This window comes from Dyadobacter chenhuakuii (assembly GCF_023821985.2).
GTDB lineage: Bacteria > Bacteroidota > Bacteroidia > Cytophagales > Spirosomataceae > Dyadobacter > Dyadobacter chenhuakuii.
The window spans coordinates 1499456-1614798 of record NZ_CP098805.1 but is presented as its reverse complement, the minus strand read 5'-3'; the positions used below and the strand labels follow the sequence as shown (position 1 = coordinate 1614798).

At 46.1% G+C, this 115343-nt stretch carries 84 protein-coding genes and 1 tRNA gene (2 of these 85 running past the window's edge); 49 read left to right on the top strand and 36 right to left on the bottom strand.

Annotated features, from left to right (window positions below; translation table 11 throughout):
* The 6 genes from NFI80_RS06785 to polA form a co-directional block, all read right to left on the bottom strand.
* Positions 1–548: the 5' end (the start) of a plastocyanin/azurin family copper-binding protein gene (locus NFI80_RS06785; protein WP_233798426.1), read on the bottom strand. Its footprint begins 1453 nt before the window's first position; only the first 548 of its 2001 coding nucleotides appear in the window; its start codon is at positions 546–548; its stop codon lies off the left edge, out of view.
* Between the two features lie 22 nt (positions 549–570).
* Positions 571–2298 (bottom strand): 3-keto-alpha-glucoside-1,2-lyase-like domain-containing protein, encoded by a 1728-nt coding sequence (locus NFI80_RS06780; protein WP_235163709.1) that lies wholly within the window; start codon positions 2296–2298, stop codon positions 571–573.
* A 105-nt stretch (positions 2299–2403) separates the two neighbouring features.
* A complete protein-coding gene (locus NFI80_RS06775) occupies positions 2404–2892 on the bottom strand; it encodes a hypothetical protein (protein ID WP_235163710.1) in 489 nt (162 codons plus the stop codon).
* A gap of 199 nt (positions 2893–3091) precedes the next feature.
* A complete protein-coding gene (locus NFI80_RS06770; RefSeq protein ID WP_235163711.1) occupies positions 3092–4567 on the bottom strand; it encodes a SusD/RagB family nutrient-binding outer membrane lipoprotein in 1476 nt (491 codons plus the stop codon).
* Between the two features lie 21 nt (positions 4568–4588).
* The gene (locus tag NFI80_RS06765) at positions 4589–7918 is read right to left on the bottom strand and encodes a SusC/RagA family TonB-linked outer membrane protein (protein WP_235163712.1); all 3330 of its coding nucleotides are present in this window, start codon (positions 7916–7918) and stop codon (positions 4589–4591) included.
* Positions 7919–8146: 228 nt separating this feature from the next.
* On the bottom strand, positions 8147–11014 hold the full coding sequence (gene polA, locus NFI80_RS06760) for a DNA polymerase I (RefSeq protein WP_235163713.1): 2868 nt from the start codon (positions 11012–11014) through the stop codon (positions 8147–8149).
* Between the two features lie 245 nt (positions 11015–11259).
* On the opposite strand from polA, the gene NFI80_RS06755 reads away from it, so the two are divergent.
* Entirely contained in the window at positions 11260–13404 is a 2145-nt protein-coding gene (locus NFI80_RS06755; protein ID WP_255703398.1) for a S9 family peptidase, read from the top strand.
* 159 nt (positions 13405–13563) lie between these two features.
* Here the strand turns inward: NFI80_RS06755 and NFI80_RS06750 are convergent, their stop codons facing one another.
* The 4 genes from NFI80_RS06750 to NFI80_RS06735 all read right to left on the bottom strand — a co-directional run bounded on the left by NFI80_RS06750 (position 13564) and on the right by NFI80_RS06735 (position 17545).
* Entirely contained in the window at positions 13564–14850 is a 1287-nt protein-coding gene (locus NFI80_RS06750) for an O-acetylhomoserine aminocarboxypropyltransferase/cysteine synthase family protein (protein ID WP_026628809.1), read from the bottom strand.
* A gap of 132 nt (positions 14851–14982) precedes the next feature.
* A complete protein-coding gene (locus NFI80_RS06745; protein ID WP_235163714.1) occupies positions 14983–15930 on the bottom strand; it encodes a helix-turn-helix transcriptional regulator in 948 nt (315 codons plus the stop codon).
* Between the two features lie 37 nt (positions 15931–15967).
* A complete protein-coding gene (locus tag NFI80_RS06740) occupies positions 15968–16981 on the bottom strand; it encodes an LLM class flavin-dependent oxidoreductase (RefSeq protein ID WP_235163715.1) in 1014 nt (337 codons plus the stop codon).
* A 126-nt stretch (positions 16982–17107) separates the two neighbouring features.
* The gene (locus NFI80_RS06735; protein WP_235163716.1) at positions 17108–17545 is read right to left on the bottom strand and encodes a DUF2147 domain-containing protein; all 438 of its coding nucleotides are present in this window, start codon (positions 17543–17545) and stop codon (positions 17108–17110) included.
* Positions 17546–18030: 485 nt separating this feature from the next.
* On the opposite strand from NFI80_RS06735, the gene NFI80_RS06730 reads away from it, so the two are divergent.
* Positions 18031–19257: a GAF domain-containing sensor histidine kinase gene (locus NFI80_RS06730; protein WP_235163717.1), complete on the top strand. Its 1227-nt coding sequence runs from the start codon at positions 18031–18033 to the stop codon at positions 19255–19257.
* A gap of 24 nt (positions 19258–19281) precedes the next feature.
* Here the strand turns inward: NFI80_RS06730 and NFI80_RS06725 are convergent, their stop codons facing one another.
* Positions 19282–20520 carry a cation:proton antiporter gene (locus NFI80_RS06725; protein ID WP_235163718.1) on the bottom strand — a complete coding sequence of 413 codons (1239 nt, stop codon included), beginning with the start codon at positions 20518–20520 and terminating at the stop codon, positions 19282–19284.
* A 106-nt stretch (positions 20521–20626) separates the two neighbouring features.
* Between NFI80_RS06725 and NFI80_RS06720 the strand changes: the two genes are divergently transcribed.
* The gene (locus tag NFI80_RS06720; protein WP_235163719.1) at positions 20627–21850 is read left to right on the top strand and encodes an RsmB/NOP family class I SAM-dependent RNA methyltransferase; all 1224 of its coding nucleotides are present in this window, start codon (positions 20627–20629) and stop codon (positions 21848–21850) included.
* 57 nt (positions 21851–21907) lie between these two features.
* Positions 21908–22150 carry a hypothetical protein gene (locus tag NFI80_RS06715; protein WP_233798412.1) on the top strand — a complete coding sequence of 81 codons (243 nt, stop codon included), beginning with the start codon at positions 21908–21910 and terminating at the stop codon, positions 22148–22150.
* Between the two features lie 91 nt (positions 22151–22241).
* Here the strand turns inward: NFI80_RS06715 and NFI80_RS06710 are convergent, their stop codons facing one another.
* Positions 22242–23084, bottom strand: coding sequence for a ThuA domain-containing protein (locus NFI80_RS06710; protein ID WP_235163720.1), 843 nt, complete (start codon positions 23082–23084; stop codon positions 22242–22244).
* A 110-nt stretch (positions 23085–23194) separates the two neighbouring features.
* On the opposite strand from NFI80_RS06710, the gene NFI80_RS06705 reads away from it, so the two are divergent.
* On the top strand, positions 23195–25312 hold the full coding sequence (locus NFI80_RS06705; RefSeq protein ID WP_235163721.1) for a Tex family protein: 2118 nt from the start codon (positions 23195–23197) through the stop codon (positions 25310–25312).
* A gap of 54 nt (positions 25313–25366) precedes the next feature.
* On the opposite strand, the gene NFI80_RS06700 is transcribed toward NFI80_RS06705, so the two are convergent.
* Positions 25367–25813, bottom strand: coding sequence for an SRPBCC domain-containing protein (locus tag NFI80_RS06700; protein WP_233798409.1), 447 nt, complete (start codon positions 25811–25813; stop codon positions 25367–25369).
* A gap of 111 nt (positions 25814–25924) precedes the next feature.
* On the opposite strand from NFI80_RS06700, the gene NFI80_RS06695 reads away from it, so the two are divergent.
* Positions 25925–26380: an SRPBCC family protein gene (locus tag NFI80_RS06695; protein ID WP_233798408.1), complete on the top strand. Its 456-nt coding sequence runs from the start codon at positions 25925–25927 to the stop codon at positions 26378–26380.
* On the opposite strand, the gene NFI80_RS06690 is transcribed toward NFI80_RS06695, so the two are convergent.
* From NFI80_RS06690 to NFI80_RS06675, 4 genes are all read right to left on the bottom strand, one after another.
* Complete coding sequence (locus NFI80_RS06690) at positions 26377–27699, bottom strand: putative porin (RefSeq protein WP_235163722.1); 1323 nt, start codon at positions 27697–27699, stop codon at positions 26377–26379. The genes NFI80_RS06695 and NFI80_RS06690 overlap by 4 nt on opposite strands.
* A 434-nt stretch (positions 27700–28133) precedes the next feature.
* Positions 28134–28787 carry an NAD(P)-dependent oxidoreductase gene (locus NFI80_RS06685; RefSeq protein WP_235163723.1) on the bottom strand — a complete coding sequence of 218 codons (654 nt, stop codon included), beginning with the start codon at positions 28785–28787 and terminating at the stop codon, positions 28134–28136.
* Between the two features lie 79 nt (positions 28788–28866).
* Positions 28867–29286 carry an Rrf2 family transcriptional regulator gene (locus NFI80_RS06680; RefSeq protein WP_235163724.1) on the bottom strand — a complete coding sequence of 140 codons (420 nt, stop codon included), beginning with the start codon at positions 29284–29286 and terminating at the stop codon, positions 28867–28869.
* A gap of 425 nt (positions 29287–29711) precedes the next feature.
* The gene (locus tag NFI80_RS06675; RefSeq protein ID WP_235163725.1) at positions 29712–31916 is read right to left on the bottom strand and encodes a T9SS type B sorting domain-containing protein; all 2205 of its coding nucleotides are present in this window, start codon (positions 31914–31916) and stop codon (positions 29712–29714) included.
* 62 nt (positions 31917–31978) lie between these two features.
* Here NFI80_RS06675 and rlmD point away from each other — a divergent pair, with 62 nt between their 5' ends.
* Complete coding sequence (gene rlmD, locus NFI80_RS06670) at positions 31979–33400, top strand: 23S rRNA (uracil(1939)-C(5))-methyltransferase RlmD (protein ID WP_235163726.1); 1422 nt, start codon at positions 31979–31981, stop codon at positions 33398–33400.
* 211 nt (positions 33401–33611) lie between these two features.
* Here rlmD and dnaB read toward each other — a convergent pair whose 3' ends face one another.
* Positions 33612–35225 carry a replicative DNA helicase gene (gene dnaB / locus NFI80_RS06665; protein WP_233798402.1) on the bottom strand — a complete coding sequence of 538 codons (1614 nt, stop codon included), beginning with the start codon at positions 35223–35225 and terminating at the stop codon, positions 33612–33614.
* A 246-nt stretch (positions 35226–35471) separates the two neighbouring features.
* On the opposite strand from dnaB, the gene NFI80_RS06660 reads away from it, so the two are divergent.
* Genes NFI80_RS06660 through NFI80_RS06650 form a run of 3 tightly spaced genes read left to right on the top strand, consistent with a single transcriptional unit; the run spans position 35472 to position 39472 of the window.
* Positions 35472–36419, top strand: coding sequence for a PhoH family protein (locus NFI80_RS06660; protein WP_233798401.1), 948 nt, complete (start codon positions 35472–35474; stop codon positions 36417–36419).
* The gene (locus NFI80_RS06655) at positions 36400–37689 is read left to right on the top strand and encodes a M43 family zinc metalloprotease (RefSeq protein ID WP_235163727.1); all 1290 of its coding nucleotides are present in this window, start codon (positions 36400–36402) and stop codon (positions 37687–37689) included. Before NFI80_RS06660 ends, NFI80_RS06655 begins: the two co-directional genes overlap by 20 nt.
* Before the next feature lies 1 nt (position 37690).
* Positions 37691–39472, top strand: a complete 1782-nt coding sequence (locus tag NFI80_RS06650) for a ComEC/Rec2 family competence protein (protein ID WP_235163728.1) — start codon at positions 37691–37693, stop codon at positions 39470–39472.
* A 4-nt stretch (positions 39473–39476) separates the two neighbouring features.
* On the opposite strand, the gene NFI80_RS06645 is transcribed toward NFI80_RS06650, so the two are convergent.
* Entirely contained in the window at positions 39477–40559 is a 1083-nt protein-coding gene (locus NFI80_RS06645; protein ID WP_235163729.1) for a DUF922 domain-containing protein, read from the bottom strand.
* Positions 40560–40628: 69 nt separating this feature from the next.
* Here NFI80_RS06645 and NFI80_RS06640 point away from each other — a divergent pair, with 69 nt between their 5' ends.
* Complete coding sequence (locus tag NFI80_RS06640; protein WP_026628787.1) at positions 40629–41108, top strand: deoxycytidylate deaminase; 480 nt, start codon at positions 40629–40631, stop codon at positions 41106–41108.
* A gap of 31 nt (positions 41109–41139) precedes the next feature.
* Here NFI80_RS06640 and NFI80_RS06635 read toward each other — a convergent pair whose 3' ends face one another.
* Positions 41140–41655 (bottom strand): FKBP-type peptidyl-prolyl cis-trans isomerase, encoded by a 516-nt coding sequence (locus NFI80_RS06635; RefSeq protein WP_026628786.1) that lies wholly within the window; start codon positions 41653–41655, stop codon positions 41140–41142.
* A gap of 95 nt (positions 41656–41750) precedes the next feature.
* Here NFI80_RS06635 and NFI80_RS06630 point away from each other — a divergent pair, with 95 nt between their 5' ends.
* Genes NFI80_RS06630 through NFI80_RS06620 form a run of 3 tightly spaced genes read left to right on the top strand, consistent with a single transcriptional unit; the run spans position 41751 to position 44362 of the window.
* On the top strand, positions 41751–42347 hold the full coding sequence (locus NFI80_RS06630; RefSeq protein ID WP_235163730.1) for an acyl carrier protein phosphodiesterase: 597 nt from the start codon (positions 41751–41753) through the stop codon (positions 42345–42347).
* Positions 42348–42371: 24 nt separating this feature from the next.
* A complete protein-coding gene (gene holA, locus NFI80_RS06625; RefSeq protein ID WP_233798395.1) occupies positions 42372–43391 on the top strand; it encodes a DNA polymerase III subunit delta in 1020 nt (339 codons plus the stop codon).
* A 59-nt stretch (positions 43392–43450) separates the two neighbouring features.
* A complete protein-coding gene (locus NFI80_RS06620) occupies positions 43451–44362 on the top strand; it encodes a DNA-3-methyladenine glycosylase family protein (protein WP_235163731.1) in 912 nt (303 codons plus the stop codon).
* Here NFI80_RS06620 and NFI80_RS25590 read toward each other — a convergent pair.
* The 4 genes from NFI80_RS25590 to NFI80_RS06600 form a co-directional block, all read right to left on the bottom strand.
* Complete coding sequence (locus NFI80_RS25590; RefSeq protein WP_255703403.1) at positions 44346–44624, bottom strand: Ada metal-binding domain-containing protein; 279 nt, start codon at positions 44622–44624, stop codon at positions 44346–44348. The genes NFI80_RS06620 and NFI80_RS25590 overlap by 17 nt on opposite strands.
* A 5-nt stretch (positions 44625–44629) precedes the next feature.
* On the bottom strand, positions 44630–45331 hold the full coding sequence (locus NFI80_RS06610) for a 2OG-Fe(II) oxygenase (protein WP_235163732.1): 702 nt from the start codon (positions 45329–45331) through the stop codon (positions 44630–44632).
* Between the two features lie 105 nt (positions 45332–45436).
* Entirely contained in the window at positions 45437–47215 is a 1779-nt protein-coding gene (locus NFI80_RS06605; RefSeq protein WP_235163733.1) for an ABC transporter ATP-binding protein, read from the bottom strand.
* A gap of 129 nt (positions 47216–47344) precedes the next feature.
* Positions 47345–47421: transfer RNA gene (locus tag NFI80_RS06600), tRNA-Met, on the bottom strand.
* A 201-nt stretch (positions 47422–47622) separates the two neighbouring features.
* Here NFI80_RS06600 and NFI80_RS06595 point away from each other — a divergent pair.
* The 6 genes from NFI80_RS06595 (at position 47623) to menD (ending at position 54867) form a co-directional block, all read left to right on the top strand.
* Positions 47623–48015, top strand: a complete 393-nt coding sequence (locus NFI80_RS06595) for an START-like domain-containing protein (RefSeq protein ID WP_026628779.1) — start codon at positions 47623–47625, stop codon at positions 48013–48015.
* Positions 48015–49514: an LptF/LptG family permease gene (locus NFI80_RS06590; RefSeq protein WP_235158695.1), complete on the top strand. Its 1500-nt coding sequence runs from the start codon at positions 48015–48017 to the stop codon at positions 49512–49514. Before NFI80_RS06595 ends, NFI80_RS06590 begins: the two co-directional genes overlap by 1 nt.
* 103 nt (positions 49515–49617) lie before the next feature.
* On the top strand, positions 49618–49893 hold the full coding sequence (rpsO, locus tag NFI80_RS06585; protein ID WP_026628777.1) for a 30S ribosomal protein S15: 276 nt from the start codon (positions 49618–49620) through the stop codon (positions 49891–49893).
* A 107-nt stretch (positions 49894–50000) separates the two neighbouring features.
* A complete protein-coding gene (gene pnp, locus NFI80_RS06580) occupies positions 50001–52139 on the top strand; it encodes a polyribonucleotide nucleotidyltransferase (RefSeq protein WP_233798391.1) in 2139 nt (712 codons plus the stop codon).
* Between the two features lie 64 nt (positions 52140–52203).
* Positions 52204–53067, top strand: coding sequence for a sigma-70 family RNA polymerase sigma factor (locus tag NFI80_RS06575; protein WP_015810559.1), 864 nt, complete (start codon positions 52204–52206; stop codon positions 53065–53067).
* An 87-nt stretch (positions 53068–53154) separates the two neighbouring features.
* Positions 53155–54867 (top strand): 2-succinyl-5-enolpyruvyl-6-hydroxy-3-cyclohexene-1-carboxylic-acid synthase, encoded by a 1713-nt coding sequence (gene menD / locus NFI80_RS06570; protein ID WP_235163734.1) that lies wholly within the window; start codon positions 53155–53157, stop codon positions 54865–54867.
* A 27-nt stretch (positions 54868–54894) separates the two neighbouring features.
* Here menD and NFI80_RS06565 read toward each other — a convergent pair whose 3' ends face one another.
* The gene (locus NFI80_RS06565) at positions 54895–55887 is read right to left on the bottom strand and encodes a tetratricopeptide repeat protein (RefSeq protein WP_235163735.1); all 993 of its coding nucleotides are present in this window, start codon (positions 55885–55887) and stop codon (positions 54895–54897) included.
* Between the two features lie 63 nt (positions 55888–55950).
* Here NFI80_RS06565 and NFI80_RS06560 point away from each other — a divergent pair, with 63 nt between their 5' ends.
* From NFI80_RS06560 to trmB, 7 genes are all read left to right on the top strand, one after another.
* The gene (locus NFI80_RS06560; RefSeq protein ID WP_235163736.1) at positions 55951–56202 is read left to right on the top strand and encodes a hypothetical protein; all 252 of its coding nucleotides are present in this window, start codon (positions 55951–55953) and stop codon (positions 56200–56202) included.
* A 158-nt stretch (positions 56203–56360) separates the two neighbouring features.
* Positions 56361–59372, top strand: coding sequence for a tetratricopeptide repeat protein (locus NFI80_RS06555; protein WP_235163737.1), 3012 nt, complete (start codon positions 56361–56363; stop codon positions 59370–59372).
* A 42-nt stretch (positions 59373–59414) separates the two neighbouring features.
* Positions 59415–61085, top strand: a complete 1671-nt coding sequence (locus NFI80_RS06550) for a TonB-dependent receptor (protein ID WP_235163738.1) — start codon at positions 59415–59417, stop codon at positions 61083–61085.
* A 28-nt stretch (positions 61086–61113) separates the two neighbouring features.
* Positions 61114–62205 carry an HU domain-containing protein gene (locus NFI80_RS06545; protein WP_235163739.1) on the top strand — a complete coding sequence of 364 codons (1092 nt, stop codon included), beginning with the start codon at positions 61114–61116 and terminating at the stop codon, positions 62203–62205.
* Positions 62206–62310: 105 nt separating this feature from the next.
* Positions 62311–63237 (top strand): hypothetical protein, encoded by a 927-nt coding sequence (locus tag NFI80_RS06540; protein ID WP_026628769.1) that lies wholly within the window; start codon positions 62311–62313, stop codon positions 63235–63237.
* A gap of 8 nt (positions 63238–63245) precedes the next feature.
* Positions 63246–64547 carry a bifunctional folylpolyglutamate synthase/dihydrofolate synthase gene (locus tag NFI80_RS06535; protein WP_235163740.1) on the top strand — a complete coding sequence of 434 codons (1302 nt, stop codon included), beginning with the start codon at positions 63246–63248 and terminating at the stop codon, positions 64545–64547.
* Positions 64548–64563: 16 nt separating this feature from the next.
* Positions 64564–65223 carry a tRNA (guanosine(46)-N7)-methyltransferase TrmB gene (gene trmB / locus NFI80_RS06530; protein WP_235163741.1) on the top strand — a complete coding sequence of 220 codons (660 nt, stop codon included), beginning with the start codon at positions 64564–64566 and terminating at the stop codon, positions 65221–65223.
* Between the two features lie 60 nt (positions 65224–65283).
* Here the strand turns inward: trmB and gap are convergent, their stop codons facing one another.
* Positions 65284–66297 (bottom strand): type I glyceraldehyde-3-phosphate dehydrogenase, encoded by a 1014-nt coding sequence (gene gap / locus NFI80_RS06525; RefSeq protein ID WP_233798382.1) that lies wholly within the window; start codon positions 66295–66297, stop codon positions 65284–65286.
* A 409-nt stretch (positions 66298–66706) separates the two neighbouring features.
* Here gap and NFI80_RS06520 point away from each other — a divergent pair, with 409 nt between their 5' ends.
* Positions 66707–67522, top strand: coding sequence for a 2,3,4,5-tetrahydropyridine-2,6-dicarboxylate N-succinyltransferase (locus NFI80_RS06520; protein ID WP_235163742.1), 816 nt, complete (start codon positions 66707–66709; stop codon positions 67520–67522).
* 234 nt (positions 67523–67756) lie between these two features.
* A complete protein-coding gene (locus NFI80_RS06515; RefSeq protein WP_235163743.1) occupies positions 67757–68191 on the top strand; it encodes a helix-turn-helix transcriptional regulator in 435 nt (144 codons plus the stop codon).
* A gap of 45 nt (positions 68192–68236) precedes the next feature.
* On the opposite strand, the gene NFI80_RS06510 is transcribed toward NFI80_RS06515, so the two are convergent.
* A complete protein-coding gene (locus NFI80_RS06510) occupies positions 68237–70150 on the bottom strand; it encodes a T9SS type B sorting domain-containing protein (protein ID WP_235163744.1) in 1914 nt (637 codons plus the stop codon).
* A gap of 309 nt (positions 70151–70459) precedes the next feature.
* Between NFI80_RS06510 and NFI80_RS06505 the strand changes: the two genes are divergently transcribed.
* The 9 genes from NFI80_RS06505 (at position 70460) to NFI80_RS06465 (ending at position 89446) form a co-directional block, all read left to right on the top strand.
* Positions 70460–73693, top strand: a complete 3234-nt coding sequence (locus tag NFI80_RS06505; protein ID WP_310587971.1) for a SusC/RagA family TonB-linked outer membrane protein — start codon at positions 70460–70462, stop codon at positions 73691–73693.
* Positions 73694–73704: 11 nt separating this feature from the next.
* Positions 73705–75213, top strand: a complete 1509-nt coding sequence (locus NFI80_RS06500; RefSeq protein ID WP_235158677.1) for a RagB/SusD family nutrient uptake outer membrane protein — start codon at positions 73705–73707, stop codon at positions 75211–75213.
* A gap of 331 nt (positions 75214–75544) precedes the next feature.
* Positions 75545–77848, top strand: a complete 2304-nt coding sequence (locus NFI80_RS06495) for a DUF1549 domain-containing protein (protein WP_235163888.1) — start codon at positions 75545–75547, stop codon at positions 77846–77848.
* A gap of 173 nt (positions 77849–78021) precedes the next feature.
* Positions 78022–79449, top strand: a complete 1428-nt coding sequence (locus NFI80_RS06490; protein WP_235158676.1) for a DUF1501 domain-containing protein — start codon at positions 78022–78024, stop codon at positions 79447–79449.
* Positions 79450–79792: 343 nt separating this feature from the next.
* A complete protein-coding gene (locus NFI80_RS06485) occupies positions 79793–82996 on the top strand; it encodes a SusC/RagA family TonB-linked outer membrane protein (protein WP_235163745.1) in 3204 nt (1067 codons plus the stop codon).
* Positions 82997–83033: 37 nt separating this feature from the next.
* Positions 83034–84542: a RagB/SusD family nutrient uptake outer membrane protein gene (locus tag NFI80_RS06480; protein WP_235163746.1), complete on the top strand. Its 1509-nt coding sequence runs from the start codon at positions 83034–83036 to the stop codon at positions 84540–84542.
* A gap of 313 nt (positions 84543–84855) precedes the next feature.
* Positions 84856–87552, top strand: coding sequence for a c-type cytochrome (locus NFI80_RS06475; RefSeq protein WP_233798374.1), 2697 nt, complete (start codon positions 84856–84858; stop codon positions 87550–87552).
* Positions 87553–87660: 108 nt separating this feature from the next.
* Positions 87661–88554 carry a hydroxypyruvate isomerase family protein gene (locus NFI80_RS06470; protein WP_235163747.1) on the top strand — a complete coding sequence of 298 codons (894 nt, stop codon included), beginning with the start codon at positions 87661–87663 and terminating at the stop codon, positions 88552–88554.
* Between the two features lie 25 nt (positions 88555–88579).
* Positions 88580–89446, top strand: a complete 867-nt coding sequence (locus NFI80_RS06465) for a hydroxypyruvate isomerase family protein (RefSeq protein ID WP_235163748.1) — start codon at positions 88580–88582, stop codon at positions 89444–89446.
* 379 nt (positions 89447–89825) lie between these two features.
* Here NFI80_RS06465 and NFI80_RS06460 read toward each other — a convergent pair whose 3' ends face one another.
* Together NFI80_RS06460 and gyrA are read right to left on the bottom strand one after the other, a co-directional pair.
* Positions 89826–91286: a tetratricopeptide repeat protein gene (locus NFI80_RS06460; RefSeq protein ID WP_233798371.1), complete on the bottom strand. Its 1461-nt coding sequence runs from the start codon at positions 91284–91286 to the stop codon at positions 89826–89828.
* Positions 91287–91359: 73 nt separating this feature from the next.
* The gene (gene gyrA / locus NFI80_RS06455; RefSeq protein WP_233798370.1) at positions 91360–93996 is read right to left on the bottom strand and encodes a DNA gyrase subunit A; all 2637 of its coding nucleotides are present in this window, start codon (positions 93994–93996) and stop codon (positions 91360–91362) included.
* 279 nt (positions 93997–94275) lie between these two features.
* Between gyrA and NFI80_RS06450 the strand changes: the two genes are divergently transcribed.
* The 5 genes from NFI80_RS06450 (at position 94276) to NFI80_RS06430 (ending at position 98824) form a co-directional block, all read left to right on the top strand.
* Entirely contained in the window at positions 94276–95580 is a 1305-nt protein-coding gene (locus NFI80_RS06450) for a gluconate:H+ symporter (RefSeq protein WP_235158665.1), read from the top strand.
* Between the two features lie 72 nt (positions 95581–95652).
* Positions 95653–96129, top strand: a complete 477-nt coding sequence (locus NFI80_RS06445) for a RidA family protein (RefSeq protein WP_235158664.1) — start codon at positions 95653–95655, stop codon at positions 96127–96129.
* 1 nt (position 96130) lies between these two features.
* Complete coding sequence (locus NFI80_RS06440) at positions 96131–97240, top strand: D-TA family PLP-dependent enzyme (protein ID WP_235158663.1); 1110 nt, start codon at positions 96131–96133, stop codon at positions 97238–97240.
* 22 nt (positions 97241–97262) lie between these two features.
* Positions 97263–98333: a dipeptidase gene (locus NFI80_RS06435; RefSeq protein ID WP_235158661.1), complete on the top strand. Its 1071-nt coding sequence runs from the start codon at positions 97263–97265 to the stop codon at positions 98331–98333.
* Between the two features lie 239 nt (positions 98334–98572).
* Positions 98573–98824 carry a hypothetical protein gene (locus NFI80_RS06430; RefSeq protein ID WP_026632066.1) on the top strand — a complete coding sequence of 84 codons (252 nt, stop codon included), beginning with the start codon at positions 98573–98575 and terminating at the stop codon, positions 98822–98824.
* On the opposite strand, the gene NFI80_RS06425 is transcribed toward NFI80_RS06430, so the two are convergent.
* The 3 genes from NFI80_RS06425 to NFI80_RS06415 all read right to left on the bottom strand — a co-directional run bounded on the left by NFI80_RS06425 (position 98821) and on the right by NFI80_RS06415 (position 102291).
* Positions 98821–99393, bottom strand: coding sequence for a DinB family protein (locus NFI80_RS06425; protein ID WP_235158660.1), 573 nt, complete (start codon positions 99391–99393; stop codon positions 98821–98823). The two genes, NFI80_RS06430 and NFI80_RS06425, sit on opposite strands and share 4 nt — an antisense overlap.
* A gap of 68 nt (positions 99394–99461) precedes the next feature.
* A complete protein-coding gene (locus tag NFI80_RS06420; RefSeq protein WP_235158659.1) occupies positions 99462–100046 on the bottom strand; it encodes a Crp/Fnr family transcriptional regulator in 585 nt (194 codons plus the stop codon).
* 7 nt (positions 100047–100053) lie between these two features.
* Positions 100054–102291: a bifunctional alpha,alpha-trehalose-phosphate synthase (UDP-forming)/trehalose-phosphatase gene (locus tag NFI80_RS06415; RefSeq protein WP_235163749.1), complete on the bottom strand. Its 2238-nt coding sequence runs from the start codon at positions 102289–102291 to the stop codon at positions 100054–100056.
* Positions 102292–102684: 393 nt separating this feature from the next.
* Here NFI80_RS06415 and NFI80_RS06410 point away from each other — a divergent pair, with 393 nt between their 5' ends.
* Complete coding sequence (locus NFI80_RS06410; protein ID WP_235163750.1) at positions 102685–104397, top strand: helix-turn-helix transcriptional regulator; 1713 nt, start codon at positions 102685–102687, stop codon at positions 104395–104397.
* Positions 104398–104802: 405 nt separating this feature from the next.
* Here NFI80_RS06410 and NFI80_RS06405 read toward each other — a convergent pair whose 3' ends face one another.
* The 4 genes from NFI80_RS06405 to NFI80_RS06390 all read right to left on the bottom strand — a co-directional run bounded on the left by NFI80_RS06405 (position 104803) and on the right by NFI80_RS06390 (position 110981).
* Positions 104803–107886 (bottom strand): efflux RND transporter permease subunit, encoded by a 3084-nt coding sequence (locus tag NFI80_RS06405; RefSeq protein ID WP_235163751.1) that lies wholly within the window; start codon positions 107884–107886, stop codon positions 104803–104805.
* Between the two features lie 18 nt (positions 107887–107904).
* Positions 107905–108942 (bottom strand): efflux RND transporter periplasmic adaptor subunit, encoded by a 1038-nt coding sequence (locus NFI80_RS06400; protein ID WP_235163752.1) that lies wholly within the window; start codon positions 108940–108942, stop codon positions 107905–107907.
* A gap of 14 nt (positions 108943–108956) precedes the next feature.
* Complete coding sequence (locus NFI80_RS06395) at positions 108957–110264, bottom strand: TolC family protein (RefSeq protein WP_235163753.1); 1308 nt, start codon at positions 110262–110264, stop codon at positions 108957–108959.
* Positions 110265–110366: 102 nt separating this feature from the next.
* Entirely contained in the window at positions 110367–110981 is a 615-nt protein-coding gene (locus NFI80_RS06390; protein ID WP_235163754.1) for a TetR/AcrR family transcriptional regulator, read from the bottom strand.
* A 161-nt stretch (positions 110982–111142) separates the two neighbouring features.
* Here NFI80_RS06390 and NFI80_RS06385 point away from each other — a divergent pair, with 161 nt between their 5' ends.
* The 5 genes from NFI80_RS06385 to NFI80_RS06365 form a co-directional block, all read left to right on the top strand.
* Entirely contained in the window at positions 111143–111661 is a 519-nt protein-coding gene (locus NFI80_RS06385; protein ID WP_235163755.1) for a DinB family protein, read from the top strand.
* 150 nt (positions 111662–111811) lie between these two features.
* Positions 111812–112438 (top strand): hypothetical protein, encoded by a 627-nt coding sequence (locus NFI80_RS06380; protein WP_235163756.1) that lies wholly within the window; start codon positions 111812–111814, stop codon positions 112436–112438.
* Positions 112439–112588: 150 nt separating this feature from the next.
* Positions 112589–113929 (top strand): MFS transporter, encoded by a 1341-nt coding sequence (locus tag NFI80_RS06375; RefSeq protein WP_235163757.1) that lies wholly within the window; start codon positions 112589–112591, stop codon positions 113927–113929.
* Between the two features lie 22 nt (positions 113930–113951).
* Positions 113952–114329 (top strand): VOC family protein, encoded by a 378-nt coding sequence (locus tag NFI80_RS06370; RefSeq protein ID WP_235158649.1) that lies wholly within the window; start codon positions 113952–113954, stop codon positions 114327–114329.
* Between the two features lie 129 nt (positions 114330–114458).
* A protein-coding gene (locus tag NFI80_RS06365) for an alpha-L-rhamnosidase-related protein (RefSeq protein WP_235163758.1) crosses the window boundary here: on the top strand, positions 114459–115343 show its start. It continues 1554 nt past the right edge of the window; the window shows 885 of its 2439 coding nt (coding positions 1–885); the start codon lies at positions 114459–114461; its stop codon lies beyond the right edge, outside the window.

Here is a 115343-nt window from a genome sequence, read left to right as displayed (position 1 = left end):
GTCAATTTGCCATCTTCTCCCAATTTTAGCATCCAACCTCTCCATTTAGACTGGCTCGCACCGCGTCCTACCCAGTCGAGGTTCAATGTTACCAGCAGCTCACCATTAGGCATGGGCACAGGGCCGTAGGAATATTGGTGATAATTGCCTGATAATGGCCATTTTGCAAAAGAATCATAAACGTCGGCAATGCCATCATTGTCCGTATCCACCAGACGCGTAACTTCTCCGCGTTGGGAAATCAAAAAGTCTTTTCCACGATATAAAAGCCCCAACGGCTCGTGCAAGCCCGATGCGAAACGGTGGAACGATGGCTGTCCGTCGCCTTTCAGATAGGGGTTACCGATCATCCAGACTTCACCGCGGCGCGTAGAAGTGGCAAGGCGGCCATCGGGAAGCACTTGCATGCCGCCAACTTCCATTTTAATGTTCTCGGGAATTGGAATGGTGATGATCCGGTAAAAATCATCCTCTTTATTTTGCTTGGATTGCGCATACGCCGAGACACATCCCAGTGAAATCAGCGTCGTTAATAGTATATTTTTCATTGATTGAGATCTAAGAATATGGTTACCAGAACATCGTATATGTTGTCGAATCGGACACTGGCAACACCAGCTCCTGATTATCTCCCGCAGGCCTCACCATAGCCTGTGCCTTCTGGTTTACCTGAACATAATAGCGGTTATCGATCTGGAAAAGGCCGTTTTTGAGGTCGGTAATCTGCTTTCCTGAACCCAGCAGTGAGTAAATGGCTCCGTTTGGCTTGCCTTCCACAGTGAATGTGCGGGACATTCCTTTGTCATTGGATATGATCTGATCACTTACGGTTGCAGAACCAATCGCGTAGCGGAACACCGGAAATCCTTCCGCGTTGATTTTATAGCCCAGGAAGTTAATGTTTGAAGAATCCGGCCAGGTCGTTGCTTTATCGGCCAAAACGGCCAGACTGCTTCTGCCTGAAACATGCACAGCTAGTCCAGCAGGGGTCAGCAATTGCGGCTCGCCTCTTTCGTACCACATTTCGGTAACATTGGCAAAATTCCCACGCCAAGCCTGCAACATGGCGCCGCGGTTCAAGTCGATCGTGTAGCTCCATCCCTGCGGACTTCCTACTGAAATGCAATGTGTGCGTTTGTATTTCTCGCCGTCGATCTGGATAAATGAACGCACCATTTCGGGTTGTTTGTCGGGCGTGACGCTGATATAAGGCTTTGGCTCGGGTTCAGGAAGCGACGAAAGCACATGCAGGTCGTAAGGACGAATGCCCGCCTTCTCCACGCGAAGTCCCAAAGCAGGCTGTCTCCACGGAAAACGTGAGTAATGTATTTTAAACTTATGTGCTCCCTGCGTCAAGTTAGCAGAACCTGTATGCGTTTCCTGTGAAGTGCTTTCGCCCAGGCTCATCACACTTTTACCGTCCACCTCAAAATCGAACATCGGTCCTGAGTAAACGCTTGTGAAAATGTATTCGCCAGCTTCCTGCACATCCATATCGCCCTCGTAAACAAGGTGAAACTCACGCATCCCGTTCGTTACTTCCTGCGTTAATGCGGGTGACTTGCCTTCATGTGAAAGCTTGCTGTATTCCTTCGCATCCCACTTGTCGGAGTAAACTTTGTAGGCGAGATTGTTCAACGTCAATGTCTTACGGCTTGCCAGCAACTGGTAACCCAGGTTTTTGAAAGCAATCGTTCCTTTGTTTACTTCAAATGAAAGCGGCTTGCCTTCGGCAGTGGCTTGAGAATTCGGGAGGTAAACTGTTTCAAGGACCGTCACGCCATTCAGCGAAAGCAGGTTCAAACGTGCCGAATTGGCAACGCCCGGAACAGCTGCATCATAAACGAGTTCAAGTGTTTGCCAGAGCCCGGGTGCTTTTGAAGCGTTTTGTGTTGGAAATTGTCCGATAAAACCGGAGGTGGATGCATTGGCATCCCGCTGCTGGCTGCTATCCGAGATTCTTACTTTCTGTCCGCCGGGGAGTACGATGTAACCTTCTGCGCCTGGCGAAACCATGAATTCGGTTGAAAGGCGCATATCGCCCGCTTTCAGCTTGGTTGTAAGGGATTTACCCGGACTGCCGATCAGGATGCCTTCGCCTGATTTGGTTTTGGGTTTTGCGTTCCCCGTCGGGTGAATTGCCACGTCGCTTTGCACGGACCAGTTGGGGCTGGCGCTTTCAAATGAGCTGAGGTCTTTTAAGGGAAGCAGGGAGTAATTTCCTTTCGCTGTCTGGCCCATAACCATTATGGGACAAGTCAGAAAAAGCATGGAAACTTTCTGAATCAAATGACGCATTGGATATATTAAGTGTATTGTTCACAATTAAAAAGCGAAGTTCGCATTTTGCTACTAATATATCCCGTTAAATTGTAATTAATTTTTAAATAAATAGGGTTTTCTTCATAGGGCTAAAACCTCAGGTTTGCCGTAAATAGCAATGCCAATCACTTCCGTTGCATTTTTATTAAAATAGTTGGTTGGTAACTTGGCTTTCAGCGCATTGAAGTCTTCATTTTTGACTATGAATTCGACGCTTTGTCCGGTCGCAGGATCATTGAGGATCAGCGCCGAGCGCAGGAACAACACTTCATATTTCCCCGACTTTAAATCAGGCGATTTTGCCTCTTTTTTCTGAAAAATTTTAATGTTTTTCGGGCTTGCGGCCGCATTATGAAGCGTAATCGACAGTTCCCGCTGGTCCTCCACATCTTTCGCAGCAACGTCAACCTGGCCAGCTTTTGTATAAAATCCATTGTGTTGGTTTGCAAGGTTTGCAGCGTCATACAGGAACGTTTGCTGTGCAACGTCCCTGGTTGCTCTGTTGCAAGAGAACATGGCCAGAATAACAAATAAAAGCATTAATGCACGGATTGGGGACGGATTTTTCATGGTTTCAGATTTGAAGTTAGCTTACCTGTTTGCAATGGAATGCATGATAGGAGGAAATAACTGCTAATCAGCATTCTGATTTTTTAACGGCTGGTATGCCTTATCCTGCGTAGTGGATTTACGGTTTGCGGGAAAACAAAAAGACCGCTTTTTCAGGGCGGTCTTTTTTGTTAACAGGAGTGAAAACAGGATTATAGTATCATTTGTCCCACCAAACCTTGGTGTTGTAGTTATCGGCGCCTTGTCTTGATACGGCTTCGGCCAGGCTGGTGGGGTTTAATGTTTGTTCGCTTCTTGGGTAGGCGAAGCGGACGGGGACTTTACCGCTGTTTACGTTGTCGACGCCCGGGGTGATGGTTGGGATGCCGGTCCTTCTCCAATCGAACCAGGCTTCCAGGCCTGTGAAGAAGAGCGCGATCCATTTTTGAGTGCCGATCAATGTTAATGCATCGGTTTCGGAATAGGCCGAGCCGGGAGTTGTGAGGTAATTGGCTGGCATTGTGACATTTGCATAGCCAAATGCAGCTTTAACGCCTTCTTCGTAGTGAATCTTTGCCGTCTTCGGCGATTTTACCAGACCTTTCTTCACAGCCTCAGCTAAAATGAATTGCAGTTCCGGATAACCCATAATGTAGCCCTTGGCAACATTCAAGCCTCTTTCTGTGATCGAACCTTTGTAGAATAATGATCCGGCACGCGACACATTGTTGGGGCCGCCGTTGTAGTCCAGGGCTGCCACTTCATTCAGGCCGTTGGGGACGCCTACGTATTTGGGCGCGTTGGCAGCAACGGATGCGTCGGTGGGCTGTGCAAAAATGGCGATGCGCGGATCGGCCAATGCGGTGAGCTTGTCGCCGAGATTTTTACTTAAACGAAATTCATCAAAAGACCCCTGGCGCGCCGTATACAAGGGAAATTGGTTAGGAGCGGATGTAAGATAACGCAAAACTCCGTTGTCTTCGTTCTTGTTGGCATCGCTGAAAACGGGGTTTGCAGTCGGGTTGTCAATGATCGCCTGCATATCCGCTTTCACATCCTTTACATTGGAAATCCGCATCAGGTAACGCAGGCGCAGGCTGTTTGCCAGTTTTTTCCATTTGCTTACATCACCATTATAAATCAAGTCTCCCACAACGACTTCTCCCGGTCCAAGTATTTCGTTGGCGGTTTTCAAATCGGCCAGAATGCCGTTATATACTGCTTCCTGCGTTTCGTATTTGGGTTGCAAAATGCCTGTAACACCTTTTGTTGCTTCTGAATAGGGAATGTCTCCGTAAGCGTCTGTCAGCAAAGAGTACATCCAGGCGCGCATAATGAGCGAAATTCCTTTGTAATTATTGGCTTTGTTGCGGTCACTGATCTCGATGAGCAGCTGCACATTCCGCAGGTTGTTATACATATTCTCCCAAAGTCCGTCGCGGTCGCCCCAGGTGTAACGGTCTTCTGATACGAACTGTATTTTGGCAGTATGCTGGATCACAATGTTGCCTATGGACCAGCTTTGGTCGACCATCTGGTTCACAGCTGTGCGGATAATGCCCGGCAGCAGCAGATCCGGCGTTACGGCCGTGATGGCGTTGGGATCTGTATTTTTCTCAACAAAATTGTCTGTACAAGCCGGCAGAAAGAAGGCGGCGGCCAGGATCATTAATGTATATTGTCTTATCTTTTTCATATCCTTAAATGTTTGCCTCAGTTAAAAAGTAAATCCAAGATTGAAGCCCCAGCTGCGTGTGGTAGGCATTCCAACTGATTCAATACCAGGAACGATGGTGCCGCCGCTCAGCGAAGAAGTTTCCGGATCCACGTGCGGCACTTTGCTCCAAACTGCAAGATTTCGTCCCACAACGGAAACATTAAGTCCCTTAATCTTTGCGCGTGACAGATATCTCGCTGGAATAGCATATCCCAAACGAACCTCTCTCAATTTGGCATAGGAAGCGTTGAAAATCCCGCCTTGCGGAATGTCGCGATTACCCGTGCGTGACTGGTGATATTCCCTGGCAGTGAGTTTCACATCATTCACGCGATAGCTTCCGTCCGCATTTTCGATCACACCTTTACCAATTACGCCGTTGCCAGCCTTGGTAATGTCGTAGCCATCGGCACGTCCTTCGAGTGTCTCTTCCAGCTGTCCGGCTTCCAGACCTACTACAAATGTTTCGGAGAAGATCTGACCGCCGTGACGGATGTCAAGCAATCCGCTCAGGCTGACGTTCTTATAGGTGAATGTGTTCCTGATTCCGGCCATCCAGTCGGCGTTGTAGTTTCCTACTTTTACCAGCTTGCTGGTGCCCATGAAACGTCCCGATTCGTTAAAGATCTGCTGTCCGAAGTAAGGGCTGTTCTTGTCTTCCACTTTCTTGAAACCAATGGCATACATATCACCCATGCGCTCACCTACTTGGGCACGAATGGATACGCCATGGCGCTCTGCCATTTGATAATCAGTCACTTCGCCGTCAAATTTGACAACCTTGCTTCTGTTTGCCGACCAGTTTACATTGACATCCCATTTGAAATCCGAAGTCTGGATAGGAGTGCCTGTAAGCATTACTTCATACCCGTAATTCCTGATCTCACCCGCATTGACGATCCTGTCGCCAAAACCGGAGGTAATGGAAACCGGAACGGATGGCAGGATCTGGTTTTTTGTATTGATATTATAAAAAGTGAAATCAAGTCCGGCGCGGCCTTTCAGAAAACGCCATTCTGTCCCGATTTCAAATGAGGTGCTGATCTCCGGTTTCAAATTGTAGTTAACAAGCCTGTTGGTAGAGTTGTAAATCGGATAGTCTCCCCATGGATTATCGCGGCTGTAACCGGAAGTAAAGCGATAAGGGTCCGTATCATTACCAACCTGTGCCAAACTCGTGCGGACTTTACCAAACGAAACCCATTCCGGCATCGTAACCACGTCGCTCACCACTGCGCTCAATGATGCCGATGGATAGAAATAGGAATTGATCGTTTGCCCTAGTGAATCGGCTGCCACAGGAAGCGTTAATGCCGTTGACCAGTCGTTACGCGCTGTTACGTCGAGGAAAAGGAAGTTCTTATAACCAAACTGCACCGATCCGTAAACGCTGTTAATGACCTTGTTAATGTCGTCAATGGAGCTTACAAGTGGGATTCTCGTGTTATTGAAACTAAAAATACCGGGGATAAGCAACTGAGGAGCAGTTACTTCCAGGTTATTCGTGTTGCTGATCTGGCGGTTAGCGCCAAGGTTTGCACCGAATGTAAAATCCTCGCTGAACTCCTTATTAGCACTTAATAAGAAGTCAAAGTTGGATTCACCGTTCCGAACGCGCTCTTCACGATAGCTTCCGAAAGGGAAACGCTGCGTACTGAATGCCCTGCGACGTTTTCTGAGCTCGTTATTAAAGTCCGTTCCGCCGCGTAATTGCAGGCTCAACCAGCTTGTGAAATCATATTTAAGAGAAATATTTCCGAAGATGCGGTTGGCATTCTGGCTGTTTGTATTCTCGTAAAGGTTGAAATACGGGTTGTCGTGATAGTTATAGTTGAAGTTATATTGCTGTCTGTTTTCCATTCCGGGAATCCAGTAATCCTTCAAACTATTCAGATCCACGTGCTGACCCATCCAGCAATGCAGAAGATAAATGATGCTTTCTGTTCCGTAAGTCAGGTTAGGGCGGTTGTCGCTTTGGCTGTGCACATAGTTTGCTGAAATACGCACGCTTAATTTCGGGGACAGGTTATAGCCCGAGTTCAATGCAAATGTATTGCGCTTGATATCGGTGTTGGGAATGATTCCTTTTTGGTCCAAAAGTGTGTAAGAAAGACGGAAATCGCCCTTTTCGTTCGAGCCGGTCACCGAAACGTTGGTGTTGTTGGTAATCCCTGTCTCGTAAAAGTCTTTCAAATTATTTCCCGGCACGAAAGGTGTTGGTGTAATGGTGCCGCGTGCTGCCAGGTCTGCAGGGGAGCCCAAAATGCCGTCATCGACCAGTGAAATGTCGCCGCCGCGGTAACCGTTGGAAGTAGGAGAGTTGGCCTGTGCAATCAGGCGGCCGTCCATTTGCGGTCCCCAGCTTTCGTCTACGCCGTCACGGGTCCCACCGCCGCTTCCGTCTACAAACGAAAATTCACCATTATTTCCCTGGCCATATTTACGTTGGAATTTCGGCAGGATCAATGGGTTTTCAAAAGTCACGCCCGCATTCACCGAAACGCCCAGCCCTTTGCTATTTTTACCGGATTTCGTTGTGATCACGATCACACCATTTGCACCTCGTGATCCGTAGAGCGCCGATGCATTCGCACCTTTCAGCACAGTCATGGATTCCACATCGTCCGGATTAATCAGCGATGCACCGTTTCCGTAATCCAGTTCCTGAAAATCGCGGCCGCTCGACCCCGTCAAGGCATTGGTGATAGGCACCCCGTCGATCACGAACAAGGGTTGATTTTTATTGATATCAAGTGACTTGTCACCCCTGATGGTTATACGTGCTGATCCGCCGATGCCGCTTGGGCTGCTCATGACCTGCACACCTGCCACTTTTCCGGCCAGCCCGCTGACGAAGTTCGTCTCGCGCGCCTTATCCAGGTCGCCGCCCTTTATTTCCTGGACGGCATAGCCCAATCTTTTCGTTTCCTGCTTGATACCCAGGGCCGTAACCACCACTTCGTTCAGGTTCCTGGCGTCGGGTTTCATAAGAATATCGATAACCGACTCGCTGCCGATGGCCACTTCCTGGGATAAATAGCCCACATAAGAGTAAATCAATGTGACTGCATTGTCGGGCACAGTAACGGTATAGCGCCCTTCTGAATCGGAGATTGTGCCGGATGTTGTTCCTTTGAGCACGACGCTAACGCCCGGCAGTCCCAGGCTGTTTTCGTCAGTGATCTTTCCGGTGATGGTTCGGTCGGGTTTGGCTGCATTGGCCATTGTTGCTGCGAAAGTGGCCAGGAAAATGAGCAGCATTGCTAATCCTTGCTGGCAGAGCCGCGGAATTTTCCGGCTTTCAATTAGTGGTAAAAGTTTGTTTCGCATAAAAATGAATTTTAACGGTTGTTGAACTAAAATTCTGCACCCTATATACTGCCATTTGCGCGTGTCGGGCTAGTAAGGTATCGGGTGCTCCATTTCGGGTGCAAAAATCGGGAGATTCGGATCGTGCGTTGTGAAGTATTTGTAAACAAATTGTTATCTGTTAAAACATAAAAAAGCCGTCTGCACCAGGAATTGTGCAGACGGCTTTTACTACGACTCAGGTCGATTTTAATGTGCTTCGAGCCAGTTGGCGCCGATGCCGATCCCGGTTTCCATTTTTACAGGCAGCGGAATGGCGATGCGCATGAGCTCATCCACTCTTTCTTTCAGCAGATCGATTTCGTCCCGGTGCGCATCAAAAACCAATTCATCATGCACTTGCAGGATCATGCGAGATTTGAGTTTCTCCTTTGCGATAAAATCATGAATGTTGATCATCGCCACCTTGATCATATCGGCTGCTGAGCCTTGTATGGGCGCATTAATGGCATTTCGTTCGGCATAACCGCGGTTGGTCTGGTTCCTGGAATTAATGTCCGGCACGTAGCGGCGCCTTCCCAGGATGGTTTCCACAAATTCCTTTTCCCGCGCATCATTCACCACTTTGTCCATATAACCTTTCACGGCAGGGAATTCTTCAAAATATGCCCGGATGATTTCGCCGGCTTCACCCCGTGGAATAGCCAGTCTTTGAGCGAGCCCGAATGCTGAAATCCCGTAAATGATACCAAAATTGACCATTTTCGATTTCCTCCGCATGTCCGAGGTCACTTCCTCCAATGGCACTTTGAAAACCTTACTGGCCGTAGTTGCGTGAATGTCACGCCCCTGATTGAATGCTTCGATCATACTTTCATCCCCGCTGAACGCCGCCATAATGCGCAGCTCGATTTGGGAATAATCCGCAGAAAGAATCTGAAATTCCTCATTATCAGGCACAAACGCTTTTCTGATCTCCCGCCCGCGCGGTGTGCGGATCGGAATGTTTTGGAGGTTAGGATTCGTTGAGCTCAACCGACCGGTTGCCGCAACTGCCTGATTGTAAGATGTATGAATGCGCCCGGTGCGACTACTTACCAGCAAAGGCAGTGCGTCCACATAAGTTGATTTCAGCTTTTGCAGTTCCCTGTAATCCAAGATTTTACGTGCAATTTCATGACTGTTTTCGAGCTCCGAGAGAATGTCCTCGCCCGTTGCATACTGCCCGGTTTTGGTTTTTTTCGGCTTCTCAATCAGTTTCATTTTATCGAAAAGGACCTCACCCAGCTGCTTCGGCGAGCTGATATTGAATGATTGCCCTGCTGATGCGTAAATTTCACTTTCTGTTTGCCTCAGATCCAGTTCAAGCACATTGGACATCTCTTTCAATGCGCCTATGTCGAGCCTTACGCCTTTGCTTTCCATGGAAGCGAGCACTTTCAAAAGTGGCATCTCAACTTGCTCGAACAGTTTGAATGCATTCACCTTCGGCAGCTCGCGCGAGAAGATCGTGTTCAGCTGCAATGTAATATCGGCGTCCTCGCCTGCATATTGCGTTATCTCAGAAATGGAAACATCGCGCATAGTGCCTTGTTTTACCCCTTTTTTGCCAATCAGCGAAGTAATGGAAACCGGTTCGTAATTGAGATAGGAAGCGGCCAGAATGTCCATACCGTGGCGCTTGTCCGGTTCCAGCAGGTAATGTGCCAGCATGGTGTCGCTGAGTTTGCCATGGATTTCAATTCCGTAACTTCTCAGCACCAGCAGGTCATATTTTATATTTTGCCCGATTTTTTCAATGGATTCATTTTCAAATACTTCCCTGAAATTTTCCAAAATTTCAATGGCTTTCTCGCGATCGGCAGGGACCGGGATGTAGAACGCTTCTCCGGGCAGATAGGCGAATGAAAGTCCTACAAGTTCAGCATCAATGGTGTCCAGCGATGTGGTTTCCGTATCAAAACAAAACGATTCCTGTAATGAGAGATAGTAAGCCAGGCTTTTCAGCAATTCCGGCGTATCCACGGTATGGTAACGGTGGAATGTGTTGTCGATGGTCGACTTCGTTGTCGGGATATGCAAATCCTCGTATGACTGCTCCGGGGCGTCGTCGTCTGCGATCCCTTCGCTGATGATGGCGGGCTGTTTACCCAGTTCCTCGGTTGGATTTCCAAAAATATCGAGCTGTCCGCCTTTTCCCGGCCCCGGCTTTAAAGCCGGGGTAATTGTTTGAGTTGATGAGCCCAAAATCCTGGTTTTAAGCGTTTTGAATTCCAGCTCGTCAAACAGCTCGATGATTTTATCAGCATTGGCTGCACAAACGGTAAGGTCTTCGGGATCAAACGGGACCGGAACTTTAATGTCGATCGTTGCGAGCTGCTTGCTCAGCACCGCCTTATCGATGTTCTCACGCAGCTTTTCACCTAACTTGCCTTTTACTTCGTCGGCGTGCGTGATGAGGTTTTCAATGGTGTCGTATTCCGCGATCAGTTTCTGGGCCGTCTTTTCACCCACACCCGGCACACCCGGAATGTTGTCCACCGCGTCGCCCATCAATCCCAGAATGTCAATCACCTGATCGATACGCTGGATCTGCCAGCGGTCGAGGATCTGCTGAACACCGAGCACTTCTGCACCTTTGCCCAGGAAAGCGGGCTTATATATGTACACATGCTCTTCCACAAGCTGACCGTAATCTTTGTCCGGCGTCATCATAAAAACTTCAAAACCCGCCGCAGAAGCTTCCTTGGCAATGGTCCCGATAATGTCATCCGCCTCATAACCGTCCAGAACGAGGATCGGGATACACATTGCTTCCAGGAGTCGCTTTACCAGTGGAATGGCCACTGTAATATCCTCCGGCTGGGCTTCGCGCTGCGCCTTATAGGCCTCATATTGTATGTGCCTGAATGTAGGTGCGGATGTGTCGAATGCAACGCCGATGTGTGTAGGTTTTTCCTTTTGCAAAACTTCAAGCAATGTATTGGTAAAGCCAAATACAGCACTTGTATTCAATCCCTTTGACGTGATCCTGGGCGCTTTGATAAATGCAAAATGCGCACGGTAGATCAACGCCATCGCGTCCAGCAGGAAAAGTTTATGAACGGGTTTATCCATGAGGTCTTTTATTTACGAAACTCAAATATAATGTAAGTGTGCCGATGAAATGGATTGCTGACGGTTTTTTGTAGATTTAAGGCAGCCATTGCTGCGTATCGACAGCATGCTTTCCCTTTATGTACATTTTTATATTATAATACTTTTTATATTAATAATAAAAATAAAATGTATAAATATAATTGTACTTTATAAACTTTAATATCTTTTTATAAATATTATATTAAACCTAATCAACGTGCCTGATGCGAATCATTTTACCTTTTTTAGCTGTTATCATTTTTTCCTGTAACCAAAATAAAGACGTGAACGAAGCATATCAATGGCCGGAAGCAACGCCTCCCGTAGCAGAAATGAAAGACCATGAAACCGGAATGCATGGCGACAAACGAAATGATGAGTATTACTGGATGGCCGATTTTTTCAGGAAAGGCCCGGACAGCAACAGCGTTGTGGATTACCTGAAAGCGGAAAATGCTTACACGGACACGATGATGGCGGCCACAAAGAAATTCCAGGAAGATCTTTTCACCGAAATGAAAGGACGTATCAAGGAGAAAGACGAGTCGGTGCCGGTGTTCAGCAATGGATATTGGTATTATACAAGAAGCGAAGAAGGCCAGCAATATTTCAAATACTGCCGCAAAAAAGGATCGCTGGACGCGCCGGAAGAGATGCTTCTGGACGTGGACAAAATGGCGGAAGGGCATCCGTATTATTCCGCGGTTGGTTTTAATGTAAGCCCTGACAATAAATTACTGGCTTATGGCGTGGACACTGTCTCGCGGCGCCAGTATACAATTTATATAAAGAACCTGGAAACGGGCGAATTGTTCAAAGACAAGATCTTCCCGGCAAGCGGCGGATCGGAGTGGGGGAATGATAACAAGACATTGTTTTACACAGCAACGAATCCCAAAACGCTGCTGAGCGAAAAGATCAAGCGGCATACATTAGGGGCCGATAGTAAAAAGGATGCGGTAGTTTATGCGGAGAAGGATAACAGCAATTACATTGGTGTTGGCAAAACCAAATCCGAAAAATACATCATCATCGCATCTTCGGCGACGATGTCATCGGAGTACAGGATCCTGGATGCGGACAAGCCGGAAGGCGATTTTGAGGTTTTTCAGCCAAGGATGAAAAATGTCCTTTACGACATCGATCATCAAAATGATAAATTCCTCATCGTTACCAATAAGGATGCGCTGAACTTCAAGCTGATGGAAACGCCGCTGAATAAGACTGGCGTGGAGAACTGGAAGGAGGTTATCCCGACCAGAAAAGATGTTCTTTTGGAAGGAATCGACGTCTTCAAGGATTTCCTGGTCATTACTGAGCGTAAAAACGGACTATTACAATTGCGTATCCGCAACATTAAAACCAATGCGGAACATTATGTGGATTTTGGCGAGCCTGCTTATATGGCTTATGCCAGTTCTAATCCTGAGTTTGATAGCAAAAATCTGCGTTATGTTTACACCTCGCTCACAACGCCCAATTCCGTGTATGATTACAACATGGAAACAAAAGGGAAGGAGCTGAAAAAGCGCCAGGAAGTGATTGGCGGATATGATCCGGAGGAATATGTGACGGAGCGCTTGTATGCAGAAGCACGCGACGGAGTAAAGGTCCCGATCTCGCTGGTTTATAAAAAAGGCACTGTGAAGAGCGAAAAGACGCCATTATTACTATATGCATATGGCTCGTACGGCAACAGCATTGACGCGGCATTCAGCAGCACCAGGCTCAGCTTGCTCGACAGGGGCTTTATATACGCAATCGCGCACATACGCGGCGGTCAGGAAATGGGGCGGCAGTGGTATGAAGACGGTAAGTTGCTGAAAAAGAAAAACACATTCTACGACTTCATCGACTGCGCGGAATATTTGATCAAGGGCAAATTTACATCACCTGCACACCTATACGCAGAAGGTGGCAGCGCGGGAGGCTTGTTAATGGGCGCCATTTCCAACCTCCGTCCGGACCTATGGCGAGGCATCATCGCCGACGTGCCATTCGTAGACGTGGTCACAACCATGCTCGACGAAAGCATCCCATTAACCACCAACGAGTTCGACGAATGGGGTAACCCGAAGGAAAAGGAATATTATACATTCATGAAAACATATTCCCCTTATGACAATGTCGAGAAAAAAGACTATCCCAACATGCTCGTAACCACCGGCCTGCACGATAGCCAAGTCCAATACTTCGAGCCCGCCAAATGGGTCGCAAGGCTCAGAACCCATAAAACCGATAAGAATGTGCTGCTGCTAAAAACAAACATGGAAGCCGGCCACGGAGGAGCGTCGGGGAGGTTTGAATATTTGAAAGAAGTGGCGCTGCAATTTGCGTTTATGTTCGCATTGGAGGGGATTCGGGAGTAACCTGGCCTGTTGGCCTGAGCAATGTTAACAACCAAGCCCTGTCAGCCTGAGCGGAGACGAAGGCGCGCTACCCAGGAGTAGCGCGCCTTCGTCTCCGCTCAGGCTGACAGGGCTTGCTAACATTGTCTCCGCTCAGGCTGACAGGGCTGGTTAGCTCACCTACAACACCCCGAACGCTGCCTCTATATCTGCTATAATATCATCGATATGCTCAATCCCTACCGAAACCCTTAACTGGGTTGGGTGTACACCTGCTGAAACCTGTTCGATTTCGTTTAGTTGCGAGTGGGTGGTGGAGGCTGGGTGGATGATCAGGGTTTTGGCGTCGCCTACGTTGGCCAGGTTGCTGATCAGTTTCAGGTTGTCTACGAATTTTTCTGCTTGTGACCTGTCCCCTTTGATGGCGAATGATAACACCCCTCCGAAACCTCTTGTAAGATATTTCTTTGCCAGTGTGTGGTATTTGCTGCTTTCAAGGCCGATGTAATTTACGCTTTCAACTTGTGGTTGAGCTTCCAGCCATTGCGCCAGTTTCAATGCGTTTTCTCCAATCCTTTCGACGCGTAATGAAAGCGTTTCCAGACCTTGCAGGAACAGGAAGCCGTTGAACGGAGAGAGGGCAGGGCCCCAGTCGCGCAGACCTTCCACGCGGGCGCGGATGATGAACTGAATGTTGCCGAATGGTCCGCCGATGCCAAAAACATCGTTCATAACCAGGCCATGGTAACTGGGTGATGGCTCGGTGAACTGCTTGAATTTACCATTACCCCAGTTGTACGTTCCCGCGTCTACAATCACGCCACCGATGGATGTACCGTGACCGCCGATCCATTTTGTTGCCGACTGCACCACAATGTGCGCTCCGTGCTTAATAGGCTGAAATATAGCGCCGGCTGCTCCAAATGTATTGTCAACCATTAAAGGCAGATCATATTTGTTGGCCAACGCTGCAAATGCCTCAAAATCCGGAACGCTGTAGCTCGGGTTGCCGATCGTTTCCAGATAAATGAATTTGGTGTTTTCGTCGATCAGCTTTTCAAAGCTGCTTACGTCGTCCCCATCTGCAAAACGCGCTTCGACGCCTATGTTTTTGAAAGAATTCTTAAACTGGTTGTGCGAACCGCCGTATAGGAACGATGTGGTAACAAAATTGTCGCCAACTGTCGTGATGTTATTGATTGCTATAAATTGGGCCGAATGTCCGGATGCAGTAGCCAGTGCCGCAACGCCGCCTTCCAAAGCAGCCACTCTTTTCTCAAAAACATCATTGGTAGGATTCATGATCCTCGAATAAATGTTTCCGAACTCCTTCAATGCGAACAAGTTGGCTGCATGCTCGGCATTATTGAACACGTAAGATGTGGTCTGATAGATGGGAACCGCACGTGAATTGGTTACGGGGTCTGGCTGTTGTCCGGCGTGGAGTTGTAGGGTCTCAAATTTCATCTTTTTGAACGTTGTTTAAGGTGGATAGAATTCAAATGTATTAAATAAACATATAGTAGATAGAAATTATAGTCTTTTATTTCAGACACAATTTTTATCATTTTACCAATAAAAATACTTTTTTCATATATGTCAACGGGTCAGCTTCTCCGAAATCTGAGCCAGCAATGCCCTGACTTTGTCTTTCAGGCTCTCCGGTTCAAGAATGCACGCGCTTGTGGCGAGCATCAGATACCATAGTGCGAAAGCGTCCAGCGAGGCGGACAGGAAGCTCATTTCAATGCCATCGTCGGTCACGGTCTCGGAAACGAAACCGTAATAATACTTTTGATTACGAATGTAATGTGATTTGTTTTTGTCGATTTTGATCCGGATCAGCCGCAGGTTTTTGGTGTCCCACGACTGCGAAAGAAAATCCTTTAACGGCGCGTGCTTATGCTGGAAATCTTTGTCGGTCAGTTCAATTTTAAGGATACGGTCGGAGCGGAAGTTGCGGTAATTGTTGCGTAAATGGCAAAACGCAATGGTGTACCAATACTCATTTTCATGATAAATCCCGACCGGCTCGATAACGCGTTCCGTCAGGTCCTGAAAGCCGAGCGAGTTGTAATTGATTTTGGTAATCTTCCTTTCAGTAATGCTTTTAAGCAGAATGTCCAGCGTATTGCTGTCCTCCCCATAAAACGGCTTGGCCGATTGCCTGACCTCAATATGGTTTTCAAGCGTTTCCACCATTGACTTTTCACTGCTCCGCAACACAGATTTGATCTTGAACATTGCCGACTGATATTGCGACTGCGTCGAAAGGTCCGTGAATTTTTCCATCAGCTTTTCGGCCGTGATGAATGTCCGCGCTTCCTCTTTCGTGAACATGACGGGAGGCAGGCGGTAACCATCCATGATAGAATAGCCCACGCCTGCCTCCCCGATAATAGGCACGCCTGCCTCTGCCAACGAGCTGATATCCCGGTATACGGTCCGCAAACTAATTTCAAACCGCTCTGCGAGATCCTGCGCCTTTACAATTTTGCGGGATTGGAGCTGAATAAGTATGGCAGTAATGCGGTCGAAACGGTTCATTTTGTGGCTGGCTAACGGATTTGCCACAAAAATAAACTTATTGGACCGGTTCTCTCAAATTAAATGCCTCAGAAATTAACTCAAATGACCTTATGCGGTTTTCATTGCTGTCGGCCATGGTGGAAATGATAATTTCATCCACATCAAAGTCGTTGGCAAGCTTGGTAAGATGCTCTTTGACGTCATCTTTTGTGCCAGATACGATCCTTCCGCTGTTGTAACGGAGGCGTTCAAGCTCGCCCTCGGTAAACCTGTATTTTTTCACCGTTTCCACATCTGGGAAAGGCCCGAATTTTCCTTTCTCAAATTCGATCAGAATGTAATCCATCATTTTGCGCATTTCAAGCGCCTTTTCCTCTGTTTCGCCGCAAAGGACAAATACTGAAAGCAGGGCATGCGGCTGCGCATATTGATCCGACGGACGGAAGTTTTTGCGATATGTTTCAATCACATCCGGCTTAACGAACCCATTGATAAATTTAGCGACAGCCAATCCCATCCCAAATCGCGCAGCAATGTTGCTGCTGCCCCCGCTGGAACTCAGGATCCATTGCATAGGAATGGTAGGGGACTGTGGGGCTGCGTAAATGAAACCACGTTCCGTCCCTGCCGTATCCCGGAAGAAATGCTGTAAATGCTCCAACTGACGCAAATAACTGCTTTCACTGAAATCGTTGGAGGGATTCAAGAGTGAGGATGTGATCCTGTCCGTGCCAGGCGCGCGGCCCATTCCCAGGTCGATGCGGCCCGGGAAGAGTGTTTCGAGCATCCGGAAATTCTCGGCCACTTTCAATGCACTGTGATTGGGAAGCATAATGCCTCCTGAACCGATTCGGATGTGGTTTGTCGAATCCGCCAGTTTTACCATCAGCACTTCTGGTGTGGATCCTGCTATAAATGTTGAGTTATGATGTTCGGAAACCCAGAAACGGCTGTATCCGAGTTCTTCGGCAAGTTTTGCAGTGGCAATGGTCTCATTGATGGCATCCTGGACCGTAGCGCCCTGTCTCACAACAGATTGGTCCAATATCCCTAATTTTATATGCTTCATAAGCGTGATGGCTATTTAGTAGAGAACATCGGGTTTACCTTTTGTATTCCCTCAGAACACATTAGCGATGCTTTCCTTGCGGATAGCAACGCACCTGTGAAGATTAAATATCCATGCCATTGCTGCTTACAGCACGCGTTCCCAATATGTGGAACGGCCCAGCAGCGGAATTCCTACGTAGCCGCGGATTTCCAGTTTTTCAGTTCTGAGTTTCATCAGGCAGCTGTATGTTTTCCCGCTTTTGGGATCATACATTTTCCCCTCATCCCATATTCCTTCGCTGTATATGAAGTCGTGTAAGAGATCAATATTCAGAACACTTCTCGTCCGGAGTTTTTCATTGGTATTATTGACATCCTTGCGTTGCGTTTGACCGTCAGATTCCATTAATTTTTGCGCCCAAATAAGTTTCCCGGAGTAAGAATTTCCGTTTTTATAGATCTCAATGCGCGTGTCTTTTTCTTCATTCACCCATTCCCCCAAAATTTTATCACCTGGCGCAGATTGACCAAAAGCAAAAGATACGACAAGCGCAAAAAATATTGTAAAAGTAATTTTATACATTGGAATGCTGATCAGTCTCTAAATGGTTCGTTGATGTCAGAAGTCTTAAAATTATACTAAATGCCTCAAAAGTAAAATTTTTGTAACTAAAAGAGGTTTTTTGTTTATAATGCCTTTCCTGGCTTATTTTGGCACACTTCGATTAACGGTAATTATTCTAACATTGTTAAATATGTGGGTTAACGATGTTAGATTTTTATTTCTATTTTTATGACTAGAATAAATCACATTACTCTTACCCAGAGCCAGGCACAATATACAACACTTCATCCATATGTAAAACTGAATTATTCCAAGACATAACAAACTGGTTTAAGGCCAGTGACATTGTAGCTGTATCTTATCAGCGGGTTAATTGGGTGATTGCAGGTTATGGATATAAAAGTCGTGCTTGACAACTTCTGTGTTATGAGCTTAGTATTAATACTAGTCAACTCACGTTTTGTAACTATATTCGAAGCAGTAAACCAGCCTAATATTTATTCATGGAAAATCGACCTCCTGTTCCGGAAAACGAAATGGAAAGGTTATTCAGCCTTTCAGATTTTGACCTTGATTATTCGGATCACCAAGACACATTTAAAGACCTGGCCAAGCTTGCGGCTAAAGTGACGGGAACATCTATTTCGCTGGTTAACCTCATCGATTCATTGACACAATGGACCATTTCCAACTATGGTTTGGATTTGGATCAGATGCTTCGTGAGGATTCGGTTTGTCAGTATACCATCATGGAAACCGAGCAGTTTGAAGTTGCGGATCTTTCTCAGGACGACCGGTTCAAGGACAAATTTTATGTAACGGGAGGTCCGAGTGTGCGTTATTATTACGGCGTCCCGCTCAAAACCAGCAAAGGACTGCAAATTGGCGCATTATGCGTACTGGATACAGAACGGAGAGCGCTTGATCCAGAAAAAGTTGAACTCATGAAGATCATTGCTGATGAGATTGTGAGCCGGCTGAAAACGCATAAGGTGCTGGAAGACCTTCGTGCAAAGCTCACCGAGGCGAAACAAACCCAGAAAAAAGTCGCACACGACATTCGCGGGCCGCTGGGCGGGATCGTTGGACTGGCTCAGATCATTAAGGACCAGGGGGACGAAAATCAGATGGACGAAGTGCTGGAATTTGTAAATCTGATCCATAAAAGCGGAAATTCGATCCTCGATCTGGCCGAAGAGATCCTGGATTCACATAAAGAGAAGAAGACGGCTGTTCCCGAAGGCGCTGTCCTGGATAGCAACCGTTTTAATCTGGTTCTTTTTAAAGAAAAGCTTCTGAAATTATATGAGCCCCAGGCTAAGCATAAAAAGGTGTTTTTGAATGTTGAAACTAGCAGCCTTACCGAAAATGTAGCATTCTCTAAAAATAAATTGCTGCAAATAACTGGTAACCTGATCTCAAATGCCATCAAATTCACGCCGGTTGGCGGCACCATCACGGTGGATCTGAAACTCGCTATAACATTAGAAATGCCCACCTTGCTCATATCCGTAAGTGATACAGGCGTAGGTATGACCGCTGCCAGCGTCGAGAGTATCATGACCGGCAATGCATCCTCTACGGGAGGCACCAGTGGCGAGCAGGGCTTCGGATTCGGATTAGCATTGGTGAAACACCTCATCGACAGCCTGGAAGGCGAGATGGAGATTCATTCCATCGTCGGAAAAGGCACCACGTTCGATGTTAGATTGCCTCAAAACATCTATTAGTTATAGTTGTGATGTTGGACAGCATTAAACTGATTTCGAAAACTTCTTTTCGAGACTCGACATGACGTGTGTTGCAGTTAATCCGTGCATCGCGACCGAGAGCAACACGATGAACGATACGGTTGACCATAGTTCCTTATCCATTAAAAACGGCTCTTTACTTAAAGCAAAAGCAAGATAGTAAAACGAACCAACGCCGCGGATGCCGTAAAATCCTATGCCCATTCGTTCTTTAAAATGTAAATTCGTGCCAATCAACGCTATTAATGATGAAACGGGCCTGATGATCAATAAGAAAAACAAGGATAGCAATGCATATTGCCAGGTCAGATGATCCAAAATTCCGTGTACAAGGCTTCCTCCGAAAATGAGCAGCACAATAGCGACCAGGATTCGTTCCGTCTGGTCTGAGAAACTATGGAGGTCTTTGTGGAACTGGTGGTTCAGCTCGTAGTTACGCATCGTTACAGCAGCTACGAAAACGGCAATAAAGCCATACCCGCCCAGCAGCTCTACGATGCCAAATATCGCCAGCGCCGCAGCAACAGCAATAAAGCCATCATTGAGGTCAATCGACTTGCGCTTTTCGGAGAAATTAAAGATTATATAAGCCAGGATCCTGCCGAGTAGCAAGCCTAATCCGGTCCCAACAATGATTTTGAAAGCAAAGTCAACCCTAAACCATTCCCAGGTAAATTCACGAAAATCGCCCGTAGCAGACCCTGCGAGAAAAATAGCCAGCCAGGTGAATGGGAAGGCCATGCCATCATTCATTCCGGCTTCGGCGGTAAGCGAAAAACGCACCTCATCCCTGACTTGCTCCATAGGCGGCCCAACCTGCACATCGGCCGCCAGAACAGGGTCTGTGGGCGCTAAAACCGAACCCAACAGCAATGCGGAAGCAAGATCGAAACGCAAGAAATAGTATGCAATGAAGGTTACGGAAGCAATGCAAAGCACCATTGTGATGGTAAGCATGCGGAATGGAATGGCCCAGGATTTGAATGAGAAAGGCTTATCGATTTTCAAACCGGTACCCATAAGCGAGATCACGACGACCATTTCAGTCAAATGAATAGTCTGCACATTGAAAATCACCGGATTAGGGATGGGCAGAACATCGAGAAGCTGATAAACGATTACGCCCAGCACAACATAGACGACGGAATCCGAAATCCCTGTTTGCTTTGTGAAGGAAGGCATCCAGGCCATTCCAAGGACCGCAATCCCAATAACTGTGAGCGTAATGATATAGCTATCCATAAACAGAAGGGTTTAAAAACCATGCCTTTGCATTCAAATATTGTTTTGTACGCAAGACATTGCCAATTTTACCGCTTCAAACGTGCATTTGTTTAACCCGGATATTTTGAAACTATATAAAGGATTGGTTGCCGCAACGGTCGAAGCATTGCAGCACATATTTGTTAAAAACCGCCAGGCTGACCGCGTTGTGGAGCAGCTTTTGAAAACAAATAAGAAATGGGGTGCCCGGGACCGTGCTTTTATCGCCGGTAACACCTATGAAATCGTGCGCTGGTGGCGCCTTGTAAAATTTGCAGCGGACATTGAGAAGGTTTCTGAACCCGAGGAATTCTGGAAAATTGTGGGCGTTTGGCAAATTATAAAACCCCTGCACCTTCACACGGAAGATGACGGCCAATTGCCGGAATGGCCCGAATTTGAGGATATTAATGCTGAAAATGTATTAGTGCGATATGAAGAGGGACTCACCGTACGAAAAATTGCGCAGTCTGTTCCCGACTGGATCGATGCCATTGGCGAGGCGGAACTGGGAGACGACTGGGATGCAGAACTGGCTGCACTGAACCAGCAGGCGCCTGTCGTAATCCGGGTAAATACGCTAAAAAGTAATGTTGCTGCCGTCAAGGAAGTTTTCGGTGAGGACGGAGCGACGGAAATTACAGGCATTCCGGACGCGCTGGTTTTGAAAAAACGCCAGAACATCTTGAATCACGATGCATTTAAGCAAGGGTTTTTTGAAGTTCAGGACGCTGGATCACAATTAATTGCGCCTTATCTGGACATTCATCCAGGCCTTAGCGTTATTGATGCTTGCGCAGGTGCCGGCGGGAAAACGTTGCACATTGCGTCGCTGCTGCAAAATGAAGGTTCTATCCTTGCGATGGACATTGAGCATCATAAGCTGCTCGAACTCGAAAAAAGAGCGGGTCGGAATGGCGTCCAAAACCTGCAAACCATGATGATCTCTTCTGACAAGCTGTTTGAGGCGCTTGCGGGAACGGCAGACAGGCTTTTGCTGGACGTTCCGTGCTCCGGCCTGGGTGTATTAAGAAGAAACCCCGACTCTAAATGGAAGCTGAAACCGCAATTTTTGGAAGAGATAAAAAAAGTGCAGTGGCACATTTTGAAACACTACAGTCAAATGGTAAAGCCTGGTGGCAAGATGGTCTACGCTACCTGCAGCGTGCTTCCTTCGGAGTCCGAAGATCAGGTGAAACGGTTTATGAAAGCCAATAAGCGGGAGTGGAAGTTCATCTCCGCGCACCGCACATCCGTTGCTAAGGACGGAACGGATGGATTTTATATGGCCCTTATGCAAAAGAAGTAAACATCACGCGGTAAGGCACGGTTTTTTGCAATGTCAAAGCAAATTAAACTGATCATTATGAAATCCCAGACAGACAAACGGGAAGAGAAGCTCGACGATGAAACGGTCGACAGACAACCCAGGCAGCAACCGGTGCCCAGTTACGGTGAACCAGGTCAAATGGGCCCTATGAATCCAACACCGGACGTGCCCGGCGCTGATGCCCCCGAGGTGAGCACAGGCAATAGATTTGATACCGACGAGCCTGCCGAGGAAACGGACGAGCGGGAAGTAGGGGAGATCGAATCCGAAAATCCCTGATATCCACTTCTTTCTACCAGCTTTTTAATTCCTGCAGGAATGGGGTTTTTACCTTAACCATTGTTGCAGGAATTATTTTAATGTATAAGCGTTAATTTCCATGCTTTTTGTTCTTCTGCCCCAGCCATAGTATGCTGTTCAATATCAATTGGTTCTGAATGGGATTGTCAAAAGTAAACGAGAGTTCTTTGTTTGTTTTGTTCTCGTAGTCAATGTCATTGTGCCCCATATTCATATACACCATCTTATATTTTTTATTTGTCCAGACCACTGGATAATAGCCGCTATGCCAGATTTCATGCTGCTTGGGACCGGTTCCGAGCGGAAAACTGGCAGGGTCAATCGATAGCAGGATCTGAATGTCCGGGTTGGCCTTCAGATCTTTTTCCCAACGATACCATTCGTTTGGCGATGCTTTAAATGTTCCAGGCAGCCTATTTGTGACAGTGCTTTTGGCATCCTCAACTTTTAAAATAGCAGAAGTAGGCCGCCAGGTGTTGCTTTTGTACTGTCCGGAACCAAGGAATTCGTTGTGATACCAATCCCAGTTCTGAGGATAAGCCGATGGCGTCAATGCGAAAGCCGAGAAGTGAAAACCCAACCAGCCACCTCCTTTTTCCATGTATTTTTGAAATGCTTCCCGCTGTTCGTGCGTCTCCGGCCTTGTGTCTAAAAACAAAACAACCTGGTAATCAACCAGAAATGATGCATTTAAATTGTTCCAATTACTGGTTGTATCATAAGTAAAATGATTCTCCCGCCCCATTTCAGGAAAGCGCCTGTTAGCCTCTCCAACAAAACTAATATGCGCCTTATCATTCTTTCCGGTGAAGAATGCGATTACTTTGAAATCAGCTTGTGCCTTGGAAAAAAATGGCGCTAATGTAAGGAGCAGCAAAAGTGAGCTGGCACCATTTCGGCGTAGGAATTCCATGAAAACGGGCATAGGGTAGGAAAGTTAAAGTCACTAAATCTACGAATATCTGCTTTATTTGCGGAAAGAATCTTCGAAAATCGATTTCACAAAAAGCGTATTTCAATCCAATGAATTTCCCCTATATAGCCCAGCAGACGTCCATTTCTGAGAAACAGGTCAAGAATACCATTCAACTTTTTGAAGAAGGGGCGACGTTGCCATTTATTTCGCGTTACCGGAAAGAGGCTACGGGTGGGCTGGATGAAGTGCAGATCGGTGCGATCAAAGATGCCTGGCAAAAGCAGCTGGAAGTTGAAAAACGGCGTGAAGCGATTTTAAAAAGCATCGAGGAGCAGGGAAAACTAACCCCGGAGCTTCGCAAGCAGCTGGCCGGTGTGTTTACAATGGTCGAACTGGAAGACATTTATTTACCCTACAAGCAAAAACGAAAGACACGGGCGGGCATTGCCATCGAACGTGGTCTGGAACCGCTTGCGCAGTTGATTTTTACGGGTAAAGAGTCGGATCCTGAGCGGAAGGCAGCTTCGTTCCGGAATGACCAGGTGCCGACAGCAGATGATGCCTTGCAGGGCGCTAGGGATATCATAGCGGAATGGATCAATGAAAACCCGGATTCGCGGACCCGTATTCGTAATCTTTTCCAGCGCGGTGGCGTCATTACTTCCAAGGTTAAAAAGAAAAAAGAAGAAGAAGGCGTCAAATACCGCGACTATTTCGATTTTTCCGAGCCCTTGTCGCGAATTCCTTCGCATAGGTTACTGGCAATCCGCCGCGGCGAAGAAGAGGGGATTTTGAATGTGACGATCTCGCCGGACGAGGATCAGGCCATTGAATTGTTGGACCGCCTTTTCCGCAAAGGCCCGCCAGCTGTTTTGACGCAAATGGAGCTGGCGATTTCAGATAGTTACAAGCGACTTTTGAAACCATCCATTGAAACAGAATTCGCCAATCTTTCAAAAGAGAAGGCGGACATTGCTGCTATACAAGTGTTTACCGAAAACCTGCGACAATTGTTGCTGGCGTCACCGCTGGGACAAAAAAGCGTTTTGGCGATTGATCCGGGTTACCGTACGGGCTGCAAAGTCGTGGTGCTGGATAGCCAGGGAAATCTGGTTGCAGACCTGGTGATTTATCCTTTTGACAAACCCGCAGATGCAAACGGGAAACTCTCGGACCTGATCCAGAAATGGAAGGTCGAGGCGATTGCAGTCGGCAACGGAACGGCCGGGAGGGAAACGGAGGATTTCGTGCGCAAGCTTTTGACAAATGCAGGCAAGTCGGATGAGGTTGGTTTGTTCATGGTAAGCGAGCAGGGTGCTTCTATTTATTCAGCATCGGATGTGGCACGCGAAGAGTTTCCGGACAAAGATGTAACCGTTCGGGGCTCTGTCTCGATTGGCCGGCGGCTGATGGACCCGCTGGCGGAGTTGGTTAAAATTGATCCTAAATCGATCGGGGTTGGTCAGTATCAGCACGATGTAGACCAGAATTCATTGCGAAATGCTTTGGATACAGTCGTGGAAAGCTGCGTAAATTCCGTAGGCGTAAATCTCAACACGGCAAGTAAGCATCTTTTGCGATACGTTTCTGGCCTGGGAACGTCCCTGGCGCAGAATATCGTAGATTTCAGGGCTAAAAACGGTGACTTTAAATCGAGGCAGCAATTATTGAAAGTGCCGCGCCTCGGAGCAAAAGCATTTGAGCAGGCTGCCGGCTTTCTTAGGATCGAGAATGGTGCTAATCCATTGGATAACAGTGCAGTACATCCCGAACGTTATGACGTTGTGGGTCAAATGGCTAAGGATGTCGGTGCCAATGTGAAGGATCTTATGCAAAAGCCTGAATTAAGGAAGCAGATCAAACCTGAAAAATATATTTCTGATTCAGTAGGGCTGCCGACACTAAAAGACATTCTGCTGGAATTGGAAAAACCATCACGCGATCCGCGCGAAGGCATGAAGCAATTTGAATTTGATAGCTCAGTCCGCAAGCCGGAAGATTTGAAAGTAGGAATGGTCTTACCTGGCATTGTTACCAACATTACTGCGTTCGGTGCGTTTGTCGATGTCGGTGTGAAGCAGGACGGGCTTGTTCACGTCTCGCAGATGGCGGATAAATTTATTAAAGATCCTAACGAAGTGGTGAAGTTACAGCAGATTGTGAGTGTGAAGGTAACTGAGGTGGATTTAGCAAGAAAGCGCATTGCTCTCAGCATGAAGTTATAGAAATGCTAAGCCAATCCGGTTTGGATCAAGCCGGACTGGCTTTTTGCTAATGCTTTATAGGACGTGTTTCCGTTCGCCTTCGAGGATTCGTTTGATCTCTCCGACTACTTTCATCCAGTTGCCCTCAGCTGCAACCACTGCTTCTTCGGTTTCCAGATTATCCTGTGTAATGGTAAGCGTCGTTTCGTCGTCGTATTCTGAAATGTGATACGTTACATGCGCGTAGTTGTCCTCAAAATCATCGGTTCCGGAGAGCGGGCTCCAATATGAGAAGCTTAAAACGCGCTCGGGAATAATTTCCAGGATCGTACCTTTATCTTCATAAGGTGTGCCGTCCCACACGCCCCGGTAAACGATCGGGCTTCCAACGTGCCAGTCAGAGTACACTTCCGCGCCGTACATATATTGTTTAACAATCTCGGGATCTATTAAAGCCTTCCAAACAGCCGAAGGACTGGCATAGATGGATGTGGATGTAGTTGCAATCTGTTTTCTGTTCATAATTTCGGAATTAGGTCATGCCAAAACACAGAGAAAATCATGCCAACAAACCTTTTTTTGGTCTGATACGCGTATTTTAGCGTATGTAGTTTTGGATAAATTAGATTAGACGTGCAAGAATTATATTTCAAACAAAATCTTCCCATTTCACTCGACGAAGCCTGGTCGTTTTTTTCAAACCCGGCTAACTTGAAAGAGATAACTCCCGCCAAAATGGGCTTTGTAGTAACTTCAAGGCATCATGGCGGCGAAATGTATGCGGGTCAGATCATTCGTTACATTGTAAAGCCCGTGCTTGGTATTCCTTTAAAATGGTGCACAGAGATAACGCATGTAGCTGATAAACAGTACTTTGTGGACGAACAGCGTTTTGGCCCCTATGCATTCTGGCACCATCAGCACCGTTTTACAGCCATTCCCGGCGGTGTAATGATGGAAGATATTCTGAATTACAAGGTTCCTTTTGGTTTCCTGGGAGATTGGGTTAATTCGCTTTTTGTGAGAAATGAAGTCAATCAAATCTTCGAATATCGTCGGAAAGTGCTTACAGAGCGCTTTGGAAGCTAGAAATTATACTGCACCCGGCAGGTGAAAAGATCATCTGAGACATCCGTTTCAAAACCTTTTAACGCAGATTTTTCGTTTCTTACAAAATCGTAATAGAAGGTAAATTTAAGCGATTCGTTGGCGGTGTATACATAACCCATACCAATCGTATCGTAGCGGAGATCAGACTTACTAAAACCCCTGGCGTCTGTTATGTCGGCGCCCGAAACGCGCTTATTAGGGTCATACCAGTCATATTTCATCACAAACTGATGTTCCAGACTACCCAGATGCTGTAAAAAGTAAAAGTAAGCGCCGTCAAAATTTCGGGTATAAAGCGGGTCTTTTATTCCGTTCGTTACCGGATAAACGCCGGGTGTTTCGCTGCTGGCAAGTGTGGCCGTCTGATCACCGCGAATGTATTCCAGCCGGAACTCCGTTTCGCCTTTTCTGTTCGGGAAAGAGATCTGAAAATCGGCGCCGGCATAGTTTCGCGGCGCAAGCTTATTGAGATTCCTGTCTGATGAGTCGCGTACCATCGCGTATTCGCCCGCATTCGCCTTCGTACGATATAATATGGCAGACTGACTGGTAATCCCACCTGCATAGCCGGAAACTGCTCCGGAAACAATCGCGCCGCCCAAGCCGCTCACCTTCGAAGGTTTGACGCTGAGCCGGCCGATGACATCTTTATGGCTGTCGTAATCCACCGGCCCCGACATTCCCTGGCCGTTAAACACGCCCAGGTCTAGTTTGAGTCTCTGCTGCCAGGTCACCGAATTGCGGCTTGTCACGGTCAGCATGGCACCGATGTCCCGCTCCGTCCGCATGAGTATCTGGGACATTCTTCCGCGCTCCGGCGTTTCCCGGGTGGCAGACGAAAGATTCACCTCATAGCCGAATGGCCTGGCGAACATGCCCGTGGTTAGCGCGAATATTTTGAATTTGTTCTCATAAAATCTTCCCCAAAAATCCCGGATCGCCACGCCGCGCTCCGTGCCGTCAAACTGGAAAACGAAGTATGAAGTCGGTTCATTCTTTTTATTCAGGTGCGCATAATCTACCCGGAGCCTGCCCCGCCGAAGCATAAATCGATTGTTGGATTGGCCCGAAAAATTACCACCGCCATAAGTTTCCGCACCCTTTTTTGAGATGTATTGAAACTGCGGCTGAATGTATCCGCTGATCCGCACGCGATTGTAGCGCTCGTAAATGGACAGCATTCCTCTTCCCATTTGGTTGGTCGTGTCCACGAGGTCCATCAAGAACCGTTGTGAGTAGGCCTGCGAGTTGCTTAATAGGGCAATAACAAATAGTAAACCGGTAATGCGGTATTTCATTGGAACGAAGTTGGTGTCAGCAAATGGGGTACAAAGAACTTTATTTTCCACTAATATTCTTGCCCAAGTGCCCTAACTTTTCTTCAAAACCAATGCTTGTTCGTTCGCATTATTGCACGAGAATATGTGAGATTAGTCGTAAGATTTGCCCGCTGGTAAACTGGATATTTTTAAGGCACATTAGGAAAGGAAGCGTAAATAAATGTATTATGAGGTTAGATCTTTCAGAAAGGATGTAATGTATTGGGTAAATAGAAAAGTACGATTGTTATTAGTTTTAATTAAATGCATTAAAAGGTTAGTTTGTTTAATACTTTTAATTTTATTTGAATTGTATTGAATGTATAGATAGAATTAAATGCTATTTACATATGGTTAATACGAAACATTTTAAACTATCTATACATTATAATTGCTAGTATTCAGATTATGAGCTAATAAGCAACTGTAAACCTTTGCTTGATATGCTTTGGCGTTTCGATCTCATCTACAATGGCAACTGATAGATCTTCTACTGAAATGATACTTCTTCCTTTTTCATTCAAGACGGGTGTGTCCAGAGATGTCCTGTATGTGCCTGTTCTTTTGCCCGATGTGCCGGGATGCATTTCAATAGCGGGGCTTAGGTAAGTCCAATCTAATTCGTTTTCCGACTTAATCTCACCCTGGTATTTGCGCGCTGCTCCTGCACCCGCTTTGTATTCTTCCGGGAAATCAGGTGTGTCGATCAACTGCAATCCTGGTGCTACTTCCAGGCTTCCTGCGCCGCCAATAACCAGAAATCTTTTTACGCCTGCCTGCTTTACGCCGGTCTGAATGGAAGCTGCTCCTTCGAGATATTCAGCATAAATGTTGGGGTTGGTCCAGCCCGGATTGTATGCGCTTATAACGGCGTCAACGCCCGCAACGGCTTGCGATACTGCCTCGGTGTCGAGCACGTCAGCCTGTTTGGGGACGATCAGCTCGCTGTCGGTTGGAATCTTTTCGATGTTTCGGGCAATGGCGACAACTTCATGGCCACGGGAAATCAATTCCTGTAAAAGCGGTGCGCCTACGAATCCTGTTGCGCCGATTAATGCTACTTTCATGCTTGGGTTTGAGTTTAAATGTTAATTGTTTTCAATAAAAAAGGAGGACGGTTTTCTGCATTGGTAAACGACTAAATGATCAGCTTTTCGGCTCGAAATTTAGGCAGAAATGTGCCAGTGATTTCTTTGCCAGATTGGTCCTCAATGCGAGCTCAGCTTCGGTGTAAAGTGCGTCCAGATATACATTGATTTGCCGCCCTACATGGCACTCCGGATTGGGCGCATTAATGCCTCTTCCGAGCAAATCATTCTGCCGTATTGCATCATAAATCTCGGATAGAAATATAGACTCAGCCGGCCTAGCAAGCTTGCTGCCGCCTGCCTTGCCTTCCTTGCTAACGACGAGCCCATGGGTGCGAAGGTTGCCTAACTCCTTCCGGATAAGCACAGGATTTATATTAACACTGCCTGCCAAATACTCAGAAGAAATCCATTCGTCAGCTTCAAAAGCGAGTAAGGAAAGGATATGCACCGAAATACCGAACCGTCCGTTATTCATTTACTGTAATGTTTATTATTACAGTATAAAGGTTGTGAGTTTTAATTTAGAATGCAAGAAATATTAGTTTAATCGGCATTAATGTGAACCGTTATCTTGTAATTGTCTGATTATCAATGATAATGTAATTATACATTTAATTCAATTTCGTATTTTATAAATGTATAAAAAGTATTGAATGTAATGTATGTTAGAATATTATATATTGTTCAAAATGTATTTTATTAAATATTAGCGGTTATAAATTAAGCATTATTTAATGTATGAAAAGTTTAATATCTTTAAAAAATATAAAAAGTATTAAACTAATTAAATTATTGTAGAGTATAGTTAATATATAATGTAACCAACATTCCTTACTAGTCGATATGCCTGAATGTATCAGCCATATCGAATGTTCGTTACTTACAGAATGTTTGCAGCCTCTATTTAAGAATGGTTAGCCCGCCTTTGAAAGACTTTTTTGTATACTGCACGACGTAGTAATAGTAGCCTTGGGAGATGCTGGCAGGGCACCAGTTTTTGCGGATTTTTGAATAATAAACCTGCTTTCCCCAACGGTTAAAAATCGTTACATCTTTGAACTGATTGACACAGTTATCGGCAGGTAAATCCTCTAAGACAAAGCAGTCATTTTTGCCGTCATTGTTGGGTGTGATCACGTTTGGAAATTCGGGAACAACGTCCGAAGTGTCGTCCTTCACAATGACCTTGACCGTCGTTGTGTCGCTTGCTGCAGCGCAGCTTTTGTCTTGGGTGATGAAGTCGATCATGAAGGCTTTTTCGGACTGCCCATCGAGCATGGAACACTCGGGTGACCAGGCGTAGGGAGAGCTTACTTCTTTGACACCGGTTTTGTTGGCGAACTTCATTCCGGCATCCCCAATGCTGAATCCGCGCCCGGCGGCGGCCAGGCTGATTGTATTGGTGTCGGGATCTGTGGCCATTACGTCGAAGACGATCTCGCTGCTGCTTCCGATGGTGTAGGTGATCTCTGGTGTTGCCAGCGATGTTTCTACCAGCGGCGGGGTGTTGGGCGATTCATCAACGACAAAATACACCGGCTTCGAAACCGCCAGCGGATTGCCGACACAGCGCATGTCTTCCACCTTGAAATCCACAGCGAGCGTATCACCTTTTTTTGCATTACACGGTGGCGTCCATTTGAATGTTTGCTGAATCTGCGCCTTGCCGCTGATGGCTTTGAAATCCATAGCCATATCGACCATATTGAAATCCTGTCCGCGACCGGAAAGGGCAATGCTGTCTTTGTCGATGTCCTTGCCATATACCGTGAAAACGACCGGCACACCCGCTGTCACGTGGACATACTGGCCGGGCAGAGAAGTGGTCACCTCGGGCGATTTGTTGCTGCTGCTTTCACGACGGATCAGAATGCTGAGCGTGTCCATCAGCGGAACCGGGCAGCTTTCGTCTTCTGCAATCAGCTCGATCTTGATCGGGCGTTCGTCGTAGGTTACAAAGCATTCATCCAGGCAAACTTCAAATTTGAGCGTGTCGTTGGCAATTTTAGTCTTGAATTCGGCTGGCAGAATGGTGAAATAGTTTTTCGTATTATTAACTGCCCGGCCATTGATCCGGATGATCTGGTTGACCGTGGGATCGGTAACCATTACTTCAAAGCAATTCGGATCGCCTTTTTTGACGGTAATAATTTCGTTTTCCGTGTAGTAAGTGTTTTTGCCTTTGGGTTTAAACAACAATTTCGGAGCGTCCATTTTAGGGCAATCCACGACTTTAAGTTGAAAATCCCGGGTTAGCGTCCCGATTTTCACCCCATTCCTGAACTCATCCACCTGCACGGCGAACACATAAAGGCCGACATTACCCGGCGTCACGGACAACATTCCTGTTCTTGGATTAACAGTCAAAGGTTTTGGCCCTGGAATAATATTGGCCTCCGATATGCCTGGAAGCCACGTAAGGCGCGGGTAATTGGACGAACCGCGAGCTTCAACACTAGGATTAGCTTTGTCTGAAAATCCCTGCATAGGCGTGATCAGCTTGTAAGTAAGGCTGTCGCCGTCGGCGTCCTTTCCACCAAAATCAAAGAAAAACGGAGAATTCACGCAGGCATAGTCGCCTTTTATCGCCGGGAAGATGGGGGAGGAGTTCCTGAAATTTGCATTGTTCTTGAAAAGCGGGGGAAATTCAAGATAAAAGAGGCTGCCGGCGTCACCCGGTGCCTGAATGTTCGTGATCGTTCCGTTCCGGCAGCATCGGTCCCAAACCATATAATAACCCTGCGGATCACTGAAATCGGTGGGTTCCAGCCGTAACGACGAGCTGTAAGTGATCATATATGTTTCGAGCGACGATATTCCGCACTGCGGATTAGCATAGGTGACCGATTTTCGTTCTATTTTTGGGGCTTGAAGATAGCCGATGGGCTGGTTGTCGCGTTTTCGGAAGACGTAAATGTTCACAGCCGGGTCCTCAGCACCGGGATTGCCATTCAGCGCATCAAAGTACATCGTTAAGCCGATGTTATAGTTGTAATAATTGTCTTTGTTTTCCGTAATAAAGAGCTGCCCGCCAACAATGTGTGTTGCATAGGTTTTGGTAAAGGCAAACAGCATCAGCATGAACAAGATGTACCGTTTTTTCATGGCTTGACAAGGGAGTAGAAATTGTCCTATAGGATTTGGAATTTGAAATTTAAAAAAGAAATATGGTTAAGAATATCAAGTATGAGTACGTTGAAATTACCGATTTTGCAGCAGAAGGCAAATGTATATTTAAATCAGATGACGGCGTAATATTTGTAGAAGGAAATGTGGCTCCCGGTGACATAGTTGATTTGCAAGTAGTAAAAACCAAGAAAAAACTCAAAGAGGCGATCGTTACGAAGATCCATTCAAAGTCGCCTCTCAGGAAAGACCCATATTGCCTGCATAACGTTGTATGCGGCGGTTGCAAATGGCAACATATTGCGTATGAGCATCAGTTGAAATTTAAAAGGCAACAGGTTGTAGACCATTTCCAGCGGATCGGGCACATTAAGAATGTAAGCATCAACGAAATTCTTGCCGCTCCGAAAACGGAGTATTATCGCAACAAGCTTGAATTCACTTTCTCCAACTGGCGCTGGCTTACAAAGGAGCAGATGGATTCCGGTGCGACATTTACCAAGCATGCGCTCGGCTTTCACGTTCCCAAGCGTTTTGACAAAATATTTACCGTAGACCATTGTCACCTGCAACCGGACCCGTCCAACACGATCCGCAATTCGTTGCATCATTTCGGTGAGCTGCACAACATTCCTTATTACGACGTCCGCTTCAACAGGGGAACGCTCAGGAACCTGGTGGTGAGAACCGCCAATTCAGGTGATGTAATGGTGATTGTGCAGTTTGGTGAGCAGAATGACGAGGCCATTGAGCAGGTGATGCAGTATTTGCATAAAACACACAGCGAAATTACTTCCCTGAATTACATTGTAAACCTGAAAGGAAATGACTCTTACCAGGATCAGGAAGTGATCCATTATGCTGGCGACACCACGATTCGTGAGACGATGGAAGATCTCATCTTCCTTGTTGGTCCGAAATCTTTTTATCAGACCAATTCAGAACAGGCTTATCAGCTTTTCAGCGTAGCGCGTGAGTTTGCGGGTTTGACGGGCAATGAGTCGGTCTATGACCTTTATACGGGAACAGGGACCATTGCCAATTTCGTAGCGCGCAGGGCAAAAAAGGTTGTGGGTGTTGAATATGTGGAAGCAGCAGTGCAGGACGCGAGAAAAAATTCGGAATTGAACGGCATTACCAACACAGCTTTTTTTGCGGGCGACATGCGGAGCATCATGAATGAAAGCTTCCTGCAGGAACACGGCAGGCCGGACGTAATCATCACCGATCCGCCACGCGCGGGAATGGACCAGCCTGTTGTGGAAACGATCCTGAAAGCAGCCCCGGACCGCATTGTGTATGTAAGTTGCAATACAGCCACGCAGGCAAGGGACTTGGCGCTAATGACGGAAGATTATGAGGTGACAAAGGTGCAGCCGGTAGATATGTTCCCGAACACGCACCATGTGGAGAATGTGGCTTTGCTGGTACGGCGGGCCGGACTTCGGCTCCGCTCAGCCTGACAGGGGCTTTGGGCTGGGACTTCGGCTCCGCTCAGTCTGACAGTGGCTTTGGGTTAGCTTTGGCTCCGCTTAGTGTGACAGTGGCTTTGGGCTTGGACTTCGGCTCCGCTCAGTCTGACAGCGGCTTTGGCTATGCTCGTTTAGACCGGACTTTGGCTGTGCGCAATATGATAATAGCAATACGTTACTGTCAGACTGAGCGGAGCCGAAGTCAGAACGGCGGTTCGCTATCGGGGCCTTTGTAATCGAAATTACTCAGATCATTTGCTCTGCTCCTGAGCGTTCCGCCTGCGGGGGCGGGCTTGCTTTGGCTTTCGAATGATGCGATGGGGTTTGTGGTTGGGATGGGCCGGTCTACCGAGAATGGTGCCGGGGTGAATTGTGAGTCGAGGTCGGTGAATTTGGTGTATTTTCCAATGAACCTTAACTGAACCGTATCCAGTGATCCTGCACGGTTTTTCGCAACGATGACTTCACCGATCCCGGCAACAGAATTTCCTGATTCGTCTTCTGTAATACCATAATATTCAGGACGATATAAGAAAAGAACCATATCCGCATCCTGCTCGATGGATCCTGATTCCCTTAAATCCGAGAGCTGAGGCCTTTTTTCACCGCCACGCGTTTCAACGGCCCGGCTAAGCTGAGAAAGTGCGATTACCGGCACATCGAGCTCTTTCGCCAGGTTTTTAAGCGAACGCGAGATCATGGCAATTTCCTGTTCCCTGTTTCCTGCGCCTTTGCCACCCGTATCTCCCGTCATCAACTGGAGATAGTCAATCACGATCATTTGAATGTCGTGCTGGGCTTTCAGACGGCGGCATTTTGCACGCAGTTCGAGAATGGAGAGGGCAGGGGTATCGTCAATGTAAATCGGCGCATTGGTAAGCCGGTGAATGCGGTGGTGCAATTGCTCCCATTCGTGCGGCGCAAGGCTTCCTTTCCTGATTTTTTCGCTGTCAATCTCTGCCTCAGCCGAAATCAGACGGTTAACCAGCTGAACCGAGGACATTTCGAGGGAGAAAATGGCAACGGGCATATTGAAATCCACGGCAGCGTTACGGAGCGAAGAAACCACGAACGCCGTTTTTCCCATACCCGGACGAGCCGCAAGGATCATCAATTCCGTCTTCTGCCAGCCTGACGTAAGCCTGTCAAGGGCGCTGAAACCGGATGGAACACCGGTAAGACCATCCTTATTATTCTTTTTCTGATCGAGTTCTGCTAATGCCTGTCGCATCAGCGCGCCCATATCAGCGTAATTTTTCTTAATGTTTGATTCGGAGATCTGGAAAAGGCTCTGCTCGGTTTTGTCCAAAAGCCTGAAAACGTCTGTGGTGTCTTCAAAAGCCTCGCGCTGGATTTCCGAAGCCACTTTGATCAGCTCGCGCTTGATAAAAGCCTGGGAAATAATGCGCGCATGAAATTCAATGTTGGCGGCGGAGTTCACTTTTGAAGTCAGCTCCATGATATACGGCGCACCGCCTACCAGTTCGAGCTCTCCGGTGCTGCGCAATTTGGAAGTCACCGTCAGCATGTCAATAGGCTCCGAATCAGCAAATAGCGTGATGATGGCGGTGTAGATCCGGACGTGTGCTTCCTTATAAAAACTGTCTGGGCGGAGAATGTCCGCAACAGCTGTCAGCGCATCCTTTTCAATCATTAATGCACCCAGAACTGCCTCTTCCAAGTCTACCGCCTGAGGAGGTAACTTGCTGAAAGTCTGATCGGTACCGGGCGTTCTTGCGCCCATTGGCTTGCGTCCCTGATTGTTCTGTTTAAAGCCTGATTTCGAGAAATTGCCGGATGCCTTGTCGTTTTCCATGTTACTACAAAGTTAAGGAAAGCATGACCCGTAAGAAAGCAGGAAAGGTTAAGTTCAGGCAAAAATTTTTTTTCAGGAATTGATCCATTTTGTCCGGCTCTGATAATGAAAGAGTTGATTAAAATAAGGTCATTTTTCGTTTTCAAATATCGAATCATAATTGTATTTCTCATGTTTTGTATTACAATTGTTCGTTATTATTACTAAATTTTAGAACAAATAGAAAAACACTAAACTTTAATTCATTTGCTGGAAAAAATCATCACGCTCGAGGACGTTTCAATGGTTGATTTTTTAGGTATTCACAATGCGAATATCAAGGAAGTTGCAGCCGCTTTCCCTGGAAGCAAAATTATTTCACGCGGAAACGAGATCCGCATTCAGGGCACCGCTCCTGAAATTATCCGTATCACTGATGTAATGGATTCATTAATAGCCCATTACCAAAAATACGGCAAGGTTACCAATGACAATGTGAAAGGTTATTTAAATGGCGTTGTTAAATCGCCCGTTGCCAGTGCAGAAGATGATGCGGATGTGATCATTTATGGCAATAAGGGGCTGGTTGTAAAGGCCAAAACGCCAAACCAAAAACTGCTGGTGGAGCAGGCGGAGAAATTCGACCTGGTATTTGCAGTAGGACCGGCCGGAACAGGAAAAACATACACCGCGGTGGCCATTGCCGTGCGGGCTTTGAAAAATAAGGAAGTCAGAAAAATCATTATAACACGTCCAGCCGTTGAGGCGGGCGAAAACCTGGGTTTTTTGCCGGGTGATTTGAAAGAAAAAATTGATCCTTACCTGCGCCCGATCTACGACGCCCTGGATGATATGATTGCACCGGAAAAGCTGAAATTGTATCTGGAAAGTCGCACTATTGAGATCGCGCCGCTGGCTTACATGCGCGGACGGACATTAAACAATGCATTTATTTTGCTGGACGAAGCACAAAACACGACGCCCATGCAAATGAAAATGTTCCTGACCAGGATGGGCCCCAGTTCCAAAGCCATCATTACCGGTGATAAATCTCAGATTGATTTACCTAAAAACCTGAAATCAGGGTTAATTGATTCATTAGCAGTCCTGAAAGGGATCAAAGGGATCAGTTTTGTTGAGCTGGATGGGTCCGATGTGGTGAGACACCGTTTGGTAAAAGATATCCTTGCAGCTTATGATAAAGCCGAGCAGTAAGCTTCTGCTGACCTTTTTACTGTTAATTATCTCCAAAGCGTTCGTGCTGGCGCAGGACAGCGATTCGTTGCTGAAACGCTGTGCCAGCACAGAACTGGACGCTTTGACCATTTCCAGATTTCCTGCTTTACAGCAACTCAGGATCAAGTCTGAACAAGCCATCCAGAAAAGAATCCAGGCCAACCGAACTTCGCTCAGGACGAATGCGGACGAGATCATAACGATTCCGGTCGTGGTGCATGTTGTTCATAGTGAAGAGGATATGAGCATCGGCGGGGCGAACAATGAAAACATTACAGATGCCCAGATCCAGAGCCAGATCGATGTTTTGAACGAAGATTATGGCAACGCTTCCGGTTACAAAGGTTTTTACACTGATTCCCTGGGGGTTGATACGCGCATCCGCTTCAAACTGGTAACAGTATTACGGACTTACAATGAAAAGAACCAATTCAGTCCCATTACCGAAGCGGACGATCTGGCTGAAATTTCGCCTGCTTGGGCAACCAGCCGTTATCTCAATATATGGGTCTGCCGCCTGGCTGACCGCTATTTGGGCACTTCCCAATTTCCGGTTGTTACTGAGTTGAATGATCTTACCACAGGACTTTCTACTTCCGAAGATGAGGCAGTAAGGGCATTAACAGACGGCGTAATTATTGATTTCCGCTACTTTGGCAGAAACTCACCAGCCATCACCAGCTCCGTTTACAATCTGGGCCGCACCACCACGCATGAAGTGGGACATTGGCTGGGATTGATCCACATCTGGGGAGACCGGAACTGCGGGACCGACCACTGTGATGATACGCCAACTGCTTTTACCAAAAATGAAACAACCGATATTTCCTGCACACCCGTATTTTCCGAATGCCGGGGTGTTACAACCCGCAATATGATTGAGAATTACATGGATTATTCTCCTGACGGGTGCATGAGTGTGTTTACCAATGATCAGAAAGAGCGGATGCATGCCGTCCTCGAACTAAGTCCCAGGAGGGCCAAACTGGTGGAATTTTCAAAAATCAGCGGTGAAGATCTCCTGGTTGAATTGTCTCCAAATCCGGTGAGTGAGACACTAACGGCCAGCGTTTTTACGCCGAATTTTCAACTTTTCACGGTTGAAGTTTTCAATCAGCGGGGCCAGCTCGTTACTTCCGGTGCCACTAATCTCAGTTATCTCGACGTTCAAAAATTCCCAAGCGGACTCTATTATTACCGGGTTTCATCCGGCGGACAAACAGTCACCAAACGGTTTGTAGTTCGTTAATATGCTGACACGGTCGCCATTCGTCGGGATTGTATTGTCTTACATTACCGGCATTTTGCTGAACGAAATCATTCCTCAGTATGCAGGGACACCGACGTTTCTGCTGCCGCTGGCGCTTTTCTTTCTAGCCGTCTGTTTTATTTTTTATATCAAAATCCTGAAAACAGCATTCGGGATTGCATTCGCATTGTTTTTTGTTTCGCTGGGCGCATGGACGATGCAGAATTTCGAGCAACATAATGAAGCGAACATTAAAGTGCTCGCAAATGCTGGATATGATGCTTATGAAGCGGAAATTAAGAGCTTACCAGAGAAACGCACGAAAACACTTCGCTATGAAGCACATATCACGCGCATAAAGGTGCGGGAGAAGTGGAGTAAGGTTGATTTGAAAGCATTGATTAACATCAGCCACGACGCGAGCAACATTCCCGAACCCGGCAACACAATAATAGTCCACGGCACATTAGAACGCCCGATGGAAGCCGGAAATCCAATGCAGTTTGATTACCGGCAATATCTGCGAAACAAAGGAATTGTATGGACCGATTATCTGACGGAGCGTTCGTTTCAAATCATGCCGATTGCTGACCATTCCTTTTTTCTTAACCATTGGAGCAACGGCATTTCGAAATGGGCTGCGCAAACGTTCAGGAAAAATGTGGACGACGACGAAGCCTACGGGTTGATTAAAGCCATGTTATTAGGCAGGAGAGACGATCTCCGCTCTGATCAGATCAGCGACTACACCACATCCGGGACCGTTCACATTCTTTCGGTTTCGGGCATGCATGTTGCGATTATTTTCCTGGTTATCAGTCATTTGTTGGGTTGGATGAAGCGCTGGCGTCTTGGAAAGATTGGTTATTTAGCGCTGATGATCGGGTTGCTAGGCTTTTATGCATTGGTAACAGGCTTGCCGCCGTCGGTGCAGCGGGCAACGCTCATGTGTATTGTGTTTGTTGTTGCGGAGGTTTTTGGCCGGAAACAAAATGCCATGAATACGCTTGCATTGTCTGCATTGTTGATCCTGCTCATTGATCCGGCTGCCCTTTACGATGTAGGGTTTCAGCTTTCTTACATGGCCATGAGCGGAATATTCCTGCTTTATGAGCCTTTAAATGCCATTTTTACACCGCAGAACAGGATCTTAAAATTTGTCTGGCAGATTTCTGCATTGTCATTCGCGGCACAGTTGGCCACATTCCCGCTCAGCTTGTTTTACTTTCATCAATTCCCGACTTATTTCTGGCTGGTTAATCCATTCGTGATCGCCTTTACAAACGTTCTGTTGCCGGCCGCGCTGATGCTCCTGCTGGTGTCGCCATTGAATGTCATTTGGCTGCAAGTGGTTATCAATAAAATAGTTTGGCTGTCGGCTTTTCTGACCAACATTGCTGTTTCCGTGCCCAAATCCTTGCCCGGATATTTGTTGGAAAACCTTAATCTGGATAAAATTGAAGTGGTTTTGTTATATGCGCTCCTGTTCACAATCTGGTATGCGTATCACATACGATCTTATCAATATTTAAAACTTTCCTACCTGCTGGTCATGCTTTTTACAACCTATTCTGTTCCTAAAAGCATTCAGACTCGCGATTCGGACCGAATGGCCGTGCATCAGATTCCCAGGCATGAGGTTGTGAGCATTAAGCAGGGGAAATCGCTTTATATAGTGAGTGACCGGGCTTTTGCGAAGGATTTGGACGCATATAATTTTTACGTTAAAAATTACGCGACGAGCCAGGAAGTGGAAGAAACGGTGTTTATTACTGCGCAGTAATATCCTATTGAACGGCGTAAACCGCCGAAATCTCGCCAGCTATTTTGCGGTCCCATGCTGCTTGCGCCCCGGCATTGAGGCCGTGCCCGGTTTCACCATCATAACGTTCCTGATCGGTGTTCATTTCGCGAAATGCTTCCAGGAATTGATATTGGATCTCGCTGTCGTAATCTTCAATGGTGAGGTCGGCTTTGAGCAGTCGGGCTTTAAATTTCTCAACTACGAGCCTGGTAATGTCGAAATGGATTTGTTCGTGGCGTAATGTGCTCGCATTCCTGGACTCCGGCCGGCCCCATGACATGCTTTTTACCATGAATGTTTTCAGCCCGATTTCCACCACCAGATCATCGTCCTTGGGATAGGAGCGTCCTTCGTAGCCAAAACTGGTAAATACCGCCGCCGCATACCGGCTGCCCGGCTTTGCATTCCGGACTTTGAAATCGTCCCATATCAGCGGCCTTTTCGGAGAATAAAATACCGTATCAGGGTCACTATTACTGATTTCCTTAAAAACCAACTGAATGTTCCTGGCCAGTGCGGGATTTTTTCCGGCATTCAGCGTCATCCACTTTTGAAAGTGCGCAATGGATTGGTCTAGCAACTGCTTCACGAGCTTCTCATAAACAAAATCCCTTTCCGGTCGGGTATAGTTTGCTGCGGTTTGATAATTTGTGAGCTCCACAGGCTGCATGTTCCGGTACCAGCGGAATTTTACAGAGAGCTTCACTTCGCCGGTCACCTTGTTGGGGCCAACGCGCTTTTCGTTTAGCGAAAGCTCTTTGATGCTGATGTAAAGCGGAAGGTAAGTCTGCTGGTTTTTGGGTGCTGCGAAGGACCAATAATTGAACAGTTCTTTATCCACCTTACCCGGCAACGCAACAGGCGTTTCCTTACCCAGCACAATCACCTTTCCCAGTCCAGAACCAGGAATAATGCGCTGATCTTCAACTTCCTGGACAAAAAATTTATAGCTCTTGACTAATGATGCCTGATCCATTGCGAGTTTCAACACAACCTTTTCCTGTTGTGAAAAACCAGGCAGGCATGTGAAAAACAGTGAAAGGACAAGCAAAAAACTTCTGATCATACTTCGAAATCTTGTGTTGAATCCCGTTTTCAATTCGATAAGTTTGTATAAAAATTATTGAAGAAACGAATGACATTATCTACAACGAAATTGCGCCCGGAATTTGATGATATCTACATGGAATTAGCAAAAAATCTGGCGTTGCGTTCACATTGTATCAAAGCACAGGTGGGTGCGGTATTAACGAAAGACACCCGCATCATTTCAATCGGTTACAATGGTCCTCCTGCCGGCACGCACAACTGTGATGAAGAATTTCCGGAAGTGGGTTGCCCGAGAGATGCGAAAGGAAGCTGCTCACTCGCATTACATGCAGAACAGAACGCTATCTTATTTGCAGTAAAAAATGGCTCAAATATCGAGGGTTCGACGCTTTTCGTAACATTAGCGCCGTGCATTGCCTGCGCCAGGGTTATTTATACAATGAAAATCAAAAAAGTAATTTTCCTGCATTCATACGCCGCTTACAAAGGAATCGCAGTGGAGGAAGGGGTGGAGTTTCTGAAGCGTTTCGGCGTGGAGGTGGAGCAGTATGTTATTAATGAATAAAGACCGGGCTTACAAGCCCGGTCTTTATTCATTAATGGTGATGCACCCCGCCGGCACCATGCACATGCCCGTGGCTGATTTCTTCTGCTGTGGCTGGACGGATTGAGATTATCTGTCCTTTAAAATGCATTTCTTTTCCTGCCAATGGGTGATTGAAGTTCATGACAACGATGTCGTCTTTGATCTCAACAACCTGACCATGCATTCTTTCGCCGTCTTCGTTGGTCATCGGAATAATGTTACCGATTTGCAATAATTCGTCCTGGTTAACGTCTTCCATCTGGAAAACTGCTTTTGGCAATTCGACAATGGCTTCTTCGTCAAACTCGCCGTAACCTTCTTCCGGGGCCACCGTGAATTCGAATATATCACCCGCAACAAGTCCCTCGATCTGGTTTTCAAAACCCTCGGGAAGGCCGCTGATGCCTTGTATGAAGTACATTGGATCTTCTTCCGTAACCACTTCAACGACATCTGTTTCGCCGTCTGTGTCAGGAATTCTCAGGCTGTATGTTAACGCTATCACGTTATTTTTTTCGACTTTCATTTGCTAGTTTGATTAAAATAATTGTTGTTGTAAAAAATTGTTCCAAGTAGAGCAGGGAAAACAAACGTACGGCAAATTTGCCAAAATGCCATTTGATGAATTTTTTAGCACACATTTTGCTATCAGGAAATAAGGAAGGCGTGGTGATGGGCAATTATGTGGGCGATTTCATAAAGGGCCGTCTGACCGACGAAAAGACAGCCGAATGGGACCCGGATTTTGTGACCGGATTGAAGCTGCACCGGCACATTGATTTTTTCACAGACCAGCACGAGATTGTCCGCGAAGCCACGCACAAGGCTGCATTGTCGCAGGGAAAGCTGGCAGGAATTGTGATGGATATCTATTTTGATTATTTTCTTGCCCAGCATTTCGATCAGTTTCAGGCTGAGCCGCTATTTACCTACACCCGCAACATTTATGCGCTGATCAGGAAGAATGAGCACTTTATTCCCGAGCATATGACGCGTATGGTGCAGGCCATGATCCGTGAGGACTGGCTTACAAGCTACGCCACGCTGGAAGGCGTGGAGCTTACCTTTCACAGGATGTCCAGGCGGGCTACTTATCTTGCGCCGCTTCGGAATGCCATGCTGGAGTTGCGCGAGAATGAGGAGTTTTACAGGGATAAATTTTTACGCTTCTTTCCGGAACTTCAAAAACAGTCTGAGGAGTTTATATTAACACATTAACATTATTGCCTACCGGCACACCCTATGGCCCAAACACCGGACATTGTCCTGAAAGAGATCAGAAGTAAGAAGTTCAGGCCTATTTATTTTCTGCACGGCGATGAGCCTTACCACATCGATTCCATTGCCGAAGAACTGGAAAAACGTGTTGTTCCTGAATCTGAAAAGGGTTTTAATCAATTCGTTCTGTATGGAAAGGATACGGATGTGGCTGGTGTGCTTAGCTATGCCCGGCGGTTTCCTTTCATGGCCGAAAGGCAGCTGATCCTCGTGAAAGATGCAAATAAGCTGGGCGGGATCGAGCAGAAGGAACAGCAGGCCAGGTTAGAGGATTATGCACTCAATCCGCTGAACAGCACGGTGCTGGTTTTTTGTTTTCATGCCAATGCTGATGAGCGTAAGACATTCATCAAATCAATCAATACGAATGGAGTTGTGGTGCAGTCTAAGAAGATGTACGACAACAAGTTACCCGAATGGGTAGCTTCATTTTGTCAGCATGAGGGCGTCAAAATAAGTCCTAAGGCTGTGCAGATGCTGGTCGATAACATTGGGAACGATCTGAAACGGTTGTCGAACGAGATCCGGAAAATCCTGGTTAACCTGCGCGTAGATGAGGGAATTGACGCCGCAGCCATTGAACGGTTTGTAGGCATCAGTAAAGAATATAATGTGTTTGAATTCCAAAAGGCATTGATGACGCGCGATGTCATGAAGGCCAACCAGATTGCCACTTATTTTTCCCAAAATTCGAAGGATAATCCGCTGGCTCCCATCCTGATCATTTTGTTTGGTTTTTACACAAAAGTGCTGCTCGCACACGCCAGCAAAGATAAATCAGAGAAAGGGCTTGCTACCGAATTGGGTGTTAACCCTTATTTTGTAAAAGATTACCTGCTGGCTATCCGCAATTATCCGCTTCCCAAAGTGGCCAACATTATACATTATCTTCGCGAATGTGATGCACGGCTGAAAGGGCTCGACGGCGTGAGCATTCCGGAAGGTGAACTGCTTAAAGAATTGGTTTTCAAAATTGTACATTAATGTCATCAAGCAGCAAGAAACAGGTTTTGGCTTGTTTGCAGTTGCGGTATATTTGGTAAATGAATAGTGAGCATAAGGTCTTAATCCCCGTTCCGGCGCTTTTTAGTTTTGAAGAATGTTTGTGGTTTCTTAACAGGAATTACGATGATTGCCTGCATATCATTAAAGGCGATACCATCTTTAAGGCACTGGAAGTGGGAGCGGAAATGCTGCTGGTGTCCATTCGCGAGCATTCGGGTTTCCTGGAACTGGAAATTGTCAAAGGAGAAGCAACGCAGGAAAATAAGTCCTATCTCATTGATTATGTGCGTGAATGGTTTGATATGGATACGAACATTCAGCCGTTTTACGACTTGCTGAAAGTTGATGGACGCATTGCCTACATGGCCGAAGATTATAAAGGCCTGCGGGTGATTGGCATTTCCAATCTTTTCGAAGCCATTTGCTGGTGCATTATCGGTCAGCAGATTAATTTGTCCTTTGCCTATAAAGTGAAGCGGCGGCTGGTGGAACATTATGGCAAGCGAATCGACCATGAAAATGAATCCTACTACGTTTTTCCCGAGCCCGAAGTGCTGGCAGCAGCTGATCCGGACCTTTTGAAGGAAATGCAGTTTTCGAAGCAAAAATCGGATTACGTGATTGGCATCGCCAGGGCTTTTGCAAACGGGAGCTTGGATAAAGAAACAATTCGCGCATTACCCGACTTTGCAGCACGTAAAAAAGCATTGACGGATCACAAGGGAATCGGTGTATGGACGGCTAATTATGTTTTAATGAAGTCGTTGCAGGAACCTGGCGGTATTCCGCACGGTGATATTGGTCTGTTGAATGCACTTTCCAATCACAACATTATCCAGGACAGAAGTGAAACAGGCAAGATCGATGCACTTTTTCAGCAGTTTGCAGGCTGGGAGAGTTACCTGGTCTTTTATCTATGGCGGAGCCTTACTTTCAAGGTTTTAGTGTAATGTGCTGTTTTGGTTTCCACCTTAAATAAGCTTCCCGCATACAATGTCCGCATGGTCGGAAACCTTGCGACATTGCCTCTTTCTCTGAATTGAAAAACACCCGGTTTCTCATTTTCATGCGCTTGCCCGAATTACATTGCAATGTTCCGAAAATTTTGAGACGAGCATTGCCGCCATAACAAATTACGTGATCGTCAATTAGTTTCTTCAACCTTCTGCTCGTTTGAAACGACGGAGGTCCGAGGTCCGAGTGCCTGATCATGGCTTTCAGCTTAATGCGTCGTGGAAAATGATCCCCAGCGTGAAGCGGTTCCCGGACGTCACTTCGGAAACGCCATGCTTCATATTGACGCGATAATAACCTTTGGTTCCTTTCACGGGTTTGAAATTGGTTGTGAAGACCAGTATGTCTCCTTTCCTGGGTTTCAAAACGATGGCTTTCGACTGAGCGCGCGGTGTTTGTTGGGTCAACACAAATTCTCCTCCTGTATAATCCTTTTCGGGGTCGCTAAGGAAAATAACCAGCTGAATAGGAAAGAACAGATCTCCGTACAAGTCCTGATGCAACGTATTATGCCCGCCTTCGCCGTATTTCAGGATCAGCACGGTTGGCTTTGTTTGCTGCTTTTCGTGACACTTCGTCTGAAAGTCCTGGAAATTAGCAGGGTAATGTTGGTCAATGTTGAGGACTTGCATCCATTTATTAGCAACCGGGGCTAATTTTGCATAAAAGCTTTGTCGTAAATGCTGGATCAGGTCTGGCAGGGGATATTGAAAATATCTATATTCTCCTAACCCAAACCGGTAGCGCTCCATCACGATCGTCTTACGATAATGTGCTGGTTCATGGTAAGATGCAACCAGTTCATCACATTCCGAAGGCGAAAGGACCTGTTCCATTAATCCGTATCCTTTCCTGTGCAGATCGTCCGCAATGTAACTCCAATCCAATGTTTCAATGTTTTTCATTCGTCTTATTTCTGTTTGATCCAATCTAATATTGACAGGACAAAAATAGGCGCCGAAGGACCGCTGAAAAACCTGAATCTTGCTAGCTTTTAGTCATCATATACATTAAGAAGAAAGCACCGACTCGTCCTTCCGCTCACCGATCTGCTGGCGCCACATGGCATAATACAAGCCTTTTTCGTCAAGCAAAGCATGATGGCTTCCCGTTTCCACTACATGCCCTTTTTCCAGGACATAAATCCGGTCTGCATGCATAATGGTAGACAGCCTGTGCGCGATCATTACCGTAATATGCTGACGCTGATCGGTAATGTTGCGTATCGTGTTGGAAATCTCTTCTTCTGTCAGCGAATCCAATGCAGAGGTTGCCTCATCGAAAATCAGCAAATGCGGCTCACGCAGCAGCGCACGGGCAATGGATAAACGCTGCCGCTCACCACCCGAAAGTTTCAACCCGCCTTCGCCGATCACCGTATCAATCCCGCTTTCAGCTCTCGACAGCAAGTTATAACAAGCCGCTTTCAGCAACACATCGTTAATCATTTCATCCGTTGCACCGGGGTTTACAAAAAGCAGGTTTTCTTTTATTGTGCCTGAAAAGAGTTGCGTATCCTGCGTTACAAAGCCGATTTTATTCCTGATTTCATCAAAATCAATGTTATTACCATCTATGCCATTGTAATATACAGCTCCCGAAATGGGATGATAAAGGCCCACAAGAAGCTTAACCAATGTCGTCTTTCCCGAGCCGGACGGTCCAACGAATGCAATGGTCTCGCCCCGTTTTACGTCAAAAGAAATATCTTCCAAAGCGGGCCGGTTAGCTGATTGATGCTGGAACCTGACCTGTTCAAATCGCAGCTCTTCAATGTCTGTAATCACCTCGGGATTTGCGGGCTTGCGTTCGACGGGCCTGGCCAGCAATGTTTGCAGATTGTTCAGCGACGCTTCGGCCTCGCGATAGGAGAGGATCACATTGCCCAGTTCCTGTAAAGGCCCGAAAATGAAGAATGAATAAAACTGCATCATCATCATTTGCCCGACGGTAATGCGGTCCCGGAAGACGAAGAACAACAAGGCGAACATAATACATTGTTGAAGGAAGTTCACGAATGTGCCCTGAATAAAGCTTATCGAGCGGATACTCTTGACCTTTCTGAGTTCCAGTTTTAGGATTTTGAATGTAGTTGTGTTCAGGCGGGTTATTTCCTGATTCGTCAGGCCTAGGCTTTTGACCAGTTCAATGTTCCGCAGCGATTCGGTCGTGGACCCAGCCAGCGCCGTAGTTTCTTTGACAATGTTCTTCTGGATTGACTTGATTTTTTTGCTCAAAACACTCGTCAGAACTGCCAGTATCACCGAGCCAACCAGGTAAATAAGCGGCAATGAAGGACTGAGCTTAAAGGCAACGACAACCACGAACACAATTCCTACCAATGTGGCAAAGAGCACGTTAACGAAGCTGGTAATGAATTTTTCACAATCCGCCCTAACCTTTTGCAGCACCGAGAGTGTTTCGCCGCTGCGCTGGTCTTCAAAATCCTGGAAAGGGAGGCGTAATGCATGGCGTAACCCATCTGTGTAAAGGTTTGCACCAAACTTCTGGATCACAACATTGACGACATAATCCTGAAATGCTTTGGCGATCCGTGAAACCATGGCCACGCCGATGATCATGAGCAGGCCGATAAGGATGCCCTTGAAAAAAGCGTCGTCCAGGCCATTGTCGCGGTAATATTGTGCTTTGTTGGCGTAAGGGTCGATGAGGTAATTACCGAGAATGTAGGGGTTCAGGAGCGAAAAGACCTGATTGATGGCTGCGAGTACAAGCGCCAGAAAAATGAGGGCTTTGTACCGGCTAAGGTATTGTATTAATAATTTCATGGTGAATGAGAGGCGAACCAGCGTTAGACTATTATGGGAAACCGAAAATCCGGTAATTTAATTCTCGCAGAACGCAGAAGAATGCAGACAGGGCAATAAAAAAGACATCCGTTCGGGATGTCTGATCTTTGGTAGCGGGGAGCAGAATCGAACTGCCGACCTTAGGGTTATGAATCCTACGCTCTAACCATCTGAGCTACCCCGCCGTGTTATTGTGGTGCAAAAGTATGTTAAAAAAAATTAAAGTCCAATGCGTTTCTTCAATTTTCGCCCTAAATTTTCGTTTGCATAAAAGAGCAAAAATTAACTTTGATGACATTTATTGTTGAATTATGCTATATTACAGCTTTTAAAATCAGCATATAAGGCGGTACTGTTGTGGTTAACCCTTTTTAATTTTAGTTCATATGGAAAAATATAAATTTGTTACTGAATTTGAATTGCGATCCTCTCCAAAAGTACTCTTTCCATATATATCGACGCCCTCGGGACTGGAACAATGGTTTGCTGAAAAAGTCACTGTATTGCCCGATCACCGGTTTGATTTCCAGTGGGACGGCGACAGCCACATTGCCAGACAGACCGGTTTGCGTATCAATAAAGCAGTAAGATTTGATTTTGAAAATACAAGCGATGATAATCTGGACAACAATCACGTGGAACTAAAACTTGAAGTTAGCGAGTTAACCCAGACAACATTCCTGCGCGTGACCGACTATTCGTCCAACCGCGATGAGCGCGAGATGGCTTCGCTTTGGGATGGCTTTATTGATAATTTGAAAGATATCGTTGGTAGTTGATGAAAAAGCTTGATAAGCTTATATTAATGTCCTTTTGGGGGCCTTTTGTAATAACAATGTCCGTCGTGGTTTTCGTCTTTCTGATGCGGATCATGATTTTCTACATAGATGATTTCGTTTCCAAAGATCTTGGGATAACGGATTACGCGCAATTATTCTTCTTTTTCAGCTTGATAACGGTTCCTACCGCGCTTCCGCTGGCCATGCTGCTATCATCGCTGATGGCATTCGGTAACCTGGGTGAATTCTTCGAGCTGACGGCCATAAAAAGTGCAGGCATATCGGTTGTGCGTGCTATGGCGCCGCTTTTCATTGTCGCAGTTTCCGTCAGTGCATTCTCATTTTATTTCAATGATCGAATTTCTCCGTGGGCCAATTTGAAGGGTTACAGCCTTTTATATGATATTAAGACCACGAAAGCCACTTTGAAGATAAAGGAAGGGATTTTTTACAATGATCTCCCTGGGTTTAGCATTAAAGTGGATAAGAAGGAAGAGAATGGTAAGTTGAAGGGAATGGTGATCTATAAGCATAGCAACCGTTCGTATGAAGTGGGAAACACCGAAATCATACTGGCGGACTCGGGCCGGATGTATTCCATCAATGATAACCGTTACCTGGTGATCGAGCTTTATAACGGAACGCGTTACACGGATGAGGTGAGTTCCGGCACTGCGCGGCCTGCGTATATATCTTCACCGATAGGTGGCGGCAGCATGCCGAATTACTCCAATTTCAGTCGCAATTCGTTCAAGCACTTCCGTTTGACGGAAAGCCTTTCGTCGTTTGGTATGAAGCGCACGGATGAAGGACAGTTCAAATACCACGAGTTTATGAAGAACATCAGCGACCTGACTTCAACGGCAGATTCGCTCCGTAACTCCTATAATGAGACGCGGAAAAACCTCGTGGCCGGCAGCCAGCAATATTATTCCTACAATTACCGCGAAGGAACCGATAAAACGCTGAAAAAAGGCCCCTGGATTGATTCTTTGCTGAATAAACCTGTGTCGGACAGCTTGAAAAAGGAGATTTTAATGAATACAAAAAGCGCTGCGAACAGTATGCTGAGCTACACCAAATCTCAGAAGGATTACTTGCAAACGAAGCTGAAAGATGCAACCAAGTATGAATTGGAAAAACACCATAAATATACCAATGCATTATCCTGCCTGATCATGTTCCTGATTGGCGCGCCGCTGGGTGCCATCATTAAAAAAGGCGGGTTTGGGGTGCCTGTCCTGGTATCCATTATTTTCTTTATCCTGCTTTATGTCCTCACTAACCAGGGCGACAAATGGGTAAGGGAAGGAATGCTCGCTGTGCCCGTAGGCGCGTGGATGGCTAATACGGTGCTGCTTTTGACCGGATTATACTTCATCGACCGGGCCCGGAGTGACTCGCGGTTGTTTGAAAAAGATGTCTATTTGATGTTTGTCAAAAGAATAAAAGAAAGATGGGCAAGTAGATTTGGCAAAAGGGCGCTTATTCAATCATAGTAAAATTATATTTTTATTTCAGGCCGAAAATCGTAATTTTGCGTCCTTATTTACAGCAGGGTGCTGTGAAAAGTCCAAAAATAATTAATCTGTTGTTACAATTATGTATTTAACCGCGGAAAAGAAGACCGAGATCTTCGAATCAAAAGGTTTCAAGAAAGAAGGCGGAGACACTGGATCTGCTGAATCACAAATTGCTTTATTTACGTATCGTATCAATTATTTGAACGAGCACTTAAAAACGCACAAAAAAGATAACGATACAAGACTTGGTCTACTTAAAATGGTAGGTAAGCGCCGTAGATTGTTGGATTATCTGTACAAAAAGGACATTAACCGCTACCGTGCGATTATTGCCGAACTGAACATACGTAAGTAATTTAGAATCAGGGAACTTCATCTACATGAAAGTTCCCTGATTTTTTGCGGAATTAACAAATTTGGAACGTCAGGATGGCGTTTCGCAGCTACAAAAAACAATATTTTATGCTCTTTAATATAGTTACCAAGACTATACCCTTGCCAGACGGAAGGGAAATCACCATTGAAACAGGGAAATTAGCAAAGCAGGCCGACGGTTCGGTTGTAGTTCGTTTGGGCAACACCATGTTGCTGGCGACAGTTGTAGCTAATAAAGATATTAAAGAAGGTCTTGACTTCTTGCCATTATCAGTTGACTATCAAGAAAAATTCGCATCTGCGGGACGTATTCCCGGAAGCTTCCAGCGTCGTGAAGGCAAGTTGTCTGATCCCGAGGTTTTGACAAGCCGCCTGGTGGACCGCGTTTTGCGTCCGTTGTTCCCGGATGATTACCACGCAGAAGTTCAGGTTAACCTTATGCTGATGTCGGCTGATGCAACTGCATTGCCTGATGCATTGGCAGCTTTGGCAGCTTCTGCTGCACTTGCCGCCTCCGATATTCCTTTCGGCGGACCGGTTTCAGAAGTTCGCGTTGCGAAAATTGATGGCCAGTATGTTGTTAACCCGGGTTCAGTGGAACTGGAACGTGCAACATTGGAGCTGATGGTAGGCGCAACCTACAATGACATCGCGATGGTGGAAGGTGAAATGAGCGAAGTGTCGGAGGAAGAGGTTGTGGAAGCATTGAAAGTAGCTCACGAGGTTATCAAGCAGCAATGTCTTGCTTTGAAAGAGTTCGAAGCGGCAGTTGGCAAAACAGAAAAGAGAGAATATGTAGGCGATGCAGCAGACGAAGCGCTTGAAGCTCGTTTGAGAACATTTGCATACGATAAAATATATAAGGTAACCCAGCTGGGCTCTACAAACAAAACTGTTAGAAAAGAAGGTTTCAAAGCAGTTTGGGAAGAGTTCATTGCTTCGGTTCCTGAGGATGAAGAAGGTTTTGACAAATCCCTGGCAAAACGTTATTTCAATGACCTGGTGTGGGAAGCATCACGCCGCCTGGTTTTGGATGAAAGGATCCGTCTTGACGGCCGTAAATTGGATGAAGTTCGTCCTATCGCTTCTGAAATCGACTTCTTGCCAAATGCTCACGGTTCTGCCTTGTTTACAAGAGGAGAAACGCAGTCATTGACAACGGTAACATTGGGTACGAAAAATGATGAGCAGATTGTTGATACGCCGATGAAATACGGTTACAGCAAGTTCATGCTGCATTACAACTTCCCTGGATTTTCAACCGGTGAAGTGAAACCAAACCGTGGTCCTGGCCGTCGTGAGGTAGGTCATGGTAACCTGGCTTTGCGTGCATTGAAAAAAGTATTGCCCGTTGCTGAGGACAATCCATACACAATCCGTATCGTATCCGATATTCTTGAATCAAATGGTTCGTCTTCGATGGCGACGGTTTGCGCTGGTTCTCTTGCGTTGATGGATTCAGGTTTGAAGATTAAAGCACCGGTTTCCGGAATTGCTATGGGTCTTATTTCAGACGAGAAAACAGGCAAATATGCGGTTCTTTCGGACATTTTAGGTGACGAAGATCACCTGGGCGATATGGACTTCAAGGTAACCGGAACTGAAAAAGGAATTACGGCTTGCCAGATGGATATGAAAGTAAACGGACTTTCGTATGAAGTTTTAACAGAGGCGCTGATGCAGGCAAAAGCAGGCAGATTGCACATTCTGGGTGAAATGAACAAGACGATGACGGAAAGCCGTGCCGATCTGAAACCACATACACCACGTGCTGTCGTGATCAAGATCGACCGTGAAATGATTGGTGCCGTAATCGGGCCTGGCGGTAAGGTTGTTCAGGATATCCAGAAAGAATCCGGCGCTACGGTTTCTATCGAGGAAAAAGATGGAGCAGGATTTGTAAGTATATTCTCTGCCGATAAGACTTCGATGGATAAGGCGGTTGCCCGTATCAAAGGAATTATCCTGGTGCCGGAAATCGGAGAGATTTATTCTGGTAAAGTGAAATCAATCATGCCGTTTGGTGCGTTTGTTGAATTCTTGCCAGGAAAAGACGGCTTGCTTCACATATCCGAAATCAAATGGGAACGTCTTGAAAAAATGGACGGTGTTCTTGAGGTAGGAGAGGAAGTTCAGGTTAAATTGGTAGAAATCGATAAGAAAACTGGTAAGTATCGTCTGTCACGGAAAGTATTGCTGCCGAAGCCAGAGAACAAAAATGATTAAAATAGTGTTTTTGGAAACAGGGGCAATATTTAATGTCGTTATATATAAAAATAATAAAAGATAGATGAGACAGCTAAAGATCAGTAAGCAAATTACCAACCGTGAGAGTCAGTCGTTAGACAAGTATTTGCAAGAAATCGGGAAGGTGGATTTGTTGACGCCGGACGAGGAAGTGACGTTAGCTCAGAAAATTAGGGATGGTGATCAGCTTGCATTGGAAAGACTTACCAAGGCGAATCTTCGCTTTGTAGTGTCTGTTGCCAAGCAATATCAAAATCAGGGCTTGTCATTGGGCGACTTGATTAATGAAGGTAACTTAGGTTTGATTAAAGCTGCTCAGCGTTTTGACGAAACAAGAGGTTTTAAATTCATTTCTTATGCAGTTTGGTGGATTCGCCAATCTATTCTGCAAGCGCTTGCTGAGCAGTCCAGGATTGTACGTTTACCCCTTAACCGTGTAGGTTCTTTAAATAAAATATCAAAGACTTTTTCAGAACTAGAGCAGCGTTTCGAGCGTGAGCCTTCTCCTGAGGAATTGGCAGAAGTGCTTGAAATTTCTTCTTCCGAGGTTGTTGATACGATGAAGATCTCTGGTCGTCACGTATCGATGGATGCTCCGTTCGTTCAAGGTGAAGAAAACAGCCTTCTGGATGTGTTGGAGAATGATCTGGAAGACAAGCCTGATTCCGGTTTGGTGAATGAATCATTGCGTAAGGAAGTTCAGCGTGCACTTTGCACATTGACACAGCGTGAGGCGGACGTTATTGCATTGTATTTCGGTTTGAATGGCGAGCACGCCATGACGCTGGAAGAGATCGGTGAGAAGTTCAACCTTACCCGTGAACGCGTTCGTCAGATCAAAGAAAAGGCGATCAGAAGATTGCGCCACGTATCGAGAAGCAAAGCATTGAAAACATACCTGGGTTAATCTCAGCAGATCATGTTGCAATTAACCAGTGATTTGATACAGTATTAATTAAATAGCCTCTTAACGAGGCTATTTTTATTTACAGATATGGCCATTTTACAACCTTTGGTGGATCTCGCCGCCATTTGCTATGCACAGGGAGTCCGGCACGTCATGGTCTCTCCCGGCTCACGCAGCGCTGCGCTTACGCTCGCATTTACGCGCTTTGGGCGCTTCACATTACACGTGTGCATGGATGAGCGCTCGGCGGGCTTCATAGGGCTGGGAATAGCGCAGCAAACAGGCGTCCCAGTGGTGTTAATATGCACATCCGGCAGTGCAGTGTACAACTTTGCGCCGGCTGTCTCTGAGGCGTTTTTCCAGCAAATTCCGCTGGTTGTTGTTTCCGCCGACCGGCCTAAGGAATGGTTGCATCAATACGATGGGCAGACGATCTATCAAAGCGAAATATTTGGCAAGCACATCAAGCGTTCCTTCGAATTCTCGGCTGATTATGCGCACGCAGATGTGCAATGGGCCATTAACAGGATGTCGAACGAAGCAGTAACGCTGGCAGCAACGGTTCCGGCCGGTCCGGTGCACATCAATGTTCCGATCAGAGAGCCATTCTATCCTGCGCCGGGTGATGAAATGATTCCGTCTCCGGATTTGAGGATTATCCAGCGCCAATCGGCGGAGAAAATCCTTGCCCAGGAGGAATGGAATGCATTGCTGGATGAGTTTGAAGACTGCCCGAAAATACTGATTGCTGCCGGTCAGCAAATGCCCGATCAGGAATTAATCGATGTGCTGAATAAGATCACGGAAGAGTGGGACATCCCGGTCCTGGCCGATCATATCGCAAACATTTCAGGAGCGAAGATTATCCGCAACCACGATCTATTTCTGGGAGGAAGTGATATCGAACAACTGGCGCCGGACCTGCTTATTACGTTCGGTTTGTCATTCATTTCAAAGGATTTCAAACAATTTATCAGGAAAAACCCGCCTAAGCTGCATTGGCACATCGGCGAAGACGCATTTCTGGCCGATCCAACGCAATCTTTGACAAGAACGATTCCCGTTTCTCCTCAATATTTTTTTAAAAATCTGTTCGAAAAGCTTGATTACCAGCTGTTTGTGCATAATTCGGACCCTGAAACGGACTCAGCCTACCTTAGGCGTTTTGCATCTAAGGATGCATTAGCAGCTAGTACAAGAGATAAATATTTGAAAAATCTATCTGTGATATCTGATCTAACATCGTTAGATAAACTTTTTAGATATATCAATAATAAGTTTCAGTTACATGTTGCGAACAGCATGTCTATCCGTTACGTCAATTTGCTCGACCTCGGCAGTAGTATCAATGGCGTGTTTTGCAATCGGGGAACGAGCGGAATTGATGGTTGTGTGAGCACTGCTATCGGTGCCGCGCTGGTCAACGGGCAGGACACATTATTAATTGTGGGAGACGTTGCGTTCATGTACGATCGCAACGGTTTCCTCATCAACTCGCTTCCGCAAAATCTTAAAATCGTGGTGATCAATAATGCCGGTGGAAATATATTCCGGATGATCGACGGGCCTTCCGGCTTGCCCGAGATTGAAACTTACTTCGAAACCAGACATGCATTTTCGGCTCGGCGCACTTGCGAAGATTCTGGCATTGCCTATTTTAGTTGTAATGAAACTGAAACGTTAGAGACTGCTATCAATGCGTTCTTAGCGGACAAAGGCATCAGCTTGTTGGAAATTTTTACTGATCCTTACGAGAATGAAAGGGTTTGGAAGGCATTGAAGAAGTTGGGTAAGGAATAATAGGTGAGAAGTATTTTACAAGTAAGATTAACGACAGTTATTCGCAGATTCAGCCATTGAAATAGAGTCCTTCAACACGACGCCTTGCTTCCAGATCCTGCAAGCTTCCGTAAGGTTCTTTTGCTGGAAGTAAGCCTGGCCCGCAAGTCCGTAAAGCATATCGACCGGCTCCGCAATATCGATGGCTTTTGTGAATGCTTCAATCGCCTTTTCGTGCGCGCCTGACTGCTGATAATAGATGCCGAGATTACGAAAAGCGTATCCATTTTTGGGGAGCCTTTCGAGCGATTTTTCGATGAGTTCTTTCGCTTGCTCAGGCGAACCTGTCTGCAACAGAACATAGCCTTTGTTGTTGAGCGAATAAGGATCGTTTGGCGTTGCTGCCAGAACCTTATCAAAATAGGAGAGGGCCATTTTCCAGTTCCTTTCTTTTGTCGCAATTAATCCCAGATTGTTGAGCGCTTCGGGTTGAACCGGATTCAAAGCCAGGGCATTTTCAAAATCTTCCTTGGCTGCTTTCCAGTTTTTAAGGCCGTAGTATATAGCTCCCCGGTTGACATACGCTTCAACATTCAGCTTCTGTAATTGGATCGAGCGATCGTAGTCGGCAACTGCAAGGGATGCATTGCCTTCCGCACCCAGCAGATTTCCACGCACGAGGAAAAACCGCGATGAATCCTTATAATCTTTTTCAATTTGCTGCAAGTCCTGCTTTGCTTCGCGCAAACGCCCCAAATCAAGCCCTGATTCTGCCCTGACGAGATTTGCCTGTGTGAGTGTAGGGTCGATTTTAATCGCTTCTGTCAAAATCTCATTGGCATCTTCCGGCCTGCCCATTTTCAATAAAGTTATCCCTTTATTGAGGTATGCGTCCGAAAAATCTGCATTTTTGGCAATTGCTTCGTCATATAGGCGTAATGCTTCGGCATAGTTCTTTTGACTAAGGGCTTTGTTTCCTTTCAGAAAGAAGTCAGCGGCATCTTTCTTATCCTGACCAGAACAAGCGGAAAGAATTAGCACTAATAAGATTAGTATTTTATTTAGTTTGATACTGATAACCATAGAGTTGCAACAATTTATAAAATGAGATATATTAAGGATATACCCAACGACAATTTTAAGATCGGCCTTTATCAATGGAACAATAAATACATTGTCAAAATTGAATCCGGCATGTATGAGCAAACTTACAAAATCGATGACTATGAAATCGAAAGTCCTGCAGAAATAGAACGCTGCATGGACGAATCATTTATTGCTGCAATTACCTCCCGTTTTGATGCAATGCATGATGATTTTTCAGAGTCTTTACGGCGTAACGAAGTGATCTTCTGAGGTTATAAATAATGCCTTTACTATCAACGTATACGGTTTTAGTACACTTTTCGTTAGATAGCAAACAATTTTAAGAGGTAAGAGCGCACCAAAATACTCTTTAAAAAGATATGGTTAATGACATTAATTCAAATCAAAAATTCACCAACTCAGTCTCTATGGTTTTTAAACACGGCGCCTCCACTTTCGGAATGCTTTTATATGTTGGCGCATCTTCGGTTTTTGCTCAGAATACGTTAAGCGTAACCGAACCGGAAGCCCATTTTCGAAATGGCCTGGAATATTATGAAAAGTCCAACTACGTGGCAGCCAGGCAGGAATTCAACGAGTTTTTAGGTACAGATGATAAGTTGCTGAGCACCACGGACTATAATAAAGTTACGGCGGAATATTATGTGGCAGTTACCGGCTTATATCTGAACTATCCCGAAGCGGAAGTGCAAGTGGACCGTTTCGTAAAGAACCATTCAGAACATCCCAAAGCACAGCAGATCTACGGTGATCTGGGCCGTTATTACTACGAGTCCGGGCAATATGAAAAGGCAATTACTTATCTGGATAAAGCTGTTAACGTAGGAGGAAGCGGCGCGAGTAAGCTGGAAAGCACTTATCAGCTGGCTATGTCTTATTACAACACGCAGCAACTGGATGCAGCGCTGCCATTGTTTAACCAGGTTAAAACGGAGACTTCTTTCGCAAATGCGGGCGATGCTTCGTTTTATGCCGGTGTGATCAATTACCAGAAGAACAAATTTGAAGAAGCTTATCAGGATTTTCAGCGGATCGAGGATCATCCTTACTATAAGAATGAAGCGCCCAACTGGATTATCTCATCATTATATCAATTGAAGCGTAACGATGAGCTGCTGACTTACGGCGAGAAGATCTTGAAATCGCAGAGAGGCAATACTAAACTGGATGACGTTGCTTTGTATGTAGCAGAAGTATACTACGAGAAAGGCGACTATGCTGCTGCTGTAACTTCTTACGAGCGTTACAAGCGAATGAAACCAGGCGTTGTGCCTCCGACAGTGGCATTACATTATGGTCATGCGCTGTTCAGAAGCGGTAACTATGAAGGTGCAATAACAAACTTGAAACCCATCGGACCGGGCAAAGATTCTGTTTCGCAGTACGCCTCATATATACTGGGAATCAGCTACTTAAAGACTTCTAAATTAACTTATGCTTTAACAGCATTTGACAATGCCGCTAAGCTTGACTTTAACCCTGTCGTTAAAGAAGAAGCCGCTTACAACCATGCAAAGGTTCAGTTGGAGTCGGGGAACAACAATGAGGCCGTAAAGGAGTTTAACGACTTCATGGCAAGATATCCTGAAAGCAAACATACCGAGGAAGCAACCGAATTAGTAGCAGAAGGATATGCCAGCGCAAGCAACTCGGTTGGGGCAATAAAGTACATTGAGGGCCTTTCCAAGCGGAATGCTAAAATAAATGGCACCTATCAGAGGCTTACTTATAACCAGGGAGTCCTCGATTTCAATGCGCAGAAGTTTGATAATGCTATTGTAATGTTTGATAAGTCCATCAAGTTTCCTATTGATGAGCAACTTTTCATTTCTGCAACATATTACAAGGCGGAGTCGACATATGGTTTGAACAAAGTGGATGAAGCTGCCAACCTGTACTCGCAGATCTCAAAAAATCCGAAGGCAGGCATTTATGCAAGAAAGAGCTTGTATGCTCTGGGATACATTTACTATAACCAGAAAAAATACGCTCAGGCTTTAACATACTTCAAGGAGTTTACGAACAACATTGAAGGCATTGAGCCGGCGATGATCGAAGATGGCTTTTCCCGACTGGCGGACTGCTACCTGGCTGCCAAGAATTACAATGAAGCGATCAAGACCTACGAGCAGGTTTCGTCCAAAGGTAAAGTGGATAAGGATTACGCTCTGTTCCAGAAGGCCCGTGCTTATGTATACATGAACCGGGAGCAGGAAGCGCGCAGACAGTTTAATCTGCTGATCAGCCAATATCCGCAGTCGAGATATCTGGATGATGCCTATTTCCAGCTGGCCGACATTGATTTCCAAAAACAGAGCTATTCTGCTGCTGTGAAAGGTTTCACGAGAATGATCAACGAGAAACCGAAGAGCAACGCGATCCCCGCAGCATTGCTTCGCCGCGCGCAGTCATACTATAACTTGCAGGTGTACGAACAAGCGATCGTCGATTTCCGTAAGATCTTGACTGAATATGCTGACTCTCCATCCGCAAACAGCGCTTTGGAAGGGATTCAGGAAGCCTATACAGCTGTTGGACGTCCGGAAGAGTTTACGCAGGTGCTTGGCGTTGTAAGGAAAAACAATCCGGGTAACGAGAAGCTCGAAGAAGTGGAGTTCGATAATGTGCGTAACCTTTATTACGCAGAGAAATATGAGAACGCGATTAATGCATTGCAGGGCTTCATTCAGAGTTACCCGGCGAGCAAGCATCAGTATGACGCAAACTATTTCATTGCTTCTTCTTACGACAAGAGTGGCAAGGTGAACGAGGCATTGCAATATTTCAGTAAAGTGGTTCAGCAAAACAAATCAACATTTGTTGCCGCAGCTGCACAACGCTCCGCAGAACTGGAAATCGCCCGGGGCAATTACAACAATGCGGTTTCAAACTTCCGGGTGCTGCTCCGCAATTCGGAAAGCAAGAAAGAACAGGCGCAGGCCTGGGTTGGCTTGATGGACACTTATTATACATTGAAAAGCTACGACTCCACATTGTATTATGCCAAAGAAGTCATCAATAGTGGCAACCTGATCCCGGGTGCAGTTGGAAAAGCCCAGCTTTATGCGGGTAAAGTGCCCTACGACCGCGGGGATCTGACAAAGGCAGCCGAAGAGTTTAAGAAGATCGCTGCAACGTCAAAAGATGAATACGGCGCTGAGGCCAGTTACTGGGCAGCAACGATTCTTTTCAAAAATAAGAAATTCAAAGAGGCTGAGACGGCGATCATTGAGATGGGCAAGAATTTCGAGGGATATGATTACTGGCGTGTAAGGTCGTTTATACTGCTTGCTGAGGTGTACGTAGGATTGAACGAAATGGGACAGGCTAAGGCCACATTAACCTCCATTATCGATAATTCCGACGATAAAGAAGCAGTTGAGCTTGCTAAGGAAAAATTGGCTCAGATCAGTAAATAAAAAGATTCATTCCTGCGGGACTAACAGAAAATATTAAGACTCATGACGAAATCCACCGCGATACGTTCTTCCTTATTTCTATTGACACTTGGCTTTTCTTCCCAGTTCGCTATGGCGCAACGGGGCGAGATTGAGAGCCAGACCTACGAGATTGTAAAAGAAAAAAGCATTGAATTCGCACCTGCAAACCGGGTTTATGATAAAGTTGATCCGATAAAAGGTGAAACGGGCAAGAAAAAAGTTGACTACCAGATCATTGATCCGCAAATCGACCTATCGTCGCCGAAGCTGACGCCGAGCGTAGCAGCATCATCGGACGAACAAAAACGCAAGGACGAACCGGATGTGCTGAATAATTATGTTAAGCTTGGTGCTGGTAACTACGGCCGTTTTCTGGGTGAAGCATTCGTAGGCGGCCGTCCTTCCGAAGATCTGGTTTTTACCACGCAGTTGAAACATTTATCCGCCGCCAATGGTCCGGTTGATAATAAGAACTCGGCTAATGCGTCAACCAATTTCAGGATAGGCGGTAAATACATTCGCAGCAAATACAAGGTTGAGGCAGCGCTGGACTATGATCGTAAGAACTACTATTTCTACGGTTATCAGCCACAGCCCGAAACTGTTCAGGTGAACAGGGACAGCATCCGCCAGACAATTAACAGGTTCGGTGTAGCATTGGGTTTTGAAAATACAGATGCTTCTGTACTTGTTGATTATTCAGTAAAAACGAGCCTGCATACATTGCGAGACCGTTATGAAGCTTCGGAATTGGATTGGGGAACCAAGTTAATGGCTTCCGTGCCGTTATCCGAATCGTTTCATGCGTTACTGGAAGCGGACGCATTTATAACGCAGCGTGTTGACCGCTTCACTTATAACAGAAATCTGTTCCGGGTAAAACCTACATTCAAATACACATCTGACCTGTTCTCGGTAACCGCGGGGATTAATGTAGCCAATGAAACAGACAGCGAATTAGAGATCAACCGAACGAAAGCATTCCCGGTTCTGAATATTGACGTTGCACCTTTTGACGGGCTGCACGTATTCGCTGGCTGGAATGGAGATATGGTGAGGAATACGCTGAAAAGTATGCTGGGCGAGAACATGTGGCTGGGTCCCAATGTTCAAATACTTAACACTGATAAGGACTCTGAAATCAGTGCGGGCGTAAAAGGTGAGGGACTTGCCGGTTTCAATTATGAAGGTAAAGTTGCTTACACGCAATACAGAAATTTTTATTATTTCAACAATTCCCTGGCCGACACATCGCAGTTCTCGATCATTTATGATCCGGGCAAGACAAAAGTGCTGAGCATTTCCGGTCAGGCGGGTTACAACTTTAATGATCTGTTCAAAACGTCTGTTAAAGTAAACTTCTTTGATTACTCAGTTGCAGACCTTGAAGAGCCCTGGCACCGTCCTGATCTTACGTTAAACTGGTTTAATGCGCTTGCAATCAGTAAAAAATTGTTCGTAACAGCGGATTTTTATATGCTGAGAGGAATAAAAGCAAAAAATTTCCAGAGCGGCGAAGTGACCAAACTGCCTGTGATTGCGGACCTGAATTTCAAGATTGATTATCTGTTAACCAGGAACTTCTCTGCATTTGTGGCCCTCAACAATGTGTTAGGTAAGCAGTATCAGCGTTACCAGTATTACCCGCAGCAAGGACTAAACTTTATTGGAGGATTATCGTTTTCTTTTTAACTTCGCTGAGTTAACTGAAAAAACATTCATGATAGCAGTCGAAACAGTCATCCGAAAACTTGTAGGTGAATATGAATTTGTAATCATTCCAGGATTCGGAGCATTGCTTTCGCACCAGATCCCGGCTGCTTATGATTCGATGTCGCAGACTTTTTCTCCTCCTGCTAAGAAGCTGGCATTCAATGAGTTTCTTAAACTGGACGATGGACTTTTAGCCAATTACATTTCGCGTCATGAAAGCTTGTCGCATCTGGAAGCGGTTGAATATGTAAAAGGTTATACGGATGAACTTCGCCATAACCTCGAACAACACGGCCGGGCGCAGATCATGGGGATTGGGGATTTCAGCAAGAATATCGAGGGTAAGCTGGTTTTCGAGCCGAACACTGAGAAATATTTCAAGGATGAATGGTATGGTTTTGAGAAGATCAGGGCCAAGCAGGTTGATAAAAAGATAGTTCCGATCGCGGTTGCAGACAATTACATTGCTGAGGAACAGGTTGAAGTCATTGAATCAGAAGAGGATAGAACAGGCACATTTAAGTGGGTAAGATGGGCCGCTGCGGCAGCCATAGCCACATTGATCTGCGGTTTAAGTGTGTTTTTGGTCAATTCAAGAAACGGAGACATTCAAAGCACATTGAACCCATTCACCGAGTTGTTTGCCAAAGCAGAAGCAACGAATGAGGAAAAATCGGAAACGACGGTTGTTGAACCGGAAACTGTTAAACCAACCACACAACCGGTATTAATCACTGATTCTGTTGCTGTAACCAATTTGCCGGTTGAAACTGCGAAACCTTTAAAGGATGATTCAGTTAAAGCAAAAATGGCAATCCTGGCGGTTAAGCCAGAGCCGGCTGCAACCATCGAGCCAGCATCGTCTTCTAAGTTCTATGTGATTGCAGGAACATTTAAAGGGATCAAGCAAGCAAAAGTGCTCCTGGCCCAGTTAAAGGAAAAAGGATTTGAGGACGCCAGCATTTTGCCTCCCGACCGGTTTGGTAAGAAGGTGAAGGTGGCAACGAACGGCTACGGCACCGAGACCGATGCTTACCGCGCCTCTAACAAGCTAAAAGGAGTGATCGGAGAAGCGGGCTGGGTTTACAAGAAAAAATAATCTAAATAAGCATAGAGAAGGAAGCATTAAAGTGCTTCCTTTTTTCGTAACACACGATTTTTTTTAAATTTACGTTGTTGAAACAGTAAAATAATAGCAAATACAATGATTGTATTACAAGCCGAAGATCGTCAGAGAATTGCAGTGTCCTGGGCTATGTCCATCGGGATCACCATCGCAATGCTTGGCATATTTTTCTTCATCAGGCTGAACAGCTCAATACCCAAAGTGGCTCCTATGGAGCTTTTTGTGGAAGTGAACTACGGAACTGACAAGGTGGGCCGCGGCGACGTGCAGACGTTTAACAAGCCTAATGACAGCAAGGTCGCTGAAAATATGCGGGCAGATGCAGATGAGGTGAAAAAAGTTAAGTCTGTTGCGACACCTAAACCAACACCGCCAACTCCTCCGAAGATTGAGCCGGTGAAACCCACAAAAACGGTTGCTGAGAAGCCTGTAATTACGTCCAAGGCTGAGAGCCCGGTGGAAGCGCCTGAGAAGAATGAGAGCAAGAAATCGACCGGTTCCGAAGCTTCATCAGCCCCGGCTGCCAAGCCGACTCCTGAAAAGGCAGTTAATAAGGATGCATTGTTTACAAAATCATCCGGAAGCAAGTCGGGAAGCAATGGCACAAACGGCACAAAAAGCGGCGTGGGTGGTAATAACAATGGCGATGATGCAGACGGCGTTGGTGACAAGGGTTCTAAAACAGGAAGCTTATTTGCCAAGACATACAAAGGTGAAGGCGGCGGTGGCGGAACGGCAGTAGGGTTGAGCTTATCCGGTTGGAGCTGGTCGAGAAGACCGGTTGTGGACGATAATTCGGATGCTACGGGCGATATTACATTCAAAATTACCGTAGATAAGAATGGCCGTGTGAAGAGCATTATCACGCAAAACACAACAGTTACCGATTATTCAGTTGTTAATAAATACAAAAGCGCAGTGCGCGATTTGACCTTTATCCCAAAGTCATCAAACGTGCCAGACGAATCGGTAGGAACGATCACATTTAAAATCCGTTCCCAATAGTCTTCAGAATGAATTACCAGGAAACATTGGATTATCTGTATAGCCGCCTGCCGGTTTTTCAGAACATCGGGGCCCGTGCTTTCAAGCCGGGCCTTCATACTACCCGGGAGCTTTGTAACTTTCTCGGAGATCCCCAGAATCATTACCCAACCATCCATATTGGCGGGACAAACGGCAAAGGGAGCACATCTCATATGCTTGCTGCTGTGTTGCAACAAGCCGGTTATAAGGTTGGACTTTACACATCACCCCATTTAAAGGATTTTCGGGAGAGAATCCGGGTTAATGGGCAGTTTGTAACAGAAGAGTTCATTATCGACTTTATCAGCGAAAATAAATCTAACATTGAAAGATTATCGCCTTCATTCTTCGAAGCGACTGTTGCCATGGCATTTTCGTATTTTTCTAAAATGGAGGTGGATGTTGCGGTAATCGAGGTTGGAATGGGCGGAAGGCTGGATTCGACAAACATTATAACACCAGAACTGTCCATAATCACCAACATCAGCCTGGATCACACGCAGTATTTAGGCGAGACGCTGGAAGAAATAGCCGCTGAAAAGGCTGGCATAATCAAACCGAACATCCCAGTCATAGTCAGTGAAAAGCAGTCCGATTCTATCAGTGGTGTGCTTTCGAATGCAGCTCTGAATGCGGATGCACCGATTATCTATGCGTCCGACCAGTATAACATGCAGAAAAAAGGCCTTAGGGATGGCTTGTTGGAAGTAGATGTAGTTGAAAAAGAAACGCTTACGAGCATCTTTGAAGGGTTGCGTTTAGACCTTACCGGTGCTTATCAGTTAAAGAACATTGCGGGCGTTGTAGCAGCAATTGAGACGTTAAGAAGAAAGGGTTGGACGCTTTCTGACTCGCAAGTAAGGGAGGCTCTCTCGGCTGTCACCAAAATCACGGGCTTAAAAGGACGTTGGCAAAAACTCCGTGAAAAGCCGGATGTTTATTGCGATACCGGCCACAACACCGCAGGATTAGCGTCCGCGTTGGAGCAATTTAAAAGCGTCGCGACCGGCGCACAGCGATTTGTTGTTGGCTTTGTCGGCGATAAAGACATCACTTCCATGCTACAATTATTTCCGTCAGATGGGATATTTTACTTTTGTCAGCCCTCCAATTTGCGCGCACTGGATGCCAGGGAGCTGACACAGCTGGCCGCGTCGTTTGGCTTAGAAGGAAAGGCCTTTTTGAATGTAAATGATGCATTGGATGCTGCAATCGGCGAGTCCGATCCACAGGACACTATTTACGTGGGCGGAAGCACTTTTGTAGTGGCCGACATTGAAGATTTGTAATAGATTATTGAATAGAATGACCAGAAGAAAGTTAGAACACTACAAGTTTAGCGCCGACGCCGCGAATGTTATTGAAGCAGGAAAACCCTTATACACCCAAATCAAAGGCCATTGGAATAGTTTATACTTTGAAAATGATCATCCGGTTGTCGTTGAGCTTGCCTGTGGGAAGGGTGAATACACCATTGGGTTAGGCAAGCAGTTCCCGGAAAAGAACTTCATCGGGATGGATATCAAAGGAGACCGCATCGCAAGGGGCAGTCTGATCGCGACTGAGAACAAACTTAATAATGTTGCCTTTTTGCGGGCAGGCATCCAGTATGCAGATGAATTTTTTGAAGACGATGAGCTCAGTGAGATCTGGCTTATTCATCCGGATCCGCAGGTTAGGGACCGGGACGAGAATAAAAGGCTGACTAACCCTCAATTCCTCGCGCGCTATGCCAGATACTTAAAGCCGGGAGGCATGTTTTACCTGAAAACTGACAGCACCTTCCTATACGAATACAGTCTTGAAAAGCTGAGCGAATCGGAAAGCTTTACGATCATCGAACATACGGCTGATCTTTACGAGTCGCATCTGCACGACGAGCATTATGGGGTCAAGACACATTATGAAAGCATATTTGTATCGAAAGGATATACGATCAAATACATTAAAGCAGTTGTCTCTTAAACAAAACGGCCTTTTTATCGATTGATAAAAAGGCCGTTTTCATTTATACTTATCAGTTTATTACTTGCCGATCAGGCTGGCGAAGTAGTAAACTGTTCTTACCAATTGAGATACGTAAGACATTTCATTGTCGTACCAAGCCACAGTTCTAACGATCTGTGTATCACCAACTTTCTGAACTCTTGTCTGTGTAGCGTCGAAAAGCGATCCGTAGTTAATACCGATGATGTCGCTGCTAACGATTTCGTCTTCCGTGTAACCGAAGCTTTCGTTGGATGCGTCTTTCATAGCAGCATTGATCTCTTCAACCGATGTTTCTTTTCCAAGAATAACAGTTAATTCAGTCAATGAACCGGTCAATGTTGGTACACGTTGTGCAGAACCGTCCAGTTTTCCTTTCAATGCAGGAAGAACAAGTCCGATCGCTTTGGCAGCACCGGTGCTGTTAGGAACGATATTCTGTGCAGCTGCACGAGCTCTTCTCAAATCACCTTTTGGATGCGGTGCATCTTGTGTGTTCTGATCATTTGTATATGCGTGAATCGTGGTCATCAAACCGTTCACGATGCCGAATTTCTCTTCCAACACCTGTGCCATTGGCGCAAGGCAGTTGGTTGTACAAGAAGCACCGCTAATGATAGTTTCAGAACCGTCCAGAATGTCATGGTTAACATTGAAAACGATTGTTTTCAAGTCGCCGGTAGCAGGAGCGGAGATAACCACTTTTTTCGCGCCAGCTTTAATGTGCGCACTTGCAGACTCCTGGCTTGTAAAGAAACCTGTACATTCCAGAACAACGTCTACTTCGTGTGATGCCCAGGGAATTTGAGCAGGGTCACGTTGTGCATATATTGCGATATTTTCTCCATTGACAACAACTGAATTGTCAGTAGATTTTACATCAGCATCAAAACGGCCATGGGCAGTGTCATATTTAAGCAGGTGGGCCAGTACTTTTGGGCTGGTAAGGTCATTGATAGCAACTATATCGATGCCTTCCATATTATAAATCTGACGGTAAACCAGACGGCCGATCCGGCCAAATCCATTGATAGCAACTTTTACTTTAGACATGTCTTTCTAGTGATTGTTTATTACTGACGCGAAATTAACAAAAATGTGCCCTTATTTAAAGGATTTGCATAAAAAAGTCGGTCAAAGATCAATTCTTCGACCGCTAATAATATTAGTAAAATCGCGAGAACACTAATCTTTTTAGTAATATTCGATTTTTACTAAATATGTTAGTATATATTTTGTTGAGTTTATTTACTCCTTTGATTTATGTCTTTATATTTGTCTGGGAGGGTAGGGTAGCTGGCTTCACTACGTCGATACGGCTCCCTAGCAGATTTTGAAGTGAAATATTGTCTATTTTAAAGATTTGGCGATAACAGGGTTTTTAAGGGTTTAATTTTACAACATCTCATAACTAATTATAATACAGTACTTTAAAACAATTTAACTAATCCATTACTTGAACATGTTTGTTGCAGAAAAGATTGAGTCTTATTGGTCAGACCGGGAATTATTAAAGGATCCTGCTGCCGTGAATTACATCAAAGAAGTTATTGAAGAAGTCGATAAAGGCAGACTGCGGGTGGCCGAACCGCAGGAAGACGGATCATGGAAGGTAAATGAAGCGCTGAAAAAAGCCATCATTCTATATTTTCCTATTCAGCAGATGTCTGTTAGCGAGGTTGGCATCTTCGAATATCATGATAAAATGAAATTGAAGACAGGATATGACAAGCTAGGCGTTCGGGTTGTACCACCAGCCGTTGCGCGCTACGGTGCATACATATCAAAAGGTGTTGTACTGATGCCGTCGTACGTTAACATTGGCGCATACATTGACGAAGGCACAATGGTCGACACCTGGGCAACTGTCGGCAGCTGCGCGCAGATCGGCAAGAATGTTCACCTGAGTGGTGGCGTAGGAATTGGCGGCGTGCTGGAACCTGTACAAGCTGCACCTGTTATTATAGAAGACGGTGCGTTCATTGGTTCACGCTGCATTGTAGTGGAAGGCGCGCACATTGGTAAAAGGGCGGTTTTGGGAGCAGGCGTAACAATCACCGGGAGCTCGAAGATCATAGATGTAACAGGCTCTGAGCCCGTAGAATACAAAGGTTTTGTTCCGGCAGACTCAGTGGTTATCCCCGGCACGCTTCCAAAGGAATTTGCCTCCGGAACCTATCATGTTCCCTGTGCATTGATCATCGGGAAACGCAAAGCCAGCACTGATCTTAAAACATCTTTAAATGATGCATTGCGTGAAAACAATGTGACAGTTTAAGTTGATAAACTTATGTTGAAAAAGAGCGTTATCCAGGATAACGCTCTTTTTTTGCGCCCCAAATGTTTGAATGCTCATAAGAGGCTATGAATGAAGCTATTTATTAATGTGAATTGGCTATTGTTTACATTAATAAATAGCCCTAATAACTTTATGTTACATTAATAAACTGAATACTTGTAAATATAAATTGCATTTAATAACTTGCATGTAACATTGTAAACTGAGCATTACGTGGATTTAAATGATAAAATCAAACAAATTTTGGCTGACAAAAATATGTCGCCGTCCATATTTGCTGATGAGATCGGCATCCAGCGATCCAGCATGTCCCACATTCTTGCAGGACGTAACAAACCAAGCCTGGATATCGTACAGAAGATTGTCAAGCGCTTCCCTGAACTGGGAACGAATTGGATATTAGATGGTGAAGAGCTTCCCAACAGCTCTTCTGAATTTTTATCGGACGGTCAATCTAGCCATTTAGAAACCCCTACAACAGACAAAAGTCCGGCTGCACGGGATGTAAACCTTCCTCTAAAACCAGGTGCAGGCAATAAGAATTTTAATAGAACATTACCGGTCTCAACAAACAACTTTTCCGACACCCGCCGGATTGAAAAAATTCTAATATTTTACTCAGATGGGACGTTTGAGGAAGTAAAATAGAAGTATCTAACAATGTTAGCTTTTCTGCCACCAATGTTGCAGATTTTATTTAAGGAGGAGAATAGTCCCGGTGAGGCTCGTTTCGGCGGTTTTTATCATATACGGATAGCTTCCTGCCGGGACTGGCGTGTTGTCTTTGTATTTTCCGTTCCATGGATCCTGATATCCCTGAGAGGCATAAATTACCTGGCCCCATCGATTATAAATTCGCATTTCAAGGATCTGATCTTTGGCATTAAATATCTCAAAACGATCATTATGCCCATCGTCGTTTGGTGTAAACGAGGTAGGGATGTGCATTTTAGCTATCACATAAACTTCCGTAGATGCTTCTGCCTTACATCCGTTTTCAGATTCTACAACAATAGTATAACGGGTATCAACAAGCGGGCCAACCACAGCATCACGTTCGTCATTTGCTGAAACCAGGCCATCCGGCGGTGACCACAGATATTTGTATGTGGTCGGTTCGGAAGGTTCAACCTTGGGCTGCAATGTCACTTTGGACCCTTCCACTACGCCCTTTCTTGCAGGGAGCGTTACGGAAACAGATTCTTTTGCTACCAATATCGTATCCGAGCCGGTGCATCCGGTTGCTTCATCTGAAATCAAAAGAGAGTAAGATCCGGAATCTTTCGTTTCCAGTTTGCTCTGCTTCTCATTCAGGACCGCGTTGTTTCTGCTCCATGAAAGTGCCAGTCCATTCTTTACACTTCCTCCGTTCGCAACCAATTTTGCTACCTCACCCTCACAAATGATATTTTTATCCGCCGAAATAGTTGCCTCAATAGGTGGAGCAAGGGTAACATTGACCATTAGTGACGATGTATCCCGCGAACATTTCTGAGTGTAGCTTTTTATCACCGAATAAACACCCGTGTCACTCACGGCGATGGCCGCTTCCGTAGCACCTGGAATATTCGACCCGTTGCGCTGCCATTGATACGACCAGTCGGCTGAACTTTCCGTTTGTAAGGTAACGGGCCGTTCAGGGCAAAAGGAAACCTCAGTAACAGGCGCGGTATTCAGCATAATCACCGGCTGCTCCGGCTGATCATCATTGCAATCGATCACAAGCAGCTGAAAGTCTCTCCGGATCACACCGATTTTCTTGCCATTTCTGTACTCTTCAACCTCCACTGCAAACACATACAAGCCCAGCCGGTTTGCGGTCACTGTAAGTTTCCCCGTCTTGTCGATAGCCAGCGGACGCGGGCCAGGAATAATATTGGATAAAGAAATGCCATTTTCCCAATCTACAAGCGGGTAGTCTGATTTTGGCGCGCTATTGCCATTAATCATATTAGGCGTTGTGTAACCCCGGTAAGGCGTTACCAATGCGTATCGAAGTTCGTCACCATCGGGGTCGGACGCTGACATGCTCATTGAAAAGTCGCGGTTACTACATATATATTGACCATTAGGAGCTGAAAACGTCGGAGAAGTATTTCGGGTACTAACAGGTGGAAATTCAAGATAAAACACCATTCCCATTTCCCCGGGATACTTAATGTTATTGACGTCCTTGTTACGGCAACATCTTTCCCACACAATGTAATAACCTTCCGGATCATTGTAGTCCTGCTCGGGCAATGCTGCTGTTCCTTTATATGTGCCAATCACCGTACTCAACGACCGGGCACTTGCGCATGCTTTGTTTTGATATTGAATGGTTTCAGAAGACAGGTAGCGCACGCGGACCTGCTGCATAAAATTGTTGTCACGCTTCCGATAGATGTAAACATCCGCTGCTGCGTCCCGGTTTCCGTTTCCGTCGGGGGATGGTTCGACCAGATTATTCTTGTCCCAGAACTGGATCAACGTAATTTCAAAATTGCCAGCATTTGCAAGCGGACGCATCAAAAGCTCGCCTCCGACGATATGATCGGCATATACTTGCAATGAAAGGAAAACTAACAGTGGTAGAAACCACAAAATCCTTCGTAAATATCTTGTCATCAACCCAACTGTTAAGTCCCCTACGTTCGCATAAAATTAATGATTGCCAAGCAAATGATATAACAGACAGCCAAAAAATTTGATAATGGGAATTTCAAATAAAATATTTCTCACGTCCAATTTTAATGCATTACCGGACAGTGCAGGACAGTATGAAATCGAATTACGCATACTATTGCGATTAATACAATTCGAATCATTTATTGCATTTATTATATAAAAGGATCATGTTCAGCAGCAGATCAACCGACCCTCCAATCAAGATTTCATAAGTCGTCTCATCTTTTCAATCCTTAAACACCTTAGCGTATGAATGAAATTCGACAATCAAGACTGGGCGTTTGTCTACGGCTATTTGGGAAAATCGCACTAAGCCAAATGCTGGTTGGTGCGGCCCTAACCAGCAGCTCAGAAGCAGGAACGGCCTCGAACCACTTAAATGGCCACTTTGCTATGATAGCAGACCGCTCCATTAAAGGGAAAGTGGCCGATGACAAAGGGCTGGGCCTGCCCGGAGTAAGTGTCATTCTCAAAGGTTCCAGTACCGGAACCGTAACCGATTCGGAGGGGAGTTATAGTCTGAACATTCCGGAAACCGGGGAAAATGTTTTGGTCTTTTCTTTTGTCGGGTACGTACCAAAAGAGGTTACAGTGGGAAATCAATCTGCTGTCGATGTGGAATTGCTGGTTGATACCAAGGCATTGGAAGAAGTGGTCGTGGTTGGTTATGGTACGCAGCGCAAGCGCGACATTACATCGGCGGTGTCAGTGATCAGTATGGAAGATATTGGCGAAGTGCCTAAGTCCAATGTTACGCGTATGCTGCAAGGACAAGCTCCGGGTGTTATTATTAAACAGAAAAGCGGAACGCCGGGGCAGCAATTTGAAGTGAAAGTGCGCGGGATCAGCTCGTTAGGCGCAGGAAGTGATCCGTTGTATGTGATTGACGGATTTCCCGTCGGCATATCAGCCGGGCAGAACCTGAACCCCAACGACATTGAAACCATATCCATCCTGAAAGATGCAGCTGCAACCGCCATTTACGGCGCACGCGGTTCCAATGGCGTGGTTTTGATCACCACTAAATCTGCCAAGGATGGAAAGACAAATCTCAACATATCAGTAGATTATGGCATCCAGAATGTTCCTGAAAGCCGCAAAACCAAAGTGTTGAACGGACAAGACTTTGCGCAGTTTAAGCGGGAAGTTTTCATAGGGCGATATGTATTGGCTAATAAAAAACAACCCGAAGAATCGCAGATCCCCATTGATTTCAGAAATCCCGCAGATACAAAATATTCGACCAACTGGTTTGACCTGATTTTGCACAACAATGCACCTTACAAAGACATTAACCTGACATTATCGTCCGGAAAAGGTCCGATCAAGTCTGTTGTTTCTGCCGGTTACTACAAGGAAGATGGTGCTTTGCAGTACACAGGATATGACCGCGCATCGTTACGCACCAACCTCGCCGGTGAAGTGAACAAGTTCATTACCATTGGGATGAACATTGCCGGAAGTTACTCCCGGTCCAGTTTGTCCAGCACCGACGGCCGTAATGCGCAGGTTGGCTTAACATTGATTGCCGATCCACGCTATCCTGCCTATAATGAAAAGGGTGATCTGATCCCTTATTACAATGGCGTTGGTGACATTTTCGGCTTTCCTAACCCGCTGTATATGCTCAAAAACATCAACCGGAACAGGAACATTGCAGATGTGCTGGCAAGCGGTTACGTAGAACTCAACATTGCCAAAGGACTGAAATTCAGGTCTTCTGTGAATGCCAAGATCAACTACAACACCTACAAGGAATACATTCCTTCGACAATCGGCTTGCCCGTGCAGACCGGAACAAATGGCGCACCTCCGCGTCTCGCGACCGAACGGGACGACTCGGAAGAGTTGAAGAACTATGCTACTGACCAAGTTTTGACCTACACACCAACCCTTGGCAAAGATCACAGCCTGGAAGCAACAGTGGGTTATTCGGCTCAGCAGGAAGTGGTCAAGGGCTTATATGGATCTGGAAATACATTCCCGGACGACCTGACGCCGTTTTTGGGTAGTGCCACCATTCGTTCTTCCAATTCTATGGAGCGCAAATGGACAATGCTGGCCTACATTGCGCGCTTAAACTATGCATTCAGGGACAAGTATCTGTTTTCCGCCACTTTCCGGCGCGAAGGCAGTTCCAGGTTTAGCGAAGGACATCAATTTGGCAATTTCCCGGCCGCTTCTGTGGGATGGAGAATTTCGGAAGAATCATTTATCCCAAAAACACCCTGGCTAACAGACCTGAAACTGCGCGCAAGCTGGGGTATGACGGGAAATAATACGTATCGTGTGAGCGCCAACAACAATTTTGGTGTCGGTCAGAATGCAGGTGATGACGGGAATTATGAAAGTTTGTCATTCCTCGGCGTGAACAACTACATTCTCGGCAACACTTTGGCCTCCGGCAAAACAGTGACGCGCTTCGCTAACCCCGAGCTTACCTGGGAAACATCCAACCAGCTGGACATCGGTTTGGATCTCGCAACATTCGATAACAAGCTGGTTTTCACTATTGAATATTATAAAAAGATCACAGATGATATGCTTCTCGGATACAGCATTCCAGCTGTTTCCGGATTCACGTCAACACTGAAAAATCTGGGTAAAGTGGAAAACCAGGGCATTGAAGTGGCTGCTAATTACCGCATTAAGGTAGGTCAGGTCAATCTGAGGACAAACGCGAACATTACATTCAACCGCAACAAAGTGCTGGCCATCCGCGGACAAAATGATTTTATCCTGCAAGGAAGCCAATATGGCGGTTACAACATTCAGCAGGTGGGCCGTCCGATCGGGATGATCTTTGGTTATCGTAAACTGGGCATCTTCAATACACAGGCGGAAATCGATGCGGCACCATTGCAGGAAGGTGCGGTGCCGGGCGCTATGATCTTTGCGGATCTGCATGGCGCAGCCGACGGCGGACCCGATGGCATTGTGTCGTATGATACAAAGGACATGACTGAAATTGGTAACCCAAACCCAAAATTCAACTGGGCCTGGACCGTGGGTGCTGATTACAAGCGTTTTGATGTGAGCGTTTTATTGACGGGCGCCTATAAGTATGACATTTACAGAAACATCGAGGCGTCTACCATGAATATGGATGGTGTTTTCAATGTTTTGGAAAAAGCCAAAGACAGATGGAGGTCTCCTGAAAACCCTGGCTCAAATCCGGGCGCTAAAAACTCACAGGGCGGAACGGACTATTTCAAATGGTCACGCGAGAGCAGCGAGCGCTATGTGTATGATGGAACGCATATGTGGATCAAAAACGTAACGATCGGCTATACACTTCCAAAATTGAACGGCATTCTTTCTGATGCACGGATATTCGTAAATGCGGCCAATTTGTTGTTGATAACCAAATATCCCGGCAACAACCCTGACGCGGGCGTAAGGGGCGGAACGGAGCTCAACAATGACGATGAGTCTTATCCCGTTCCCAGAACATTCTCCGCAGGCCTGAAAGTCAACTTCTAAATCCCATGAAAATGAAAAAAATTACAGCAATAGGTTTGGTCGTACTTCCGCTGCTTCTGGCTTCATGTGGCGAAGATTTCCTTAACCAGACGGACCCGACGAAGGTGAATGTAGACTTGTTCTATAAAAATGAGGCGCAGGCTAAGCAAGCATTAAATGGTGTTTACGCACAGTTGCAATCTATAACCAACACCGCTTATCTGGCGGGTGAATTTCAAACGGACAACACAACCATTGACCTCAACCCTTCCGATCGCGGCGGCGCAGGCGGTTGGGAAGCATTTGAGTTTTCAACCGTCAATTCGGGCAATGGTGAGATTGCGGCGATCTGGAACAATTACTACGCTACCTTATACAATGCGAACCTGACATTGGAGCGCATCGCAGATGCGGACATTCCGGAGACACCCAAAAAGGAAATTGAAGGCCAGTTGAAATTCCTGAGAGCTTATCTGTATTTCAATCTGGTCCAGTATTTCGGTGATGTGGTGATTGTAACAAGCACATTTGCGGTTCCTGAGCCCACTTTTGAACTCACACGGTCACCACAGGCAGATGTGTGGGCGCAGATAGAAAAAGACCTGAAAGAGGCAGTCGCCTTGCTGCCGGAGAAATATGCCTCATCCGGCGACAAAGGTCGGGCAACCAAGGGCGCAGCTTTGTCGCTCCTCGGCAAAGCATATCTGACTACTAAAAAATATCCGGACGCCATAAGCACGCTCAAAGAAGTCACTAAGCTTGGTTATACATTAAATGCTAACTATGCCGATAACTTTGATCCTGCGCCTGCCAAGAAAAACGGCCCGGAGTCGATATTTGAGATACAGTATCAGGGAGACAACGACCTCGGTGAGCAGAGCAACTTTCAGTATGTGTTCGCGCCCAGGGTTTCCAAAGGCGCGGTTACAGGCTTTTCAGCAGGTGCAAACGGAGGTCGGAATTCACCTACCAATGATATGATTGCGGCATATGAAGCGGGTGATCTGCGCAAGGACCTTTCGCTTAAAACCAGTTTTACGCTGGATGGCAAAGTTTATCCCGTTCCCTATGTGAGCAAATACAACTATCCCCACACCATTGTGCAACGGACCAACACAAACTGGCCGGTTCTGCGTTATTCGGATGTGTTACTAATGCTTGCAGAATCCATTAACGAACAAACCGGGCCCACAGCCGAAGCAGCGGATTATCTGAACCAGGTCAGAAAGCGTGCCGGACTAGCTGCATCGAAAGCCACCGGCAAGGCAGACTTCCGGGCCGCGGTGCTGAAAGAAAGGAGAGTTGAGCTTGCATTTGAAAATCACCGCTGGTTCGATTTGAAAAGAACAAAAACACCTGGTGAATGGGCCGCATTCATGAATGCGCATGGAGCAGCCGAAAGGGCAAAGCCAACCGTCGACAGGGGCAATGTGCCTTTCAATTCCACGGATTATGTTTTCACAGAAAATGAATACCTGCTGCCGGTCCCTGCACCTCAGATCCTCATCAATGCTAAGTTGACGCAAAATCCAGGATACTAAGGTGACTTATAACTTGTCTTACTAAATCAATAGGGAAAAGCGCTGATGACGAGTGGCTTCTCCTTATTGATTTAGTAAGAAAATCATTCATTTTTTCGTTGAGTAATAGGCTTCCAAGTTTCCTGCTATTGGAATTTTTCTAAAAAAACCCGGTAATTAAATATTTAAGCAAGACAGAACAGGATAGTCTGACAACCGATTCGTTCTAGTATTGTATAACATTACAGGCCGATGCCTGTACCAAATTCCTAATCCACTAATCTTCCGCATTGTGTTACTTGAAGCAACCGAAACTTTCTGGCTTTGGCAATTTTTAGGACGATTGCATCCCATGATGGTCCATTTTCCCATTGGATTGCTATTCGTCGCATTGATTCTGGAATTAATAGACTGGAAACGAAAATCAGCACGCCTGCGTGACGCGGTCAACATTATGACATGGATCGGCGTTGCAAGCGCCGCTTTATCCGTCACATTCGGTTTGTTACTGTCGGACGCAGAACAATCGCAGGGAGAGACATTTGAAATTCACCGCTGGGCCGGCTTCATCACATTGGGGCTGGCTATCCTGGCGACGATTTCGCTACGCAATGCCAACAGGAACATTTACCGCTCGCTGCTATTCGTGACCGTTTTTGGCGTTTCCCTGGCGGGCCACTATGGTGCCATGATCACGCATGGCGACGATTACCTTACCAGCGTCATGCCATCATCTGTGGAGCCTGAGCAGGAACAATCCAACGAAGATCCAGCCGACTTTGTGCTTACGAACAATGGAGCGCTTAACCCGCAGCAGGTTCAGGACCTGAATGTGGAAGTCAGGACGATTTTAGCTCACAACTGTTACAGCTGCCATGGCGAAGCAAAATCCAAAGGCGATCTGCGACTGGATAGCAAGGATGCTATCATGAAAGGGGGAGAGAATGGCGTTGTCGTTGTTCCTGATCACCCCGATAAAAGCGAAATAATCAGGCGCATTTCCCTTCCCAAAGGCGATAAGGAAGCCATGCCGACCAAGGGCAAGCGGCTTACTGAAAGAGAAATCAAAGTGCTTAAATATTGGGTTGAAAAAGGCGCATTATGGCCGGATGGTAAGCAAAAAAGCATCTACCGCGTCGCTGCCCTCGAACCGCGGACGCCCGTCCTTCCGGCCGCGAGCGGCGACATCGTACTTCCAGTTGACCGTTTGGTTAATGCATATTTTCAAAAAAACAAAATCGCCTGGAAACCGGCGGTCAACGACCGCATTTACATTCGCAGGGTTTACCTGGACATTATCGGTTTATTGCCGCCGCCTGAAAAGGTGGAAGCATTCGTTGCGGACGAACGGCCCGATAAAAGAGAACTGCTGGCAAAAGAACTCCTGAACCGTTCAGATGACTACGCTCAGCATTGGATGTCGTTCTGGAATGATGCCCTTCGGAACGACTATTCCGGAACGGGATACATTACGGGCGGCAGGTTTGACATTACCAAATGGCTCTACTCATCTTTGCAGGTTAATAAACCATACAATTGGTTTGTGAAAGAGCTGATTAGCCCGGTCAAAGGTTCGGAAGGTTTTATTAAGGGAATCAAATGGCGCGGGACGATCAATTCCAGTCAGCGCACCGAAATGCAGGCCGCGCAGAATGTGTCGCAGATTTTCCTGGGACTTAACCTTAAATGTGCGTCGTGCCACGACAGCTTCATCAGCGACTGGAAGCTCGCCGACTCTTACGCATTCGCAAACATCTTCGCCGATACATTACTTGAAATTAACCGCTGCGACAAACCGACCGGAACAATTGCCGGAACAAAAATGCTCTTCCCGGAACTGGGCGAAATCAGCGTAAATGCAAGCACCGAAAAAAGATTGCGCGAACTCGCCGACTTTCTGGTACAACCCAAAGACGGCCGGCTTTACCGCACCGCCGTTAACCGGGTCTGGGCGCAGCTGCTCGGCCGCGGCATTGTCGAACCCGTGGACATGATGGACAACATGCCATGGAGTGAAGACTTGCTCGACTGGCTTTCCTCGGATTTCGTTGCCAATGGTTACGACATGAAAAAATTGATCTACACCATTGTCACATCAAGGACATATCAGCTTCCTTCCTCATCCGTTAAAGAGGCAGCCGACATTATGGCCAACGACTACAAGTTCACCGGCATGGTGAGAAGAAGGCTCACCGCCGAGCAGTTCTCCGACGCCATCAGCACGGCATTCAATCCCATGTATGCCGATTCGGCAATCGTGTATAAACTGCTTCCAAAAGATATCAAGAAACGCCTGCCATTTGCCCGCGCTGCCTTCGTGAAAAACGACCCGTTCCAGACTTCACTCGGTCGTCCGAACCGGGAAACTGTGAGCACTTCACGGACTTCGCAAGCCAATTTATTGCAGGCATTGGAGCTAACAAATGGAAGCAAGTTCACGAACACATTGAAGGAAGGCTCGAAGATCTGGAAGGAGAAATATCCAACTTCTGATTCACTCGTCACGGCACTTTATCAGAATGCACTAGGACGGACACCACTCGCAAAAGAGCTGGCGGCAGCAAAACGAATCCTGGGTCCGGCACCAAATGAGGAGAGTATCCAGGATCTGGTTTGGGCGATAGCGCTCGTTCCCGAGTTTCAGTTAATTTATTAAGGTTTAAATGTTAAGTATTTTTCAAAAGCATAAATCAATTAGTACTTAGCATACATAGTATAATACATTACTTTATTTATTTTTAATACATAACATAAATACAAAAAGTATTATTAATATGTGATGTAAAAATGATAATGTGTTAATAGTGAGCTAATAAAAAATCATTAGAGATGAACACTACCTGGAATAGGAGAGAATTTTTGCAGAGAGCGAGTGCCGCCACAATGGCAGCGCTGGCCGCGGGAGCACCTGTATCAAACATTCTTTCATCTTGCAAAAGCATATCCGGACCAGAATCTTCGGCCGACACCGTCATTTTATTGTGGATGGCTGGCGGCATGGCGCACACAGAAACTTTCGACCCGAAGCTTTATACGCCGTTCGAAAAGGACATGGAAGGCAACCGCGTGCTCAGCACTTTCAAGTCAGTTCCTACTGTTTTGGATGGCATCCATTTTTCCGACGGATTACAGTCTATTGGAAAAGTGATGGATAAGGGCACATTGATCCGCTCATATGTGGCGGCGGATATGGGACACATTTTACATTCCCGGCATCAGTATCACTGGCACACTTGCTACGAGCCACCGCAGACAGTGGCAGCTCCGCATATGGGTTCCTGGATAGCCAAAGAACTGGGTCCAAAAAATCCGGTGATCCCCGCGTTTGTGGACATTGGACAGCGGTTCACTGTCGGGGAAGCAGAAGAATTAAAGGCCTTTCATACGGCAGGATTTCTGGGCAACGAGTTCGGTCCGTTCTTTATTCCGGACCCAAGCCAGGGCCTCGAAAGCGTGCGGCCGCCGGTGGGTATGGACGCAAAACGGTTTGAGCGCAGGAACCAGCTTTATAATGAGCTCATCAATAACAGCCCGGTAGGGGAATTCGGCAGCGATTACCAGCGTGAATCGTTGAAAAGGTCCATGGAGCAGGCATATGCATTGCTGAACTCACCCGAATCCAAAGCATTTGATCTTAGTACCGAACCAAAAGAGAGCTATAACATTTACAACACAGGCAAATTTGGCCTGGGATGCTTACTGGCCCGCCGTCTTACAGAGCAAGGAGCAAGGTTCATCAGCGTAACAACTGAATATGAGCCATTTAAAGGATGGGATACGCATGAGAACGGCCATACGAGATTGCAGGAGATGAAAAAGCAAATCGACGGGCCGATTGCGCAATTGATCAAAGACCTCGATAAACAGGGCTTGCTTGACCGGACAATGGTGGTACTGGCCAGTGAATTCAGCCGTGATATGATGGTGGAAGGCAAGCCAGACGCCAAAGTACTGGAACAGGTGCAGCAGCCCGACATTCTTTCAGACCTGAAATTCTACGGAATGCACCGTCATTTTACAGACGGCGGCTCCATGTTAATGTTCGGCGGCGGGATCAAGAAAGGGTTTGTTTATGGAAAGACCGCAGACGAACGTCCGTGCAAAACCATCGAAAATCCGATCAAGATAGACGGCGTTCACCAGACCATTTATCACGCCCTCGGCATTGCGGAAGACACGCAGTATGAAGTAGAAAAACGACCGTTTTACACTACACCCGACGGGAAAGGAAAAGCAGTGATGGAGTTATTGTCATAATAGTTAAACTGAGTCAAAATCGCCGGGTGGTATCTGCCTGGCGATTTTTTTATGAGTTATATCCAAAAAAGTCCTGCTAATTAAATATTAATTAAAACCAGACAGAGCAGGATAGTCCGTTGTATCAATCCTCCTAGTATTGCAATATATTACTATAAGAATTAATTATTGTCCTATACAAATATGACAATCCGGTTCTTTCAATCCGCCTTACCAATTCCTAAACCCTTACAAGCTATTCACCTAACCCATATTCGTATGAAAACATGAACAAACCTCCGCGCCGTCAACAAAGAGAGAACGGTCCAGCCCCTGCTAGTCACTAAACCTAAAATTTCTTTTTATGAATCAATCTCGACAATCATCCTATTGTGCCCGGTTGAATTCCCTGATCAAGCTTTCACTGAGTCAAGTGCTCATTGGGACTGCTTGCGGAATTTCGGCTGTTGCAACTCCGCTTTTTACGCCTAATCCTGTATTTAATAACAAAAACATTTCCGTTGACAAAACCATTAAAGGTAAGGTTAGCGATGAAGCCGGCGAAAAAGTCCCTGGCGTAAGCATTGTACTCAAAGGATCTACGACCGGTACCGTTACCGACGCCGAAGGATCCTACACGATTAATGTGCCTGATGCAGGCGGAACATTGATTTTTTCTTCGGTAGGCTTTCTGTCTCAGGAAGTTGCGATTGGTTCCGGTGCAACCATCGACGTAACCCTTGCAACAGACTCCAAAGCACTCACCGAAGTGGTTGTTGTAGGTTATGGTAGCCAGTTAAAGAGAGAAATTACAGGGGCTGTTCAGACAGTTAGCGCGGCAGACATTAAGGACGTGCCCGTTTCCCAGATCACGCAAAAACTGCAAGGACGCCTTGCTGGTGTGCAGATCAACCAAACCACCGGTAAGCCAGGGCAGGGAATGTCGGTTCGTGTTCGTGGTCAGGTTTCGGTTTCTGCGGGTAGCGACCCGTTATATGTTATTGACGGTTTCCCGATCACTGGTAACATTGGTGCATTGAACCCGGATGAGATTGAAGATATTTCTGTATTGAAAGACGCAGCCTCGACCTCTCTTTACGGTTCGCGTGCAGCCAACGGCGTTGTGCTTATCACAACGAAACGCGGCAAGCCAGGTGAAACCAATGTGGGATTTACCGCTTACTACGGTATCCAGAATGTACCTAAAAAAGGCCGCGTGGAAATGCTGACAGCTCAGGAATTTGCTCAGTTCAAAAAGGAGCTTTTCGAGGACGAGAACAAAGCCGTTCCGGAAGCATTTAAGAATCCAGAGCAATATGCAAACAAAGATAACGACTGGTATGATGCAGTTTTGCGCAATGCACCGATCCAGAGTTACAACCTTACAATCACTTCCAATAAGGACAAATTAAAAACGTCGTTGGTTGCGGGGATATTCAATCAAAAAGGTGTCGTTGTAAATAACGATTACAAAAGATATTCACTACGGATGAATTCTGAGTACGACGTTTCCGATAAGATACAGATCGGCTTCAACATTGCTCCTCAGTATATTTTTGATAACACCCCGAGAACCGATGGCGACCGCGGGACAGGTATCCTTTTCAATGCATTGCATACATGGCCGGTTATGCCGATTCGTGATGAAAATGGTCAATTGACTAAGGTAAACACCTTTCCAGAGGGAACCGGAAACATTTTCCAGTATCCAAACTGGGTGCGGGCAGCAGAAGAGTTAACTAACGAAAACAAGAACACCAAATTACTAGGTAATACATATCTTGTTTACAGTCCGATTAAGGGACTGAAATTGAGGGCTACATTGAATATTGAATACGAGAATAACAAATTTTTCTTTTTCAACCCTTCAACGGCAACCAGTAATATTAACGTAGCAATCCCGACAACGGCTGTTTCTATCCGCCAAAGTCTGGAAAACGTGGGCTGGCTGAATGAGAACACGGCTGTTTACAACCGCAGCTTCGGAGATCATAACTTTGAATTACTGGCGGGATATACCCAGCAGCGTTACCGTCAGGATTTTACGCGTATCCAGGCTGATACTTACACGGATGACAGACTTCCAACTGTTCAGGGAGCGATCAACATCAACCGCGGCGGAACACAAACCGGTGCAAACGAGTGGGCATTGACGTCTTATCTATCCCGTCTTTCCTACAATTACAAAGGCAAATATCTGTTCACTGCCGCTGTGCGTGCGGACGGTTCGTCGCGTTTCGGATCAGATAACCTTTGGGGAACATTCCCGTCTGCATCTGCGGGTTGGGTCGTATCTGACGAAGAATTTCTTAAAAATGTAAGACAAGTTTCCTTTGCGAAAGTACGTGGTAGCTTTGGTGTGATTGGTAACAACAACATTGGTAACTACACACAATATGCGCTTGTGAACAACACTACCAATGCTGTTTTCGGTGGAAATGTGGCTACTGGTGCTGTTGTATCATCTTTGGCAAACAGAAACCTGGGCTGGGAAACAACCAAGCAATTTGACATTGGACTTGACTTGGGTTTATTCAACGACCGGATTCAGTTCATTTATGACTTCTACACGAAGCGGACTACTAATTTGCTTTATGCTGTACAGGTTCCGCAGGAATCGGGTTTCCCATTCTACAATGACAACATTGGTGAGATCAAATTCTGGGGCCATGAATTTTCTTTGACAACCAGAAACCTGGATGGAAAGCTGAAATGGACAACCAATGCCAACATTTCTTTCAATAGAAATAAGGTAATGGAACTTGCACCAGGCATCGATCGTGTTTACGGATCATTCCACATCACACAGGTTGGTCAACCGTTTGGTCAGTTTTACGGAATGGTGAAAGAAGGGTTTTACAGGAGCGCAGAAGATTTGGCTAACTCGCCGATCATTCCCGGACGTTCAGCAATCGGAACAATCAAACTAAAAGATGTGAATGGCGATGGCACCATTACATACGGCGGCGACGCAGATGACCGTACCATTATCGGTAACCCATTTCCTAAATTTACTTACGGAATCGTTAACGATCTGAAATATGGCAACTGGGATTTCTCTATTGCAGGATCGGGCTCGTATGGCAACGAACTTTGGGTGCGTCACCTTTACAGCACGGCCAACCTCGACGGTGTATTCAACATGGTGGCGGGCGTAAAAGATCGTTTCCGTGTTAAAAACACAACAGTTAATGGAATCGGTGTTGCGACTACGGTGATCAGCGAGGGTAATGGAATGTACGGAGCAACTAACAATGGCGGTAACTACACGGGTATCGAGAGAGACTGGAACAGCTCGCACTTTGTAGCGGACGCTTCTTATTTCACGATCAAGAACATTACAATCGGCTACAACATTGGTAAGGTGAATAAGTTTTTCAAGAATGCCCGTGTTTACGGTTCAATCCAGCAGGTTTATGTTTTCACCAAATACTGGGGCGGACCTAACCCTGAAACCAGTGCACAAGGTGATGGTAATGGTGACGGTGGTAACCTGAGCCAGGGTGTGGATTTCTCGAATTATCCGGTTCCACGTACATGGACATTGGGTGTGAACATGAATTTCTAAGCCAGCCAACATTCAATTCAATATTAATTATCAGAAGATGAAAAAAAGATATATAGCGACCTGGTTCCTGACATTTGCGTTAGCAGGATGCCGCGAAGAATTCCTGACTGTTATCCCGGAAACGGCATTGAGCTACGGAATATTTTTCAAAACGGAATCGGATTTTCAACAGGCTGTCAATGCTGCCTATGTTCCGTTCCGCCAGATGTACAACGAACGTGCCTGGGTGTTGGAGGAAATGCATTCGGATAATACGTATTATGCAAGAAACACCCTCTACGGTGCGGTGGACGCAACTGAAAACGTTGCCGACTTCGCGGTTCCGACTGCGGGAGGTGTTACTGCAAATGACAACGTACTGGTTCAGTATCGTCTTAATTATCAGATTATTGCAAGAGCGAACCAAATTCTCGCACTGATTGACGGTGTGGATTTCGCAGAAGATCGCAAGAAAAACCTGAAAGGTCAGGCGTTGTTCCTAAGGGCATTTGCATACTTTGACCTTGTGCGGCTGTTCGGAAAAGTGCCGCTTCACCTTGTGCCTGTTGTCGGACGTGAAGATGCTGCATCGCCGCTGGCCAGCACCGAAGAGATTTATGCACAAATAGAAAAGGACGCAAAAGAAGCGGGTGGCCTGTTGCTGAATAAAGCAAAACAGGAAGCAGGCCGTGCCACTTCGGGTGCTGCGAAAACATTGTTGGCCAACCTTTACATTACCCAGAAAAAATGGGCTTTGGCCGAACCGGTGTTAAAGGATGTGATCACAAACGACGGCTATTCGCTGATGCCGGATTATACCAATGCATTCTCGACAACGACTGCAAACAAGAACAATGCAGAATCGGTGTTTGAGATCCAGTATATGGAAGGATCGGCCGGGTACAATGGTAATCAGATTTATCGTTTTATCCCTTCGCCAATTTCCGCAACTGAAATCGCGCCGCTTACGGGCACGTCAAACCCTCAGGCCACTTCGCAGGAAAGTAACAACATTCCTACGCCGGATCTGATCGCAGCTTATGAAACAGGTGACAAGCGGAAAGACATTTCCATTGGTTATGTGACTTTGAGCGGAAGTCTTGCAGAAAATAAGACTTATCCGTATATCAAAAAATATGCAAAGCCGCACTCACTGCATAACAACACTGGTCAGAACTGGCCCGTTTACCGTTATTCAGAGGTGTTGCTCTTCATGGCAGAAACGCTTAACGAATTAGGAAAACCAGCCGAAGCAGCCACCTACCTCAACCAGGTTCGTACCCGCGCAGGCCTTGCCGCAACAAAAGCGACATCGCAAGCAACCATGCGTGAAGCGATCTTCAAGGAAAGACGTGTTGAGCTTGCATTCGAAAACAAGCGCTGGTTCGACCTCACCCGCACCGGTCGTGTGAAGGAGATCATCGGCGCTTATGGGGCAAAAGTAAAAGCCAATCCACAAGCTTACTACTTCCCCAAAGGAGCCGTTCCTCCGCCAAACGCATTCACAGTCCTGGACGACTATTACGGTCTGCCGGCAGTAGAAGCAGCGTTAACGCCGCATTTTTAATGATTGAATGAGTCAATGTTGAATGAGTGAATGAGTGAATGAGTGAATATTTGAATTGCGATTCAATGATTTCATCATTCACTCATTTTTCATTTAAATGCATTCACTCATTCACTCATTGAGTCATTCACTAATTGACTCATTCACTCATTGAACTTCCCCGACACAACAGGATAGTCAAAATAGCGTTTCGTCTTAATATTGTATCTATCAGATTATTTGAAGTTTAAATTTGCTTTATTAAAGAATGTAAAATTCCAGTTTCACCCTGAACGAATGCTTTTTTCATATTTACTTAACTCTTAGCTGTAAAATGTACACTAAAAAACAATGGTCTAAACTTCCTATGACACTCGCCGTGCTGCTTGCAGTAGGCGTTTTCTGCGGGGTTATGCTCAGTAACCGAACTGCCAAACACCGTCCGCCGGGTTCAAAGGTGGATAAAATCAAACTGCCCGAAGGCTTTAAAGCAGAACATTTATATAGTCCTTCCGAGGAAAAAAATGGTTCGTGGGTTTCCATGACATTTGATGACAAAGGACGGATGATCACATCTGATCAGTATGGCGGTTTGTTCCGGCTTGTATTGCCTCCAATCGGCTCTACTGAAAAACCAAAGGTGGAAGCTTTGAAAGTGGAAGGCGATACTGCGAAGGTGGCAATGGGTTATGCGCATGGTCTGTTATATGCGTTTAACAGCCTTTATGTAATGATCAACAACCGCGAAAGCACCAAATTTCCGAAAGGAAGCGGTTTTTACCGGTTGCAGGATACAGACGGTAATGATCAATATGACAAGATCACATTGATTAAGCCATTGAAAGGCGAAGGAGAGCACGGACCGCACAGCATTGTGCTTTCACCAGACAAAAAATCGCTTTATGTGGTTGCCGGTAACTTCACCGATCTTCCGAAAATGGACAGCTATCGGCTGATGCCTAATTGGAAAAATGACAATCTTTTCCCATTCATCAAAGACCCTCGCGGACACGCAGCTGATAGACATGCGCCAGGCGGCTGGATCGCGAAAACGGATCCGGAAGGAAAATCCTGGGAACTTGTAAGTGCAGGTTACCGTAACTCGTATGACATTGCTTTCAATGAAGCAGGTGATCTTTTCATCTATGATTCGGATATGGAATGGGATTTCGGTACACCATGGTATCGCCCAACCCGCGTTTGTCACGCAACCAGCGGTGGTGATTATGGATGGAGAACAGGCTCAGCCAACACGTCGCCAGCATTCGCGGACTTCCTTTCACCGATCATGAACATTGGCCAGGGATCGCCTACAAACCTCATTTACCTGAACGAGGCAAGGTTCCCGGCGAAATACAAAAACACGCTCCTGGCATTTGACTGGAGTTTTGGTATCGTTCACGGTTTGCATTTGAAACCAAACGGTTCAACATACTCGGCAGATCACGAAGAGTTTCTGTCAGGAGCACCACTTCCTCTTACAGACGGAGCAATCGGTCCGGATGGCGCATTGTATTTCCTAACCGGTGGCCGCCGCCTGGAATCTGACCTTTACCGGGTGTATTATGGAGACTACAAAAATATCCCGGCTGGTGCAAATACAGTAAAGCCTGTGCTTACGGCAGAACACAAGCAACGCACAGATCTGGAAAAATTCCATGCAGTAAAAGATCCAAAAGCAGTAGAAACTTCATGGCCATATTTGAAAAGTCCTGATCGTTTCCTGCGCTTTGCAGCACGCTTAGCAATTGAACATCAGCCTGTTGCAGAATGGGAACAAAAAGTTTATGCTGAAAAAGACCCGCAAACATTGATTTATGCATCCATAGCGTTGGCGCGCGAAGGAGATTCTACAAAAGTAGGAGGGCCTATTTTAAACGGACTTACCAAGATCGACTATGCGAAGCTGAATGATCTTCAAAAACAAGCACTGCTTCGCGCTGTCGAAGTGACGCTTTACCGCACAGGACAGCCGGATGCGGCAACAAAGCAAGCAGTAATCGCTTACTTGAATCCAAAATATCCATCTCCGAGTGCTTTGCAGAACCGTTTTTTAAGCAAAATCCTGATCACTCTCGAAGCGCCGAAAGCCGTTGAAAAAACGCTTGCGCTGATCCAGAAGAATGAGAAATTTGATGATAAGGACAATGAAATGGTGACAGCTTCTGCCGACCTTATTTTGAGAAACCCTCAATATGGTCTTGATTTGGCTGGTCTTCTGGAAAAAATGCCGCCACAACAGCAGATGTTCTACGCAATCATGTTGAGCAGCGCCAAAACAGGCTGGACGCCACAATTGAGTGAACAATATTTCAAATGGTTCGCCAAGGCATTCAGCTATCAGGGTGGTCGCAGCTACATTGGATTTATAGACAAGGCGCGACAACTGGCATTGAAAAACGTTCCGAAGGATAAGGTTGCTTATTATAACAAACTGTCTGGTGCTGAGTTACTTACCGGCACCGGTAACGATCTGGTAAAAATGTACTCGCCAAAAGGACCCGGACGTGCCTGGAAGCTGGATGAAGCCGTTGCGCTTGTTCAGGACAGCCTTGCTAACCGCGATTTCGATAAAGGCAAGATGATTTTTTCGGCTGTACTTTGCAACCGTTGCCACGTAATTCAGGGCGAAGGCAATGATGTAGGACCAGATTTGACACAACTCGGAACACGTTTCTCGGCCAAAGACATGCTGGAATCAATTATTGATCCGAACAAAACGATTTCGGACCAGTTTGGATCAGTCGCTTATACAATGAAATCGGGAGAGTCAATTGTAGGTCGTCAGATCAATGAAGATGCTAACGCTTATTACATTGCCCAGAACCCGTTTGATTCTAAAACGATCCGCAAGATCAGCAAAAAAGAGGTTGCATCTACTAAAATGTCAACCGTTTCTGTCATGCTTCCAGGCTTGATCAACGGTTTGAATCCGAATGAATTAAGAGATCTGGTTGCTTACCTGATGTCAGGAGGCAATAAAAATAACCCGATTTATACCGAAGCTTCGGCTCCGAAAGGCGGGAAATAGATCATTGATTTTTTGAGTAGATTATGTTTTATTAAGCTTAATATAGTGGTGCAGGGAATCCCTTGCACCACTACTTTTTTATCCAGTTCCACAATTTTCTGCATGCAAATGAAACGTATCGAAAGACGTTCTGTTTTAAAAAATATTGCCACCAGCGCGGGATTAATGACTTTACCGGTTTCTTTGGCAGAAGCATTTGCCGCATCGGAAAAAGCATTAGGTCCGAAACTCAATGGCAAGATCAATCACTCCGTTTGTAAATGGTGCTATGGGAAGATCCCTCTGGAAACTTTCGCACAGGACTGCAAGAAAATCGGCATAACTTCCATAGAGCTTCTGGGGCCTGCCGAATGGCCGATCATTAAAAAGCACGGACTAACCTGCGCGTTGCCATGGGGCGAGGGCCTGACCAGAAATATTGAAAAAGGCTTTAACGATCCAGCTAACCATGAGGAGCTAATCAAAGGTTTTGAAGATGTGATCCCAAAAGTTCGGGCGGCAGGTTATGACAAAATTATTTGCTTTTCGGGAAACCGCCGGGGCATGTCTGACACAGACGGCTTGCGTAACTGCGCGGTCGGACTCAAAAAACTAATCCCAACTGCGGAAAAGCACAATGTAACTTTGGTAATGGAATTGCTCAACAGCAAGGTGAACCACCGGGATTACCAGTGCGACCGGACAGAGTGGGGGGCAGCCCTTTGCGATATGGTTGGCTCGGAGAAATTCAAGCTTCTTTACGACATCTATCACATGCAAATTCAGGAAGGTGACGTGATTGCGACAATCAAAAAATACCACAAATACATTGCCCATTATCACACAGGCGGCGTTCCCGGACGGAATGAAATTGACGAAACGCAGGAATTGTATTACCCTACGATCATGAAAGCAATCGTCGAAACCGGTTACAAAGGCTTTGTAGGTCAGGAGTTTATTCCAAGCCGTAAAGATGACATCGCATCGTTGAAACAGGGTGTAACCATTTGTGACATCGCCTGATATTTATTTTAAAATACTTACTTATATGTCTACGAGACGATCTGTATTAAAGAGTTTAGCCGCAGGCATCGGCGTGCTTTCACTGTCCGAAGTTTTTGCTGCAAATGAAAAAGCCTTAGGTTCAAAACTAAATGGCAAGATTAATCATTCGGTTTGTAAATGGTGTTATGGCAAAATTCCGCTGGACACCTTTGCAAAAGAATGTAAGGAAATGGGCATAACGTCCATCGAATTACTAGGTCCAGAAGATTGGCCAACACTTAAAAAATATGGCCTGACCTGTGCATTGCCAAACGGCGCCGGGATGGGAATTGAAAAAGGCTTTAATGATCTTGCATTACATGACGAGCTTGTAAAAAGCTACGAAGATCTTTTTCCCAAATTAAAGGAAGCGGGATATTCAACAGTCATTTGTTTTTCGGGCAACCGACGTGGCATGTCCGACATTGACGGTATGCGTAACTGTGCAATCGGATTAAGAAGGTTAATGCCCTCGGCCGAAAAGCATGGAATTACTATGATCATGGAATTGCTGAACAGTAAGGTGAACCACAAAGATTACATGTGCGATCATACTTCATGGGGTGCAGGCTTGTGCGAAATGGTTGGCTCTGAAAACTTTAAGTTGCTCTACGACATTTATCACATGTCCATTATGGAGGGCGATGTCATAGCAACGATCAAAAAATATCACAAATACATCGGTCATTATCACACTGGGGGAGTTCCTGGCAGAAATGAAATTGACGAAGGGCAAGAGTTGTATTACCCGGCTATCATGAAGGCCATTGTCGACACCGGCTATAAAGGTTTTGTCGCGCAGGAATTTATTCCAAAACGTGAACCGCTGGCTTCCCTAAAACAATGTGTACAGATCTGTGACATTGCCTGATTGAAAACTTAATGAAATCGAGATCGTCATTTAAACACGATCTCGATTTCATTTCAATATTCTTTACCAAAAGCCCGTTTCTTGACTTTTAGCAGCATAAATCAAAATGACGATTGTCATTTTACCGATCTAAAAATGCCTCTATTAATGCTCAATATCAGTCAAATAAGCTTCAAATAGCCGAAATCGATCGCCCTTAGAATTGAATAGAACAACCCATCCCGCATCTTAGACTGATATAACGAATTCTAATTGACATATACCTGAACTAAAATTCAGGACCCATTTGTTGTATAATTTATATTATGTTAAATAGACTTTGCTAAATGAAACAAGCGCCTATTCAGCGCTTGTTTCATTTATTATATCAATAAACTTCTTACTCTTCAACGCAAGCAACTTGTTTTGCAGCGAACTGCTCAAGAACTCCGTTTACAGTAGTCAAGTTATCTTTTGCCTCAGCTTCGTCTTTCGCTTGGATAGCTTTTTCAAAATATGGCTTCGCCTTTTTGAACTTACCACAAACACGACCTTCGATTTCTTTGCCGCGTTGCTGATACTCAGTCATGTTCATATTGTCAACTTCGCCTTTCAATTGTACAGCTTCGTTGAAATAGAAAACACCAAGGTTATACAAAGCGTCATAATTTGCACCGTCGATCTCCAATGCTTTCTTGTAGTTCGCAATAGCTTTCTCGCTCGCGTCTTTTTGCTTCGCTTTCAAGTCTGCCAATTGTTTTTCAGATCCTGACGATGCACTGCTTTGTGCAGCTTCCGTCGCAGATTTCACTTCGCCTTCCATTGTTGCAATGGTTGCGATCGTTTCTTTTTTCTTAGCATTTACATCTGCGAGCTGACGTTTCAGATCCGCATTTTTTGGCTGCTTCTTAATCAACGCACCAATACGTTTCACCTCGCCGTCATAAACTTCGATCTTGCTTTTTTCTGCTTCCAGGTTTTTAGTCAGACTTGCAGCTGATTTACTTCCTGAACCCATCTTAGCACTCAACTGCTTCACGCTGTCCGCAGCAGTGCGCTGCATGTTATCGTAAAGAATTGCAAGGTTAACCACGTTCTGAATATTTTTAGGATCAGCTTGTGCCAATGCTTCCAGTTCGCTGATCGCCTTAGACTCATTACCTGACGCCAAAAGAATGTTAACAACTTCTGCTTTCAGGTCTTTGTTGTTTGGCGACTGCGCTAATCCTTTGTTCAAAGCTTCAATCGCTTTGTCGAAGTTTTTCTCTTCACGATATAGCTGTGCCAATCCGTAGAATACGCTTGGATCTTTACCGCCATTTGCAGCATATTTTTCGAATTGCTCTCTTGCAACGTCTTTCTTATCAAGCTGTTGCGCAGCAATTCCGCCGTAAAGCGAAGCCAGCGTATCTTTCTTATTGATTTCCTGAGCAGCTGTGAACATTTCAAGAGCACCGTTCAGGTTTTTGGCCTGGTATTTTTCAGCACCCTGCTTTACAAATGCATTGAAAAGTTGAGATCCCTCTCCGCCTGCAAGCACATTTTCAGCTTCCTTCGCAGACTTACCAGGTTCACCTTTTTTAGTTTTGTCAAGCTCCACAACCTTTTTGTAAGCTTCTAAAGACGTTTTGGCTGCACTTGAATCTACTTCTGATCCCTGCAAAGCAATGTTTTCATACAATTTTGCTCTTTCCATCCAGAATGAAGCCTTTGCACTAGCCTTTGCATCAGTCAGGTCTTTATCGCTTTTCTCTTTATCCTTACGAAACTGGTCTACAACAGCCTTGTTTACAGCATCGTCCTGCGCAAACGCTGACATACTGAAAAGGCTAAGTGCAGACACAAAAAACAATTTTTTCATAAATATTAAACTTTGGTTGTGATTGATTGTTCGAATTCTAAATATAGATCAATTAAAATAATTTTTACAAAAATCATGCCTCTGGCTCGTCAGAAGGATCATTTTCATCTTCTTCGTCGTCTTCATCTTCAATCACATCTTCTTCATCATCCAACTCTTCTGCCTGCTCATCCGCCGAGACGATGATCATGTCCGAAGTTCCTTCTATCGCTGCCGACGGGATTACGTTTCCGTTCTCATCCAGTTCTTCCGCTTTTTCGTCCGGATCTTTCAGGATTCGTGTAACCGAAGTAATTTCGTCCGAATTGTTCAGACGGATCAACTTAACCCCCTGCGTGTTACGGCCGGCCAGACGAATGTCCAATACGCTCATTCTGATCGCAATTCCATTTCTGGTAATGATCATCAGATCATCCTGCTCAGTAACTTCACGGATTGCTACCAATTTACCCACTTTGTCGGTGGCATTCATGGTCGAAACCCCTTTCCCACCACGCTTGGTAATGCGGTAACTATCTATTGCAGAACGTTTTCCAAAACCATTTTCAGAAACAACAAGCAGCTGGGCATCTTCGCGGTTGATACAAACCATTCCGATTACTTTGTTATCCGCATCGTTCAGATTGATACCACGAACACCTGCGGCAGTTCTGCCCATTGGTCGAACTCCTTTTTCATTGAAACGAACAGCACGTCCTGCACTCGATGCGATAACGATGTCATTGTCGCCATTGGTAAGCGCAACATTCAACAGTCTGTCGCCTTCGTTAATTGAGATTGCAATAATTCCGTTTGTTCTCGGACGAGAGTATGCTTCCAGCAAAGTTTTCTTGATTGTGCCCTGCTGCGTACACATAATGAGGTAATTATTGTTGATATAATCCGCATCCGACAATGTGCGAACGTTGATCACTGAACGAATGGAATCTCCATTTTCCAGGCTGATCAAATTCTGGATCGGGCGGCCTTTGGATTGCTTGCTTCCTTCGGGAACTTCATAAACCTTCATCCAGAACAATTTACCATATTCGGTAAATATCAGCAGGTAATTCAGCATCGTTGCCGAGAACAAATGTTCGGTAAAGTCTGTATCCTTGGTTTTTACTCCGCGGGACCCTACTCCACCCCTTGTCTGCGTGCGATACTCTGCTAATGGTGTTCTTTTGATATAACCTTCATTCGAGATTGTGATCAGCATTTCGTCATCCGGGATCATATCCTCGTCGCTGAATTCTTCCGCTGAAAACTCGATCTTAGTACGGCGCTCGTCGCCGTAACGATCTTTAATCTCTCCTAATTCCGTTCTGATAATGTCATACTTGCGTGATTCATTTGCAAGAATGTCTTTCAAATCCGTAATCAAAACCATGATCTCTTCGTATTCCTTCACGATTTTGTCTCTTTCAAGACCTGTTAACCGTTGCAGACGAAGTTCAAGAATCGCTTTGGCCTGAATCTCGCTCAGTTCAAACGACTCCATCAAACCTGTTTTTGCGATTTCCGGATCACGTGCGTTACGGATCAATGTAATAACGGCATCCAGGTTATCCAGCGCAATCAGCAAACCTTGCAAGATATGCGCTCTCTTTTCTGCTTCGCGAAGTTCATACTCGGTACGACGTGTGATAACCACAATCCGGTGATCAACATAATGCTTGATCAGGTCTTTCAGATTAAGCGTTACCGGACGTCCTTTGACCAACGCCACATTGTTCACACCAAAGCTCGATTGCAGCGGCGTGTATTTGAACAAGTGGTTCAATACAATATTAGGAACTGCATCTTTTTTCAAATCAAAAACAATGCGCATCCCGTCCCGGTCAGATTCATCGCGGATGTCCGAAATGCCGTCCAGTTTTTTATCATTAATAAGGCCTGCAATGCGTTCGATCATCGCGGCTTTATTGGTCATGTAAGGAATCTCCGTAATGATGATTTGCTCCCTACCTGTTTTTGAAACCTCAAATGACGCCTTGGAACGCATAATAATGCTTCCGCGGCCAGTTTCAAAAGCAGACCTAACGCCCTGGTAACCATATATAATCCCTCCCGTTGGAAAATCAGGCGCCTTCACGTGCTCCATCAATTCGGGAATGGTAATCTCGTTATTGTCAATGTAAGCCAGGACTCCATCGATAACTTCCGATAAGTTATGAGGTGCCATATTGGTGGCCATACCCACGGCAATACCGGAGGAACCATTGACCAATAAATTCGGAAATTTAGCGGGAAGAACCGACGGCTCGGATAAGGAATCGTCGAAGTTAGGCTGGAAATCAACCGTGTCTTTACCCAGGTCATTCAGCAGCTCGTCGGCAAGGCGTTTCAGTCTTGCTTCGGTGTAACGCATTGCCGCCGGATTATCTCCATCCACCGAACCGAAGTTACCCTGGCCGTCAACCAGCGGGTAGCGCAACGACCACGGCTGGGCCATACGCACCATTGTATTATAAACAGACGAGTCACCATGCGGGTGATACTTACCCAAAACCTCCCCTACTATACGAGCCGACTTTTTATGCGAGCGATTGTAATTCACACCCAAATCCGACATCCCGTATAACACACGCCTGTGAACCGGTTTCAAACCATCGCGAACGTCGGGCAAAGCGCGGGAAATAATAACTGACATCGAGTAATCGATGTATGCTCCACGCATTTCATCCTCAATATTAATGGGGATAATGTTTTCACCAGAAGATTCTGCCATAAAGAATTAGAAAAGAATCGAAAATTTAAACGAGCAGCTGAAAAGTCCAACTACCCAATGAATTAATACTATAATGTAAGTTCTAAAAAGTCAAATTTCGCTATTTTAAAGCATTCTAACAAACTATCTTTTGTGCTATTTCAGCATTCCTTTCGTATATCGGTGATCCTTCGGATTTTAAGGAAAGAATGTGCTTTCAAAACTTAATTGGCTTCTATCATTAAATTTTAGTTTCTTCCAGCTTATTACCTAAATGCTTACTTTTCTCCCAATTCCATTATGCCTTTATTACTGACATTTATTGCCATACTCGCCCTCATTGCCCTCATTGCCTGGCTCAAAATCGACACTTTCATCTCCTTCCTGCTCGTCTCCATCGGACTTGGCCTGGCTAGCGGGCTGGATGTGGAGACGGTTAGCAAAGCCATCCAAAAAGGCGTTGGCGGAACACTAGGCGACCTTGTTTTGATTGTCGGTTTCGGTGCAATGTTGGGGAAAATGGTTGCGGACAGCGGAGCGGCACAAAGGATCACAGATGCGCTAATCGGGCTTTTCGGGAAAAAATACATTCAATGGGGCATGGCGCTGGCCGGGTTTGTGATAGGCATTCCCTTGTTCTATAATGCTGGTTTTGTGATCGTCATTCCTTTGATATTCATGATCAGCGCCACTGCGCGCCTTCCTTTATTATATGTGGGTGTGCCAATGCTTTCCGCTTTGTCGGTTGCGCACGGCTATCTTCCGCCCCACCCCTCGCCTGCCGCCATTGCCAGCCAGCTTAATGCGGATCTCGGACAAACATTATTATACGGGATCATGGTCTCCATTCCTGCAATCGCCGTAGCCGGGCCGCTTTTCGGCAGCACCCTGAAACGTTTCCAACCAAAACCAGACGAAGATCTTTTCAATGTAAAACCACGGCCAACAGCCGAGTTACCCGGATTGGGAATCAGTGTGGTAACCGCTCTGTTACCTGTATTTTTGCTGACGAGTATGTCGGGCGTAAAACGCATTTATCCTGACAATAAGATCATTGGCCTGCTTGCCGAACCCTATTTCGGAATGTTAATCTCTGTATTGTTTGCTGCTTATGTGCTTGGGATCCGTCGCGGAATGAATATGAAGCATGTCAGCAAATCCATGGAAGAAGCATTTAAGGGCGTATCCGTAATCCTGCTGATCATTGCCGGAGCTGGGGTTTTCAAAGAAATCATGACAGCGAGCGGCGTAAGCACTTATATAGCCGAAAGCCTGAAAGGCGTCGACATTTCGCCCCTGATATTAAGCTGGGGGATTGCTGCGATCATCCGCATTTGCGTAGGGTCAGCAACCGTTGCCGGACTCACCACGGTGGGCATACTTTCGCCGTTGCTGGTAACTTCAGATGTTTCTCCCGAACTGCTCGTATTGTCCATTGGTTCAGGTAGTTTAATGTTCTCCCACCTGAACGATGGCGGCTTTTGGCTGTTCAAAGAATATTTCAATTTAAGCATCAAAGACACTCTGCTTACCTGGTCAGTTATGGAAACAATTGTGTCTATAATGGGATTGCTGGGCGTTTTAGTACTAAATTTGTTTGTTTAGAAGTTTAATTTTGAATGAGTGAATGAGAAAAACATTCAGTCATTCACTCATTCGCTCATTCACTCAATAAAAATGAACAACACCCCTGAATCCAACTTCGCTGCTCTTGGCCTTAGTCTTCCTCCAGCTCCAAAGCCACTTGGCGTTTACAAGCCTCTTCTGATCGTCGACAAACGCTGGGTTTACGTTTCAGGACACGGAACGGTCCAGGATGACGGAACATTAATCAAAGGACGGATCGGTAAGGATATGGACGCAGACGCAGGAAAGCTGGCAGCGCGCCAGGTTGGATTGACGATCCTGTCGACTTTAAAAGCAAACCTGGGAAGCCTGAACCGGATCAAGCGCGTAATCAAAATTTTAGGCATGGTCAATTGCACACCCGACTTTGAAAAACACCCCTTCATCATCAACGGATGCAGCGAACTTTTTGCTAAAATCTGGGGCGAAGAAAACGGAATCGGCGTTAGAAGCGCGGTGGGAATGGGAAGCCTTCCTGATAACATTCCGGTGGAGATTGAGGTGATGTTTGAGCTTGAAGAAAAATAATATGTGGTTCAAACTTAACAACCCCGACGAAGTCATTTCCCCTTCCCTGCTATTCTATAAGGATCGGATCGAAAACAATATCCGCGGCATGATAAGCATTGCCGGTGACGCCGACAGGCTTATTCCCCACGTAAAGACGCATAAATCCGGAGAAATCGTAAAAATGCAGCTGGAACAGGGCATCAGTAAGTTCAAATGCGCCACGATCGCAGAAGCCGAAATGCTTGCCGATGCCGGTGCAAAATGGATTTTGCTTGCTTACCAGATGGTTGGCCCGAACATTACCCGACTGTCGGCTCTGCGTGAAAAATTCCAGGATGTGAGTTTCGCTTCCCTCGTCGACAACGAGAAGTCGACGGACGACCTCAATAAACTGGGCATTGCCAGTGATGTTATTTTCAATGTATATATTGATGTAAATAATGGCATGAACCGTTCGGGACACGTTACCGACGTCACATTGCTTTCCTTATATCGTTACATTTCCGGACTGTCCAACGTTTCCTTCGGCGGCGTTCATGTGTATGATGGTCATCTGCGTCATCCCGAATTTTCGGATCGTAAACTGGCTGTGGATGAAGCATTCGAAACTGTCCTTCCACTCTTTGACCTGATCAAAAACCATACGGGCAATGCGCCCATGATCATCGCCGGCGGCTCTCCGTCATTTACCGTACACGCCATGCGCCCGGATGTGTATCTGAGCCCGGGCACAAATGTGCTTTGGGACTGGGGTTATGGCGACCGGTTTGATAGTCAGCCATTCGAGCACGCAGCACTGGTCCTGACCCGCGTTGTGTCCAAACCCACGGCTGGCATTGTCACCATTGATCTGGGTCATAAAGCCATTGCGCCCGAAAGTCCGATTGAAAACAGGTTTAAACTGCTCAACCTGCCGAGCTATACATTGATGGGACAGAGCGAGGAACATGGCGTTTTGCAGGTTACGCAAGACGTTTGGGATGCTACGGAGATCGGCGATGTGCTCTATGCCCTGCCCTATCACGTCTGCCCGACGGTTGCATTGCATGACTTTGCCTCCGTCATTGAAGACGGAGCAGTGACCGACGAGTGGAAAATCGTGGCCCGTAACAGACGCCTGACCATTTAATTCAATTCCTAAACAAAATAAAATGTTTCTTTTCGACGCCCATCTCGACCTTTCCATGAATGCGGTGGAATGGAACCGGGACCTTACCCAGGATTTAAATGCGATCCGACAACGTGAAGCAAACCTGACCGATAAACCAGACCGCGGCAAAGGCGTTGTCAGTTTTCCCGAAATGCGTAAAGGCAACATTGGCATGTGCGTAGCAACACAGATCGCCCGTTTAGTGAAACCCGACAGCAAAATTCCAGGCTGGCATTCGCAGGCACAGGCATGGGCGCAAACGCAGGCGCAAATCGCTTGGTACAAAGCAATGGAAGAAGCCGGTGAAATGGTGCAGATTGTCGATCTTCCCGGCTTACATCAACATTTAGATCTCTGGAAAAATGCGGCGTCGACCGAAAACCTGCCGATTGGCTATATCCTGAGTCTCGAAGGGGCCGATTCCTTTATCAGCCTCAAAAACCTGGAAATCGCCTACCAATACGGCCTGCGGGCGATCGGACCGGCACATTATGGTCCGGGCGTGTACGCTTACGGGACAGATTCCGACCAGCCATTATCGCAAAAAGGGAAAGATCTGCTGCGTGAAATGGAAAAGCTGAATATTATTTTGGACGCGACACACTTGTGCGATACGGCGTTCTGGGAGGCGCTGGATATTTTCAAGGGTCCTGTGTGGGCCAGTCATAACCTGGTTCGGAAGATTACGCCGCATAACAGGCAGTTTTCGGACGAAATGATCAGGGAGCTGCTCGAAAGAAAAGCAGTTATCGGCATGGCGTTCGATGCGTGGATGATGATTCCGGGCTGGATCCGCGGAAAATCGACCCCGGAAAATATGGGCTTGAAGATCGAGCATGTGGCCGAACATATCGACCATATCTGCCAGCTTGCAGGAAATGCATTGCAAGTCGGGATCGGCTCCGATCTGGATGGTGCATATGGAAAAGAACAATCGCCAATGGACCTGGATTCCATTGCCGACCTGCAATCGATAACCGGGATTTTATCTGGAAGAGGTTACTCGGCTGCGGATATTGAACAAATCATGTGGCGCAACTGGGTTGATTTTCTGGATCGTAGCTGGAAATGATTTACTTCGGAAAAATCTAATAAAATCTTAATATTCCAATAATATTATTTAGAGAAAAGCTTCGCAACTTGCATAAGAGTTGTGAAGCTTTTTTTTGTAATGCATTTTAAGATAAATTAACAATTACTTATTTGTAATTATTATAAATAAGCGCCATCTTTGATAAACGTTAGTAGGCCAATATTCCAATGCTTGACCAGGCTTCATTCCGGACTATCCCTTCATAAATTTCGACTAACATGCGTAATACATATAAAATATCATTTCGAACCAAAATAAAGAACAACAAGTCCTTCCAGCGATTGCACGACTGCCTTAAACAACTGAATGTGAAGCACTGGGCTTACGATTTTCAGGATTTGTTATTGACCCTAACCTCAGAGTTATCTGATTTTTCAAAGATCCAGGCGGTCTTACGTTCAGCGGGATACGTTTGTCATTTTGTAAAGCTGGAAAATCTGAGCGAACCGAAGGGACTGTCGCTTACCTAGCCAATTTTTGCCGCTTTTGCGCCCATCAAATTCCGTTTTGCCTGTTGCATATGCCGCTCATTGTGGGCAATCAGAAACTGAAACACATCTCCAAGCCGAAGCCTGATCAGCTTGGAGATGGATATGGGAATGTTAATTTCACCAAGATCCTTATTACGGGCCTTCCTGATATAGTCCATTAATGCTTCCTGTTGCCTCAAAAATTCCCCCACAACTTTCGGGCCGTTCAGATCCGAGGCAGGAATATGACCTGTCATTGCCTTATATTTCTTTTTACCAGTTTCCGGATCCATCATGTTGGTAAAATATGCGCCAAACCAGGAGCTTTTGAACTCCGAAGTATTTCCATCTGCTGCGTGCAGTAAATTTTTTTCAATGTGTGGTAAATAAAAGTCTCCATAACTATTGAGATGGTCCAGACATTGTGCTATGCTCCAGCCACCAGTTGGGGACGGCTTGTTCAGATCGGCATTGCTTAGGTTCTGAAAGAGGGCAATGGCTTCGGAAATGTGCTCCTCTACCCTATCTTCCAGGTTTCGGAGCAGTTCTGCTTTGTTTACAGGTTTCATTTTGCTATTGTTTTATAATGCAAAAATGAGAACCGCGGCGGGATAATTTTTTGGTAAAAACCAACATTTCAAATCCTGACCTTATTTATCAACTTACTAAAATTCGTTGCGTCTATGCCCAGGTAATTGGCCAGATACTTGTGTGGCACGAGCTGTAATATGTGCGGGCTGCGGCGAAGCAAGTTCCGGAATTTATCTTCCGAAGAAAAGCACTGCACTTCCACCAGTCTTTCCAGGATGCCGGAAAGCGTTTGGGTTACGCCAAGCCGGACCATATCGGCAATTGCCGGGTGCTTAGCCATCATTGCTTGCAAGTCGTTGACGGGAGCTCGCAGAAATTCTGATGGGGTAAGTGTTTCGTAATAATACCGCGAAGGCTGGCCCAGGAGCAATGAATCCACAACGCCACCAAACGAAGGCGGGTACATGAAAGCCAGTGTTGCCTCGCGGTGCTGATCGTCCAGATAATAAACCCGCTGAATGCCTTTGACGACGAAATACAAATAATTTTCGGTTTGGCCAGCCGTCGTAACGACTTCCTTACGACCGGCTGTATACGGTTTCCATATTCCCGAAAATGCATCCCAGTCTTCGTCATTCAGCGGCCTGACTGATTCTATAAGTTTTCGCAGCAGCCGAAGCTCTTCTTGCATGTCTTTTTTATTCCGCGATGGATGAAACCATAAAGTTAAGAAAATGGAAAACTTCTTCCTGGCTTTTAATGTGGTTTCTGGCTGCGGACAAATCGTCGCCGATCTTGATCGTGAAAGCAGTTTCGGGAAGCGCTTCGAACATATCCTCGTCCGTAGTGTCATCCCCGATGGCCAGTACAAAGTCATAGTTCCCATTTTCAACAAAGCTCCGGGCTGCGGTTCCTTTGTTAAATGCGGTCTTTTTAACTTCGACAACTTTGCTACCATCGATAACCTGCAAATTCAGCTCCGGTTGAATGTAATTTTTGAGTTGCCAGAGCAGCTCCTGCGCACGTCTCTGTGCATATTCCTTATCATCGGCTGTCCGGTAGTGCCATGCTAGCGAAGTTTCTTTTTCCTCAACAAATGCACCCGGGCACCGTTTGGCATAAATATCCATGATCGGACGGATGCTCTCCTTCCAGTTTTCTTCATAGCTCTCGTTCAAATCCCACTGGTCGCTTCCCTTGGTGCGTATTAGCGCCCCATGTTCGGCAATGATATGAACAGGAAGGTCCTTAAAGAGATTATCCAGAAAATGACGATCACGTCCGCTGATGATAATGACCGTATCCCTTTTCGCAATTTCCAGGATCAGCTTCTTAACATCCTCCGATACAATGGCTTTGGAAGGATCCGGCACGATTGGTGCCAGGGTGCCATCGTAGTCAAAGAAAAGGATACGATTGGTCGCAGATGTATACGCATGACGAATGGCGTCGATGCCTTTATTGGTAAGAAAAACCTGTCTCAGGCGCTCGTGTTCTTGTTCTAACATGGTCATTTGGGTAAAAAAGTCTTCTGTCCAGGCAAATACGTCGTACGCTTTGATACGCTCACGCATGGCATCCATCCGCTTTGTCTGTTCCTCTTCGGGCATTTCAAAAGCTATTTTAATGGCGTCCGCAATGTCCTGGACATCAAGTGGATTAATAATTAATGCCTCTCCGAGTTCCGCAGCCGCGCCGGCCATTTCACTCAGGATCAGCACACCTTTCCGGTCCTTGCGGCTTGCCACATATTCCTTGCAAACAAGATTCATACCGTCGCGGACAGGTGTGATCAATGCAACATCGCTTGCCGTGTACATGCCTACCAGTTCATGGTAAGGCATTGAGCGATACTGATATATGATCGGTTGCCAGTAAATGTTTCCATAATCCGCATTAATGCGGCCCACCGTCTGGTCGATCTCCGATTTCATCTGCTGATACTGCTCGATGGTGTCCCTGGAAGGAACCACGACCATAACGAACGAAACTTTTTCGTGCCATTGCGGATATCTTTCCAAAAAACGCTGAAAACCGCGCAGCCGGTGGATTATGCCTTTGGAATAATCCAGCCTGTCCACCGAAAATATGATCTTCTGATTCAGAGATTGCCTTACTTCGTTGCGCGCCTCTGCAACCATAGGTTCGTCGTACGCATCATTGAATTTATCAAAATCTACGCTGATGGGGAATGAATCCACTTTCACGATCCGGTTGCTCATGTTAATGTAATGCAGCTTATTTCCATAGCCCGACACAAGCCGCGCTGCTTTCAGGAAATATTCAACATAGTCATTTGTATGAAAACCAACCACGTCCGCGCCCAAAATTCCATTCACAATGGCCTTACGCCAGGTAACGGGCAGCAAGCGGAACAGTTCGAACGACGGGAAAGGAATATGGAAAAAGAATCCTATCTTATTATCGGGGAATTTACTGCGGATCATTTCGGGCAGCAGCATCAGCTGATAATCCTGTACCCAAACCACGTCACCCGGTTGGATGATTTCCTGAATTTTATCAAAAAACAGCTTATTAGCAATTTGATAAGCCTCAAAATATTCATCATTGAACCGCGCGAGGGAAGGAAAATAATGGCATAGCGGCCAGATCAGATTGTTGCAGAAACCCTCGTAGTAATTTTCATTCACATCATCCGGAATAAAAACCGGGTGCGCCTGAAAGTCATCATTAGTAAGCGATTGGCCTTCCAATTCTTCCCTGGTGTTCTCCGAGAAACCAACCCACTGGATCTTTTCACCCTCGTTGAATACAGGCCCATTTTTATCTTTAACCAGGGAGAGTACAGCCGATACAAGGCCCCCTGAATTTTGGAATAATTGCACCTGATCGTTTTCCTTAATGATTTTAAATGGCAATCGATAGGCTACAATGATTAATCTTCCTTCGTTTTTCTGTTGTTTTAAATTTTCCATAGAACTCTAATAAAATTATAAAACTTATGCCAAGTCTCATTTTAGCAACTGAAATGAAAAATTTGATGTGGTCGGGATTTGTATTAGCTTAGCACCTGCAACCTCTTTCATCATTTTATCGGAACCGATTTATCGTGGCACCATCTGTTTACAGTTGAGTTGCAAGCAATTAATTTTGCTGTTTTCCATAAATTAAAGTGATGGCTGAACACAAATACAGGTTTTCAAAACCTAAGATTAGTCAAGGACTACAATTGTGTAACCGCAGATTAATACTGTGCCACTCTTTTGTTGTGGGTTGCGGGCGGTCAGAAATGGCCGCCATTTTTTAAACACATTTGCCTTCGGTGGCAAACAGGCTCAACAACCCAAACCTAACCCTCCCGAACATTAATGAAACGCATTTTTAGTAAATGTTTCATTTTATTATGCCTTCTATTTTCAGCATTTGTTGCTGATGCTCAATTCGATAACATTGTAAATAAGCCCCCCATCGAGCGCTATACGGCGCTCCGGCGATTTATTGACCTTCACATCAATAACGGTGATAGCGCAGCCGGTTACAAATCACTGGAAACGCTCAAACAAGTCGCTGCGAAGAACAACGATGACGATTTGGTCCTGGAAGCAGAATTTATGAAGATCATGCTGAATCGGGAAGTTGATAAGAAAGCTTCCAAGCGGCATATTCTGGATCTTAAAGCCTTAGTAGCAAAATCTTACGATGCCGGGAACATGCAGATCCATCTCCGGGCGAGAAGGTTCCTGGCGCATTTGTATTGGTATGACACAAAAAATTATGAGCGCGCATTTGAGGAATATTTGACCATACACCCGCTGCTAACAAAGATCTCAGATAAGCAATTTCCAGAAAAAGCATACTTCCTTACCCAGATCGGCGAAGCTTACTATTATTTCGGCGATTACAAAAATGCCATCAGTTTTTCACGGGAAGCGTTGACGGCCAATGTTATTCAGGAACATCGTGGCGTGCATAACACCGCATTGAACACTATCGGCCTGAGCTACATTAAAACCGGATTTATAGAATCTGCTGATTATTATTTCAAAAGGATCCTGCAAAATGTGGGCATTGACGACTACAATGTCTGGAAAGGCATCGCGCTTGGAGACCTGGGCCATACGGCTTATCTGCGTGGAAAATACGTGGAGGCGATCCCACTTTTGGAAGCAAATGTCGATCAGGCTGTGCTTATTTCGGATTACAGTCAGGTTGCCAGATCACGCGCAATGCTTGCCGACATTCACTTTCGGCAGAACAATATTGCGAAGGCTGAAAAAGAGATGCACCTGGCGCGGGAAGCTGTGGCACGTTGCGGGAATGACAAGCCGCTCGAACTGCTTTACCAGGTTTACGGCAAAGTCCACGCCGCAAGGGGCCGCTTCGCCTTAACCAATGTTTATCTCGACTCTGCGGCGCGCATCAGGAACATTTTTGAACAGGATTTCAATTCGATCCAGATGCTCCGGGCCGGAGAAAAGGCACAGATACAGGCACACCGGTCCGCTATGGAGCGAATCGCCACTGAAAAGCAGATCAAAACATTGGAGCGGAATATCCTGCTCATTCTGGTGCTGCTGCTGGTTGTAGTCGCATTGTATTTTTATAAAACCCATTATTACAAAAACCGTGAAAAACAGCGTGCTATCAACGATCAGCTCGCCAAAGCGGAACAGGAACTAAACTTTGCTTCCATACAGCTGGAAGAGTTTACGCGAAGCATTTCGGAAAAAACCCAGCTTGTGGAAGAGCTCAGCGCGCGGTACGGCATGAACCAGAGCGAGGAAACCGTTCAGGAATTGCAGAACATTACGATCCTGACCGACGAACAATGGGAGTATTTCAGAAGTCTGTTTGAAAAAATACACGTTGGTTACCTCTCGCGGTTAAGGGAAAAGCTTCCCGGTCTTACGCCTGCCGAAACCCGGTTCATGGCGCTTGCCAAACTGAATCTTACCTATAAAGAAATGGCCAGCACGCTCGGAATTTCCGTGCAAAGTGTCCGCGTAATCCGCCACAGGATCCGCAAAAAACTGAACCTCCCGGAAGAATCGGATTTGAGAGATGTGGTTACTACAATCTGAGGGAGTAACCGAAAACTGAATCGAAAAGATAACCCGCAAGCTATCAGTGCATTTCAAATTGGAATGTTTTTGGAATGCTCCAATTTCAGGTCTGCAAGGGGGTTATTCCTACATTTGAAGTGTTAGACATCTTCTCAGTGAAATCCATGCGACTGGTCAAGTACAAGTATTTCTTTCTGCAATCCTTCCTGCTTATCCTCTTATTAATTCTCTCGGTCTGCCGATGGCACAGCGGACAAGTGGGGAACGCACAAAAGAAGACTCGGATGCACCAGGAAATGTCTGACCAACTTAGTGCACGTTAATCCCTCCTCGTCATATGTTATTACCGGCACCAGCAATAGAACCGCGTTACTCTTGCTGGTGCCGTTTTTTGGATTCTACCAATGACCTGGGCCGACAATTTTAAAACTGAGGTTCCAGGATCGCTTCTTCCTTAGCGACATGCTCGATCGACGGCGGAAGAAGTTTGTACATCACCGGCGTAACAAGCCGCGAAAGCAATGTAGAACTGATCAATCCGCCGATTAACACCAGCGCCAGGGGCGAATAAAGCGCGCTGTATTCGAACACAAGCGGCAGCAAACCACCAATCGCGGTCATCGAAGTAAGCAGGATCGGCACAAACCGGATTTCCCCGGCTTCAATAATGGCTTCTTCAATCCCCATTCCCTGTGCACGCAGCTGGTTGGTAAAGTCCACAACCAGCAGTGAGTTTTTCACCTCAATGCCTACTAATGCTATAAAACCGATCGTTGCCGTGAAAGAAAGCGTCTCACCGGTCAGGAAAAGCATTGCCAGGCCGCCTACTATGCCCAAAGGGATCACGGAAAGCACGATCACAATGCTCTTGAATGTCTTGAATTCCAAAATTAATACACCCAAAAAACCGAATATGGTAACCAGAATGATTAAGCCTAAACCGCCAAAGCTTTCTTGCTGGCTTTCTTTTTCACCTGCCACAGTAAAGGTCTGGCCATCTGCAAATTTGAACTGCCCGAGCTTGGCTGTAATGTCCTCGTTGATGCGCTGCACATTGTAACCCGGCTTCACAAAGGACGAAACCGTGACATAGCGGTCCTTATCATAATGCCGGATCTGGTTTGGTGAGCTTTCAAATTCAATGTTGGCCACATTCTTCAAGGGAATGTTCGCGCCGGATGCGGACGTGACATATAATTTGTCAAAAACACTATAATCCTGGATAGTCGCATTCCGGGAAACAGACACATTCACATTATAATTATCTGCTTTTCCAACATCCTCGCGATACGTGGCTACATTCAGTCCCGCCGTGCCGAGCCGCACAGTGCGGTCAATGTCGGCCGATGAAATGCCCAGCGTTCCTGCTTTCTCCTTATTGATGTTCACTTTTAAGTCTGTGGGCTGCACTTGCAGGGGATTGTTCACATAGATCGTTCCTTCCACCTTGCTCAGCATATCAGCCACGCGGAATGCGGTTTTTCGCAGATCGTCAAGATTTTCGCCATAAATGCGGTAAGCAAGCGGCGCCTCAATCAGCGGGCCTTGCTCAAAATCCTTCACCTTGATTTCCGCACCCGGGTAACGTTCCAGCTTTTTTCTTAACCGCTCGATAACCTCCACTTTTTCCTCCGTTTCGAGTCCTTCCACCTGCACAAAAATCTCTGCAAAATTCTCACTTTCATTTCGCTGGATAACATTGTAATAGACTCTTGGATTTCCTTTTCCCACATTGGTCGCAAACGAAGTGATCTGGGGTTCCTGTTTTAAAATCCCTTCGACATAGCGTGTCACCTGGTTCGTCTTTTTCAAATTGGTGCCCTGCGGTGTTTCAATGTCGATAAGGAACATTGGTTTTTCTGATTTTGGAAACAAACTATTCCCGATCAGTGGGACAAGTGCGAGTGAACCTGCGAAGATCAACCCGGCCAGCACCAATGTAACAGCAGGCCATTTCAATGCTTTATCCAAAAGACTTCCGTAAGTTTTGTGAATGCCTTTCTTCATGCCGCGCAGCAAAAAGTTACCTTCCGCGCTCGCATGCTTTTTCAAAATAATGCTGGACAAAAACGGAACGATCGTAAGCGACACCAGCATGGATGCGAAAACCGTGGTAATTACAGAAAGCGGCAGACTTCTGATAAAATCGCCCGCGCCTTCCGGCAGGAAAACAAGTGGTAAGAAGGCAAAAATCAATAAAATCGTACAACCCACAACCGCCATACCGATCTGCGAGGATGCTTTCACGGCTGCCTCGACGCGGCCATAACCCATCCGCAAATAACGCTCAATGTTCTCGACCACCACTATGCTGTCGTCCACCAGGATCCCTAAGGCCACAATCATCCCTACAATGCTCAGTTGGTTGATATTATAACCCAGCAAGTTCATCATTGTAAGCCCGATACTGAGTGAAAGCGGAATGGAAATCATCACCACCACCGAAGCCCGAGAACCCAGCGGCAGCAAAGTCAGCAACACAAGCAGTATGGCAATGCCAAAATCCCTTGCGAAATGAGATAAACGAATGTCAACGCTTTTGGCCTGATCAAAAACTTTAACCAGATCAATGTTCGACGGGAGCTCCTTTTCAAAGCTCGCAACAATGGGTGAAACCTGGTCCTGGACTGCTATAATGTTCTCACCTTCTTTCTGGCTTACATTCACGAAGCTGCACCGGAAACCGTTCAAGCGTGTAATGTGCGTTTCGTCTTCATAGCCCAGCTTCACATCCGCAACGTCTTTCAGGTAAACGATCTTCCCGCCGGACGTAGATACAACTGTGTTTGCGACCTCTTCCAGCGTCCGGTAATTTCCGCTGGTCTTAATGTTCAGCTTTTTGGTCGCCATACTGATGCTGCCCCCCGGAATGTTCACATTCTCGCTCTGTAAGGCACTGATGATCTGGTTCTGCGTAAGCTTTTGCTGGGCAATTTTTTCCAAATTGAGGCTAACCTTCACCTGGCGTTCCGGAAAGCCGGCATACTCGACCTTTTTCAACGATTTGACCTTTTCAAGTCGCTCCTTAAATTCTTTGGAATACTTTTTCAGCTGCGCATAGGAAGCATTTTCGCTGATCAATGCATATTGGTAAATGCTCACGTCCGACGGGATCTGCTTATTGATCCGAATGTCGTTAATGTCCGCAGGCAAGCTGTTTCTCAGACTATTGATCTCGCGAACCAGCTCCTGGTATTTGTCATCAGGATCGGAACTGTATTTGTACTGCACCTGCATCACGGCCAGCCCGTCGTTGATGTCCGTAATCACGTGCTTCATATCGTCCAGCTCGTTGATCTTTTTTTCCATCGGGTCCACCACCAGCTGCTCCATATCTTTCGGACTGGCACCGGGGTAAACAATGACGACGGTGAACTGAGGCGGATGAATGTCGGGATCTTCGCTGCGCGGCATCGTGAAGAGCGAATAAACGCCCAGCGCCAGCACGGCCAGGAAAATCACCAATGTAAACTGGTAATTCTTAACGGCAAATTCAGGTAATTTCATGACGTAGGGGTTTGAATGTTACTGAACTATTTTGATTGCCGAGCCATCTGCCAGATAAGCTGAACCTTCCCGGATGATCTGCGCACCGGCATCAATCCCCGAAAGAATAAACGCCTTCTCCCCTTCCAGAAACGCTACTTTAACCTGCTTTTTCAATGCTTTCCCATTCGCTGCCACAAACACAAAAGCGCTGTCGCTTTCGCCCTCTATCAAGGCATCCACCGGGACGGATATCATCTCTGTCTTTTGTTTCGGATAAATGCTAACCTTAGCAAAAAGACCGTTTGCGAGCTTAGCGGGCTGCTTATCCAGCCGGATTTCGGCCTGATATAAACCTGAACCCGCATCGCTGCCTTGTGAGAGTGTTGCAATGCTTCCTGAAAAAGTTTGCGGATAAGCGTCAAAGACGATTTCTGCTTTTTCGCCGCCTTTCAAGCGCGTCCAATCCTTATCCGTTAAGCCGCACTTGATCACCCAATCCTTGTTATTTGTGCTGCTGATATACAACACCGGCGAACCGCCCGCCACTTGCTCGCCGGGATTCTTCAACTTTTGAATCACCACGCCGTCCGTTGTCGCGTAAATTTTAGCCTGCGAGAGGTTGAAGCGGACAATGTCCAGTTGCTTTTCGGCCACATGCAAGGTGGTAAGGCTGTTTTCCAGCTGTTCTTTTGTATTTACGCTGTCGCGAAACAGGTTCTGGGTGCGTTGGGCGTCACGCTTGGCTTTCATAAAATTCTCCTCTGCCTGTGCCATTTGCGCTGCAAATTCTGTGGCATTAAGTGTTGCCAAAAGCTGTCCTTTACGCACTTTGTCGCCTTCTTTTACCAGGATAGTATTAATAATTCCACCTACTTTAAAGGACAGGTTTGCCTCATTTTCAGTGCCAAGCAAGCCCGAAGTCTGCACGGGTTGCGACTGGGTTAATGCTGCTGAACTGATGATTTTTACGGGAATAGTCGGGTCCGTTTCTTCCACTTTCTTTTCTTCCTTGCACGCAAGCAGCGTGGCTGACAGGATGAGCATCATCATGCCCGTCTTGATCGTATTTTTCATGGCATATTTTAAGTTTAGAATGAATAACTGGCTTGCGCACGCTCCAACTCTGCGGAACGTGTCTGCATGATCATATAGGAAATACTTTGCTGCAACTGGTCACTGATGAGCCTGTTTTGCGCATCAAGTAACTCAATGTAAAGCAATTGGCCTTCGCGGTAAAGCTTCTGCTGATCCTGGTAATATTGCTGGGAAAGTGCCGTTTGACTTTTGGATGCCTGGTATATTTTGATGGCTGCATTCAGTTTGTTAGCAGCCGTCTGCGCTTCCAGTTCCAGCTGCTGCTCCGCCTGACTGATGCGCTCGCCCGTCACTTTACCATCCAGTAGTGCCTGCTTGGTTCGGTATTGCGTGCGGTTACCCGCAAAAACGCGCCAGTCGAGCGTAAGCCCGAACAGATAATAACGCGTATCATTGTTAAAATTGAGGAAATCACCTTGTGAACCCAGGTCTATAAACGTTGCTAACCTTGGCAGGGCAGTCCCTTTTTCCAGCTGGGCGGAAAGCGTGTTGATCCTGCCCAGCGATTCCAGTTTCAACAATTCCTCGCGTTTGGCCAATGTGCCTGCTCCCGCCGCCAGCTCGGTCTGGATGTTGTCGCCGGTTTCTATTTTAGAGTCCAGCGGCGTGTTCAGCAGGAAGTTGAAATAAGCCGCTGCGCTTTTGGATTGATACCTGGCTTCTTCCAATTTTGCTTCCAACCCGATCAGTTCATTCTCCGAGCGGCTCACAACTGTCCTTATTGCCTTATCATTACTCACGAGCACGCGATTGAAGCGCAGGTTTTCCCGGGCCAGGGTTACGGCGCTTTCCAGGATGCGGATCGCTTCTTCGGATTGCAGGTAAGCATAGTAACCAAGCTTGATTTCCTTGACCAATTCGCGCTTATACACATCATAATCAGCCTGTTGGAAATGGATTTGTTCCTTTCGGATTTTGGTATTAACCCCTATTTCCGGATTGTAGAGCGGCAGCGAGGTGCGGAATTTGGCGTCATAGTAATTGTTGGGATTAAATGTCTGGTTTACATTCTCGACCTGCGGAAATGCCGACGAGCTCGTCAGCTGGTTTAATGATGTGTAAACCGGATTCAGCAGATCACCGATCGGAATGCTGATCTTCCTTCCTCCGCGTGAGTCCAGATAGGATGTGTTGAAATTGACTTCCGGCAGGAAATAACTTTTGGCTTCTTTCAGTGCATACAGGCTCTTTTGCAGCAAAAAATCCTGTTGTTTCAATCCCTGGTTATTCTTCAATCCCTGGCTTATGTAAGCATCCAGTACGCGGTTTTGCGCAAAAAGCGTTTGGGTAATAAAAGTCATTACTGCGAAAAGGAGCAGTTTTTGACGTAGACGGTCAGGCCACTTACTGAGATGTAAATGACGTTTATTTAGTGAACACTGTTTACTCATGGCTAAATTTTTTTACACTCTCAGGTTTTCTAAAAAAAAGTTGACGGAGCTTTCCATCATGTGAAGCATTACATCGTTAGGCATATCCATAATGGACAATCTTTCACGCACATACAGGGAGACCAACCCGTGCCCAAAGCACCACACGGATATCGCAAGGACGTATTTGTCCATCGGTTTGATAAGATTCGCTTCCAGGCAGGCGGCGATCGTATCCACCACATATTCAAATGCACATTCACCGGCATCCCATTTTTCCTCAGATTTGATCTGCGAGAGCGGTGCGCGCATGATAAACATCAGATCGTAGTAGTCGGGATTGTCCATCGCGAACTTGACATAAGTTTTGCATACAGCGATCAATCGGTCAAAAGCGTTTTCGATTCCATCGTGCTTGCGGAACTGCTTGTCCAGTAATGCGAATGCATTTTCGTGGATGACGTAAAAAATTTCATCCTTGTCTTTAAAATACAAATAAATGGTAGCCGGGCTGTATTCAATGTCCTCCGCAATGGTCCGGATGGAGGTTTTGTCATAACCCTGCTTTAAAAACAGCTGCGTGGCGGAATCAATGATCAGATTGCGCATATCCTGCCTCTCCCGCTCTTTTCTCTCCTTGATCGCCATATTTCAGTGTTTTCGTCGTAAATATAATAAACAGTGTTTAGTAAAATCATTTTACCAAAAAAAAATATTTTTCACACTCAAAAACCTGCTGACATACTGCTGTCATAAGGCCATGTTTCCTTTGTATTGTTCAAACAAAAAATCACTAAAAACCTTTGACAATGGAAACCAACAACACCTTCACCAATGAAACCGCTGTTTCACCAGCACTATTCACAACCGAAGCACTGCTCAATCACTGGCAGGGACACCGCGCGCTGACGCGCAGGGTAATCGAAGCATTTCCTGAGGATGCGTTTTACAATTTCTCCATCGGCGGCATGCGTCCATTCTCTTTGCTGACGATGGAAATGATCGGCCTGGCAGCACCCGGAATTCGCGGCGTTGCATTCGGTGACTGGACTTTTGGTGATCCCGTTCTGGATCACTCAACGCCTCCACCGCCAACAAAACAGGAAGTGCTGAACCTTTGGGACCTGGTAACTGAATACATTAACACGCTCTGGCCACAGATCCGTCCTGAGCGATTTGAGGAAAGTGAAGCTGCGTTCGGAATGTATGAGAACACAATCCTGAACACAATTATTTATCTGATCGATAACGAGATCCATCACCGCGGACAAGGATATGTGTATCTGCGAGCACTGGGTGTTGAGCCGCCTGCTTTCTGGGATCGGTAGAACAACATTCAGCCACATCATCAGCATCTATTAGCCACGAATTGAACCGGAACAGCCTGCGTTTTAATAGCGCAGTGCTGTTTTCGTTGGAATGGTTTTGGTAAGATTGTGAATAGGATTACATTTATCATTCAATCTATCCAACACTATATGAAGATTCTGACCGTAACATTATTTTCTGCAATGGTTTTAGCAGAAGCATTTTTTGTTGAATCACACGCACAAAAAATCGGGTCCCGGCCCGCTCCTACCGGCAAAATTCCAAGCTCAGGCCCGGGACAACCCGCCAGGCCATACAGCGAATATCAGCCAAAACCGACTGGACAGATTCAGGGGGCGACCCAAGCTGCGGATCCCAGCGTAGTATCAGATCCGGTGCCTGTGGTGCAGCAAGGGCAGGTTCCTAAGGTAAACACATCGCAGGACCCGGCCACAATGCCTGAAAGATACATGCCTGCAACGACACAGCCAGTTGAGCAAGTAACTGAGATTGAACAAACTACAACTGCAACACCACAAACAGGATCTAACGGGCAAACCCAGACGAATGTGCAGACACAGAATGGCACTACAACCACACAAACAACGCCCGGTGTAATGCAACCTGCGACATCAACAACCACAACGACGACCAACAGAACAACGACCGTTCCGGCAACCAGACAGAATGTTCAGCAAACGCAGCCCGCCCGGCAGTCGCAGCCGGTGCAGCAAACCCAACCTGTACAGAAAACGCAGCCTGTGCAGCAGACGGTGCCCGTTCGCAGCGTTCCCTGATGAAAGTTACCACAAACGGCATGCGGAGAATGGCACAATTCCACCCTGAAATTGTCTTATAACACCTCTCTGCATGATGGCTTGATGTAGTAATTTTGTAATGTCGGAATTGGATCCATTTCAGCACGACACATCTACTTACTATTAGCCATGAAAACGTTTTATTCCATTTTAGCTAATTCCCTGGCCGCGACCCTGACGAACACGTTCGTCTGGTTCGCGGTTACTTTTTGGGCATATCTGGAAACCAAATCCGTCATTGCCACCTCGGTCATGGCCGGGATTTACTTCGCAACCGTTGCACTATCCGGCTTTTTCCTGGGCTCCATTGTGGACCGTTATAAGAAAAAAACCTCGATGACCATTTCCGGCATTGCAACATTGATCCTATATATTCTGGCGTTGCTTACCTATGTGTTAACACCCGAAGCCGATTTCAAGAATCCAGGCAGCATCGGACTCTGGGTTTTGATTGTCCTTTGCCTACTGGGCGCATTGGTCGGCAATATCCGGGCCATCGCCATTTCAACTGTTGTTACCATTCTGATCGAGGAAGACGAACGTGACAAGGCAAATGGTCTGGTTGGGACCGTTAATGGTGTTTCCTTTTTAGTAGCATCTATTTTCAGTGGTCTTGTAATCGGGTTTCTGGGCATGACCTGGATGCTGGCACTGGCCGTTGGGTTAACCATCGCAGTGCTGCTGCATTTATTCACAATCCATATTCCTGAAAAGGAGATCGTTCAGACGGGTTCGCACCTGGAAAGCATTGATATCAAGGGTACTATCGCCGTTGTAGGATTAGTACCGGGCCTCTTCGGGCTGATTTTCTTCAATACATTTAATAATTTCCTCGGCGGTGTGTTCATGTCGCTCATGGACGCTTACGGCCTTTCGCTGGTTTCGGTTCAGGCCTGGGGAATATTGTGGGGTGTGTTAAGCCTTGGATTTATTGTCGGCGGGCTTGTTGTTGCCAAAAAAGGCCTGGGAAAGAAGCCGTTGCGTACATTGTTTGTTGCCAACATTATCATGTGGACGATCTGTATATTCTTCACAATTCAGGCATCCATCATATTGCTGGGCATTGGCATGTTTATTTATCTCTGCCTGATCCCCGTCGTGGAAGCAACGGAACAAACGATCCTGCAAAAAGTAATTCCGCATGAGAGACAGGGACGCGTTTTTGGCTTTGCACAAAGCATTGAGCAAGCAGCATCGCCTATCACTGCCTTTATGATAGGACCTATGGCCAAATTTGTCTTCATACCATTTATGACAACCGGCGCCGGTGTGGACCTTATCGGCTCTTGGTTCGGGACAGGCACTGCACGTGGGCTGGCACTTTTATTTACTGTAACCGGCATTCTGGGACTTATTGTAACATTAATTGCAATGCGATCGAAGGCGTATCATCAGTTATCTCAGATCTATAAGAAACCGGAACCTGCATTTACAGAAGCCGACGCAATTCAAGCAGAGGGAGAAATCTAGTCATCAATAAAATTTGAAAATCATGTTTAGAGAAACAAAAGCATTCAGTGGATTTTCCGTGGACGATCTGCAAAAAGCAAAGGCTTTTTACGGAAATGTCCTGAGCATTGACCTCTCCGAAGTGGAAGAAATGGGCTTGCTGCAACTGCACATTGCGGGAAGCAGCGACGTGATCCTGTATGAAAAACCAAATCATACGCCTGCCACATTCACGGTTCTCAACTTCCCGGTCGACGACATTGACACAGCTGTAAAAGACCTGAAAGCACTGGGTGTAACATTTGAAAGCTACGATTTCCCGGGGCTAAAGACGGACGAAAACAACATTAGCCGAGGAAAACCTTCCGTAGCCTGGTTCAAGGATCCTGCCGGAAATATCCTGTCGGTTTTACAGGGGTAAGGTTCGAAACCCGTGCTAGCTGCCCGGCTGGGTGGGAAAGAAATCAGGTAATTTATGCATGATTTAAAAGTGTTATCTTGAAGCGTTTTCGGGTCAGTCCGAAATCTGCCTGATAACATTCTTTTTTTCATGAAAACAGCCCCTGACAGACTGAGAAATTTGCTGATTTTGATTGGCTTTTGCTCCATTTTCTTTCTAGAATGCTCGAAAAGTGATCGTAGCGCGCAGAATCTGCAAAGTGTGGTCAGCGATACGGAGAACATTCGGGGCAAAAGTATTTATCTCAAAACGCCTTACATTACTGCGGGCGATCGCGTTTACATGGTGGGCCATCAAAACGGGACATTTCCTGATCTTGGCTGGCATGTTACCGGCGAAATGGGCGGCATCTGGAACCATCCGATCAAGCTGATGGATGGCTTCACGGCTTCTGTGACGGTTGCTAATCAGTCTGCTTGTCTCACGAAGGCGGATACATTCGTTAATTACCCTTTTGCCAATAAACACGTTTTTACGACCGGCCTTCCGGGGTTGAAAGTAGAGCGTTTCCAGTTCGTGCCAGATGGCAAAGAGGCTGTGGTGGTGGAATACACTTTTATCAATGAAGGAAAAGACAAGCTCAACATTCAGTTTGATTTCAATGGTTATACCGATCTCCGCCCGGTTTGGCTGGGTGAAAGAACCAATATGGTTGATGGCCCGGATGTGACGACCTGGGACGAGGCGTCGCACAGCTGGATCGCTAAGGATAGTTTGAATGATTGGTATGTGATGTTTGGCGCTGCCATGTCGCCCAAATCGCATCAGCAGAAGGCCATCACTTGCGATTACAAACCCCAGGGAAAGGGCGTTTCCGCTTCGCTGCAATATGAGCTTGCTATTGACGGAAACAGTGCCATAAGCCTTTCTATAACCATCTCCGGTTCCTACAAATCAAAAAAAGACGCGCGAAAAACATTTACAGAAACACAGGCGAATGCCGCTAAATTACTGCTCGCAAAGAAAGAGCGATAT

What these genes read in the sequence shown, in the direction of transcription:
- NFI80_RS06780 (WP_235163709.1), bottom strand. Translation starts at nt 2,298, where the DNA reads ATGCGTCATTTGATTCAGAAAGTTTCCATGCTTTTTCTGACTTGTCCC.
- NFI80_RS06775 (WP_235163710.1), bottom strand. Translation starts at nt 2,892, where the DNA reads ATGAAAAATCCGTCCCCAATCCGTGCATTAATGCTTTTATTTGTTATT.
- NFI80_RS06770 (WP_235163711.1), bottom strand. Translation starts at nt 4,567, where the DNA reads ATGAAAAAGATAAGACAATATACATTAATGATCCTGGCCGCCGCCTTC.
- NFI80_RS06765 (WP_235163712.1), bottom strand. Translation starts at nt 7,918, where the DNA reads ATGCGAAACAAACTTTTACCACTAATTGAAAGCCGGAAAATTCCGCGG.
- polA (WP_235163713.1), bottom strand. Translation starts at nt 11,014, where the DNA reads ATGGATAAACCCGTTCATAAACTTTTCCTGCTGGACGCGATGGCGTTG.
- NFI80_RS06755 (WP_255703398.1), top strand. Translation starts at nt 11,260, where the DNA reads ATGCGAATCATTTTACCTTTTTTAGCTGTTATCATTTTTTCCTGTAAC.
- NFI80_RS06750 (WP_026628809.1), bottom strand. Translation starts at nt 14,850, where the DNA reads ATGAAATTTGAGACCCTACAACTCCACGCCGGACAACAGCCAGACCCC.
- NFI80_RS06745 (WP_235163714.1), bottom strand. Translation starts at nt 15,930, where the DNA reads ATGAACCGTTTCGACCGCATTACTGCCATACTTATTCAGCTCCAATCC.
- NFI80_RS06740 (WP_235163715.1), bottom strand. Translation starts at nt 16,981, where the DNA reads ATGAAGCATATAAAATTAGGGATATTGGACCAATCTGTTGTGAGACAG.
- NFI80_RS06735 (WP_235163716.1), bottom strand. Translation starts at nt 17,545, where the DNA reads ATGTATAAAATTACTTTTACAATATTTTTTGCGCTTGTCGTATCTTTT.
- NFI80_RS06730 (WP_235163717.1), top strand. Translation starts at nt 18,031, where the DNA reads ATGGAAAATCGACCTCCTGTTCCGGAAAACGAAATGGAAAGGTTATTC.
- NFI80_RS06725 (WP_235163718.1), bottom strand. Translation starts at nt 20,520, where the DNA reads ATGGATAGCTATATCATTACGCTCACAGTTATTGGGATTGCGGTCCTT.
- NFI80_RS06715 (WP_233798412.1), top strand. Translation starts at nt 21,908, where the DNA reads ATGAAATCCCAGACAGACAAACGGGAAGAGAAGCTCGACGATGAAACG.
- NFI80_RS06710 (WP_235163720.1), bottom strand. Translation starts at nt 23,084, where the DNA reads ATGGAATTCCTACGCCGAAATGGTGCCAGCTCACTTTTGCTGCTCCTT.
- NFI80_RS06705 (WP_235163721.1), top strand. Translation starts at nt 23,195, where the DNA reads ATGAATTTCCCCTATATAGCCCAGCAGACGTCCATTTCTGAGAAACAG.
- NFI80_RS06700 (WP_233798409.1), bottom strand. Translation starts at nt 25,813, where the DNA reads ATGAACAGAAAACAGATTGCAACTACATCCACATCCATCTATGCCAGT.
- NFI80_RS06690 (WP_235163722.1), bottom strand. Translation starts at nt 27,699, where the DNA reads ATGAAATACCGCATTACCGGTTTACTATTTGTTATTGCCCTATTAAGC.
- NFI80_RS06685 (WP_235163723.1), bottom strand. Translation starts at nt 28,787, where the DNA reads ATGAAAGTAGCATTAATCGGCGCAACAGGATTCGTAGGCGCACCGCTT.
- NFI80_RS06680 (WP_235163724.1), bottom strand. Translation starts at nt 29,286, where the DNA reads ATGAATAACGGACGGTTCGGTATTTCGGTGCATATCCTTTCCTTACTC.
- NFI80_RS06675 (WP_235163725.1), bottom strand. Translation starts at nt 31,916, where the DNA reads ATGAAAAAACGGTACATCTTGTTCATGCTGATGCTGTTTGCCTTTACC.
- rlmD (WP_235163726.1), top strand. Translation starts at nt 31,979, where the DNA reads ATGGTTAAGAATATCAAGTATGAGTACGTTGAAATTACCGATTTTGCA.
- dnaB (WP_233798402.1), bottom strand. Translation starts at nt 35,225, where the DNA reads ATGGAAAACGACAAGGCATCCGGCAATTTCTCGAAATCAGGCTTTAAA.
- NFI80_RS06655 (WP_235163727.1), top strand. Translation starts at nt 36,400, where the DNA reads ATGATAAAGCCGAGCAGTAAGCTTCTGCTGACCTTTTTACTGTTAATT.
- NFI80_RS06650 (WP_235163728.1), top strand. Translation starts at nt 37,691, where the DNA reads ATGCTGACACGGTCGCCATTCGTCGGGATTGTATTGTCTTACATTACC.
- NFI80_RS06645 (WP_235163729.1), bottom strand. Translation starts at nt 40,559, where the DNA reads ATGATCAGAAGTTTTTTGCTTGTCCTTTCACTGTTTTTCACATGCCTG.
- NFI80_RS06640 (WP_026628787.1), top strand. Translation starts at nt 40,629, where the DNA reads ATGACATTATCTACAACGAAATTGCGCCCGGAATTTGATGATATCTAC.
- NFI80_RS06635 (WP_026628786.1), bottom strand. Translation starts at nt 41,655, where the DNA reads ATGAAAGTCGAAAAAAATAACGTGATAGCGTTAACATACAGCCTGAGA.
- NFI80_RS06630 (WP_235163730.1), top strand. Translation starts at nt 41,751, where the DNA reads ATGAATTTTTTAGCACACATTTTGCTATCAGGAAATAAGGAAGGCGTG.
- holA (WP_233798395.1), top strand. Translation starts at nt 42,372, where the DNA reads ATGGCCCAAACACCGGACATTGTCCTGAAAGAGATCAGAAGTAAGAAG.
- NFI80_RS06620 (WP_235163731.1), top strand. Translation starts at nt 43,451, where the DNA reads ATGAATAGTGAGCATAAGGTCTTAATCCCCGTTCCGGCGCTTTTTAGT.
- NFI80_RS25590 (WP_255703403.1), bottom strand. Translation starts at nt 44,624, where the DNA reads ATGATCAGGCACTCGGACCTCGGACCTCCGTCGTTTCAAACGAGCAGA.
- NFI80_RS06610 (WP_235163732.1), bottom strand. Translation starts at nt 45,331, where the DNA reads ATGAAAAACATTGAAACATTGGATTGGAGTTACATTGCGGACGATCTG.
- NFI80_RS06605 (WP_235163733.1), bottom strand. Translation starts at nt 47,215, where the DNA reads ATGAAATTATTAATACAATACCTTAGCCGGTACAAAGCCCTCATTTTT.
- NFI80_RS06595 (WP_026628779.1), top strand. Translation starts at nt 47,623, where the DNA reads ATGGAAAAATATAAATTTGTTACTGAATTTGAATTGCGATCCTCTCCA.
- NFI80_RS06590 (WP_235158695.1), top strand. Translation starts at nt 48,015, where the DNA reads ATGAAAAAGCTTGATAAGCTTATATTAATGTCCTTTTGGGGGCCTTTT.
- rpsO (WP_026628777.1), top strand. Translation starts at nt 49,618, where the DNA reads ATGTATTTAACCGCGGAAAAGAAGACCGAGATCTTCGAATCAAAAGGT.
- pnp (WP_233798391.1), top strand. Translation starts at nt 50,001, where the DNA reads ATGCTCTTTAATATAGTTACCAAGACTATACCCTTGCCAGACGGAAGG.
- NFI80_RS06575 (WP_015810559.1), top strand. Translation starts at nt 52,204, where the DNA reads ATGAGACAGCTAAAGATCAGTAAGCAAATTACCAACCGTGAGAGTCAG.
- menD (WP_235163734.1), top strand. Translation starts at nt 53,155, where the DNA reads ATGGCCATTTTACAACCTTTGGTGGATCTCGCCGCCATTTGCTATGCA.
- NFI80_RS06560 (WP_235163736.1), top strand. Translation starts at nt 55,951, where the DNA reads ATGAGATATATTAAGGATATACCCAACGACAATTTTAAGATCGGCCTT.
- NFI80_RS06555 (WP_235163737.1), top strand. Translation starts at nt 56,361, where the DNA reads ATGGTTTTTAAACACGGCGCCTCCACTTTCGGAATGCTTTTATATGTT.
- NFI80_RS06550 (WP_235163738.1), top strand. Translation starts at nt 59,415, where the DNA reads ATGACGAAATCCACCGCGATACGTTCTTCCTTATTTCTATTGACACTT.
- NFI80_RS06545 (WP_235163739.1), top strand. Translation starts at nt 61,114, where the DNA reads ATGATAGCAGTCGAAACAGTCATCCGAAAACTTGTAGGTGAATATGAA.
- NFI80_RS06540 (WP_026628769.1), top strand. Translation starts at nt 62,311, where the DNA reads ATGATTGTATTACAAGCCGAAGATCGTCAGAGAATTGCAGTGTCCTGG.
- NFI80_RS06535 (WP_235163740.1), top strand. Translation starts at nt 63,246, where the DNA reads ATGAATTACCAGGAAACATTGGATTATCTGTATAGCCGCCTGCCGGTT.
- trmB (WP_235163741.1), top strand. Translation starts at nt 64,564, where the DNA reads ATGACCAGAAGAAAGTTAGAACACTACAAGTTTAGCGCCGACGCCGCG.
- gap (WP_233798382.1), bottom strand. Translation starts at nt 66,297, where the DNA reads ATGTCTAAAGTAAAAGTTGCTATCAATGGATTTGGCCGGATCGGCCGT.
- NFI80_RS06520 (WP_235163742.1), top strand. Translation starts at nt 66,707, where the DNA reads ATGTTTGTTGCAGAAAAGATTGAGTCTTATTGGTCAGACCGGGAATTA.
- NFI80_RS06510 (WP_235163744.1), bottom strand. Translation starts at nt 70,150, where the DNA reads ATGACAAGATATTTACGAAGGATTTTGTGGTTTCTACCACTGTTAGTT.
- NFI80_RS06505 (WP_310587971.1), top strand. Translation starts at nt 70,460, where the DNA reads ATGAATGAAATTCGACAATCAAGACTGGGCGTTTGTCTACGGCTATTT.
- NFI80_RS06500 (WP_235158677.1), top strand. Translation starts at nt 73,705, where the DNA reads ATGAAAAAAATTACAGCAATAGGTTTGGTCGTACTTCCGCTGCTTCTG.
- NFI80_RS06495 (WP_235163888.1), top strand. Translation starts at nt 75,545, where the DNA reads ATGATGGTCCATTTTCCCATTGGATTGCTATTCGTCGCATTGATTCTG.
- NFI80_RS06490 (WP_235158676.1), top strand. Translation starts at nt 78,022, where the DNA reads ATGAACACTACCTGGAATAGGAGAGAATTTTTGCAGAGAGCGAGTGCC.
- NFI80_RS06485 (WP_235163745.1), top strand. Translation starts at nt 79,793, where the DNA reads ATGAATCAATCTCGACAATCATCCTATTGTGCCCGGTTGAATTCCCTG.
- NFI80_RS06480 (WP_235163746.1), top strand. Translation starts at nt 83,034, where the DNA reads ATGAAAAAAAGATATATAGCGACCTGGTTCCTGACATTTGCGTTAGCA.
- NFI80_RS06475 (WP_233798374.1), top strand. Translation starts at nt 84,856, where the DNA reads ATGTACACTAAAAAACAATGGTCTAAACTTCCTATGACACTCGCCGTG.
- NFI80_RS06470 (WP_235163747.1), top strand. Translation starts at nt 87,661, where the DNA reads ATGAAACGTATCGAAAGACGTTCTGTTTTAAAAAATATTGCCACCAGC.
- NFI80_RS06465 (WP_235163748.1), top strand. Translation starts at nt 88,580, where the DNA reads ATGTCTACGAGACGATCTGTATTAAAGAGTTTAGCCGCAGGCATCGGC.
- NFI80_RS06460 (WP_233798371.1), bottom strand. Translation starts at nt 91,286, where the DNA reads ATGAAAAAATTGTTTTTTGTGTCTGCACTTAGCCTTTTCAGTATGTCA.
- gyrA (WP_233798370.1), bottom strand. Translation starts at nt 93,996, where the DNA reads ATGGCAGAATCTTCTGGTGAAAACATTATCCCCATTAATATTGAGGAT.
- NFI80_RS06450 (WP_235158665.1), top strand. Translation starts at nt 94,276, where the DNA reads ATGCCTTTATTACTGACATTTATTGCCATACTCGCCCTCATTGCCCTC.
- NFI80_RS06445 (WP_235158664.1), top strand. Translation starts at nt 95,653, where the DNA reads ATGAACAACACCCCTGAATCCAACTTCGCTGCTCTTGGCCTTAGTCTT.
- NFI80_RS06440 (WP_235158663.1), top strand. Translation starts at nt 96,131, where the DNA reads ATGTGGTTCAAACTTAACAACCCCGACGAAGTCATTTCCCCTTCCCTG.
- NFI80_RS06435 (WP_235158661.1), top strand. Translation starts at nt 97,263, where the DNA reads ATGTTTCTTTTCGACGCCCATCTCGACCTTTCCATGAATGCGGTGGAA.
- NFI80_RS06430 (WP_026632066.1), top strand. Translation starts at nt 98,573, where the DNA reads ATGCGTAATACATATAAAATATCATTTCGAACCAAAATAAAGAACAAC.
- NFI80_RS06425 (WP_235158660.1), bottom strand. Translation starts at nt 99,393, where the DNA reads ATGAAACCTGTAAACAAAGCAGAACTGCTCCGAAACCTGGAAGATAGG.
- NFI80_RS06420 (WP_235158659.1), bottom strand. Translation starts at nt 100,046, where the DNA reads ATGCAAGAAGAGCTTCGGCTGCTGCGAAAACTTATAGAATCAGTCAGG.
- NFI80_RS06415 (WP_235163749.1), bottom strand. Translation starts at nt 102,291, where the DNA reads ATGGAAAATTTAAAACAACAGAAAAACGAAGGAAGATTAATCATTGTA.
- NFI80_RS06410 (WP_235163750.1), top strand. Translation starts at nt 102,685, where the DNA reads ATGAAACGCATTTTTAGTAAATGTTTCATTTTATTATGCCTTCTATTT.
- NFI80_RS06405 (WP_235163751.1), bottom strand. Translation starts at nt 107,886, where the DNA reads ATGAAATTACCTGAATTTGCCGTTAAGAATTACCAGTTTACATTGGTG.
- NFI80_RS06400 (WP_235163752.1), bottom strand. Translation starts at nt 108,942, where the DNA reads ATGAAAAATACGATCAAGACGGGCATGATGATGCTCATCCTGTCAGCC.
- NFI80_RS06395 (WP_235163753.1), bottom strand. Translation starts at nt 110,264, where the DNA reads ATGACTTTTATTACCCAAACGCTTTTTGCGCAAAACCGCGTACTGGAT.
- NFI80_RS06390 (WP_235163754.1), bottom strand. Translation starts at nt 110,981, where the DNA reads ATGGCGATCAAGGAGAGAAAAGAGCGGGAGAGGCAGGATATGCGCAAT.
- NFI80_RS06385 (WP_235163755.1), top strand. Translation starts at nt 111,143, where the DNA reads ATGGAAACCAACAACACCTTCACCAATGAAACCGCTGTTTCACCAGCA.
- NFI80_RS06380 (WP_235163756.1), top strand. Translation starts at nt 111,812, where the DNA reads ATGAAGATTCTGACCGTAACATTATTTTCTGCAATGGTTTTAGCAGAA.
- NFI80_RS06375 (WP_235163757.1), top strand. Translation starts at nt 112,589, where the DNA reads ATGAAAACGTTTTATTCCATTTTAGCTAATTCCCTGGCCGCGACCCTG.
- NFI80_RS06370 (WP_235158649.1), top strand. Translation starts at nt 113,952, where the DNA reads ATGTTTAGAGAAACAAAAGCATTCAGTGGATTTTCCGTGGACGATCTG.